Source organism: Streptomyces sp. NPDC005494, from assembly GCF_042872025.1.
Lineage (GTDB): Bacteria > Actinomycetota > Actinomycetes > Streptomycetales > Streptomycetaceae > Streptomyces.
In genome coordinates, this window is the sequence record NZ_JBIAJR010000002.1 from 510,603 (window position 1) to 625,945 (window position 115,343).

The window sequence follows — 115,343 nt, forward strand, 5'->3', positions numbered from 1 at the left end:
TTCCCGACCGAGAAGGTGTACGGGGCGACCGGCGAGCGGGTGCTCCGTCTGATCACGTGTGACGGAGCGTTCGACGCGGACGGCCACCCCGTGGACAACCTCATCGTCTACGCGAAGCTCCGCTGACCCCGGCCTGCTCCACACGGGTGACGGCGACCAGGGCCAGGTCGTCGGCGAGGACCCCGTCCGTGTGGAGGTGCGCCGCCCGGGCGAGCTTCTCCACCACGGCCGGGGGACCTAGACGCCACACCTGGCGCAGGTCGTCGTCGGGCGCGTAGAAGCGCCCCTCGGAGTTACGGGCCTCGAGAAGGCCGTCCGTGCACAGCAGGAGCAGATGCCCCGGACCGAAGGGACGGGACTCGTCCGCCCACGGACCGGTGTCGAACTCGCCGAGACCCAGGGGCAGCCCGGGATCCCCGGGCTCCCAGACCTGGAGAGAGCCCTCGTTCACCAGGAAGGCCGGGCAGTGGCCGCGGTTGATGAGGCGTACCTCCGCGCCGTCGGCCGGGATCTGGGCGATCGCCGCCGTGGTGAACCGCTCGCCCTCGACGGCGTCCTCACCGCTGACCTCGGCGATCTCCCGGGCATGACGGGCCACCACCGCGTCGAGATGGCGGGCCAGCTCCGGCAGTGTCGGGGTGTGGTGGGCGGCCTCGCGGAAACAGCCCACCAGAGCGGCGACACCAGGCAGGGAGTCCAGCCCCTTGCCACGGACGTCACCGATCAGCAGCCGCACCCCGAACGGGGTGTGCTCCGCCGCGTAGAGATCGCCACCGACGGAGGCCGCGTCCGAGGCGGCTTCGTACCGTACGGCGATCCAGGTGTCCCCCCACCACGCCCGCACGGGAGGGAGGACGGCGCGCTGGGCGCTCTCGGCCACCTGTTTGGCACCCTGCAGTCTGCGGCGCAGGATCAGCCGCAGACGGCACAGGGGCACGGACGCCCAGGCGAGGACCACCATGGCGGCGTAGTCGACCACCGCGTGTTCCGGGCCGGTCGACATGTGGCTCCAGAAGAGAAGGATCAGCCCGGCCAGGCTGTTGAGGACGGCCACGCCGACCACCGCCCGCTGTGAGTACACACACGAGGCGAGCATCGAGCTCAGGATCAGGAACACGTCCCCGCTGAACGGCCCCGGCGTGGGCAGATCGACGGCCAGCGCGAGCACCACCAGCACGAACGGCGCGATACGTGTCCACGCGGGGAGCAGGTCGCTCTCGTTCTGCGGCGCGTGCGTGGTCAGGCCGGTCGCCGTGCGATACGGGCTCACTGCATCGCCTTCCAGGGGTGCGTCAGGCAGGCCGCCGCCGGGGCAGGCTCTGCGTCCTCCCTCCCGACCTTGAAGCCGGCCGGCCCGTTCCGCACTCCGGAGCCCGGGCCGCACCGCGAGGCAGCAGGAAGCCCCGGGCACGCCGGGCGCGCGGCCCTCGGCGCCGGGTCACAGCCGGTCACAGTCGAAGCGCTTCGATTCGGCTGTCGCGCGCCTGACACGCACTGCCTCGCCCTCTGTGCCCGGTTGTGGTCCGTCGCGCAAGACTGTTGACAGCCCGATGCGCGGGTGCGATCTTCGAAGCGCTTCAATGAACTGGCCGTGGGGGCCGCGTACGCCTGAAGGCCCGTCCAGCGCGGAGGCCCGACAGCCCGCGCGACCTCGACCCACCTGAGGACGGACATGGCGTTCTTCGACAATCCCGTGATACCCGGATTCAGTCCGGATCCGAGCATCTGCCGCGTGGGCGACGACTACTACGTGGCGACGTCCAGCTTCGAGTACGTCCCCGGCGTACCGCTCTGGCACAGCCGGGACCTCGTGCACTGGCGGCTGATCGGGCACGCCCTGGACCGTCCCTCGCAGCTCGAACTGCCGGACACGGCCCCCGCCTCGTGCGGGGTGTACGCGCCCACCCTGCGGTTCCACGACGGGCGGTTCTGGATGATCACCACCGTGGTGGCCGGGGCGGGCAACGTGCTGGTGACCGCGAAGGACCCGGCCGGCCCCTGGTCGGAACCCGTGCCCGTCGCCATTCCGGGGATCGACCCCGACCTGGCCTGGGACGACGACGGCAACTGCTGGTGCGTCTACTCGAACGACGGCATCCGGGCGGTACGCCTGGAGCCGGACACGGGCGAGCTGTTGAGCGAACCCGTGGCGATGTGGTCGGGCAGCGGGCTCAAGTACCCCGAGGGCCCTCACCTCTACCGGATCGGTGACTGGTGGTACCTGCTGCTCTCGGAGGGCGGTACGGAGAGCGGCCACGCCATGTCGGTGGCCCGTGCCCGCACCCTGCCGGGCCCGTTCGAGCCGCACCCGGACAACCCCGTGCTGTCGCACCGCAGTACGCAGCACCCGGTGCAGAACACCGGACACGGCGATCTCGTGGAGGCCCAGGACGGCACGTGGTGGATGGTGCTGCTGGGCACGAGGCCCCGCGGTGACACCCCGGGCTTCCACGGCATGGGGCGCGAGACCTTCCTGGTGCCGGTCCGCTGGGAGGACGAGTGGCCGTTGCCCGGGCCGCTGGAACTCCGGGCGGAGGCCCCGGCGCTCCCTGCGCACCCCTGGCCCGATGAGCCGTACCGCGACGACTTCGACGCGCCCGCCCTGGCGCCCTGCTGGGTGTCGACGAGACGCCGTGAGCCGGGCGACGTACGTCTCGACGAACAGCCAGGACGGCTCGTGCTGCACGCCCGTGCGGACAGCCTGGACCAGCCGGGCGCCCTGTTCGTGGGCCGGCGCCAGCGCGACCCCGACTGCAGCGCGCGGACACGGGTCGAGGTGTCTGCGGGCGACCGGGGCGGGATCGCGGTACGTCTGGACGAGGGGCACCACTACCAGGTGGAGGCGGTCGACGGGGCGGTGCGCGCCGTGGCGAGGATCGGCCCGTTGCGTCAGACCCTGGCTGAACGGGCTCTGCCGACCGGACCGTTGACGCTGCGCATCGACATCACCACCACCGGCGTGCTGCCGCCCACCGTCACGAAGCGGCCGGAGGAGGCCGAGGCCGGGCTCCTCTCCGGGCTCCGCGTCGGCGGACCCGACACGCTCCGCCTCGGGTACGAGACCGAGGACGGCCACTTCGAGATCCTCGCGGAGCTCGACGGCCGTTACCTCACCACCGAGGTCGCCGGCGGCTTCACCGGACGGGTCATCGGGATGTACGCGACCCAGGGCGCCCCCGCCTTCGACTGGTTCGAGCTGCGGCCCGCCTGACGGCCTTCGCCGCGGCCCGGCCGCCCCATCGGCGTACCGGGTCGCGGCAGGACGCTCAACGGCGCCGCGCGGCTTCCAGCCACTCCAGGACCTCCGGGGTGACCGGGTCCGTGATGTCGGCGAACTCCTCGTGCTTCTTGAGGAACTTCGCCACGTAGGGGCAGACCGGCACGATCCGCTTCCCCGACGCCCGTACGTGGTCCAGCGCCTCGCGTACGAGCACGGACGCCAGGCCCTGGCCCGCGAAGGCGTCGTCGATCTCGGTGTGGAAGAAGACGCGCTGCTGGTCACGGTCCCGGTAGGCGGTGAGTCCGGCCGTCACCTCGCCGACGCGGATCTCGTAGCGGTGCCTCGCGTCCACGTTCTCGACGGTCGGGGTGGCGGCGGGCTGAGTCATCGGGTGCCTTTCGGGTGAGCCGGATTGCCACGCGGTGCGATGGTGGCGTTCGGGAGGGAAGGGGCGGGGATCCGTTCGCCGGGGTAGCCGTCGACATGGCCGAACCGCTCGGACGCGGCCTCCCAGTCCTGGCGCGCCCGGACGATGTCCTCGTGGCTGCGGCCCACGAAATTCCACCACATGACGATCTGTTCCTCGAACGGGGTACCGCCCACGAGCACGGCTCGGGCGGGGACGTCCGACTCGTTGGCCAGTGTCACCGTGGCGTTCCCCGGGGCGAGGTAGCCCAGTTCGGCGGGGCGCAGCAGGGTTCCGCTCATACGGACGTCGCCCTGGTCGACCAGGAGGCCGTGCTCGAAGGAGACGTCCGTGTCGAGCGTCGTGCTCGTGTGCGGCGCGAGCACGATCTCGGCTCCGAGCAGCGGGGTGAAGGAGGGGACGGGGGAGGTGTCGCCGGCCAGTGAACCCAGGAAGACCCTGATGACCGCGCCGTCCCGGTGGACGGGGCCGGGTACGTGGTGACGGAAGTCGCGTCCGGTGTTCCGGTGCTCCTCCGGGAGCGCCACCCACAGCTGCACGCCGTGCAGGACCGTGGTGCGGGGGGTGGAGACCTCCGTGTGGCTGATCCCGTGACCGCCGGTCATGAGGTTCAGCTCACCGGGGCGTACGAAGGCGTGACTGCCCAGGCTGTCGCGGTGCTCGATCTCCCCGCTGAACAGCCAGCTGACCGTCTGCAGTCCGGTGTGCGGATGGGGAGCCACGTCCATCCCGCCCGTCGTCGCCACGTCGTCGGGACCGTAGTGGTCGATGAAGCACCAGGCCCCGATGAACGTCCGCGCTCGCTGCGGCAGTGTGCGCCGCACCGTCATGGCTCTCGGGCCGCCCAGGGGCACCTCGCGCGCGGAAAGCACCTCGACACCGCTCATCGCGCGCACCCCGGCCCGCAAAGAGTGATTTCATGTTCAACAATCATGCTTGATGATAAGCCGTCCGCCGTCCAGGCGCACGGACCGGCTCGGGGCGGCACGCCCCGGTGAGGAGAGCTCAGGGTGAACGGTACGGACACGGTCGGCGTGGACAAGCGGGTCTACGTCGACAAGCAGAGCCCGAAGGCCTATCACGCGCTGGCGCAGACCGCCGAAGCCGCGCGCACGGTCGCCGCGGAGGCGGGCCTGGACCGCGCCCTGGTGGAACTCGTCAACCTCCGGGTGTCACAGATCAACGGCTGCGCGTACTGCCTGGACGTGCACACCAGGGCCGCGCTCCGCGAGGGTGAGACCACCCGGCGCCTCGGGGTCCTGGCAGCCTGGCGCGACACCGAGCTGTTCACGGCCCAGGAGCGCGCGGCCCTCGCCCTCGCGGAGGCGACGACGAGCCCCGCCGACGCCGCCCTGCAGGAGGACGCCTACGCGCTGGCGCGCCGGACCCTCTCCGACGAGGAGATCTCCGCCGTGATCTGGGTGGCCGTCACCATCAACGCCTTCAACCGCGTGTCGATCATGAGCAAGCACCCCGTGCGCGGCGGTGTGCCCCGGCAGTGACTCCGGGGGAGTCTTCGTACGCACCCTTCCCCGGCCGGTCCCGAACCACCATCCTGAAGCCGTGACCGAGGACGCGAGAACCGACGGCTTCCACTGGGAGATGTACACGAGTGGCCGCCCGGCGCACGGTGACCGGACCCTCGGCGTCGTCCTGACCCTGGCGCACGTCCTGGCTGTCGTCGGGGTCCTCGTGCCCGAGCCGGTGGCCGGACTGTTCCTCGGGGGCGTCTTCGCGCTCTTCTGGGGGAGCATTCTCATCCCCCCGTGGATACGCGACCGCCGGTCCGTCGTGGCCGCCGACATCAGGCCCGGCAGCCCCTCGCTGCTGGTGCTGCGCAGGCACTCCGGTGCGCAGGTCACCCTGCCCCTCGGCACGTTGACGGATCTGAGGCCCCTCACCGTCGGGTACCGGTCCGCCGACAGCAGCGGGCACGACATCCTGGAACTGGGTTTCGGCCGCAGGACCTACCGCACCCGGGCCGCGTTCAACCCGCCGGCCAACGACGTACGGCTGCTCAAGGACGCGCTCGCGGGCGTGTGTCCCCGGGCGCGCGTCCACCCCGAGCAGAACCGTACGACCTGGGTGTCGGACAGCGGCTGAGCCGACGGTGACCCGGCGGCTCCGTCCGCCTCCCGCTCCCTTCCTTCCGACCCCCTCCCGCCCTTTTCCATCCGCCGTACGGGTGAACTCCGCCCTCACCGTGCCGTGCGCCCGGCAGGGGTACTGCATCCGTGTCGCCCTCGCGTCTGGAATACCGGTGGGCGGTCACGGGGACCGCACCCGCCCGGAACGGGAGGACGTATGAGAACCGTGTCCGGTCCCACGGACCACGTGGTGGTGGTCGGAGCCGGTCTGTCCGGTCTCGCCGCCGCCCTCCACCTGCTCGGCGCGGGCCGCAGCGTGACCGTCGTCGAACGGGACCCCGGCCCCGGCGGCCGGGCGGGGCGGCTGGACATGGACGGCTACCGGGTGGACACAGGGCCCACCGTGCTGACCATGCCCCACCTGGCCGACGAGGCTTTCGCCGCGGTGGGGGACAGCCTCCACCGGCGGGTGGAGCTGGTACCGCTCCACCCCGCCTACCGGGCTCGCTTCGCGGACGGCAGCCACCTGGACGTCCACACCGAAGGCGAGGCGATGGAGGCCGAGGTCGGACGCTTCGCGGGAGCGGCGGAAGCCGACGGCTACCGCAGGCTGCGGGCCTGGCTGGAGCGGCTCTACCAGGCGCAGATGCGCCGTTTCATCGACACCAACTTCGACTCGCCCCTCCAGCTCCTGCACCCGGACCTGGCACGGCTGGCCGCCCTCGGCGGCTTCGGGCGGCTCGATCCGCAGATCGCCCGCTTCCTCTCGGATCCGCGGCTGCGCCGGGTCTTCTCCTTCCAGGCGCTGTACGCCGGAGTCACGCCCGCCCGCGCTCTGGCCGCCTACGCGGTCATCGCCTACATGGACACCGTGGCGGGCGTCTGGTTCCCCAAGGGCGGCATGCACGCCCTGCCCAGGGCGATGGCGGACGCGGCGGCCGGTGCGGGAGGCCGGTTCCGGTGGTCCGCCGAGGTGAGCGGTCTGGAGCGGTCCTCCGGACGGGTACGGGCCGTGAGGCTTGCCTCGGGCGAGCGGATCGCCTGCGACGCGGTCGTCCTGACCCCGGACCTGCCCGTCGTGCACCGGCTCCTGGGCCGGGCCCCGCGGCGCCCGGTACGTCTGCGGCACTCGCCGTCGGCCGTGATCCTGCACGCCGGCACGGACCGGACCTGGCCGGAACTGGCGCACCACACGATCTCCTTCGGCGGCGCCTGGGAGCGGACCTTCGACGAACTCACCCGCACCGGCCAGGTGATGAGCGACCCCTCGCTGCTCATCACCAGGCCCACGACTCACGACCCGTCGCTCGCGCCGGAGGGACGACACCTGCACTACGTCCTCGCCCCGTGCCCCAACACCACCACAGGACCGCCCGCGGCCACCTGGCGCGACCTCGGACCCCGCTACCGCGACAGCCTTCTCGCTGAGCTGGAGCGCAGAGGGCTGGACGGTTTCGCGGCGTCCGTCGACAGCGAACTACTGGTGACGCCCGTGGACTGGACGGCGCAGGGACACGCCGCCGGCACCCCCTTCTCCCTCTCGCACACCTTCGCCCAGACCGGGCCGTTCCGTCCGCGCAACCTCGTACGCGGCCTCGACAACGTCGTGCTCGCGGGGTGCGGGACGACCCCCGGGGTCGGGGTGCCGACCGTGCTCGTGAGCGGCAAGCTCGCCGCTGCCCGGATCACGGGCTCCCGGCGCGTCACCGGTGCGCCCCGCCGGCCTGTCATGGAAGGGCACGACCGATGAACCGCCGTGAACTCGACGCCGCCGGGATCACCGGCCCGGCCCTGCGCGATGCCTACGCCCGCTGCCGCGGCCTCAACGCCCGGCACGGCCGGACGTACTTCCTGGCGACCCGCCTCCTGCCACTGGAACGCCGCTGCGCCGTCCACGCGCTGTACGGATTCGCCCGGTGGGCCGACGACATCGTGGACGACCTGGACCGCCGGCAGCCACCCGCCGAGCGCGACCGTCTGCTGCGTCTGCTGGAGAGCGACCTCGTACACGGGCTGCGCACCGGAGGCGGCGACGAGCCCGTCGTCCGGGCCGTCGCGGACACCGCCGAGCGCTACGCCATCGACCACACGCTGTTCGCCGACTTCCTGGCGTCCATGCGCAGCGACCTGAGCGTCACCGACTATCCGACGTACAAGGATCTGCGTGCCTACATGCACGGTTCGGCCGCGGTGATCGGGCTCCAGATGCTGCCGGTGCTCGGGACGGTCGTGGACCGCGAGGAGGCCGCACCGCACGCGGCCGGACTCGGCGTCGCCTTCCAGCTGACCAACTTCCTGCGCGACGTGGGCGAGGACCTGGACCGGGGACGCGTCTACCTGCCTGCGGACCTCCTCGCGGCCCACGGGGTGGAGCGCCCCCTGCTGGAGTGGAGCCGCCGCAGCGGACGGCACGACCCGCGCATCCGCGCCGCCTTCGTCGAGGCCGAGGCGATGACCCGCGCCGTGTACCAGGAGGCCGAACCGGGAATCGCCATACTGGAACCGAGGGTGCGCCCCTGTATCCGCACGGCCTTCACGCTGTACCGAGGCATCCTCGACGCGATCGCCGACGACGGCTACGCCGTACTGCACCGCCGTGCCGTCGTGCCGCGCGGACGCCGTGCCGCCGCCGCCGCCGACGGGCTCGCCCGCGTCCTGGCCGCGCGGATGCGCCCACGGCCGGACCGGCCGTCGCCGCGCCCGGTCGCCGGAACGGAAGGTGCCCGCCGATGAAGGAACCGCGCCACAGGTGGACCCCACCGCTGAGGATGCGCCGCGCACCACGCTGGGAGCGGCAGGCGGCGACCTGGCGCGACGCCAAGCCTGCGCTGATCGCCGAAGCGCTGAAACGTGCCGGGGCACGGCCCTCGGGCAACTGGTACGTCGTCGGGGCCTCACGCGAGATCGGTGCCCGGGAGGACCGGCCCTGCGGACGCACGGTCGCAGGCGTGGAGATCGTCCTGTGGCGGGCCGAGGACGGCACGCTGCGCGCGGGCCCGGGGGAGTGCCCCCACCTCGGCGCCCCGCTGCGCGACAGCCGGGTGGTGTGCGGGACGCTGCTGTGCCACTGGCACGGACTGGCCCTGGAAGGCGGGCCGTTCGCCGGATGGGAGCCGTACCCGGTGCATGACGACGGGGTGCTGGTGTGGGTCCGGCTCGACGCGGTGGGGGGCGAGCCGCCGCTCGGCGACCCGGTCGTGCCCGGACGGCCGGCAGCGGGCCGCGCGGTCGACGCGGTGTACACGGCGGTGGGCCGGTGCGAACCGGAGGACGTGGTCGCCAACCGGCTGGACCCCTGGCACGGATCCTGGTTCCACCCCTACGCGTTCGTGGGCCTGAAGGTGGTCGGCAGTCCGGAGGACGGCGGTGAGGACGCGTTCGCCGTCGACGTCTCGTTCAAGGTCGCGGGCCGGCTGGTGGTGCCCGTACGGGCCGTGTTCACCGCGCCCGAGCCCCGTACGGTCGTCATGCACATCACGGACGGCGAGGGCGCCGGCTCGGTCGTGGAGACCCATGCCACGCCCCTCACCGCCCCGGGCGCCACGCGGCCCCGGACGGCTGTCGTGGAAGCGGTCGTCGCGGCCTCGGACCGGCGCGGCTTCATCCTGGCCCGAGCCGCCGCGCCGGTCCTGCGGCCCCTGATGCGCCGGACGGCGGGACGGCTCTGGCGCGACGACCTCGCGTACGCCGAACGCCGCTGGTCGCTCCGGAGCACAGGACGCTTTCCTGGGTGACGCTCAGCCGGGGCCTCAGTACAGCGCGGCCCGCGTCGCGAGGGCGCCCAGCAGCCGGGAGCGGCCGGAGCGGGGGACGGTCCAGAGCGCCTGCCCCCGGACACCCCAGCCGGCGAGCAGCTGGTTGGCGGCCAGGAAGCCCGAGGTCGCCGCGCGTTCCATCAGCGCGACGGGCAGGCCGGTGCGGACCATGTCGCCGGCGAGGGTGACGTGCGGGTGAGGCGTGCGCACGGCCGGACGGCGGCGGTAGCCGCCGACCGAGAAGACGGGACAGTCCGCACGCCACTCGTGGACGGCGTCCACGACCCGGGCGTCGGCGGTCTCCGGGTACACCTCGTGCAGCCGGTCGAGGATCCGCCGCTGCACCTCCTTGCGCTCGGCGCCCTCGTCGACGGCGTACGCGTGGAGCTCGACGACGCTTCCGCCTGTCCCCGCCGCCCATCGGGCCGCTTCTCCCTCCCAGCGGTCGAGCACGCTGACGTTGTCGAGACCGTCGTACCCGCTCGTGCCCAGGAACCCCGGGCGGTCGTCGCGCACCGGCCGGTCGAGCCACAGCCTGGAGACGAGGAACGGGGGAGCGGTGCGCAGAGCGGCGACATCCTCACGCCAGGCCGCGTCCCCCAACTGCTCGGAGGCGCCCACGACATGGCGCAGCCCCGGTGTGTCGAGCGCGAGGACCACGGCCTGGTGCCGGTCGGCCGCCCCCTCGCACTCCACGACCAGGTCCCCGTCCGCCAGCGTCCGGACACGGCGGACGTGTGTGCCGGTCCGCACCTCGGCGCCGTGCCCCCGCAGGTATCCCGCCAGCGGTTCCCAGAGCGCCTGGGGGAACGGCTCACGCGGCACGTCGAAGAGGAGGCCCTCCGACGACCCCAGGAAGTAGATGTGGAACATCACCATGAGTTCGGCGGCGGACAGTTCGCGCGGGTCGGCGAAGAAGCTCCGGGAGAACACCTCGAAGGCCAGATGGCGTGCGGCGTGCGGGAAGTTGATCCGGTGCAGGAAGTCCACCGCGCTGATGTCGTCGAACCGCTCGTACACCTCGGGCACGCGTACGTCCAGCAGCGGAAGGGCGGCCCGGGGCTCCATCGCGGCGAGGTCCCGCCACCCGAACGCAGGGCTCAGCGCGACGAATCCGAGGGCGCTCCACGGCGGGGTCCGGGGCATGTGCGCGAAACTGTCCGCCAGGCCGTCGCGGTGCCGCAACGGGTAGTCCGGCAGCGGGGTGAGCGAGCTGAGGCCGGGGTCCGTACGGCGCAACAGGCCCCGCAGGTTGTAGTACTGCCGGAAGAAGGCGTGGAAACCGCGGCTCATGGTCGCCTGCGATCCGTCGGCGAGACGGACCGGCCACCCGGCCAGGCGGCCACCGAGACTCTCCTCGCGTTCGTACAAGGTCACGCGTACGCCGCGCTCGGCGAGCGCGGTCGCCGCCGCGAGTCCCGCGATGCCCCCGCCGACGACCGCCGTGGACGGAACATCGCCGGTCAGGCGCGCCCGTCCCGGCGCCGGCAGCAATACCTGGGCCCGCCGGTCGCGTCCGTGACGGGCGGCGCCGGAGCGTGTGCGGGCGTTCACGGGGCCTCCGTCCGGGCGGCGAAGGTGTGGACGACACCGGTCTGCCAGCCGGCGACGGGCACGGTGCGCACGTACGGGAACCCGGCGCGGGAGATCCGCCGCGCGAACTCCGGAGCGGTGTCGAACGCCAGCACGCTGCGCCACAGGTGGAGGTACAGCGCACGGTCCCCCGTCAGTGTGCCCGCCGGGACGATGACGCCCCGGCACACGGAGTTCCACACCGCACGGTGTACCGCGGACCCACTGAGGCTGTACTCATGGGCCAGGAGCCGGCCCCCGGGCCGCAGCAGGGCGCGCACCGAGCCGAGCACCGCGTCCGGGTCGGTGACGTTGCGGAAGAGGTAGGCGGCGAAGACGGCGTCGTACGGTCCCTCGTCGGCCGCGGCGGAGAGTTCCTCCGCAGACCGGTGGAGGAAACGGAGGCCGGCCGGCCAGCGCTTGGCCCGGGCCCGTTCCAGCATTCCGGCGGAGGCGTCGACAGCCGTGATCCGGGCATCCGGAAAGGCCTGCGCCAGAGCCCGTGTCGACGCGCCCGTACCGCAGCCGAGGTCGAGCAGCCGCAGGCCGCGTCCGCCGCGCGGCAGCCGCAGACGCGACGCCGACCGGCGGAGGTCGGTGTGATAGCCGGGATTCATGGCGGTGAGCCGGTCGTAGGTGTGCGACGCGTGATCGAAGGCGTGGGCCAGGTCATGGTCCCGCAGCAGGGTCATGGAGGGCTCTCTCCGGATCGGCCGGCGGACCGGCGGGTGAGGAACGGCAGTTCGGCCGCGGTGCGGAGCATCGGTCCCACGGGCGTACGCAGCCCGATCCCGAACTCCTCCCACGGTGTGCTCCCGCCGTCGAGGAAGCGCAGCAGCCGCTCCATCGGGACGCGGCGGAACAGCTCGGTGAAGAAGCGCGGACCGTCGACGCGCCCGGTGTCCAGCGCCCGGAGCAGGACCGCGTCCATGGCGAGGGCCCGGCGGCCGTGCGGCGGCGGAACGGCGGGGCGGCCCCCGCGCACAGCGGCGGCGATGGCGCGGCTCTGGCGCTGCACGGCGGCGAAGGTGTAGCCGGTCGCCGGCCGGGTGGCGCCTCCGGCCGTGCCGATACGGAAGGTGGCGGGCCCGGTCCGGCGTGCGAAGCGGGCATCGGTCATCGGGATGACGCCCTGCTCGGCGGAGTCCACCGCCAGAGGGCCCAGCCGAAGCACCCGGGTGGTGTAGTGCCGCAGCGCCGCGTCGTAGGCCGCCGTCGTCAGCGGCCGCCGGGAGAACTCCGTGTACTCGACCAGCGCCCGGTCCGGCGCGAGCGGCAGGACGTATCCGAAAGCGAGGCCGTGGCGCGGCTGCGGGACCCGGAAGTCCATGAGGTCCGCCACGCCGGGATCGAAGCGGTGGGAGGCGGTGCGTACGAACCAGCCGCGGAAGTGCTGGAGCAGCAGGGTGCGGTGCGGCGGGGTGCCGTGCACGGGCCGGGAGTCGAAGACGTACCTGCCGCACAGGGTGAGCGGCCGGCCCTCGGCCGTCGTGCAGCGCACCTCGCCGCCGTACGGTGTGTCGCGCACCTCGTGGGCGGTGGCCCGCAGGACCCGGGCTCCGGGGAAGGCTGAAAGCCGGGAGTGGACCAGTTGTTCGAAGGGCTGGGACCGCACCATGCGGTAGCGCAGGGGCGCGGGCTCCGACTCGACGACGCTCCCGTCCGCCCCCCGCACCCGAAGCCGCCGCCAGGACGCCACGACGGCCTCCTCGAACTCACCGGGGCCCTCCTCCCAGTAACACCAGGTGCGCTCCGCGGGCCGCAGCGGGCCCTCGGGGGCCTCGACCAGCGTGACGCCGGTCGTCCCGGTCCTGGTCAGCCAGTGGGCCAGACAGAGGCCGGCCGCGCCGCCGCCCACCACGACCGCGTCGTCCACCGGCCGCCCCCGGTCGTACGTCCCCTCGGCGCCGCCGGTCACGTCCGGGCGGCTCCCGCCGCGCGGTCGGCCAGCACCTCGCGTGCGGCCCGGCTCCCCGAGGCCAGCGCGCCCTGCACGGAGCCGGTGGCCCGGTGGTCCCCGCAGACGTAGCGGCCCGGGGCCCCGGCACGCGTCGTACGGCTCAGCGGCCAGGGCGGGCGCATGGCGGGCAGGGCGCCCTCCACGGTGCGGGAGGCAACCGGCTCCCAGCCGCTCGTGTCGGTGTCGTACAGCTCCGCCAGCCGCGCGCGCACCGTCACCTCCCCGCCCGGAGGGCCGGCGCCCAGCACGGAGGTGGAGATCAAGGACGTGCCCGGCGGGGCGTATCCGGGCGCGACCTCGGTCAGTACACAGCTGTTGAGGACGGCGAGGCCGCCGTCGACGACCAGCGTCGGCTCGGTCAGGGGGGAGCGGTCCGAGGCGTGGTAATACGTCGTGACCGTGCGGCTGTCCGGTACCTGCAGACCGGGCAGCAGCCCCGCCGCCGTCACGGCGTCCGTGGCCACGACCACCGAGGCCGCCGACCGCTCCCGGCCGTCCGCCAGGAGCACCCCGGCGTCCGTGACCTCGGCCACGGGCGATTCGAGCCGCAGAACCCCGTCGGGCAGGCGCTCCGCGAGCTGGGCCGGCACGGTTCCGATGCCCCGGCCGGGCAGACACAACGTGCCGCGCGCCATGCTGCGCCAGACCAGGTGGAAGAAGCGCGCGGAGGTCTCCAGTCCCTCCTCCAGGAAGACACCGGACAGGAAGGGCCGCAGGATGTCCTCGATCGCCCGAGGCGAGAGCCCGGCGCGGACGAGCGCCTCCGACGTCGTGCGGTCGGGCATCCGGCCCAGACGCCTCGCGGGCAGCAGGACGTCCCGGGCGGTGAGCGCGGCGAGTGCGGCGAGGTCCCGGGCGGGGAGCACGCGTCCCGGCAGCAGCTGCGCCGCGTCCCGCGGACGCCGGGTCGGGTCGGTGAGGCGCACCCGCCCCGAGGTGGTCCGTGCGATGAGGCCGGGAGTGAACGGCCGCAGGCGCAGTGCGCGCAGGTCGAGGCGCCTCTTCACCTGTGGGTAGGAGGTGTTGAAGACCTGGAAGCCGCGGTCCAGCAGGAATCCGTCCCTGCGGTCCGTGCGCATGCGCCCGCCCACCCCGTCGGAGGCCTCCAGCAGTTCGACGCGCAGTCCCGCCGCACAGAGGTCGAGCGCGCAGGCCAGCCCGGCGAGGCCGGCGCCGACGACGACGGTGTCGGGCGGCGCTGGGTGCTGTCGGTTCGTCATCCGTTCCCCTCAGCTCCGTCCCGCCTGCGACGGCACGTCCGGCGGGTGGTCAAGCCGATCACGAACGGGACGGCGAAGCCAGCAGCCGCCACGGGCATCCCCTCAACGGGTGACCCGTCTGTACGAAGCCGGGCCGCTGTACGAAGCCGGGCCGTCGCCGGGCACGCCCTCCGCGCGCGGGGCCGGACGGCCCCGCGCGTCGCTCAGCGCACTGATGCTTCGCTCTCCACCGGCTACCGTCCGGCGTCGTGCGGATCGGTCTGTACCGCACCCGCGGCCCGTGAGCCCCGTGTCAGGTGGTGCAGCACGATGCTCAGGGCACGGCGAACGGCCTCGCGGGACTCCTCGGTCGGATCGACGCCCTCGAAACTGTGGTGGCCGTTCGGTACGTCGACCACCTCCAGGTTCGCTCCCGCACGGTCCGCCGCTTCCATGAACTCCTCCACGGTGGCCGTGATCGCCGCCGTCTCCAGTCCGGGCCGCACCAGCACGACGGGCAGCGAACCGGCGCGCGCGACCGCGTCCACCGGGCGGAAGCGGCTGTCCAACTGCCCCCAGTTCGGCAGCGGCGCCATGACGGGGTAGTTGGCCGCCAGGCACCGCAGCCAGGCCGGCGGAGCTCCCAGCCACGCGGCGCTGATCGGTCCGCTGCCCGAGAAGAACCACAGGGCGATCCGGTCCGCGTCCACCCGCGGATCCGCCCGCACCCGTTCCACCGCCGCGGCCACGTCGGCGGCGGCCCGCTCGTACTCGGACACGGCGTGCAGACGATGCTCGACGACCACGCCCACCACTCCCCGCCCCGCGACCGACCGCGCGTACCCCGTCAGGGCCGGCCAGTCGCGGGGGGCCGGGTGCGCCTGCGGGGGCACCGGACCGCCGTGGACGAACAGCACAGCCGGGAGGGGGCCCTGCGCGGTGGGCGGCACGTACAGATCGAAGTCGGCGTGCCGCTCCCGGTCGATCCCCGGCACGTCCAGCAGGAACGGCCGCAGATGGGCAGGCGGGCGGGCGTCGTCGGGAGCCGTCAGCCGGTGCCCCTCACCGGCCGCGGCGCTGAGCAGCACCTTGGTGAGGGCGGCTGGGGCGGACAGCATCGGCCAGTGTCCGGTGGGCAGTTCGAAGAAGGTGATCCCCGGGGCGGTCAGTGCCCGCATGGCGGGGGCACCGAAGTCCACCTGCGTCTGGACCATGCTGATGGTCGTTCCGCTGCCGGTGCACAGCACTCCGGTGACCGGCACCGACGCCACGGCGCCGGTCAGTCGCAGGGGCTGCACCAGCGTGCCCAGGGGGTGTGGAGCGGCGAGAGCGGTGAGCCGGTCCAGCGCCGCGTCCGGGACCCCGGCCGTGCTGCCCCACAGCTGCCATTCACCACGCGCGGGTGGCGGCAGATCCGTACCTGCGCCGTGCGCCCCGCTCCCTGCGCCGTCCGACCCGCTCCCTGCGCCGTCCGCCCCCGCCAGGCGCGCACGCAACCGGGGGTCGGGCAGAGCGGCCGAGGCGGGGACGCCGTCCTGCGGCATCGCCGAATCGAGGTAGACGATCCGGGCGACCTGCCCCGGCCGCCGGTCGGCCGCCCCCAGCACCGGATGGATGCCGTAGTCGTGGCCGACCAGCACGATCTCCCCGCCGCCAGGCCGCCCCACGGAGTCGATCACCGCGAGGACGTCCGCGATGTGCGTCTCCAGATCGACGACCGCGCCTGCGGCCGTGCGGGCTCCGCTGAGGCCCGAGAGCGCCACCGCGCGGGCATCGGCGCCCTCGGCGGTCAGCCTGGCGACGGCGTCGTCCCACACATGCGGGCCGGTGAACAGGCCGGACACCAGAATGAACACGGTCATGGTCTCTCCTCGACGAGCCGTCGTAAGAGGACCGGTCCCATCGCCGGCCCCTCTCGCGGGTACCGTAGGAACTCCCCCTGAGGGAGGTTCAAGTGTTCTCGTCGTACGACGGTCTGTGCGGCATCGGCGAGCTCGCCGAGCGTGCGGGAGTCAGCGTCAAGACGGTCCGCTTCTACTCGGACAGCGGGCTGCTGCCCGAGGCGTCCCGCACCGCCGGAGGACACCGCCGTTACGGCCCGGACTCCCTCGCGCGGCTCCGGCTGATCCGCTCCCTCCGTGCCATGGACCTGCCCGTCCCGTCGGTACGCCGCATCCTCGACGAGGAGGACACCGCCGGCCGGGCGGGCGGTGCCCTGGAGGACGCCGTCGCCGGGCAGTTGCGCACGCTCGGCACCCAGTTGAGGGCCCTGCGCTGGCGGGAGGCGGCCCTGCGCCTGGTGCAGGAGTGCGCACCGGACGAACGCGCGGACCGCCTGCGGCTGGTCGGTGCGGTGACGGCGCCGCCGAACACCGCTCCGATGGCCAGGTTCTGGCGCGCCTGGCTGCCGCCACGCATGCCCGCGCGGTCCGTCACCGCGTTCCTGGACGTCGCGGTTCCACAGCCACCGGAAGACCCGGGAACGGCTCAGGTGCTGGCCTTCGCCCGTCTGTACGCGTTCGTGGACCGTCCGTGCGGGGGGACCGAACCCACCCAGCCCCACGCGCACAGAGCGGCGGGAGCCCGGGACTCCGCTGTGCTCTACGCGGGCCTTGCCCAGGCGTACGCCCTGGCCGCCGAGCGGATGCGCGCGGGCAGCGAGCCGCACCAGGGGGAGGCCCTGGACGGATTCGTGGAGGCCTACGCGTCGGCCGGCGGCATCACGGACACCCCGAATTTCCGCCGGGAGCTCGCCCGCCGCCTCGCGGCGGACCCGCGCATCGACCGGTACTGGGAACTGACGGCCGAGCTGATCAGCCCTCCCGACGGGAGCCCGGAGCCCACGCCGGGATCCGCGCACGACTGGCTCCTGGACGCGCTGAACACCCAGCAGGGAATCGCGCTGCCCGCCCAGCGGCCGGGCCGGGCGAGGAGCTGAGTCCCGCCGACGGCCGGCCCGGCGAGCATCCGGCCCCGGGCGAACCGTGGTGACGGCACGGGGCCGCAGGGGTGACCGAAGGGGCCTCTGTGCGCGTCAGAGCCAGCGGCGGATGGGCAGAACTGCCGCCTCGCGCATGCGCTGTGCGGTGGAGCGGCGCTTCCACCGGCCGCGCTCGACACGTGTGCTCCGCTTCAGGTCCTCCTCGAAGTGACCGTCCAGCGTGGCGGTGAACTCCTTGGCCAGGACCGCGAGCATCACTTCCTCGTCGTGTTCGAGCGAGCGGCGGTTGAAATTGGTCGAGCCGATCAGCGAAGCCACACCGTCCACCGTCAGAGCCTTGGTGTGCAGCATGGTCGGCTGGTACTCGTAGATCTTCACTCCGCAGGCGAGGAGATCCTCGTAGTAGTTCTGCCCGGCCAGTCGGCAGACCCGCTTGTCCGTGTGCGGTCCGGGGAGCAGTATCTCCACGCTGACACCCCGACGAGCCGCGGCACACAGCAATTCGATGAAGTACACGTCGGGTGCGAAGTAGGCCGTGGTGAGCCGCAGCCGCTCCTCGGCGGACTCCAGCACCACACGCAGCAGCGTCTGCATGTCCTGCCAGCCGAAGCCCGCCGAGCCGCGGACCACCTGCACGACCGCGTCTCCGTGCGACGCGGCGTCGACGAACCTGTCCTGTTCGGTGAACAGCTCGTCGTGGCACTCGGCCCAGTTCTGCGCGAAAGCGGCGGCCAGGCCGTCCACCGCCGGGCCCTGTACGCGCACGTGGGTGTCGCGCCACTCGTTCTCGTCGCGGGCGTCGCCGCACCACTCCTCGGCTATCCCGACCCCGCCGGTGTAGGCCGTCTCCTCGTCGGTGATGAGGACCTTGCGGTGGCAGCGGTGGTTCTGCTTGAGCGGCGAGAGGTACAACGGCTTGCGGAACCAGGCCACCTCCACCCCGGACTCGTCCATCAGTGCCAGCTGGTCCTTCTCGATCAGCCGGCATCCGAAGCCGTCCAGCAGCAGCCGCACCCGCACACCGGCGCGGGCACGTTCCGACAGCGCCTCGGCGAACTGCTGGGCGATGTCACCGCGCCAGTACACGAACGTCATCATGTCGATGGTGTGTTCGGCGCTCCGGATGGAATCCAGCATCGCCGAGAAGATCTCGTCACCGTTGCGGAGCGGATCGAGCGTGTTGCCTTCGGTCGCGGCGATGCCGATCAGGCGCTCCAGCCGCCTTCGGAGCCGTTGCGCGCGGCGCGCGAATTCGGCGTCGTCGAGACTGGTGAGTGTGGATCTCGCATCCATGTCGCGGGACATCTTTCTTCGGTGGGTCAGGGGTACGGGCAGGCCGACCTTACTCTCGTACCCTCGAACGCCTGAGCCTATCGAGTGGTGTGCGACATACGATGAATCAGGCCATTACGGGGCATTTCGATCTCGCAAGCGGTGGTCGACGCGGCGGAACCCGCTCGACACGCCGGCCTCCGAGGCGAGATCCTCGGGCATGGAATTCCTCTGTTACCACCGCGACAGGCCCGGCTCCGCAGCGTTGCGCGCTGAACTGCTGGAAGAGCACTGGTCCTACATGGATCGATATGCGAAAGAGTTGATCGCCCGGGGCCCGACCATGGCCGACGACGGCGACACGCCCACCGGAAGTGTGCACATCGTCGACCTGCCGGACCTCGCGGCCGCTCGCGCGTTCGCATTCGACGAGCCGAACTACCAGGCCGGCGTCTACCGGGACGTGCTGCTGAGGCGATGGCGCAACACGCTGGGGCGCACCATGTGGGACTTTCCGGGCGGGCCGGACGACGGACGGCGCTACCTGGTGATCGGCCTGGGCGAAGGTGAGGCCGCCGACCTCGCCGTGCCGCCCTTCCAGGACGAGCTGATCGCCTACGGGCCGCTGCTGTCCGACGACGGCGCCACCTGGCTGGGCACGGCGGCGTTGGTCCGGGCGCCGGACCCGGACGCGGCGCGCGCCCTCCTGACTCCGGACCGGTATGCCGGTATCGAGGTGCACAACTGGCAGTTCGGGGGGCGCTCGTGACGACCGGGAGTCCGGAACCGTCGCACCGACCCTGGCGTCGTCCGTCCGCCGGACCGCTTCGGCCTGCCGCGGGGGCGCCGGGCCCCGCGTGACCGCGACGACGTCGACAAGCGGTGCGCCAGAAGGAGCTCGCTGTCTGCCCCAGAGGGCGGGCCCGGGCGCGGAAGAAATCCGTGGTGACGGCACGGGCCCCGCTCTACGATGGGCCGATGGCGTCGATCAAGCAGGTTCAGGTCACCTTCGACTGCGCGGATCCCGAGCGCGTCGCCCGCTTCTGGTGTGAGGTGCTGGGGTACGTCGTACCGCCGCCCCCGGAGGGCTTTGCTTCCTGGGCTGATTACGATCGCTCGTTGCCGCGGGATCGTCAGGGTGCGTCCTTCGCGTGCGTCGATCCCTCGGGGGCGGGGCCGCGGCTGTACTTCCAGCGAGTGCCCGAGGGCAAGGTCGTCAAGAACCGGGTGCATCTCGACGTGCGGGTCGGCACAGGGCTCGTCGGCGAGGAACGTCTGGCCGTGCTCGAGGCGGAATGCGCACGGCTCGTCGCACTCGGCGCAGTCCGCGAGCGGCTGCTGCTCGCGGACGAGGAGAACGAGTCCTGCATCGGGATGCAGGACGTCGAGGGCAACGAGTTCTGTCTCGACTGAGTGACCGCACGTACAACCCCGGCCCGTCGGCTCTCCTGTCCGGTGATCTGCTGATCCGTAGGCGCCCGAGCGCCCGGACCCCCCGGCCCGGACCGAGGCGGTCCGAAGGGCTTTCGCCCGGCGCGACCGCTCGCGAGCGGTCGCGCCGGGCCCGTTCGTTCCGCTGGTGCCGACCGCCCCCCTGCGCACACAAGTCGCAGTCTGAGCGCGGTAGTCGGCGGCATCGCCGAGCACCTGCGACATGCCATGGCGAACTCCTGAAATTGCCGCATGCGCGTCGACCCCGCCGTATTCTCCGGACAGCCGTACGCCTTGAGCTCCTGCACGCTCCCGTTGCGGCGTTGCTCGGAGATGTGGTCCACGGCCTCCCTCGGCGGGTTCGTGGTGTGTCCGGAAAGCGAAAGCGCGCCCTGCTCGGTTCCGAGACCCTCCAGCCCCGATTCCGACGGAAACACAACACCCCGTAGCCTTAAGTGCAATAGTCTATTCAGCCGAGTTGCATACGAAAGGCGACAACATGACGCTTCCCGAGAGCACTCCAGGCGGTGTGGAGGCCACAACCGCCCTGCTGCAGGCGGAACTTCCGCGACTGGAGGAACAACAGCAGGCGCTGGAGAAGGACCTCGCGTCGGTCACCGCACGTCTGAGCTCGGTCCGTTCCGCGCTGACCGCGCTGCAGGCCCTCTCCGCCGTGCCTCCGGTCCTGAACGGAGCCGCGCCGCGACCCGTGGGTGAGGTGGAGCCGCAGCAGGCGGTGCCCGCAACCGTCGCAGAAGCGACGGCCTCCGCGCCCGAGGAGTCGTCCGAGGCCAAGGACACTTCGGTGACGGCCGCGACGAAGGGCACTTCGGAAACGGCTGCGACGAAGGACTCTTCGGTGACGGCTGCGACGAAGGGCACGCAGGTTTCGGCCGCGACGAAGGAAGTGGCCGCAACCGGCCGCGGAGGTGCTCGCAAGAGCTCCGTCAAGCCCAGCGGCACGCCCGACACCTCACCGGCGGAGCAGGGGGAGCAGCCGGCGAAGAAGGCAACCGCCAAGCCCGCCAGGTCCGCCAAGTCCGGTCAGGCTGCCAAGTCCGCCAAGTCCGCCGAGTCCGTCAAGCCCGTGAAGGCAGCAACGGCCGCGAAGACCGCGAAGCCCGCCCGTGCGCCGAAGGCGTCGTCCGCGTCGGCGTCCGCTCCTGCGGTGCCGGAGGGCGGAAGCCTCACGGAGCAGGTCATGGAGATCGTGGCAGCCTCGGGCGGCAAGGCCCTGCGCGCCAGGGACGTCACGGAGGCGCTCGGCCGTGAGCTCACCGCGGGCAGCATCAACACCGTGCGCGGCACACTGGACAGGCTCGTCGCCACATCGCGCGCGCACCGTGCGGGCCGCGGTCTTTACCAGGCGCCCCGCAAGTAGCCGCCGACGTGTGACGCGCGGGCCGCGGCGATGCGCGGTTCGCGTCACACGCCGGTGTCCGGTGTTGTGCGCGCTCCAGGATGCGCCACATGTCCGGTGTCCAGCCCCGCCCCGAGCCCGCGTACGGTGCCGATCCCGCCGACGCGTTCGACGTGGTCGTACCCGACATGCCGGGGTTCGGGTACTCCGGCCGGGCCGCCCCTCGACTCCGTCGCCGGTCTGTGGGCCCAGCTCATGTCTGAGGAACACGCCTGGCTCCGGGGCGCGCAGGCCTGGGGTGCGACGGAGGAGGCGTACGCCGAGGTCCACACTACGAAGCCCTCACCCGGCGGGTCGACGTGCCCTCAGGTCGCTCCTCCCGGGCGGCATCGTCCGTCCGCCGCGGGCCTGACTGGAACGTTCGGCCGACACGGTGCGTGTGACCGAGCCCGCGCGCCGGGGGTCACTGCGCGGCCTTCGAGGAGCCGGAACTCCACGCGCCAAGGAACTGCGTGACTTCTTCCACCCCTGCCGCCCCGCGGCGAAGAAGTGAGAACGCCTCCTCGCGGTCGAACGGCGCTCGGGTCACCGGGAGACCTCCGCATGCCCCCGAACCTCCGTGCGGCTGTTCCGGTGCATTTCGGCTCCCGGAACGACGCCGGTGAACTGCCGGGAACCAGCGTGCCCTCCGAGCCGACTACTGGACCGGCTGACCACGGTCTGCCCGTCCCGTTTCCGCCCGTGAGGAGAGCAGTCATGTCCGTCGAGCCGGCCGTACGACCTTCGCCCGACGGGCAGGAGTCGCGGCAACCCTCGCCACCGGCTGCGCCAGGCCGGGCATGGCTCCGGCCGCTGGTGCTGCGGCTGCACTTCTATGCCGGGGTGCTCATCGCGCCGTTCATCCTGGTCGCCGCGGCGACGGGCCTCCTCTACGCTGGCTCGTACCAGGCCGAGAAATTCGTGTACGCGGACGAACTGCGGGTTCCCGTCGGGAAGAACGAGCTGCCGATCTCGCGTCAGGTGGCGGCTGCCCGGGAGGCACATCCGGAGGGGAGTATCAGCGCGGTGAGTCCGTCGCCGGAGGACGGAGCGACGACGCGCGTGCTGCTGTCCGGAGTTCCTGGGGTGAACCCGGACCACACCCTGGCCGTGTTCGTCGACCCGTACACGGCTGAGCTCACCGGAACCCTGGAGCAGTACGGCTCCAGCGGTGCCCTCCCTCTGCGCACCTGGATCGACGAGCTCCACCGCGATCTGCACCTGGGCCAGACCGGACGGCTGTACAGCGAACTCGCCGCGAGCTGGCTGTGGGTGATAGCAGGCGGTGGCCTCGTGCTCTGGTTCGGTCGACGCAGGGCCCGCAGGAAGCTGCGGGGCACGAAGGGCCGGCGGCGCACGCTCTCGTTGCACGGCACGGTGGGCGTATGGGCGGCGATCGGGCTCTTCTTCCTGTCGGCGACCGGTCTGACATGGTCGACGTACGCCGGGCAGAGCGTCTCGGACCTGCGCGAGGCCATCGGCCAGACGACTCCGGCGGTCGCGGCCGGTCTCGCGTCCGGGGATGAACACGCCGGCCACACGGAGGCGGGCGGAACGGGGGTGACGCCGGACGGCGGCGTGGGGCTCGACGCGGTGCTGGAGGCTGCCCGCGCCGAACGGCTGTCGAACCCGGTGGAGATCGTGCCCCCGGCGGATGCCTCGTCCGCGTACGTCGTACGGCAGATCCAGCGGAGCTGGCCCGAGAAGCAGGACGCCGTCGCCATCGATCCGTCCAGCGGTGAAGTCATCGACGTGGTGCGGTTCGCCGACTTCCCGCTGCTCGCCAAGCTGACCCGCTGGGGCATCGACGCCCACACCGGCGCGCTCTTCGGACTCGTCAACCAGATCGTGCTCGCCGCGCTCACCGCCGGCCTGATGCTGCTGATCGTGCTGGGCTACCGGATGTGGTGGCAGCGCGGGCGGGGCTCGGCTTTCGGCCGCCCGATGCCGCGCGGCACCTGGCAGAACGTCCCGCCCCACATCCTGGTTCCGTTGATCGCGGCGGTCGCGGCCCTGGGGTATTTCGTGCCGCTGCTCGGCATCCCGCTGGCCGCCTTCCTGGCCGTGGACATCGCACTCGGCGAGATCGCCTACCGGCGGGGGAGGCGTACGTACGCTTCCGCCGACTGACGGGGCACGTTCGGACCGTGCCGGGACCGCAGGCCGGCGCGGTCCGAACTCCCCAGCGTCCCGCTCCGTTTCGGGAGGCACTCCTGCGCCGCGAGGTCCGTGGGTGCGAGGATGGGGCCGCCATGGGACCAGGCCGGTGTTCACGAGCTGTACGGGCTGCGGTGTTCGCAGCCGTCTGTGTGCTGCTCGCGGCCACAGGCCATGTCCTCATGTCGGGAACAGCGGTAGCCGGATGGGCGATGTGCCTCGCACTCGCAGGCACGGCCGCGGCAGCGTGGGCCCTCGCGGGACGTGAGCGGGGCCTGTTCGCCGTCACGTCGGCGGCCGTCGTGGCGCAGACGGCACTCCACACCGTGTTCACCCTCGCCCCGTCTGCCGATCGGCCTTCGCCGCAGCCGGTCTCCTACGCCCGCCAGTGGGCCGAACGGCTGCTGTGCGGCGAGGGCTCATCCGTGCTCTCCGAGCGGGAGGCAACCGACGTCGTCACGAACGCCGGCCTGGGCGGGCTGATGCACCAGCCCCCTCCCGGCTTCGAGCCGAGCGGCCACGGCCTCCACGCCATGCACGGCATGACGGCCGACGCGGCCGGGGGAGCGGCACCGCCCGTACACGGCCTCCCCGAGTCCGTCCTGACCTCCTCGACGGGGATGCTCGTGGCGCACCTGCTGGCCGCAGTGTTGTGCGGCCTGTGGCTCGCGTACGGGGAGCGGGCCGTGTTTCGCGTGCTGCGATCCTTCGCGATGCGGCTCTGGACTCCGCTCCAACTCCTTCTCGCTCTGGCGGCGCCCCCGCAGCGACCTCGCCCGCGTGTCCGGCGTCCCCGCACGGTCCCGGCCCCTGCACGACTCCTGCTTGCGCACAGCATCACCTCACGCGGCCCACCCCCGGGGACGGCTGTCGCCTAGACAGCCTGGTTCCCCGAGGCGTGCGCGGAGGATCCGCGGCGCCCCGGGCTTCGGCGCTGCCGTCCGGCAGGCCGCTCCCGTCACCGGCCCCGCCACGCGCGCCGCCGGATCTCCTGTGCCGTAAGGACTTCGTTGCGATGCCCCATGCCCAGCACGCACTTGCCGACCATCCAGATGCCGACCGCTCACCCGCCGAACACCCGGCGGATACACGCCCCCATGCCCGGCACCCGTCGGCCCCTTGTTCACCGGCCCCGTGCCCACCGGACGGCGAATCGCTGAAGCCCACCTGGCACACGGAGGCCTCCGATGCGGTGGCGACCCGGCTCGCGTTGGCGGCACGGGACGGGGACCCCGCGAAAGCCGAACGTTTCGTGCGGGCGTTCCACCGTGACGTGAGGCGTTACGTCGCCCACCTCAGCGCCAATCCACAAGCGGCCGACGACCTCACCCAGGACGTGTTCCTCCGGGCGCTCACCAGCCTGCCCGCCTTCGAGGGCAGGTCCTCCGCCCGCACGTGGCTGCTCTCCATCGCGCGCCGCACCGTCGCGGACAGCCTCCGCCACGCCGCCGCCCGGCCCAGGCTCGCCGATCGCTCCGACTGGCAGAGCGCGGCCGAGCGGACCCAGCCGTACGACCTGCCGGGGTTCGACGAGGGAGTCGCCCTTGCCGAACTCCTGGCGGTGATCCCGGCCGAGCGACGTGAAGCCTTCGTGCTCACCCAGCTCCTCGGCCTGCCCTACGCCGATGCGGCCGAAGCGATAGGTTGCCCCGTCGGAACCGTGCGTTCACGGGTCGCGAGGGCGCGCACCTCGTTGACCTTGCTGCTGAGGAATGCCGAAGCCGGTCCTGCGGCCGTGGCCGTCGTCGCGGTGCGCGGTCCCGCTGACTGGAGGTGGCTGCGCGACAACCGGGCGATTGCCGGAGCGGCGCCGCCTCCTACCGGGTGAGACCGCCTCTCCGGCACGCGGGTACTGCAGGGCGGACGAGTCCCTCCGGCGGTCCCGCCGCCGACGGTGCGTCCGGGCGCAGTGGGATGGCGAACGTGGAGGCCGTCGCGGCTCAGAGCTCGACGGCCTCGGCGTTTCGCACCGTCGCGCCCATGTTGCGTTCCATCATGCGCAGGGCGGCCGTCGCCAGATCCTCGTGAATGTGCGCCACGGCGTCATCGGGAACGGTCACCCGGAGGTGCCGGATGTGGGCGTCGAGGGCGGAGTAGAGGACGCACTGCTCGGTGACCTGACCGCAGAGCACCACGCGTTCCACGTCCAGTTGTGAAAGGAGATAGGTGAGCGGTGTCTCGTAGAAGATCGAGTGCCTGGCCTTGATGACGAACAGTGAGTTCTCGTCGGGCAGCACCGGCTCGACCAGCTCGCGATGCGGACCCGACAACGTCGTCTCGATGATCTCACCGTGGTGGGACCGCCACTCCCCGAAATTGTCGTTCACGTAGATCACGGGGACGCCGCCCTCCCTCGCCCGTCGGATGAGCTCCACGACGTGGGGGAGAGCCGCACGCACGGAGGGGATGAGGTGCTCGGCGTCGGGATGGTCGTACGTGTTGAGCATGTCGATGACAATCAGTGCGGTTCGGCTCATATCCGCATGTTCTCACCGCGCCGGGCATGGCGTCGTGAAGTCACTGTCGCTCCTCGATCCGGGCGAAGCACCGACAGCCCGCGTAGGGGACCCGAGTGCTTCGCGAGCCGGACATCATCGGTCGCACCGGGCGCGTCACCGGTGGCGCGGTACGTGCCCGGTGGCACCGCACACCAGAGGCGGCGCGGTACGTCACCGTCGGCACCGTACGTCAGTGGCGGCACAGGCAGAACGGATGGCCCGCCGGGTCGGCGTACACCCGGAAGCCACGCTTCCCGCCCTCGTCCTCGAGGTCCAGTGGAGTGGCCCCGAGGGCCAGCACCTGTTCCTGGGCGCGGTCGATGTCCGGCACGTCGAAGTCCAGATGTGCCTGCTGGGAGTTCCTGTCGCCACGGGGCCACTCCGGCGGCCGGTGGTCCGTGGCCCGCTGGAAGGCGATGCGCACTCCGCCCGGTACGTGCAGGTCGTACCAGTCCTCGTTGTAGATCGTGACCTCGCCGCCCAGAACGGCCTGGTAGAACGCGGCGAGCGAGTGGGGGTCGGGGCAGTCGAGAGCGACGAGGGAGTAGGTGGCGATGGGCATGTCCGAACCTTTCGTCGGGTGCGGGGCGTTCCGTCCACGGCCGCGAGTCAGGGCGTCCGTCCTCACCGCGGACTCGGACGGTCCGGCCCGGAGGCGAGAACGTCACGCCCTCTGCCCGTCCTGGGTTGCCGAGCGTCGAGGGCGGGCTCCTCAGGGTGGTCTGCTCGCACACGACGCCTTCCCTGAGGCACCCCGCCCATGCACATCAGGGCAGCGGCGTGCCGCCGGTGGCGTTCATGATCTCGCCGGTGATGAAGGACGCGTTCGCCGAGGCGAGGAAGACGTAGGCGGGAGCCATCTCGGCCGGCTGCGCTGGGCGGCCCAGCGGGCTCTGCTTCCCGAACTCCGTGGTGTCGGGCATGGTCGCGGGGATGAGCGGGGTCCACACCGGCCCGGGAGCAACCGCGTTCACACGAATTCCGTCGGAGGCCAGCATCTGGGCGAGCCCCTGCGTGAAGGTGACGATGGCCCCCTTGGTCATGGCGTAGTCCAGGAGGTGCGGGCTGGGCTTGAACGCCTGGACGGACGTGGTGTTGATGATCGAGCCGCCGGCCGGGATGTGCGGAAGGGCTGCCTTGCACAGCCAGAACATCCCGTACAGGTTGGTGCGCACCACGCGGTCGAACTGCTCGGTGGAGATGGCGGAGATGCCGTCGGGCTGGGACATCTGGTAGGCGGCGTTGTTCACCAGCACATCGATCCGGCCGAACTCCGACACCGCCGTCCGGATCAGCTCACGGCACTGCTTCTCGTCCCGGATGTCGCAGGCCACCGGGACCGCCCTGCGACCGGCCTGTTCGACGAGACGGCAGGTCTCCTGCGCCTCACCCTTCTCGTCGGGCAGATACGTCAGCAGGACGTCCGCCCCTTCGCGGGCGAAGGCCAGTGCCACGGCCCGGCCGATGCCGGAGTCGCCGCCGGTGACGACCGCCTTGCGGTCGAGCAGAAGGTCATGGCCCTCGTAGGAGTCCTCGCCGTGGTCCGGGGGCGGATCCATGGGGCCCGTCCAGCCTGGGTGCTGTTGCTCCTGCTGGGGGAAATCGGGCTGCGGGTGGGCCTCGGTCGGATCCTGCGGCTGTCCGGTGTCAGGCATCGCTTTCTCCTTGTCTCGGTCGCGGGCCACGGCCGTGGGGGACATGTGCCGCCGCGTGCCCCGGAGGCGCTCGGTCAATCATCCTGGGCGGACGAACATCGAGCATGTCGAGCGGCGAGCCCCGTACCGCACGGCGAAGACTGTAAATTCGAACAATGAGTCTTGAGACTGGCGCCGTTCCGCATGCGGCGAAGGGGGGCGGCCGGCTTCTCGCGGTGAGTGATCTCCACGTCGGTATCGCCGACAACCGGCCGATCGCCGATCGGCTGCATCCGACTTCCGACGAGGACTGGCTCATCGTCGCGGGGGATGTGGCGGAAGAGGCCGGAGAGGTGGAAGCAACCCTGGAACTGCTGGCGGGGCGCTTCGCCAAGGTGGTGTGGACCCCCGGGAACCACGAACTGTGGACCGTGGACAGGGATCCGCTCCAACTACGGGGCCGGGCGCGGTACGAGCACCTCGTCGCGGTGTGCCGTGAGCTCGGCGTGACCACACCCGAGGACCCGTACCCGTTGTGGCCGGGGCCGGACGGTCCCGTGGCGGTGGCAGCGGTGTTCCTCCTGTACGACTACACCTTCAGGGCGCCGGGAACGGCCACCAAGGAAGAATCTCTGGCCAAGGCCCATGAAGCGGGCGTCGTCTGTACCGATGAGTATCTGCTGCACCCCGACCCCTATCCGACCCGGGACGACTGGTGCAGGGAGCGGGTGGCCCTCACCGAACAGCGGCTGGCCGCGCACGACCCCGACGTGCCCCTCGTGATCGCCGGCCACTGGCCCCTCCTGCGCGAACCCACCTCCGTCATGTGGTACCCGGAGTTCGCCCAGTGGTGCGGCACGGAGCTGACCGCCGACTGGCACACCCGGTTCAACGTCGCGACGGTCGTCTACGGCCATCTGCACATCCCCCGTACGACCTGGCACGACGGGGTGCGATTCGAAGAGGTCTCGATCGGCTACCCCAGGGAGTGGCGGAAGCGGGGGCACCCGCGCGGTCTGATGAGGCAGATCCTCCCGTACGACGGTGAGCAGACCTCGTCCGAGGGGAGTGAGCGCGCGTGATCGAGCGTCTTGTCCCCGAGCACGTCGCGAGCGCGGACACCTACGACGTGGACGCTCCGGCAGGCAGTCTCTACCCGGAGGAGGAACAACTGATCGCCACGAGCGTGGACCGCCGCAGACACGAGTTCGCGGCGGTGCGCGCCTGCGCGAGACGGGCCATGGCCACGCTCGGCCTGCCCCCGGCGCCTGTGCTGCGCGGCCTGCGCGGAATGCCGCTCTGGCCCGCAGGCACTGTCGGCAGCATGACGCACTGCGACGGATATCGTGCGGCGGTGCTGGCCAGGGACTCGGAGGTACGGGCCATCGGCATCGACGCCGAGCCGAACGCACCGCTGCCGCCCGATGTCTGGGAAGTCATATCCCTGCCGTCGGAACGGAAGCGCATACCCTCAGGCCCGGCGAACCCCGCGGTCCACTGGGGGCGGCTCCTGTTCAGTGCCAAGGAGAGCGTCTTCAAGACGTGGTATCCGCTCACCCGGACCGAACTCGACTTCTCCGAGGCAGACATCACCTTCCACGGACAACCGGACACCGCGACCGAAGGCACGTTCACAGCCGAACTGCTGCGCACGGCGCCAGGGATGCCGACGTCGTACACGGGCAAGTGGCTCGTCGACGGCGGCTTCGCGGTGACCGCCATCGTGCTGCCGACGGCTTCCGGGGTGTGACGCAGTCGCGGACGAGTGGTCACGGCCCGGCGGCCGCCGGACGGCAGGGGGACGCCAGGGGTGGTCGGCTGCCCGTGTGAAGCGCCAGGCGGTGTGCTGCCTGGGGTCTCGGTGATCCGTCCGGCGGTGGGTCTGTCGAAGAGGAACGACGCTCCCGCCTCGGGCGGCAAGAGATAGCGGCGTTACCCCTTTCGGGGGTAGCGACGCTAACGTCACGGTGTTAGCGTTGTTGTCGAAAGGGTTCGTGGAACCGGGGCAATCTCTCTGTCGCAGGAGCATCCTCATGACCGAGCAGCACACCACCACCGCCCGCAGGGTCGCCGTCGTCACCGGGGGATCGCGGGGGATCGGCCGTGAAAGCGTCGAACGGCTGGCGGCGGACGGGTTCGCGGTCGTCGTCAACTACGCGGGCAGCAAGGGTGAGGCCGACGCGGCGGTGGCGGCTGTCGTCTCCGCCGGAGGCGCCGCTTTGGCGCATCAGGCCGACGTAGCCGACGAAAGGGCGGTTGCCGCTCTTTTCGACGCGGCCGAGGAGGCTTTCGGGGGCGTCGATGTGGTCGTCCACGCCGCAGGCGTGATGGCGCTCGCCCCGCTGGTCGACCTGGATCTGGACGTCCTCGACCGCATGCACCGCACCAACATCCGCGGCACCTTCGTCGTCGGCCAGCAGGCGGCACGCCGCCTTCGTGGTGGGGGCGCGATCATCAACTTCTCCAGCTCCGTGCTGGCGTTGGCTCTGCCCGGCTACAGCGCCTACGCGGCGACCAAGGGGGCCGTGGAGGCGATGACCCTGATCCTGGCCCGTGAGCTGAGGGGGCGCGACATCACGGTCAACGCGGTGGCGCCCGGGCCGACCGCCACGGCGTTGTTCCTGGACGGCAAGGACGAGGAGACCGTTGCCGGAATGGCCGCGCAGCCTCCTCTCGAGCGGCTCGGAACCCCCCAGGACATAGCTGAGGTCGTTTCCTTTCTCGCGGGCCCGGCCCGCTGGGTCAACGGCCAGGTGCTGCGCGCCAACGGCGGCATCGCCTGACGGGGGTGCCGGGGCGCACCAGCTCGGTGGCCGGTGGGACGACTCGGCTGGAGGACCGCGGCTCGAAGGGTACGGCGATGCGGGACGCCGTCGTGGCCGCGGACCGGACGAGCGGTGCAGCAGCCCTCGCGCTGCTCCGTGCCGCCGCGATGTCGCTGCGACCAACCCCTCCGGCCGTCCGCTCGGTCCTGTACAGGGCTTGGTAGCGTCCCTCCGGTGAGTACACGAGCGCGCATTCTCGAAGTCGCGGCCCAGCTGGTCGCGGAGTCTCCCGACGGGGACATCTCCACGCGAGCTGTGTGTGAGGCGGCGCAGGTCGGGGCGCCTGCCCTGTATCGCCACTTCGGGGACAAGGCGGGGCTGCTGTCGGCGGTCGTCGACCAGGGCTTCGACGCCTACCTGGCGACCAAGCGCGAACGGAGCGACACCACGGATCCCGTCGAGGATCTACGCAACGGCTGGGACAGCCACGTCGAGTTCGCTCTCCGAAACCCGAACCTCTACCGGTTGATGAACTCCCCTGCGATGCGGACGCCGCCGGCTGCCGCGCTGGAAGCTCACCGCATACTGACCCGCGACCTGGAGAGGGCGGCCGCTCTGGGGAAGCTGCGCATCGCTCCTGAGCTCGCAGCCCAGATGATCATGTCGTCCACGACCGGCGTCGCCCTGATGCTGGTGTCCAGGCCTGCGACCTTCCCGGACGCCGGGGTTTCGGCGCGTGTGCGCGACGCTGTGCACGCAGCTGTCTTCACCCCGGACGCGCGGGAGGGCAAGCCGGTCGAGACCGACGTGCCCTCCACGGCCGCTCGCCTGAGTGCCTTGCTGCGCCGGTCTCAGGGGACCGGGCTCAGCACGGCCGAGTCGGCGCTCATGACGGAATGGCTGGACCGAGTGTCGAACACCGAGCGAGCCGCTGGCTGACGGGAGGGAGGCGGGGGAGGGGCGCCGAGGCCGGCTCCGGCTGAGCCGGGGCGGGGGATGGGCGCCGAGGTCGGCTCCGGCTGAGCCGCGCATCGCCGACGCGGTCCCCGCCCTCCCTCTCTCGTCGTGTTCCCCGTCTTCCTCAGGGTGCGGCGTAGGCGTGAGCGAGCTGTCGCCCTCCGCCCGGGGCCCGGTCGGCCAGGCGTCGGCCTGCTCCGGGCTCCCGGTCCCAAGGGCCTGTCAGTCCTGGACCCGCCCCTCTCGGGAAGCCGAGCCGGAACCGAATTCCCCGGCCATGGCGTCGGCCATCCGCAGGTGCGGGGCGGCTTCCGCGTGCCGGCCCTGGCGCTCCAGGGTGCGCCCGAGCATCAGTCGCGCGTAGTCCTCGACCGGGTTGCGCTCCAGGACCTCCCGCAGTTCGGCTTCGGCCTTGCCCAGTCGCGCCGAGTGGTAGTAGGCGCGGGCCAGCAGGAGGCGCGGCGCCACCTGCTCCGGGGCCTCCTGGACGAGCCCGCCGAGGATCCTGGCCGCAGTCAGGTACTCCTTGGCCTCGAAGAACAGCTGCGCCCGGTCCCACCGGTCGGCGGGCGTACCGAACTCGTAGTAGCTCTCGTCCACTTCTCCTCCTCCACCGGAATGCTTACGGACGCGTCAACACGGAGAGGTAGTTAAACATTCCACTAAATTTTCGGCGTGGGGGCCGATACACCACGACCGTCCAGGAATAGGTTGTGCGCCATGAGCAATCTCGATCGCCAGGCCACCCCCTCGGTCTGCGGAGGGCGGGGCTTCGTCGTCGCCGAACCGGTACGTGAACTCCTCACCCCGCGCCGTGTCCAGCTCGGCGAGTCCACCGAGGTGCGAAGGCTGCTGCCCAACCTGGGGCGCCGCATGGTCGGGGCCTGGGCATTCGTGGACCACTACGGTCCCGACGACATCGCGGACGAGCCGGGAATGCAGGTGCCGCCGCATCCTCACATGGGCCTGCAGACGGTCAGCTGGCTGCACGAGGGGGAGGTGCTGCACCGCGACAGCCTCGGCAGCCTCCAGACCGTAAGGCCACGCGAACTGGGCCTGATGACCTCCGGCCGGGCCATCAGTCACTCCGAGGAGAGTCCGAAGAGTCACGCCAGGTTTCTGCACGGCGCCCAGCTCTGGGTCGCCCTGCCCGACGCGCACCGGCACGTGGACCCGCACTTCGAGCACCACACCGCCCTGCCCACCGTCACGGCCCCAGGTCTCACCGCCACCGTGATCCTGGGTGAACTCGACGGCGCCACCTCGCCGGGCAGGGCCTACACCCCGCTCGTCGGAGCCGACCTGGCTCTGGCCGACGGCGCCGAAGCCGGACTGCCGCTGGACCCCGACTTCGAGTACGCCGTGCTGGCCATGTCGGGCGAGGCCGAGGTCGACGGCGTCCCGGTGCTGCCCGGGTCGATGCTCTACCTCGGCTGTGGCCGTACCGAACTGCCCCTGCGCGCAGCCTCCGACGCAGGGCTGATGCTGCTCGGCGGTGAGCCGTTCGCGGAGGAGATTGTCATGTGGTGGAACTTCGTGGGGCGTTCCCACGACGAAATCAGCAGGGCGCGCGAGGACTGGGTGAAGGGGGTGAGGTTTGGGGAGGTGCACGGGTATGCAGGAGCGCGGCTGTCCGCCCCGGAGCTACCACCGGGACCCCTGAAGCCGCGGGGTCGTACCCGCTGAACAGGGCTTTACGGGATCCAGGGGCCGGCGGAAGCGGGGGCGGAGGCCGCATCCGATGTCAGGTGAAGGTGTCGCCGTGCGTGTGCAGGTCCATCAGGGCCCAGCCCATGCTGACTCTACTGACGGGTGGTCAGCTGGCAGCCATTCGTCCAGCCGTGCTCCCGACCCCCCGCGCGCGCTCGTTCGCGTCGTCCAACGTGCGTCGAGGGGGCGGTTGCCCCCTCGCTCGTGAACAACCGCTGGGGGACCCGGGCGGTATGGCGGCCTCGGGAGCCCTACTGCTTGTGGCCGTTGCCGTGTCCGTTGGGATGCAGGACCACCTTGGTCCATCCCTCATCGCGGGCGTCGAAGTGTTCGTAGGCGGCGGGGGCTTCGTCCAGGCCCAGTTCATGGGAGACGATGAAGCTCGGCTTTGCCTTGTCGCCGGCGATCAGGTCGCGAAGCGCCCGGTTGTACCTCTTCACCGGTGCCTGTCCGGTTCCCATGTGCTGGCCCTTGAACCACATCATGCCGAAGTCGATCGGGACTTTGCCCTGCGCCTCCAGCTTGCCCTGGGCCTCGGCGCCGCCGGGGTCCTCGGGAAGGAACACGCCTACCACGCCCAGGTCGCCCGTGAACCTGACCGAGTCGATCAGGCCATTGAGCGTCAGGCTGGCGTCCTCTTGTCCCGAGGGGTCGTGTGCCTGGTAGCCGACGCACTCGCAGCCGTTGTCGGCGCCCAGGCCGAGAGTGGCCTCCTTGACGACTTCTGCCGGCTCCTGCTCGGCGGTGTTGATCGGGATGGCCCCGATCTCCTCGGCCTTACGCAGCCGGTCGGGCTGGTGGTCGGCCACCCAGACACGGCCGGCGCCCTTGAGGAGGGCGGAGTAGGCCGCCATCAGCCCGACGGGGCCGGCCCCGAACACGATCGTCTGGTCGCCGGGTTTGACGTGGGCCATCTCGGTCGCGTGGTAGCCGGTGGGGAAGATGTCGGCGAGCATCACATAGTCGGTCTGCCGCTCGGCGGCGTCCTCACCCAGGCGCAGCGCGTTGAAGTCGCCGTAGGGCACGCGCAGCAGTTCCGCCTGGCCGCCCTGGTAGGGGCCCATTTCGGCGAATCCGTAGGCGGCACCGGCGAGGGCCGGTTCCGGCTGCATGGTCAGGCAGTAGTTGGTCAGACCCCGCTCGCACTGCTTGCAGAAGCCGCAGGCGATGTTGAAGGGCAGGACCACGTACTCGCCGACCTGGACCTTGCTCACGGCCGAACCGACCTCGACGACCTGGCCCATGTTCTCGTGGCCCAGGGTACGGCCGGATTCGAACGAGGTGCGGCCTTCGTACATGTGCAGGTCCGAACCGCAGATGTTGGTGGCGGTGATCTTGACGATGATGTCGCAGGGGTGCTCGATCTTCGCGTCCGGCACGTCCTTCACCGTGACCGTACGCGGGCTCTCATATACCGCTGCTTTCATGATCGCTTCTTTCGGCGCCGCGGCATGACCGCAGCACGGCTGCGATGGAGGCGGAGTCCACACGCCCGACTCTCGTGCCCGGTACGACGGAGTCTTCGGCTTCGACACGCCTCTGCGGGCCGCCCACCCGGTACAGGTGAACGGTAGCGCCACGACCGGTCCGCCATAAGCGCCCCAGGCGCAGCGCAAAGTGCCCATACCCGTAGAAAGTCTCACTAAACGACGGTGTGCGGGCGGAGCGGCTGGGGGAATCCGCGGACCCGGAAACCACCTGGCGGCGGACACCGACCCAGGTCACCGGCTAGGCGGCGTGGTCGTCCTTCAGCATGCTGCGGCGTTCCTGCTCACGCTTGGAGTAGGCGGCTGCCCGGATCGCCTCGTCGCTCTCCAACCCTGAGCCCAGCGCACCGGCCACGGTGGCGACCGAAGCGACGAACCAGGACAGCGTCCAGTACTCCGTGGCATTGAGTGGGGTTCGTGTCAGGGAGGCGAACACGTGTCCGTTGAGGATGAACAGTGCCCATACCAAGTTGATGACCAGCAAACCGACGTAGCAGACGAGCACCCCGATACCCAAGGTCATGATCGTCGAGGCGTTGTACAGAGCCGCCCGCTTTCGCGCTTCCGGCGACTCTCCTGCCGTTCGGTGCCACAGGTTCGCGTCTACGATCAGCCAGCCGATCATGAGCGCGACGGACCCGATCATGGCGATCACGAGGCGCGGCGTGCTCAGGGCCGCGGCGAGGCTCCAAACGGTGGAGTTCACGGTGGCGATGGCTCCGGTGGCGAGTGCGGCGGCCAGTGCCTTCGACAGGCCCGGTACCAACCGCCACGGCCGGTTGGCGCGGACCATACCGAACAGTAGCCGCAGGTAACCGCGCGGTCCGCTGACGACGTACCGACGATCAGCGGTTTCCTCCTCACCGACCTGGCCCGGGTGAATGGAGGTGAGAGGGCTGGCAAAGGGCCCTTGCAGGGGCCTACTTCGCGGACGTCCCTCAGCCTCCTCGCCGCTCGTGGCTTGTGGATCCGCCAACAAACTGAGCACGGCCTCTTCCACGGCTCGCCGGGCCCTTCTCTGCAGCCGCAAGCCGCCCAATGAAGGGAGTGACAGCAGCGCTGACCCGTCTTCGTGACTCAGATTCACCGCGAGCTTGCGCCCGTGTGCATGAAGCGGAAGGTCGGTGAGGGCCACGACGACGTCCCAGCCCTCCGAACTTCTGCGGTCGGCGATCCGCCGCATCAAAGTGGCCAGGTCCTCGGTCTCCGCGGTGAAAGGCTCGCTGACCACCCGCACATCGAACCGTCGCCCCTGAGCCGCCTTCTCGGCCAGCCGATCAGGGAGGGTCCGGGCCACGCGGTGGGCGATCTCCGTCGGAGCGTCCGGATCCGCCAGGAGAGCCACGACCGTAACGCCCTGAGACGACACCCTCACGACTGGGCCCTTCCTGTCGGCCGCCCGGCGATGAGCCGGTGAGCCCAGGATGCCCCCGAGGCAACATCGGCGCCCCTTGACGGGCTGGCCCCACCGGCGCCGGCAGACAGGTACGGATTCCTCCTCGCAGCACGGAACCGGCATCCACGACCCAGTCGCGATCGGGCGTACCTGGTGGTGGTGTGTGGCGCGGGCCGGGAGACTGACCGACTCGGCCGAGGAAGTCCCCAGGCAGGCGGCGGCCTTCGCGAACCGGCCCACCGACCAGCGGATCATGCAACCTGGTGTCACTACGCGCAGTCGAAAGTCAGGCGATCAGGGTGAAGGTGTCCGCCATGCAGAGACGACCCTTCCCTGCATGGCTGGAATGCCGAAGGAATCGGTCTGCGCCTCCTGACGGGGCCGGCCTCGCAGCCGTGACAGCGGTGCACGTGTGGCCGGCCGGCGGCCGGAAGATTGCTGCCTCTCCAGGAGGGCGCGGCGCTCGCCGTCCTCGGAACGTCACCCACCCCGGTGCGCGGGTCCCGGGCCACCGCCTTCAGCCTCCACGGCCTCCCGCACCCGCTGCTCCTCGCGCACGGAGCCGACGTCGCGCTCCAGGGGGGTGCGGCTCACGGCTGTCGCAAGGTCCTCCAGGGCGCGCTTCTGCAGGTCCGCCTCGCGCCGTAGCGCTGGGCCCCGGGCACCGGCGCCCTCCCACGCCTGGAGAGCTTTCTCCACGCGTCCCCAGTCCGGATCCTTGTGCTCGCGCATGTCGGCCGCCGCCTGCGCAGTGTCCGTTTCCAGGGCTTCGGCGAGCCCTTCCGCCTCGCGGGCGAAAGGGTGGTCGTCCTGCGGGACGCGGTTCTCCATGAGCGTCGCCGCCCTGTCGAACCCTTCGAGTGCCTCCTGTGCCTCCTCCGCCTCACGCGAAGTCAGGCCCCTGGGGCGGACCGGTTCCTGCTTTGCCCGGTCGTATGCCTCCTGCCAGGCGGCACGCGCTCTTCTGCTCGCCAGTTGGGCACGGCGCATGTCGGCTCGGCGTTCCCTGGTCGGTTCGGCGTAGTTGCGGAGCACCGCAGCCGCGTAGCGGCCGTCGGCGGCAAGCCAGTCCGCAAGCCGTTCCGGCAGCCGGGGCGTCTCCCACGCAGGGAACACCGCGTAGGCCAGCATCGCCAGGGCTCCGCCCAGCAGGGTGAGTACCATCCGCTCCGGGACCGTCTGTTCCCATGCCTGGCCGCCCATGCCGAGCAGGAAGACGACGTACGCGGCAGTGAAGCACTGGGAGTAGGCGTAGCCGGTACGGATCAGGGTGTACGACAGGCCCGCCGAGACCACCGCCAGCGCACCGAACACATGTGCGTCCGGGCCCAGGGCCCGCACCACCCCGGTGGCGAGCACGACCCCCACCACAGTCCCGGCGAGACGGGCGACCGCGCGCGCGTACGTCCGGTGGAAGTCCGGACGCATCACCATCACCGAGGCGATGGGTGCCCAGTAGCCGTGCCCCAGGGGCAGCCGGGCGGCGATGAGATAGCCGAGGGTGGCTACCGCCGCCAGCCGAACGGCATGCCGGAAGACGGGCGAGTCGTGGCGGAGCTCACGACGGACCGCCCGCACCATGACCGGGAGCAGCCGGAACATGGTCGGCCGCACCAGGAACTGAACGCCCGCGGGGCCATGCTGCGTGGGCGTCCTTCTGCGCGCGTTGCCGCACTCAGCGATCTCCAGCACCTCACCGAGCAGTTCCGCGAGTCTCTCGGCGGCCTGCCGCGCGGATCCCTCGAGCACCTCGTGCTGCTCGTCTTCGCGCAGGAGGTCCACAGTCTCGGGCGGTACCTCGACGGGGGTGCCGCGGCGGATCGATCGGGCGGCCGCATCCAAAACGTCGGCCGCCGCGTCGAGCAGCTCCCGCGCGCGGTCCCGTCCAGGTCCCTCCGCCGGGGCGCCGACGTCCGGGTCGGCGAGCGCGGCGATGGCCGGCAGAATACGCTCGGCAAGTCCTCGCGGGCCGTGGAGGGCGGTGGGGCGAGTGCGAGCCTGTGATGGCGTGACGGCCGCCGCGTCCCGGGCTGTCATCAAGGGCTCGGGGTCGAAGCGGGCAGTCGGGTCGTGCCGGAGCTGGCGGGCGTAGTCCGCCACAGCGGCCAGAGCGTCGGCGAGCGCGTCACGATGCGCCCCCCATCGGCGGATCGGGAACAGCAAGATCAGCACGGCCTGCACCACTCCGCCGAGCGCGATGATCCCGGCGTGCTCCAGGGCGCGTCCGACGCTCGTGGGCAGGGTGATGGTCACCAGCATGCTGCCGACCGTCGTCGCTGCGACGATCCCAGCGGTCGATCCGACGGCCCAGGCCAGCCCCGCGACAAAGGTCCACAGGGCCAGCAGCGGAAGGAACGTCACGAGTCGCCCCGCCGCCAGGTAACCCACCAGGGTACTGAGCGCCAACCCCGCGCCGGCGCCGAGCGCGATCACCTTACGTGGGCGCCAGGTGCGCTGGAAGGTGGCCCCGCCTGCGGAGAAAGCGCCGAGGGCGGCGGATGCGGCGTACGCGGGGGAGCCGAGCCACAGCGCCGGACCGATGACGAGTGCCACACCGGCGGCCGTGCGCAGCGCGAGCAGGAACTCCAGCCGCGTCTCCTCGATTCTGAGCCCGGACCAAAGGACTTCCATGAAGGCCCGCGGCCACGTCACGGGCGTGAACCCAGCCGGAAGGTCATGCCGACTCGCGTCGGCCGGATCCTGGTTCGGCCGACGTGCGAGAGCGCTTCCCACACGGCCCGGGAACAGGGTGACGGCCGCAGGTGCTGGGACGGGACGCTGCTACTGCGGACACCTCTGGCCGAAGGTCCGGCTGACGCCGGCGAGCCGCCGTTCCGCCGCACAACCGATCTGCCCTCCTTGAGCCCGGTCACCAGACGCACCATCACGTTCGTCTCGCCACCGCCGCCTAGGAGACGGGCGGGACGAGCCGTACTCCATCGCCACCGGCTCCTGTGCATCTGCGTACATCTAGCCATCGTGCTCGTCCTGGAGCATGTGGCGACGTTCCTGTTCGCGCTTCGAGTAAGCCGCTGCTCGGATCGCCTCGTCGCTCTCCAGGCCTGATCCCAGCGCGCCGCCCACCGTGGCGGTCGAAGCCACGAACCACGACAGCGTCCAGTAGTCCGTTGCGTTCAACGGGTTTCGTGTCATGGAGGCGAACACTTGGTCGTTGAGGATGAACAGCCCCCACACAAAGTTGATGACCATCAGGCCCACGTAGCAGACGAGTACCCCGATACTCACGGTCACTACGGTCGAGGTGTTGTAGAGAGCCGTCCTCTGCCTCGCCTCCGGCGAGCCCTCCCCTGTCCGATGCCACAGGTTCGCGTCCACGATCAGCCAGCCGATCATGAGCCCGACAGACCCGACCGTGGCGACGACCAGGCGTGGCGTGCTCAGGGACGTAGCCAGGCTCCAGACGGTGGAGTCCAGAGTGGCGACGGCTCCGGTGGCGAGTGCGGCCGCCAGGCCTTTCGAAAGGCCCGGGACCAGCCGCCACGGCCGGTTGGCGCGGACCATACCGAAGAGAACCCGTAGATAGCCGCGCGGCCCGCTGATGGCGTACCGGAGATCAGGGCTCTCCTCCTCGCCGACCCGACGCGGGTGAACGGGTGTGGGACGACGGTCGACGGACTCCGGGAGCATCTGCCTTCGTGCGGGCCTCCCAGAGGCGGTGGGCTGCGGGCCCGACAAGTCGAGCACGGCTTCTTCCACAGCAAGGCGGGCCCTCGTCTGCAGCCGGAAGCCCCCCAACGAAGGCAGCGACAACAAGGCCAAGCCGTGTTCGTGGCTCATATGCGCGACGAGCCTGCGGCCGTGCGAGTGCAGCGGGAGGTCGGTGAGGGCGACGACGATGTCCCAATTCTCCGCACTGCCACGGTCCATGATCCGGCGCATCAAGGTAGGTGGGTCCTCCGTCCCTGAAGTGAAGGGCTCACTGATCACTTCGATGTCGAACCGTCGCCCTTGGCCAGACCTGTCGGCGAGCCGAGCGGGAAGGGTCCGGCTCATACGCTTCGCGATCTCGGTCGGTGCGTCCGGGTCCGCGAGGAGAGCCACGACCGTAACGCCCGGCGACGACGCTTGCATGACTGGATCCTTCTCGTTGTCCGTCCCCGCGACCGCAAGTGCCCACAGAATGCCCCCGGGGCGGCGTCGGCGCTGCGATGACACGCTGGCTCCCGCCGACCGGTGCATGCGGCGCGGCCAGATCTCCGCGTTCTCCCGGAACGGGGCCTGCTCCCGGTGACCGGTGCTCAGCCCGCTCGCGCCGTCGTCAGGAGTCCGCGAGCCGGGCCGCGAGATAGGGCGCGGTGGCGCTGCGGCGGGCCCTCGCTACCTTGGCCGGCGGGCCCGCCGCGACCACCCGCCCGCCCGCGTCGCCACCGCCCGGCCCGAGGTCGATGACCCAGTCGGCGGTGACGATCGTGTCCAGGTCATGCTCGACGAGGACGACCGTGTTGCCCGCGTCGACGAGCCGGTGCAGTTGTCGCAGCAGCAGCGCGATGTCCGAGGGGTCCAGCCCCGCCGTCGGCTCGTCGAGCAGGTAGAGCGCGTGGCCGCGGCGGGCTCGCTGCAGTTCGCTGGCCAGTTTGATGCGCTGCGCCTCACCACCGCTGAGCTCCGTCGCGGGCTGCCCCAGCCGCAGGTACCCCAGTCCCACCTCGCGCAACGTCTCCAGACTGCGGGAGGCGGCCGGCACGGCGGACAGGAACTGGGCAGCGGCGTCGACGGACAACGCCAGCACTTCCGCGATGTTCTTGCCACGGTAGGTGACTTCCAGCGTTTCGGCGTTGTACCGGGCGCCCTGGCAGGCCGGGCACGGCGCGTAGGTACCAGGCAGGAACAGCAGTTCCACCGCGACGAATCCCTCGCCCTGGCAGGTCTCGCACCGTCCTTCAGGCACGTTGAAGGAGAACCGCCCGGCCGAGTAGCCGCGCGCCCTGGCCTCGTCGCCACGCCGTCCGGCCGACGCCACGATGGCTGGGTGCGCCCGGAGCGGACCGGCGGAGAAGTCAGCGCCAGGCCACGGACCGGCCCGTCACCGGTCGAGGCCCCTCCGGGCCTGCGGTGCGGACCAGGTTGCCGGCGATTTCCCGATGCTCGTGCACGAGGCGGATCGCCATGGCACCTTCACCGGTGGCCGAGGCAACTCGTTTGACCGAGCCGCTCCTGACGTCGCCGGCTGCGAAGACCCCGGGAAGACTGGTCTCCAGCAGCAACGGACCACGGCCGAGAGAGTCCCACCGGGTCGCGTCGGCAGCAGCCTGGGCGTCAGCCCCCGTCAGGACGAAGCCCTTCTCGTCCAGGGCGAGCACGCCCCTCAGCCACTCCGTGCGCGGGCGAGCCCCGATGAAAACGAACAGCGCGGCGGCCCGCAGCGTGCGGCGCTCACCATGCGCGTTGTCCTCGACGCTGAGCGACTCCAGTTTTTCCTTCCCGGAGGCCCCCCGGACTTCGGTGTGGAGCAGCACCTCGATCTTGGGATGCCGTTCCACCTGGTCCACCAGGTAACGCGACATGTTCGCATTGAGGTCGCTGCCCCGGACGAGGAGGTGGACTCCGGACGCGTACTGGGCCAGGAACAGCGCCGCCTGTCCGGCGGAGTTGCCTCCGCCGACCACGGCGACGGGGTCCGCCTCGCAGAGACTGGCCTCGTGCACGGTCGCCGCGTAGTAGACGCTGACGCCCTCCAGACGGTCGATGCCGGGCACCTCGAGCCTGCGGTACCGGACACCTGAGGCGAGCACCACGGCGTCCGCCCGGACTTGGGACCCGTCGGTGAAGGTGACCACGTACTCGTCGTCCCGCGGGATGAGCCTGTCGACCTGGGCCGGCACCATGAGGCGGGCACCGAATTTGTGGGCCTGGAGCACCGCGCGTTCGATGAGCTCGCCTCCGGAGATGCCCGACGGGAAGCCGAGGTAGTTCTCGATGCGGGACGAGGTGGCTGCCTGGCCTCCGGTGGCCACGGAGTCGGCCGAGATCGTGGTGAGGCCGTCGGAGGCGCCGTACACGGCTGCGGCGAGTCCTGCGGGGCCTGCGCCGACCACCATCACGTCGCACTGGGCGGCCTTCGCCGTGGGGGCAGGCAGCCCGATGAGCCTGGCGAGTTCGGCATTGCTCGGGTTGCGCAGCACCCGCTCGCCCTTCCAGAGGACGACCGGAGTTTCCTCGGGGCGGATGGAGAACCGACGCAGCAGCGCCTCAGCCTCCTTGTCCCGCTCCAGATCCAGCCAGCGGTGGGGCAGCCGGTTGCGGGCAGCGAACTCACGCAGGCGCAGCGTGTCCCGCGAGTAGCACGATCCCAGGATGCGGAAGCCTGCGCCGATCCCTATGAGCAGATATCGCCGGCCCAGACAGGCGCGGAGGATCAGGTCGCCGAGTACGGGGTCGCGGCCGATCAAGGCGCGTTGGCGCTCCACCGGTACAGCCAGGATTTCACCTTCCTCACGCACGACGGCGGTCTCGAACGCCGCCTGCCCCTCCAGCATCCCCAGTTCACCCAGGAATCTGCCGGGTCCGTGTGCCGCCACGGTGCGCTCTTCCGGCCCGCCGTGGTCCTGAAGGATCTCGACGGTCCCGCTGAGGATCGCGAGGAACTCCCGGAACGGCTCGCCCTCCCGGTACAGCACCTCACCTTCCCTGGTCCTGCGGCGCTCGCCGTGCACGGTCAGGTCCTGAAGCTGTTCCGGCGTCAGGCGGGGGAACGCCCCGTACCGGTCCGGCGTCTCGCGGACCGGACCATTCTCGTGCTGGGCAGTACTCATCAGACCAGAGCCTCGTGAACGTAGCACCAGCGCCAGTCCTCGCCCGGTTGGAAGGACTGCACGATGGGGTGCTCGGCGCTGCCCGCGTGTCGTCGGGCGTGCTTGAGGGGTGAGGAATCGCAGCAGCCGACGTGCCCGCAGGTGAGGCAGAGGCGCAGGTGCACCCAAGGGGAATGCTCCTTGAGGCACTCCTCGCAGCCCTGCGGGGTACGCGGTGTGACTGGCCGCACCATTGCCAGGTGCGGATCCGGAATCGTGGCCATGACGTTCTCCTCTCATGGATGGTTGTCCGGCCGCCCACGATGGTCTCCGGTCCGGTTACAGAAATTCCGGACCGCGACGGCCGGCGCAGCAGCTACGGCAGGACGACGGCAAGCGAGTGGGGAAGGCCGGACTTGAGGTGATCCCATTCCCCTTCGCTGACGTAGCGCTTCAAGGACTCCAGCACGGTGCGCACGACCGTTTCGATGCCGCCGTCGACCGCGTAGGGAAAGTCGTCCCGCACTCGCTGGAAGAATTCCTCGCCACTGAGTTTCACCGGTGTCTCCGACGGCTTCCATCCGTCGTAGTAGACGCCGCGGATCAGAGTCGGAAGCTGCGCCCCCAGGTGCGCCGCCGCGTCCGCGGAGAGACGATCCCGTAGCCGGTGCAGGACGGCGCGCAGAGCGGCGTACGACTGCTTCCGGCGTTCCTTCGGCCAGCCGTTGGCTTCCTCGATGTCCCTCAGGAGCCGATTGGCCTTGTCCACCATCGTGTCGAAGGAGGAAAATACCGTTTCGCTCATTTCGGGGCTCCTTTCGTCACCGGAGGGCTGAGCGGTGACGGATCGTCATCCGATGGTTCCTTTGAGGCCCGCGCCGAGTCGGACGTGCGACTCGGTACCGTGCGGTCTCGGGGAGCCTCTGTGGTGGCCGGGCCATGGTGGCTCACCGCCCCGCAGTGGTCTGCCGGCCTTCCAGGGCTTGTTCGACCCACTGACGCAGGACGTGCGCCGGTGCCGCACCGGCCTGTCGTGCGACCGTCTCGCCCCGGTCCTGGACGAGCAGCGTGGGCACTGCTTGGACCTCGAAGCGCCGACTGACTCCTGGGTTCTTGTCGATGTCGACCTTGACGAGCTTGATCCGTCCGGCGAGGTCGCGGGCGACCTGCTCGAGGGCGGGACTGACCATGCGGCAGGGACCGCACCAGGTGGCCCAGAGGTCGACGACGACAGGTTGGACGGCGTTGTCGGCGACTTCGGTGAAATCGTCGTCACCCGCGTCGACGACCCAGGGCAGCGGCTGCTTGCAGTGGCCGCACCTGGGGCGTCCCTCGGCGGCGACAGGAATGCGGTTGTCGCGCCCGCAGTGTGGGCAGGTCACTGTCGTCGTGCGAGTGGTGTTCACGCTGCCCTCGCTTCCCGGGCCTCGTCCTGCTGGTCGTAGGTGACCACCAGCTCCCCGTGTTGGGCGTCGACACGGACCGTCGCGCCGTCCTGGACGTCACCGCGCAGAAGAGCACGACCGACCAGCGTCTCGACCTCGTGGGAGATGTACCGCCGCAGCGGCCGGGCCCCGTACACCGGGTCGTAGCCCTCGTGGGAGATCAGCTCTCTGGCCGCATCGGTGAGTTCGACGTCGATGCGGCGTTCCGCCAGCCGCTGCCGCAGTTCGTCGAACTGCAGCTCCACGATACGTTCGATCTGCCGCTCACCCAGCGGCTTGAACAGCACGATGTCATCGACGCGGTTGAGGAACTCCGGGCGGAAGTGCCCGCGCAGCTCGCCCATCACCAGGGCGCGGGCGTCAGGCTTGATCTCACCCTCGGCGGTGGCGCCGTCGAGGAGGTGCTCGGAGCCGATGTTGGACGTCATGATGATCACGGTGTTGCGGAAGTCGACGGTGCGGCCCTGTGCATCGGTGATGCGGCCGTCATCGAGGATCTGCAGCAGGGTGTTGAAGACGTCGCTGTGTGCCTTCTCGATCTCGTCGAACAGCACGACCGAGTACGGCTTGCGGCGTACGGCCTCGGTGAGTTGGCCGCCTTCCTCGTAGCCGACGTATCCGGGTGGTGCGCCCATGAGCCTGCTGACGGTGTGCCGCTCCTGGTACTCACTCATGTCGAGGCGGACCATGTTGTCCTCGGAGTCGAACAGTGCCCGGGCGAGAGTCTTGGTCAGCTCGGTCTTTCCGACGCCGGTGGGGCCGAGGAAGATGAAGGAACCGATGGGGCGGCGAGGGTCGCGGATGCCGGAGCGGGCGCGGATGATCGCGTCGGCGACGAGCTTGACGGCCTCGTCCTGGCCGACGACGCGCTCGCGAAGGATCTCGTCGAGGCGCAGCAGCTTGTCGCGTTCACCCTCCTGCAGGCGGGCGACCGGGATGCCGGTCCACGCGGCGACGATCTCTGCGATCTCCTCTTCGGTGACCACCTCGCGCAGCAAACGGTTCTGGCCCTGCCTGGTGGCCAGCCGCTCCTCCTCCGCTGCGAGCCGGCGCTCCAGGTCCTGGAGGCGGCCGTACCGGAGTTCGGCAGCCCGGTTGAGGTCGTAGGCGCGTTCGGCTTCCTCCGCCTCGTGGCGGACCTGTTCCAGTTCCTGGCGCAGTTCCTGCACCCGTCGGATCGCCTGTCGTTCGGCCTCCCACTGGGCGTGTTTGGCGTCGGCCTCACCGCGCAGGTCGGCCAGTTCCTTGCGCAGCTCCTCCAGGCGGGCTTGGCTCGCGGGGTCGGATTCCTTGGAGAGTGCGGCTTCCTCGATCTCCAGGCGGGTGACTCGGCGGGTGACCTCGTCGAGTTCGGCAGGCATGGAGTCGATCTCGGTACGCAGCCGGGCGCATGCCTCGTCGACGAGGTCGATGGCCTTGTCGGGCAGGAATCGATCAGTGATGTAACGGTGACTGAGGGTGGCGGCGGAGACCAGTGCGGTGTCTTGTATCTTGACGCCGTGGAACACCTCCAGGCGCTCGCGCAGGCCACGCAGGATGGAGATGGTGTCCTCGAGGCTGGGCTCGTCGACCAAAACCTGTTGGAACCTTCGTTCGAGCGCGGCGTCCTTCTCGATGTGCTTGCGGTACTCGTCGAGAGTGGTGGCGCCGATCATGTGCAGTTCACCGCGGGCAAGCATCGGCTTGAGCATGTTCCCCGCGTCCATGGCCCCTTCGGTGGCGCCCGCGCCGACAACGGTGTGCAACTCGTCGACGAAGAGCAAGATGCCGCCCTGTGCGGCCTTGACCTCGCTGAGCACGGCCTTGAGGCGTTCCTCGAACTCGCCTCGGTACTTGGCGCCGGCGACCAGGGAGCCCATGTCGAGGGAGAACACGACCTTGTCGCGGAGCCCTTCGGGGACGTCTCCGCGGACGATGCGCTGGGCGAGGCCCTCGATGATGGCGGTCTTGCCGACACCGGGGTCTCCGATGAGGACCGGGTTGTTCTTGGACTTCCGGCTCAGGATCTGGGTGACACGGCGGATCTCGGCGTCCCGGCCGATGACCGGGTCGAGCCTGCCCTCCTTGGCCTCGGCGACGAGATCGCGGCCGTACTTCTCCAGGGCCTCGTAGGCCACTTCGGGGTTGGCGGAGGTGACACGCTGATTGCCGCGGACCTGGGTGAGTGCGCCCAGGAACGAGTCCCTCGTGATCCCTGCCTGGTTGAGCAGACGTCCGGCGGCTGTTGATGACCCTTCCTCAGCCAGGGCGAGCAGGAGGTGCTCCACGGACACGTACTCGTCCTTGAGACGTTTGGCCTCCCGTTCAGCGGCGTCGAGCAGGCCGGCCAGGCGCTGAGTGACGAAGACCTGGCTAGGTGCCGCACCGGGGCCGGTGACCTTCGGGCGGCGGGAGAGTTCCTCGCGCACAGCCGCGCGCAGTTCCTTCGGCTCGGCTCCGGCCTGCTGCAGCAGCCGTGGGATCAGACCGTCCTCCTGATCGAGGAGTGCAAGCAGCAGGTGCTCTCCATCCACTTCGGTCTGCCCCATGCGGCCGGCCGCGGACTGGGCCTCCTGGAGGGCTTCCTGGGACTTCTGTGTGAGACGGTTCATGTCCATGGGGGTGTTTCACTCCTCGTGCCGCGGCCACGCAGGGCGGTTTCGAGCAGGCTGATGCGGTCGAGCAGGTCGAGCACCAGGCCGATGGATGCGTAATTGAGGCAGAGCCCGGATCGCAGCCGCTGGATGCGGGCGAGTACCGCTGGTGCGTCGCGGTCGAAGACCAGGCGGCCGACTGCATCGCGTTCGGCGTCGACCAGCCCGAGGGCGACGAACCTGCGGACCAGATCGGGATGGAGACCCGATCGACGGGCCACGGCCTCCAACGAAAGTCTTGGGGCGGGAACGAGCGCATAGCGGGCAGCCGTCGAAGCCGTGGCGGCATAGGTGACCGGCTGAACCGGGCGGTCGCCCGCACCGGACCGGCCGAGGCCCGCCGCTCCCGTGGGTCGGTCGTTCATCACGTCCTCCTGGGGTCGAACGAGGAGGTCGCGGCGAGCTCCTCGAACAGTTCACGCTCCCGGTCGCCGAGCGTGGGTGGCACCATGACGCGGAGTTCGGCATACAGGTCGCCGTTCGCACCGCGCGGGTTCGGCATGCCCTCGCCGCGCAGCCGCAGCCGACGCCCGCTGGACGAGCCGGCAGGCACCGTGACCTTGGCTGTGCCACCGCCCGGTGTGGGCACCGGCACGGTCGCACCCAGGGCCGCCTCCCACGGGGTGACCGGGACCTGCACGTGGACGTCGCGACCGTCCAGCCGGAACAGAGGATGGGACTGAATCCGCACCCGCAGGTGCAGGTCGCCCGCGGGTGCGGCACCACTGCCTCGCCCGCCCTCACCCGCCAGCCGGATGCGCTGCCCGTCGGTGACGCCCGGCGGGACGTCGACCTCGTAGCGCCGCGGCTGCCCGGTGGGCCCGGCCAGTGTGACGGTACGGCGGCCGCCCTTGTACGCCTCCTCGACGGTGAGCGGCAGTTCGGCCTCCTGATCGGCTCCCGGAACGCCTGCGGAGCCGGCACCCGCACCGAAGAGCGACCCGAGCAGGTCCTCGATGTCCACATTCTCGGATGAGAAGTCATCGCCGAAACCGGTGGTGTACCGGACGCGGGGGCCGCCGGCGCCTGCGGTCCGCCGGGTACGGAATCCGCCGGCCGCTCCGGCCGCGACCCGGTCGTCGAAGTCTTCGGGGATCTTGCGGAAGTCTTCGCCGAAGCGGTCGTAGCGTGCCCGGGTCTTCGGGTCGGACAGGACGCTGTATGCCTCGTTGAGGTCCTTGAAGCGTTCCTCCGCCGCCGGATCCTTGTTGACGTCGGGATGGTGCTTGCGGGCGAGCTTGCGATATGCCTGCTGGATCTCGTCCTGGCTCGCGGTCCGCGACACTCCCAGCACTTCGTAGAAGTCCCGTGCCATGACAGATCACTCCCGCTTCGCGACAGTCACGGTGGCGGGCCTCAGCTGCCGATCGCCGTCGCCGTAGCCTGGGCGCAGCACCTGCACGACGGTGCCCGGCTCGAAGTCGGGGTCATCGACGACGCTGACCACCTCGTGGCGTGCCGGGTCGAAGGCCACGCCGGTCTCCGCGTGCCGCGGGTAGCCGAGCAGTTCGAGGACGTTCACTGCCTGGTCGCGGACCGCCCGGATGCCCTCCACGATCGCACTCGAATCGGCGTCGGCGTGGGACAGGGCGAGTTCGAGGTTGTCCAGGACGGGCAGGAAGGCGGCGGCTGTACGCGAACGCTCCACCGTCCGCTCCCGCTCCAGTTCCCTCGCGTGACGCTTGCGCAGATTGTCGAGGTCGGCGAGCGCGCGCCGCCAGCGGTCCTCCAGTTCCTGAATCGCGGCTGTGTGCTCGTCCACCGCAGGCACAGGGCCGACGGCGTCGGGTCCCGGTTCGTCGTTCGTCGCTGGCGGCCGGACAGGCGCGCCGGGTTGACGCCATTCCTCGCCCGAAGGGCGTACGGCGTCCTCCGGAGCCGGTTCGGCCGACGTGGCCCGGTCGGGTTCTCGCGGGTGTCGGGGCATGGCGGCCTCAACCCTTGTCGAACTCGGCGTCGATGACATCGTCGCCACCGTTGCCGCCATTCGGGGGAGCGCCGGTGGCGGCGTCCTGACCCGGGCTTCCCGTGGCGGTAGCACCCTGCTGGGCAGCCAGTCCGGCGAGGACCTGCTGGAGTTCGGAGGCAAGTGGCCGCACACGCTCCACACCCGCCTCTTCCTTGACCGCCGCCCGGGCGTCGGAGACGAGCATCTCGGCGCGTGCCTTCTCGTGCGCGGGGGCTGCGTCGCCCAGTTCGGCGAGGCGCTTCTCGACCTGGTACGCGACGGCGTCGAGCTCGTTGCGGGCGTCGACGGCTTCGCGGAGCTCTCGGTCCTGGCCCTGGTTGCGCTCGGCCTCCTGCACCATGCGCTCGACCTCACCGCGGTCCAGGTTGGAGCTCTCGCTGATGGTGATGCCCTGTTCCTTTCCGGTGTCCCCGTCGCGCGCCTTGACATTGAGGATGCCGTTGGCGTCGATGTCGAAGGTGACCTCGATCTGCGGTTCGCCCCGCGGCGCCGGCCGGATGTCGGTCAGCTGGAACCGGCCGAGCACCCGGTTGTCGGCAGCACGCTCTCGCTCACCCTGGAGGACCACCACATCGACGGCCGGCTGGTTGTCCTCTGCGGTGGAGAACGTTTCGGTACGCCGCACCGGGATGGTGGTGTTCCGCTCGATGATCTTCGTCATGACTCCGCCGCGCGTCTCGACGCCCAGCGACAGGGGCGTGACATCCAGCAGCAGGACGTCCTTGACCTCACCCTTGAGCACCCCGGCCTGGATCGCGGCGCCCAGGGCCACGACCTCGTCGGGGTTGACGCTCATGTTGGGGTCCTTGCCGCCGGTCAGCCGGCGGACCAGGGCCTGGACCGCTGGTATGCGTGTGGAGCCGCCTACGAGGATGACCTCGTCGATGTCACTCTCGCCGACCTTGGCGTCGGCCATCGCCTGCTTGACCGGCTCCAGGCACCGTTCCACCAGGTCAGCGGTGATCTGCTCGAATGTGGACCGCATGACGGAATCGGTGAGGTGTTTGGGGCCCGAGGCGTCGGCGGTGATGAATGGCAGGCTGACCTGCGTCTGCGTCACAGAACTGAGCTCGGTCTTGGCCTTCTCGGCCGCCTCGAACAGTCGTTGCAGCGCCTGCGGGTCATTGCGCAGGTCGATGCCGTTCTCCTTCTGGAAGCCGTCTGCGAGATGGTCCACCAGGCGCCGGTCGAAGTCGTCTCCGCCCAGGTGGCTGTCCCCGGCGGTGGAGCGCACTTCCACCACCCCGTCACCGACATCGAGGATGCTCACGTCGAAGGTGCCGCCGCCCAGGTCGAAGACGAGGACGGTCTCGTGCTGCTTCTTGTCCATGCCGTACGCGAGGGCGGCCGCCGTCGGCTCGTTGATGATGCGCAGCACCTCCAGACCCGCGATCCGGCCGGCATCCTTGGTGGCAGTGCGCTGTGCATCGTTGAAGTAGGCGGGCACCGTGATGACAGCCTCCGTGACGCGCTCCCCCAACTGCTTTGAGGCGTCGTCGGCGAGTTTGCGCAGCACCTGTGCGCTGATCTCCTCAGGCGCGTACAGCTTGTCGCGCACCTTGAAGCGTGCCGCCCCGCCGTCCCCCTCGACGACGTCGTACGCCACCGCCTTCGCCTCGTCGGAGATCTCGTCGAAGTGCCGGCCTATGAATCGCTTGGCCGAGTAGATGGTGCCCTTGGGGTTGAGGATCGCCTGGCGCCGGGCCATCTGGCCCACCAGGCGCTCGCCGGTGTCGGTGAAAGCCACCACGGACGGTGTCGTCCGGTTGCCCTCGGTGTTGGGCACGACGGACGGCTCGCCGCCCTCCCACACGGCGATCACCGAGTTGGTGGTACCCAGGTCTATACCCACTGCCTTGGCCATGAGGAGCTCCTCCCGGTGCGGCGGCCCGCGCCGATTCCCGGTTCACTTTCGTCAGCTGTGGACGGGACCTCCGCGAACGGCCCGGGGCGCGCCAGATGCAGCGTCGCTGCAATGCGCACCGGTTCGGCTGCGTCGAGCGCCATGCCCAACCTTGGCAACCGCACCAGTACGGCCCGCAACGGCAGGAGCATGCCGAACAGCAGCTTCGTTACCAGCAGCCGCAGGATCAGCTTGCGAGCGCGAGGGACAAGACCGAAGGAACCGACCTGTAGTGCTGCTCAGTCGTAGCTCCCTTTCTCCTGCCGGTTCGCACGCGGAGGTTGTCGAACGCTCCCCACCATGTCGAGCCGAGTTGCTCTGCGCCTGCGCCTGGCCGGTCAGAAGTGCACGAGCTCGGTCGCCCTGCGAGCACTAGAGTGCATATAGGGATGTATGGGACGGAGTGGCTTGTGGGCAGTAGCCGTAACAGCGCTCGCCTCGCCCTCCGACAGCCTGGGAGTGGTGCCATGGGCAAGAGGCGACCGCACAAACGGAACCGCCGCTTCGACAGGGAGGGCGGCTTGCCGGGGGACAGCCTCCGGCAGCCCTCCGCAGCCGCACGCAGAGAACCCCACCCGCCTGCCCCCGAAGACCATGCCCTGCACGCAATGACGGTGCTGTCCCGCACGCTGTTCGACACCCGGGACGAAAGCGAGATCCTGCGCCTGGCCATGGACCACATCGCCGCCGGCGCCGGGCCGTACAGCGCCGAGGCCGGTTACCTTCTCGAAGCGGACGGTGACCTGGTCCCCAGCCCGGGGAACCGCCAGGACCACGCCTCGACCGTGGACCGGAGAGTGCGGGACCTGGCGGGGCAAGACGGCACTGTGGCCGTCCCCGGCAGGCATCGGGGCCAAGCCCTGGGGCTGCGCGGACTCGAGGGACTGCACGGTTACCTCGTGGTGACGTCCCGGTCCCCGCCCACCGAAGCCGAGCGGTCCCTGCTCGCCACACTCATCCGGCACACGGCTGCTGCGCTGTCGGTCGCCTTCGCGCACCGCCGCCGCCGCGAGGAGGCATGGGAGCTGCAAGGGCTCAGGGAGGAACGCGCAGCCCTCCAGCGGCAGCTCGCCGCCGTCGTGGCTGAGCTGGCGTACCGGCGTGCTGTACACGCACTCATGGCCGACGTCGCCGCCGCGGGCGGTGACGAGGAGGCCGTCACTCGCGCTCTGTACGGCCTGACCGGACTCCCAGCCCTGGTCGAGGACCGCTTCGGCCGGCTGAGGTCCTGGGCAGGCCCCGGCCGGCCTGACCCCTATCCGGAGCCGGACCCCGTGCGCCAGGACGCCCTGCTCCAGGCCGCAGCCCGGGAGGCCGGGCCCGCGCGGATCGCGGGCCGGCTGATCGCTCTGGTTCGCCCGCACGGCGAGGTCCTGGGGATGCTGGCTGTGGTCGATCCCCGGGGCGAGGCTGACGAGCACACCGTGCTCGCTCTGGAACAGGCCGCCACGTCGCTCGCCCCGGAGCTGGCGCACCTGCGCAACCTGGCCGAAGTGGAACTGAGGCTGCACCGCGAGCTGGCCGATGACCTACTGGCAGGAACGGACGAGACCAGCGCCTACGCCAGGGCCGAGGCCGTCGGACACGACCTGCACCGCAGCCACTACATCGTTGTGGTGCAGTGGTCGGACCGGGCTGCGGATGATTCCTTCGCGCAGACCGTGGGCCGGGCGGCCTCTGCCGTGGGCATGCGCTCACTGCTGACCCGACGTGCCGACCACGTGGTCCTGCTTGTCGATGACAGGCCGCACGCTCGAGCGCTGTACGAGGCGCTCACCCTGGAAACAGGGACGCCGTCCGGGAGCGTCGGCGTGAGCGCCCGGTGCGATGCCCCCGACGACATTCCCCAGCGTTATCAGGAGGCCCAGCGCGCCCTGGAAGTGCGCCGGCACTCCCGCAAGCGATACGGCATGACCTTCTTCGACCAACTCGGCCTCTATCGCATCCTGGGGCCTGGCAACGATATCCAGGAACTGGAGGCGTTCGTCCACGAGTGGCTCGGGCAACTCATCATTTACGACGCCCGGAACAACTCCGCCATGGCGGAGACCTTGGCCCGGTACTTCGACTGCGGCGGCAACTACGACGAGACGGCCGCATCCCTCGCCATCCACCGCAGCACGCTGCGCTACAGACTCCAGCGCATCCGCGAGATCAGCGGCAACGACCTCGCGAACGTCGAGGACCGGCTCAACCTCCAGGTGGCGACCCGAGTGTGGAAGATCGTGCTGGGCGGATCCGGCTGATGCCTCGTACAAGAGCCGGGCTCGTGACTGCGCAGCAGCATGTTCGCCCGCCGCCGACGACGCCTGCGCTCCCTGTTGGTTGCGCGAGCGGCGGCAGCGCACGGCCCCAGGCTGCGCAACGTGCATGGACTACGTCCAAGAGAGCCGCTTCATCGTGGCCGCCCTTCGACCGGCACTCTCGTCACGCGTGATCCCCAGGCTTCTTCGAAGCACCGGACATCTCCGCAAGCCTGTGAGTGAATCCGGGTGCCGGCGTGGCGGTGGCGTCGGCCAGATTCAGCGGTGTTCCAAGAGAGCCCGGGTCTCCACGTTGATCTGCTGAGCCTCTCCGGTGGGGACGACGACGACGGGAACTCGCGCGCCGGGCTCGCTGATGATCTCGGGACGTTCGGCGACCACTGGTCGCAGGCCTCCCACGAGGCCGAACACGGACAGCCCGGCGCACACCTCCTCACGCACCTCGGGCTGATCCTCGCCGATCTCGCCGGTGAAGACGAGAGCGTCCAGGCGGCTGAGGGATGCGGCCATGCCCGCGATGCCGCGACGGCACTGGTGGGTGAAGACGTCGAGGGCGAGTGCGGCGCGCGCGTCGCCTGCCGCCCGGCTGCGGACCAGGTCGCGCGTGTCGTCCGAAGTGCCGGAGAGGGCGAGCAGGCCGGACCTGTGGTGCAGAGTGTCCTCGATCTCGTTCGCAGACACATCCTTCCGGGCGATCAGCCAGGTCAGCGCGCCAGGGTCGACGCTGCCGCTGCGACGGCTCATCACCAGCCCCTCCAAGGGCGTAAAGCCCATCGTCGTGTCGACACTGCGCCCCTCGCGCACCGCGCAGGCGGAGCAGCCACCGCCAAGATGCGCCATCACCAGGTGAAGCTGCTCGGGACGGCGGTCGAGCAGTTCAGCGGTGCGGGCCAGCGCCCAGGCGTAGGACAAGCCGTGGAAGCCGTAGCGGCGCAGGCCGTATCCGTCGCGCCAGCTGGAAGGCACCGCGTACTCCCGTGCCGCAACGGGCAAGCCGGCGTGGAAGACGGTGTCGAAGCAGGCGACGTGCGGAACTTCCGGCAGCAGATCCCGAGCCGCGTCCAGAACCGTCAGTGCTTGGGGGACGTGCAGGGGCGCGAGTTCTGCCACCCGGCTCAAGCGGGCACGCACAGCGTCGTCCAGCACAGTGTGGCTGCGCAGCTCCGATCCGCCGTGGACGATGCGGTGACCCACGGCTGTAGGAGCCGGCCCTCCCTTCAGCAACTGCCGCAGCGATTCGGTCGCCCCCTCATCGGGCGGAGAGTCACTGTGATGTTCGTCGAGGACTTGACCACCGGCACCGAAGACCGTCAGACGCAAGCTCGATGACCCCGCGTCAGTCACCAGTACCGGGGTGGTTGGTGTGTGCACGCACCGATCCTCTCCCTCGTTCCGCAGATATGCCTGGAAACCGGTTGCGAGATCTTCGTAGCGGCCCCATGCACTATGCCGGGCGGTGACGCGGCACGACGGTCAGTGCCGGGAGCGATCGCTTGCCCGGTGTGACGCCGCTTCTCGCGCGTTCGCCCTCTGCCGGTCTCCCTCGCTCTTCATCCGCGTGTCACCCAGCGCGATGCCGTCACTCCGCCTCTTCAACCCTGCTAGCTGCCGGACCTTGGTGGTGATCAACTCTGCCATTCTGGTCATCGGTCCTCCGCTTCATGGACGGTGAGGCGCGGTGCACGGCCACTGCCAGCAGCCCTTGCACCGCAGGGCGTCATGAGACTGCCGGGCAGGGTGCCCTTCCATCACAAGCCTGACATATCCGGGCAGACATCAGCATCGTCGCCGCCGCCGGCGGACGAGGACCGCTGGGTGGCCCCCCGTCGGCGTACGAGCGCCGGGTGGGCAAGCTCCCGCATGCGTGAAGGTCGCACAGCCGTGATGCTGGCGGAGACCGGGCGCCGGCCGGAGGAGCCGTCCCCGCGCTCATGAGAGAAAGGACGATCCGATGGCCGGCAAGGGCAAGGGCAAGAACAAGAAGCTGTCCAGTGGCGACGACGTCACCTGGAAGAGCCACGGACAGGATGTCGAAGGCACCGTCACACGGAAGGTCGACAAGCGTACGGAGGCAGCCGGGCGGACCGTGGACGCCTCCAAGGAGGAGCCGCAGTACGAGGTGGAGAGCGACAAGACGGGCAGGACCGCGGTCCACAAGCCCGAGTCGCTCCGTAAGAAGGCCGGCGACTCGTGAGCGGCGGACGGGGCGAAGAGCGGCAGGAGACCCTCGACCGCTTCGGTGAGGCGGTCAACATGACGGCCGGCGAACTCGAGAAGTGGCTCGAAACGGACCAGGCGCAGGAGGTGGGGCAGAAGAACGGCAGCGGGGAATCGACCGGCCACGCATCCGGTCGCCGGATCGTGGAGCTCCTGCGCACCAAGAAGGCCGACCTGAGTGACGACGACCTCGCGCACATGCGCAAAGTGGTCGGCTACGTCCACCGGCACACCGAGCAACGCCCACAGGGGGACGTCACCGACACCCCCTGGCGCTACTCGCTGATGAACTGGGGACACGACCCCGAGAAGTAGGCTCCGAGCGCCCTTCCGCCTCGGTGCGTGACGGCCGTCGTGGACGCTCCCGCTACCGTCCCGGGCTGCCGCGAGCGCTCCCGCTGCGTCAAGGGCGACGGAGACCGAAGCTGGAAGAAGAAGGATTTCGAGGGCGCTCGGCCGGGAAGCCGGGATGTCCACCACACGATCCGATTCCTGCGTACGGAGCAAAGGAGCGGTCGCCATGTCGAACCCGCAGCAGCCGGAGCAGAGGCGCAGCGACAAAGGTGCTGCAACGCCTCAGGGCAGTGCCGAGCTGAAGGCTGAGGAACGGACGACACCCGGCGGCGCCGGCCGGGCGCACGGCACGGACAAGGACGGGGCGAAGGGCGGCGGCCGCGGCGGCGACACTCCGCCCGAGCAGCAGCCCGACCACCCGTGACCCCACCGCCGAATGCACGGGGGCGCTTCGGCCCCCCACGTCGCCGATTCGCGCTGCGCACGGAAGCGCCCCGTACGACCCCCTCGGGCCCCGGCGCGGCGGGGCCGGACCTGACCGCGCCGGTCGGATGCGCCTGCCGTCGACAGCGGGCGGGAGAAGGAGGACGGTATGCCTGCTGGATCCAGCGCCAAGCGGGAACGTCAGTACGAACACATCAAGGAGAGCCAGGAGAAGCGTGGCGCCTCCGAGGGGCGGGCCGAGGAGATCGCCGCCAGGACCGTGAACAAGGAGCGGGCCCGGTCGGGCGAGTCGAAGGAAGCCGGCAAGACGTCGACACAGGACAAGAAGTCCGCCTACAGCCGCGGGGGCGAACGCTCGCACAAGGGCGCTCAGGGGCCTACGAAAGACCAGCTCTACGAGGAGGCCAAGAAGAAGAACATCGACGGGCGCTCCTCCATGACCAAGGACGAACTGCGCAAGGCACTCGGCCGTTGAAGACGGTCCGGGCGTCACCGGAACAACCGGAACCCGGCGGCCGGGGCGGATGACCGGTCCCCGGTGAGGAGGGAAACGGATGAACACCGCAGGCGCGGCGATCTTCGACGTGGACGGCACGCTGACCGACACCAACCACCTTCATGTGGTGGCGTGGTGGGAGGCCTTCCGGCAAGCAGGGCACCTCGTGCCGATGCCGGACATCCACCGGGCGGTCGGGCTCAGCTCCGGAGACCTGATCGAGCGACTGCTCGGAGCCGACCGCGACAGTGAAGAAGACTCCGCCATCAGTGACGCACACAAGGTGCTCTACGGGACGTACTACGACCGGCTTCCCGCCTTCGAAGGCGCGAGCGCTCTGCTGCGTGCCCTGGCGGAGCGCGACTGGCGAGTCGTGCTCGCCACCTCGGCGAGCGGCCCGGAGCTGACGGCCCTGCGCCGAGCGGTGGACGCGGACGACGCCATCTGGGACACGGCGAGCTCGAGTGATGTCGCCGAGGGAAAACCCTCTCCTGAGCCGGTGCGGCTGGCCTGTGAACTGGCGGGCGTCCGCACCGACGAAGCCGTGTTCGTGGGCGACAGTGTGTGGGACATGGAGGCGGCCGGCCGGGCGGGGGTGCGCTCGGTGGCGGTGCTGTCCGGCGGCATCCCTCGCGCCGAGCTGGAGCGGGCGGGCGCGGGCTCGGTCTACCACGACGTCGCTGAGCTGCTGGTCCGCCTGGGCGACAGCCCGTTCGGGTCGGCGGTCTCCTGACGGAGCTCCGGCTCGCACCACCGGCTGGTCTTCGCGTGCCTGCCGATGTCCTCGGAGGATGGCAGGAAGCTACGGCCGGTGGTCGAGGAACCTGCCCAAGAACGAGCGGCGGAGAAGACCTCGCCGCCCAGGCTCGGCCGGGCAGAGTCCGTGGGCGGCCGTCACGCCAGGGGCGAAGGCGAAGGAACGGGTGGTGCCGGTCAGCACGAACAGCCGCTGAAGCTGTGCGGGCAGCGGCACGAGCACGATCAGCCGGCCGGTGCCGCTCCCGTCCAGAAGAGCGTGGACGAGAGAGCTGTCGGCGAAGCGGACACAGGTGAGGTCCAGGACCGGCCGCGATGCCTGTAAGGCCTGCAGTGCACGCGTGAGGGTATGAACGGTGTCGCAGTCGATCTCTCCGGCCACCCGGAGCAGGACGGTCGGCTGCGGCGCGTTCGCCGGAGTCAGGGAATGGGCCTCGACGGTCATCCGCCCCGGCACGGTAGGCCTCTTGTGCTTCCGGGCGCGCTTCGACGAGGTGGGATGCGAAGAGAAGCTCTGGATCACGACTGCCGCCCTGAGTGGTCGGGACCTCTCCTTCCGCGCACGGAAGGAGAGTGCGGCCGGCCCCTACGGCCACCGCACGGTTGAGGAGGTCCGTACCCGAGGCGCCCTCGGTGGTGGGGACGCGGCGGCGCGGGTATCGCCAACGGCTGTACTGAGCCTGCCCGGTTCCCGGGCGCGCAACCGAAGTGCGCCCGTATTCCCGTAGCTGTGAACTGTGCGAGCGTCAGTGCCAGGAGCCGCCGGGCGGCCGATCGGTACAGGAGGAGCGGCGCGACGGCGCGGCGCCGGCCGGGGGGGCCTACGCGCCGTCTGCCGGAGTGGCGGTGCGGCGGGTCGGCCCCCACGAGGGACCGGATGGCCCAGCTCATGTGTCGCTTCCGTCGGCGTGGGGTACCCCTGATCAGTCGCTGTCCGAATTTTCCCGGCGCTGATCGTTCCGCGCGTGGGACTGACCGATCGGAACGTCATTTCGGGTGACGGGAGTCGTCGCGTGCGGCGGGTGCGCGTGAGGCCCGGCCAGGGCAGGTTCCGCAGAGGCTCGTACCGTCCGTTCCAGCCTTCACCTCGCTCGTTTTCGCCCTCCTGTACCGGGAAGCCGCACATCATGGACCACTCGAAAGCTCCCGTCCTGGACGCTCTGCGGGCGTACCAGGCGCAAGAGCAGCTGCCGTTCACCCCACCCGGCCACAAGCAGGGCCGTGGGGCAGACCCGAGAGTGCGAGCTGTTCTCGGAGACGCTCTCTTCGGCGCGGACATGCTCGCCGTGTCCGGCCTGGACGACCGGACACAGTCGCAGAAGGTCCTGGAGCGCGCGGAAGGCCTGATGGCCGATGCCGTCGGCGCGGATCACACGTTCTTCTCCACCTGTGGCAGTTCACTTTCGGTGAAGGCCGCCATGCTGTCCGTTGCCGGGCCGCACGAGAAGCTGCTGGTAGGACGTGACGCGCACAAATCCGTGATCTCCGGCCTGATCCTCGCCGGTATTCGCCCGGTGTGGGTCGACCCCCAGTGGGACCCGGATCTGCACCTCGCGCACCCGCCCGCTCCCGAGGCCTTCCGGGCGGCATTCGAGCGGCATCCCGATGCGAGGGGTGCGCTGGTCACCAGCCCCACCCCGTACGGAACCTGCGCCGACATCGGAGCCATCGCGGCTCTGTGCCACGAGCGCGGCGTACCGCTGATCGTGGACGAGGCGTGGGGAGCGCACCTGCCCTTCCATCCGGAGCTCCCCGCCTGGGCCATGGACGCCGGCGCGGACGTCTGCGTGACGTCGGTCCACAAAATGGGGTCCGGGCTCGAACAGGGATCGGTTTTCCACCTGCAGGGCGAACTGGTCGCCGCCCAGACCCTCGCCTCCCGCGCCGACCTGCTGGACACCACCAGCCCTTCGGTCCTCATCTACGCGGCACTGGACGGCTGGCGTCGCCAGATGGTGGAGAACGGCCGTGAGCTCCTGGACGAGACCCTGGCGAGGGCCCGGCGCGTACGCGCCGCCATCGAGGAGATCGACGGCCTCCACGTCAACGACCGCGACGACTTCTGCGCGCCCGGTCGTGCCTTCGACATGGATCCCCTCCAGGTCTTCATCGATCTGAGCGGGGTGAAGTTCAGCGGTTACGACGCCGCCGACTGGATGCGCCGAAACCACCGCATCAACCTGCACACGTCCGACCACCGTCGGATCAACGCCCAGCTCACCTACGCCGACGACGACAGGACGACGGAGCGGCTGCTCGACGGTCTGCGTGACCTCGTGGCCCGTGCCGACGAGCTGCCACCGGCCCCGGACATCCGCATCCCGGACCCCGGCGATCTCCGTCTCCAGCAGGCGACGCTTCCGCGCGACGCCTTCTTCGGCGACGTCGAACAGGTCCCCGCGGACCAGGCGGTCGGCCGCGTCTGTGCCGAGATGCTCACCCCCTACCCGCCAGGGATCCCGGCAGCCCTTCCCGGCGAGTTGCTGGACCAGGCCGCAGTGGAATACCTGCGGACCGGTGTCAGCGGGGGGATGCTCGTTCCCGACGCCGCCGACAGCACGATGGGTACGATCCGTGTGTCCGTGCACGATGTGGGCGCCGACTGACCGGACGCCGTAGGACGGATCCGGCATCCAGCGCCCTCCCAGGCACGCAACGCCCATCCGCGCGGCGAGGCTTGCGACGGGCTGGGCGATGCCGGCGAAACCCACGGCGGCGAACACCGCTGACCTGCCGTCCCAGCCCCGGAGGCGCCGAGCCCCCGAAGGGCTGGCCCGGGGGGGGCCTCCCACCGCGTAGCTGACGCATTGTCGGGTTCAGGTGCCGTCGCCGCCCTTGCCCAGGGGATCCGCAAACCCCATGCCGGGTTCGAGGACGTCCCTCCGGCCTCCGTGCCTGGCCTTCTCGAGCTCGGTGACGGAGGGGTGGTGGAGGTCGAACGCGGGTGACTCGGAGCGGATCTTGGGCATGGTGGAGAAGTTGTGCCGCGGAGGCGGGCAGGACGTGGCCCATTCCAGGGAGCGGCCGTAGCCCCAGGGGTCGTCGACGTCGATGCGCTTGCCGGTTCTCGCCGTCTTCCAGACGTTGTAGAGGAAGGGAAGCGTGGAGGCACCCAGGAGGAAGGCTCCGACGGAGGAGACGGTGTTCAGCGCGGTGAAGCCGTCGGCGGCGAGGTAGTCGGCATAGCGGCGCGGCATGCCTTCGGCGCCGAGCCAGTGCATGACGAGGAAAGTGGTGTGGAAGCCGATGAACAGGGTCCAGAAATGGATCTTGCCGAGGCGTTCGTCGAGCATGGTGCCGGTCATCTTGGGCCACCAGAAGTGGAAGCCGGCGAACGTGGCGAAGACGACCGTGCCGAAGACGACGTAGTGGAAGTGGGCCACGACGAAGTAGCTGTCCGTGACATGGAAGTCCATCGGCGGCGAGGCCAGGATGATGCCGGTCAGTCCGCCGAAGAGGAAGGTCACGAGAAAGCCGATCGACCACAGCATGGGTGTCTCGAACGACAGCGACCCCTTCCACATGGTGCCGATCCAGTTGAAGAACTTCACCCCGGTCGGAACGGCGATGAGGAAGGTCATGAAGGAGAAGAAGGGCAGGAGAACCGCTCCGGTGGCGAACATGTGGTGTGCCCACACGGTCGCGGACAGGCCGGCGATCGCGATCGTGGCGCCGACCAGGCCCACATAACCGAAGACCGGCTTACGGGAGAAGACCGGGAGGATCTCCGTGATGATGCCGAAGAACGGCAGGGCGATGATGTAGACCTCGGGATGTCCGAAGAACCAGAACAGGTGCTGCCACAGGAGCGCGCCACCGTTCTCCGCGTTGAAGACCTGCGCGCCGAACTTCCGGTCGGCTTCCAGTACGAGCAGGGCCGCGGCCAGAACGGGGAAGGCGAGCAGGACCAGCACGGACGTCAGGAGAATGTTCCAGGTGAAGATCGGCATCCGGAACATGGTCATGCCCGGAGCGCGCATACAGATGATCGTGGCGATGAAGTTGACCGCGCCCAGAATGGTGCCGAACCCGGACAGCGCCAGGCCCATGATCCACATGTCGCCGCCGATGTACGGGGTGCGTTCACCCCCGCTGAGCGGTGTGTAGGCGGTCCAGCCGAAGTCGGCAGCGCCCTGCGAAGTCAGCAAGCTGCTGACGACGATGAGCCCGCCGAAGAGGAACAGCCAGAAGGACAGCATGTTCAGCCGGGGGAAAGCCACGTCGGGAGCGCCGATCTGCAACGGCATGACCGCGTTGGCGAACCCGGCGAACGTGGGAGTGGCGAAGAAGAGCAGCATGATCGTGCCGTGCAACGTGAATGTCTGGTTGTACTGCTCAGGAGACAGGACCTGCAGTCCGGGACGGGCCAACTCCGCGCGCAGCAGCAGCGCCATGACGCCGGCGATGACGAAGAAGAAGAACGAAGCCCCCAGATACAGGTGGCCGATCTTCTTGTGATCCGTCGTGGTCAGCCAGCTGACCACGACACCACCCCGACCTCGCTTCTCGACGGGCACCAAGGTAGGTGGTTCGGTGGTCGATACGCCCATGTCCTGGACTCCCCTGAGCGACGGCGAAGCAGTTCGAGCGCGCAGGCCGTGCCGCCGAACTGCCGAATTGGCAACCCCTTGTCTATCGGCACCCGTGTATCCGCAGAGACGTTGACCACCCGGGCAAACGGGTGACAGGACAGTCAGGTAGATGGGTCGAAGCGCGGTCACGAGCTCGTGTCGTCGCTGCGAGGTACGACGACAACTGCCCCCCTCGCCGGGCAGGCGAGGGGGGCAGCAGACGCATCGGCGCCTCAGCGCCGTGTGCGGACGAGCAGGTAGACGAAGTACGGAGCCCCGATCACCGCGGTCATCAGTCCGGCACCGAGCTGGGCCGGCGCGATCACCGTGCGCCCTGCCAGGTCCGCGAGGCAGACCAGCAGAGCTCCGAGCAGGACCGAGACCGGGACCACCCGCACGTGCCGGCGGCCGACCAGGGCGCGGGCCGCGTGCGGGGCGACCAGTCCGACGAAGCCGATCGTGCCCGCCGCCGCCACCGCGGTGGAGCTGAGCAGCACCGCCGCCACGAGGAAGCCGAGGCGTGCCCGGGGGAGTCCGAGACCGAGGAGTCGCGGGGTGTCCTCGTCGAGCGCGACGAGGTCCAGTTCCCTGCGGCGTACCACGGCCAGGACGATGCCCACGGCGAGCACGACCGCCACCGGCACCACGTCGGGCATGTTCCGTCCGTAGGTCGATCCGGAAAGCCAGGTGAGCGCCCTCGTCGTGTCGAACGGGTCGCTGAGCACGATCACCAGGCTGATCAGCGCCGCAGCGGCAGCTGACACCCCGACCCCGAGCAGGACGAGCTTGTTCTGCCCGAAACCGCTCCGCGCCGCCAGCCCGAAGACGACCGACGCGGTCACCGCCGCCCCGCCGAACGCCGCTCCCGCGACTGCCCACGAGCCGGGGGCCTCCACGGTGGTGACCAGCAGGACGGCGCCGAGACCGGCGCCGCCGGACACACCCAGAATGCCGGGTTCGGCGAGCGGGTTACGGGTCACCGCCTGCACCAGAGTGCCGGACAGGGCCAGCGCGGCACCCGCGAGGAGGGCGGCGGTCACCCGGGGCACCCGGGTGTCGAGCACGAACGTGACGACCCTGCCGGCCCTGCCCTGGGCCCAGTTCACGACATCGCCGAGCAGCAGCTTCGAGTCGCCGAGGAGCACTGCGGCCACCATCACGCCGACGAGGACGACGGCGAGGACGACCACGGTGACGAGGAACGCCGTCCGCCCGGGGATCCGCAGCCGGTCCGGAGCCTCCGCCGAGGCGGTGTCACGGGCGCGGAGTGCCATGACGACGAGGAACACCCCGCCCACCACGGTGGTGACGACACCGGTCGGCACCTCCACGGCGGTGTCGGCGGGTACGACCGCGCGCAGCAGGACATCGGACAGAAGGACGAGCGCGGCGCCCACGAGTCCCGCCACGGGCATGCTCAGGCGGGAACGGACCAGACCCCGGAACCGGCGGGCGAGCGGGCGGACCAGCGCGGGCGCGCAGAGACCGACGAAGCCGATCGGCCCGGCGAGCGTGACCGCCGCCGCCGAGAGGAGGGTGGCGAGCACGACCGTGGTCACCCGTGTTCCACGGACGGGCACGCCCAGTCCGCGCGCCGCGTCGTCGCCCAGGGCCAGGGCGTCGACACGCCGGGCGACCAGCAGGAGCCCGACGAAGCCGACGGCGATGACCGGAGCCATCTGCGCCACGCCGTCGAACCCGTTCTGGCCGACGCTGCCCTGGTTCCAGGCGTACAGACCCTCGGTCTGCTGGGGGAACAGGAGCAGCAGGGCCTCGGTCGCCGCGTTCAGGCCCAACGCGAGGGCGCTGCCCGCGAGCACCAGCCGCACGGTGCCCCTGCCCAGCCCGGACAGGCCGAGCACGATCGCCGCCGCGGCGAGTCCGCCGACGAACGCGGCGCCGGACGAGGCGAGGAGCGGCAGGGTGGTGCCGGTGGCGGCGAGCACCCCGAGCGCCAGGTAGGAGCCCGCGTTCACGGCGAGGGTGTCCGGCGAGGCGAGCACGTTGCGGCTGACCGCCTGCAACGCGGAGCCGGCCATGCCCAGCGCCAGGCCGACGAGGACGGCGGCGACCATCCTCGGCAGCCGGGAAGCCACGACGACGGAGGCGTCCCCCGCCTCGGCGTTCCCCGTCAGCGCGTCCCAGACCTGCGACGCGCCGACGTCGGCGGTGCCCTGGGTGATGTCGACGGCGGCGAGCACCGCGACGAGCAGCACGAGCGTGGCCGTCACGGCGACCGCGCCCGTCGTGGCCGCGGCGGTGCGGTCACGGCCGACCGCGGTCTTGTCGATGACGGCCACGGCCGGCTACTTCTTCGTCAGGGCGTCGACGAGGGAGTCGATGTACGCCTCCATCGAGCGGGGGCCACCGAACATCCAGACTCCGTCGGGCAGTCGGTGCACGTTGCCGGCCTTCACGAACGGCAGGGACTTCCACACGGCGTTCTTGGCGAGGGGGCCGGTGAAGGTGTCACCGTCGACGTCGTTGGCGACGTACGGGAAGTGGACGTCACCGAGGCCGGTGAGCCCTTCGACGTCGGTGGTGGCGAGGCCGTAGGCCTCGTCCCCTTCCACGGTCCAGGCGTTCTTCAGACCGAGCCGCTCGTTGACGGCGCCCAGGAGGGATCCGCTCGTGTAGGCGCGGATGGAGACCTGGTTCGATGCCTCGTAGCCGTCGGCGGTGGCGATCTCGGCGCCGTCCAGACCGGCGTCCGCGAGGGCCTTCTTGCCTTCGGTGACGCTAGCCTCGAAGTCCTCCTTCAGGGCGTCCGCCTCGTCCTCCTTGCCGGTGGCCTTGGCGATGAGGTCGAGACCGTTCGTCATTGTGCCGATCTGGTCGGAGGCGTCGGCGGCCTTCACCTCCAGGACGGGTGCGACCTTGCGGAGCTGCTTCACCACGGCCGGCGCGAGGTCGCTGGTGGCGACGACGAGGTCGGGGGCGAGGGCGGCGACGGTGTCGATGCTCGGCTCGCCACGGGTCCCGATGTCCTTGGGGCTACCGGTGAGCGGGGCCGAGGTGTTCCACGCGGTGTAGCCCTTCACGTCTGCGACACCGACGGGGGCGACGCCGAGAGCGACCAGGTCCTCGACCACGTTCCACTCGGTGGCGACGACCTTCGTGGCCGGGCCGTCGAGGGTCACCTTCGTGCCCTTGTCGTCGGTGAGGGTGATCTTTCCCGCGGGCTTGGCCGAAGCGGCGGCGTCGTCGGTCGAGGGCTCCGTGGTTCCGCAGGCGGCCAGGGAGAGGGCGGCGACGGCGACGGTGGCCGAGGCGAGGAGATGGCGTCTCATGGGGAGGTGCTGAGCCTTTCGGATCTGGAGTGGTGGCGGCCTATCGCGCGGGTGCGCAGTCTGCCGGTGGAGGGGTCGTGGTCGACGTCGATGCGGATGCCGTAGACGTCGGAGAGGAGGTCCGGTGTGAACACGTCCTCGGGGGCGCCGTCGGCGACGATGCGGCCCGCGTGCAGCAGGGCGACCCGGTCGGCGACGGCTGCGGCCTGGTCGAGGTCGTGCAGCACGACGCCCACGGCGATCCCGTGGTCGTCGGCGAGATCGCGCATCAGGTCGAGGAGTTCGACCTGGTAGCGGAGATCGAGGTAGGTGGTGGGCTCGTCGAGGAGCAGCACGCCGGTCTCCTGCGCGAGGCAGCTCGCGAGCCAGACGCGCTGGAGCTGACCGCCGGAGAGCTGTTCGACGCCCCGTCCGGCAAGGTCCTCGACCCCGGTGAGATGAAGTGCCCGGTCCACGGCGGCGGTCCCCCGGGGGTCGGGACGGCCCCAGCGGCCCCTGTAGGGGTAGCGGCCGAAGTCGACCACGTCCCTGACCGTGAGTCCGCCGGGCGTCGAGCGGGACTGGGTGAGGAGCGCGACGCGGCGTGCGAACTCGCGTGCGCCGAGGGCGAGGCCGTCGGTGGCCTCGTCCGTACCGGCGCCGACCGTCAGCGTGCCGATGCGCGCGCTCTGCAGCCGGGCGAGAGTGCGCAGCAGCGTCGACTTGCCGCTGCCGTTCGGGCCCACCAGGGCCGTCACCTCCGCGGGGCGCAGGGTGATGGACGCCTCGTGCACGACGTCGACCTGACCGTACGCCACGGTCACCCCGTCGGCGGACAGGCCGTGACCGCGCGAGGGCGGCACGGCGGCAGCCACAAGGGTGTCCACAGCCCTGGAAGTGATCTCACCAGCTCTCATGCCGATTAGGTTAGCCTGACCTTAGCTTATGGGTAAACGGCCCCCCTCCTTCAACGGGTCGGGAGCCGTCGCCGCCGGAGAGGGGTGTCCTCACGCCGACGGGTTCCGGCTGCCGGGGGAGGCTGCCGCGCCCGGGCGCTCTCCGCCGCACCCGTTCGCATGCGCGCGGGTAGGCCGTACCGCGCGAGGGTTGCGGCGCCGGTGATGTGGCAACTCGACTGTGAGGCGGGTGACTTGGTCGAGCCGTTCGGCGTCCGAGGGTGAGGGCCGGAGTGGGGCCGCCGTGCTGCTGTGGTGCGGCCCGGACCTGGGGTGGACAGTACTGCGCGGCGGCCCCCCGGGGGAGACCGCCGCGCGCGTGCTGACGGCGTCTGCCGCCGGGATGTCAGGGGCGGCTGGTCAGATAGCCGCCCATGGTGGCGAAGTACTCGGCGGCGGGCATCTCCCGGCCGTCCTCCGTGCGTACGCGAGTGATCGCCAGACCGTGGTTGCGGCCGGTGCGCGCGTCGGAACCGGCGACGATCACCACACCGTCGCCCTCCCGGTAGAAGATACGGCCGGGCGTTCCGCCGTAGCGGCCCTCGGAGACCACTGCGGCCAGGACCTCCAGGCGCCTGCCCTTGTGGAAGGTGAAGGCGCTGGGGTACGGCTCGGACTGGGCGCGCACCAGGCGTTCGAGGTCCTCCGCCGGCCAGCCCCAGTCGATGCGGATGTCCTCGGCGGACCGCTTGTGGAAGAAGCTCGCCCGGGAGCGGTCCTGGGGCGTGAACTCCGTGGTGCCGGAGGCGATGAGGTCGAGTGCCCCGATGGTGACCGGGCCGATCAGGTCGACGGTCTTGTGGAAGAGATCCGTGGTGGTGTCCTTCGGGCTCACCGGCACGGCCTCCTGCCGGACGATGTCCCCGGCGTCGAGCTCGTCGTTCATCATGTGCGCGGTGACGCCCACCTCGGACTCGCCGTTGATCAGCGCCCAGATCAGCGGGGAGAAGCCGGCGTACTTCGGCAGCAGCGAGTCGTGCACGTTCAGGGTGCCGTGGCGTGGGAGGCGGAAGATGCGCGGCGGGATCCATGTGCGCCAGTTGTTGGCCACGATGATGTCCGGGTCCGCCTCCTTCAGACGCTCGAACAGCTCCTCGTCGTCGGGCCGGTTGCGTATGAGCACGGGGACGCCGTGGTCCTCGGCCAGATCGGCGACGGAGTCGCTCCAGATCTTCTCGTACGCGTGCTCGCTCTTGGGGTGGGTCACGACCAGCACGACGTCGTGCTCGGAGTCCAGGAGGGCTTGCAGGGTTCGGTGCCCCCAGGTCTGGTAACCGAACATGACGACCCGCATGGGGTTCCTCCTCAGCGCAGGGATTGACCGACGTTCAGTAAAGCGAGGCTCACCTAACTTTGCAACGGGTGCCCTCCGGAGGGCAGTTGGTGACCGTGCTGTCGACCTGCTCGTCCGTTTTGCCCTATCGACAGCTCTGCGAGATGAGCTTAGGCTCACCTAAGTTTCAGCGGGCCAGTCCTCGGGCGTGCCCGCCGCTCAACCTTCCCCACGCCTGATAGGCGGCTTGCCCGCACGATGGGAGTGACATGTCTCAGGTTCTGCCTGGCGACGCACCACAGGTCCATGACCTCATTGGAATCGGCTTCGGCCCGTCCAACGTGGCCATGGCGATCGCGCTCAGCGAGCACAACGCAGGCGCCGGCACACGGGAGACGGTCAGCGCTCACTTCTTCGAGCAGCAGCCGCGCTTCGGCTGGCACCGTGGGATGCTGATCGACGACGCGACCATGCAGGTGTCCTTCCTCAAGGACCTGGTGACGCTCCGGAACCCGACCAGCGAATTCAGCTTCCTCTGCTATCTGAAGAGCAAGGGCAGGCTGGTCGACTTCATCAACCACAAGAACCTCTTCCCCCTGCGGGTCGAGTTCCACGACTACTTCGAGTGGGCCGCGGCCAAGGTCGACGACATGGTCTCGTACGGCCATGAGGTCGTCGGCGTGACACCCGTGCTCCGCGACGGCGTCGTGGAGCATGTGGATGTGACGGTCCGTTCGAACGACGGCCTCGTGGTCCACCGGGCCCGCAACGTCCTCATCGGGACAGGGCTGCGGCCGCTCGTCCCGGAGGGCGTGGAGCGCGGCGAGCGCGTCTGGCACAACTCCGAACTGCTCGCGAAGGTCCAGGAGCTGGACGACAGCGCCACGCCCACCCGGTTCGTGGTGGTCGGAGCGGGACAGAGCGCCGCCGAGAACGTCGCGTATCTGCACCGCCGCTTCCCCGAGGCCGAGGTCTGTGCCGTCTTCTCCCGCTACGGCTACAGCCCCGCCGACGACAGCAGCTTCGCCAACCGGATCTTCGACCCCGACGCCGTCGACGAGTACTTCGCTGCGCCCGAGGACGTCAAGCGACGGCTGATGGACTACCACGGCAACACCAACTACTCCGTGGTGGACATCGACCTGATCGACGACCTGTACCGCCAGATGTACCAGGAGAAGGTGCTGGGCACCGAGCGGCTGCGCTTCCTCAACGTGTCCCGGCTCGTCGGCGTCGAGGAAGCACCGGACAAGGCCCGTGCGACGGTGAAGTCCCTCGTCACCGGCGAGGAGACCGTCCTGGACGCCGATGTGGTGGTCTTCGCCACCGGCTACAGCCCTGTCGACCCCCTCGGTCTCCTCGGCGACGTCGCGGACCACTGCCTCCGCGACGAGGAGGGGCGCGTTCGTGTCGAGCGCGACTACCGCATCGCCACGGACCCCGAACTCCGCTGCGGCATCTACCTCCAGGGCGGCACCGAGCACACGCACGGCATCACGTCCGCCCTGCTGTCCAACACCGCCATCAGGGTCGGCGAGATACTCGACTCGTTGCTGGACCGGGGGGTCAAGGCAGCTTCCGACGAGGCCCGGCTGGTCGCGGACGGGTCCGGCTCGGCGGCGTAGGGGCTTCAGGTCCGCCCTCGTCTCCGGCTGCGCCCCGCCGGGGACGGGTACGGCTCCCGGCACGGAGCCAGGGCGGCATCTCAGGTGCGTGACCTGCCCAACTACCCATGCGTGCACGGTGGATCAAAGGGATATCGTACGTCGACATGAGCACGACTGCTGTGGAGCGTCCCGCGCCCAGGGGTGCGACGGAGGCCCGCCGACTGCGGGCCGGTGGCCTGGGTGCGCTCGTCGCGGTCCTGGTGGTCGCGGCGGCCGTGTCGCTGGCCGTCGGCCCGCGGGCGCTGAGCCCCGGCGAGGTGTGGCACGGGCTGTTCGCGTCCCCGGACGCCGACGGGGGCCTCACCGAGATCCGGCTCATCGTGCAGACGGTGCGGGTGCCCCGGACGGTGCTCGCGGTCGTCGCCGGCATCGCCCTCGGCATCGGCGGATCCCTGATCCAGGGGTACACGCGCAACCCGATCGCCGACACCGGCCTGCTGGGGGTCAACGCGGGTGCCTCGTTCGCGGTGGTGTCCGTGATCGCCGTGCTCGGCCTTTCCAACCCCTTCCACTACGTCTGGTTCGCGTTCATGGGCGCGGGGGCCGCCGGCGTGGTGGTGTTCGGGCTGTCGAGCATCGGCCGGGGCGCGGGCAACCCCCTGACCCTCGCGCTGGCCGGGCAAGGGGTGACCGTGTTCCTCGCGGCGATGACGACCGCCGTGGCGCTGTCCGACCAGAAGTCGCTGAACGCACTGCGCTTCTGGAACTCGGGCTCCATGGCCGGTGTGGGGTTCGACGTCATCTGGCCGGTCACCGCGTTCGTCGTGGCCGGACTCGTACTGGCCCTGTCCACGCTTCCCTCCCTCAATCTGCTCAACCTGGGCGACGACGTGGCACGCGGGCTCGGGGTGAACATCGCGGTGAGCCGGACCGTCGGCATCCTCGCGATCACCCTGCTGGCCGGCGCGGCGACGGCGGCCTGCGGTCCCATCGCGTTCCTCGGGCTCATGGTGGCCCACGTGGCCCGCTCCCTGACCGGTCCGGACTACCGCTGGCTGGTGCCGTACGCGGGCCTGCTGGGTGCTGTGCTCCTGCTGGTCTGCGACATCGTGGGGCGTGTGGTGGTGCGGCCGGGGGAGCTGGACGCGGGCGTCGTCGTCTCCCTCCTGGGCGCCCCGTTCTTCGCGGTTCTGGTGTGGCGAGGAAAGTTCAGGAGCGCATGAACGCGACAGATGTGAAACCGCGGACGATCCCCGGCGTAAGGGTCGGCCAGGTGTCCTTCGTGTGGCGCCCCTGGCTCGTCGGCGTCACGCTGCTGCTGGCCGGGGCGGCCTTCCTGGTGTTCTGCCTGTCCATCGCTGTGGGTGACTTCCCCATCGGCCTCTCCCGCGTCATGGCCACGATCGTGGGCCGGGGTGAGCAGGTGGACGAGTTCGTCGTCATGGATCTGCGGATGCCGCGTGCCCTGGCCGGGCTGGTCGTGGGGATCGCGCTGGGGGTCTCCGGCGCCATCACGCAGTCCGTCGCACGCAATCCGCTGGCGAGCCCCGACATCCTGGGGATCACCGGGGGAGCCGGCGCGGCGGCGGTCTGCCTGGTGACGGTGTCGGGCGGTACCGCCGCCGCCGTCCTCAGCACGGTGGGCCTGTCCGCCGCGGCACTCGTGGGCGGTCTGGGCACGGGACTGCTCGTGTACCTCCTGGCCTGGCGGCGCGGCATCGACGGCTTCCGGCTCATCCTCATCGGACTCGCGGTGAGCGCCGTCATGGAGGCGATCACGACCTGGCTCCTGGCCTCGGCCGACATCCGGGACGTCGCCCGGGCCCAGGCGTGGCTGGTCGGCTCGCTGGACAACCGGTCCTGGGACGAGGTCCGCCTTGCCCTGTGGTGCACGGTGCTGCTCATGGCGGTCGTGGCGTGCGTCGCCTTCCAGTTCAAGCCGATGCACCTGGGTGACGACATCGCCGCGGGGCTGGGTGTGCGCCATGCGAGGGTGCGAGCCGTCCTGCTGCTGTGCGCGGTGCTGCTGGCCGCGGCGGCGGTGAGTGCGGCGGGCCCCGTGCCGTTCGTCGCGCTGGTGGCTCCGCAGGTCGCGATGCGCCTGGCACGGTGCCCCACGCCGCCGATGGTGGCGTCCGGGCTCGTGGGCGCGGTGCTGCTGACCGGCGCGGACCTGATCGCGCGTGCGGCGCTGCCCGTCACTCTCCCGGTGGGCGTGGTCACCGCGGCGGTCGGCGGGCCTTTCCTGGTGTATCTGCTGGTGCGGGCGAACCTCAGGTAGTAGATGAAGCACTCGATGGACAACCCGGACGAGGGGGGCCCGTGGCGGCTCAGCACATGACCAGGACCGAATCCCCGGCCGACGACGCCCCACGGCTCGAGGCCAGGGGAGTGTCGGTCGGGTACGGCGGCCGGACCGTCATCGACGGTCTCGACGTCGCGATCCCGCCAGGCCTGATCACGACGATCATCGGGCCCAACGGCTGTGGGAAATCCACGTTGCTGCGCACCCTTACACGACTGCTCAAGCCGACCGTCGGTTCGGTCGTCCTGGACGGCGCGGACATCGGCACGCTCAGGACCAGGGAGGTGGCGAAGAAGCTCGGCCTGCTCCCGCAGGCCCCGGTCGCGCCCGAGGGACTGACGGTGGCCGACCTCGTCGCGCGGGGGCGCCATCCGCACCAGAGCTGGCTGCGGCAGTGGTCGTCCGACGACGCCTCCGTGGTGGAGCGCGCGCTCGCCATGACAGGGGTCTCGGAGCTGGCCGACCGTCCTGTCGACTCACTGTCCGGCGGCCAGCGCCAGCGCGTCTGGATATCGATGACGCTGGCTCAGGGCACCGACCTCCTGCTGCTGGACGAGCCGACCACCTATCTGGACCTGGCGCACGCGATCGACGTACTCGACCTGGTGGACGACCTGCACGAGTCGGGCCGCACCGTGGTCATGGTGCTCCACGACCTCAACCTGGCCACCCGGTACAGCGACAACCTCGTCGTGATGCGAGCGGGGGAGATCCTCGCTCAGGGGCACCCGCGCGACGTGATCACGGCGGAGTTGCTTCAGGAGGCATTCGGGCTGCGGGCCAAGGTGATCGACGACCCGGTGGGTGACCGCCCGCTGATCGTGCCGATAGGTCGTACGCACGTTCATCTCAACTGAGGTTTTCCGTACGGAATTTGAAAAAGTTAGGCTAGGCTAACCTCATCTCCCTTGGGTAAGGTTTGGCTGCCCTTGGACGGGGTGCAGCGAACGGCGCGAAAGCAGGGGATTGCGGATGCTTTTCCAGAGAACGACGTTTCTGAAGCCGTGGCGGCGGGTGGCCGCGACACTGTCGGCCGTGACCCTCGGCGTCGGCCTCCTCGCGGGATGCGGTTCCGATGCGGAGGACGGGGCGAGCGGCAAGGCCACCACCCCGGCCTCGGAAGCCGGTGCGTTCCCCGTCACCGTGGAGCACGCGTTCGGCTCGACCGAGATCACCAAGGCCCCCCAGCGGGTCGTGTCCGTCGGCTACACCGACGACCAGGCCATCCTCGCGCTCGGCATCAAGCCCGTCGGCATGGTGGACCAGTACCCCAACCCGGCGGGCAAGTCCCCCGACATCAACACCCAGTGGCCCTGGGTGAAGGACAAGTGGGGCGACACGCGCCCCGAGGTCGTCATGAGCAACGGCGACTCGGGCCCCAACTACGAGAAGATCGCATCGCTGCGCCCCGACCTCATCGTCGCGGTCTACTCCGAGATCGACCAGGCCGCCTACGACAAGCTGTCCAAGATCGCCCCGACCGTGGGCCGCACCAAGGCCGAGAAGGAACTCTTCAGCGCACCGTGGCAGGACAACGCGGTGCACATCGCGAAGGCGCTCGGCAAGGAGGACGAGGGCGCCGCGCTGGTGAAGGGCATCCAGGACAAGCTCGACGCGGCCGCCGAGGCCCACCCGGAGTTCGCCGGCCAGACCGCCGTCGCGCTGTCCTGGTACGAGGACTCGGTCGCACCGTTCACCACCACCGACGTACGCGGACGCCTGGTGACGGGCATCGGCTTCAAGGGCACGACCAAGATCGACGAGATCGCCGAAGGCAAGTTCTACACCCAGCTCTCCCCCGAGCGCATGGACCTGATCGACGTCGACCGCATCTTCGTCATCAACGACAAGGCGGACCAGGACGCGCTGAAGAAGTTCGAGCTCTTCGCCAACCTGACCGCGGCCAAGGAGGGGAAGGTCTCCTACCTGCTGGACAGCGAGGGCCCCGCGGTCGGCGCGGCCATGTCCCAGGGCACCCTGCTCTCCCTGCCGTACGCGATCGACGAGCTCGTCAAGTCGGTCGAGCAGTGACGCCGGTCCGCCCGTCCCGTCGCCGGCCGGGACCGGTCCCCAGGTGAGCGGCACCGACACGCGCGTCGCTCCGTCGGCCCTGCGCACGGCGGCCGGGGGCGAGGCCGGCAGATGGGTCGCCGCGCGCTGCCGTGAGGTGCCGTGGCTGACCGCGGCCACCGTGCTCAGCACGGTGGCCGGGGCCACCCTCCAGGTGCTCCCCGTGCTTCTGCTCGGCCAGGTGGTCGACGGCGTGGTCCAGGGCGAGGGACGCTCGGTCCTGGTCACGATCGGGATCCTGATGGGGGTCGCCGCGCTGTTCGGCGCGGCGGCCACCGCGGTGTCGACGTATCTCATCGGGCGGCTGGGCGCGGACCTGCTCGCGCGGCTCCGTGAAGGCGCCGTGCGGGCGGTGCTGGGGATGCCGAGCGCACGGATCGAGCAGGTCGGCCGGGGAGACGTGCTCTCCCGCGTCGGTGACGACGTCGCCGTGCTGTCCAGAGGCATCCGCACGGCCATCCCCACGGTCTTCTCGGCGGGCGTGCTCGTCGCCATCGCCACGATCGGCATGTTCGGACTGGACTGGCGGCTCGGCCTGGCGGGCGCCGGCGCGCTCCCCGCGTACGCGCTGGCCCTGCGCTGGTACCTGCCCCGGTCCGCCCCCCTCTACCGGAAGCAGCGGGCGGCCCAGGCCGACCGTGCGCAGGCGCTCATCAGCGGTCTGAACGGGATAGACACCGTCCGGGCCTACCGGCTCGAGGACGACTTCCGTGAGAAGGTCACCGACAGGTCGTGGCGCGTACGGGAACTCGGGATCGGCGTCTTCCGGATCTTCGGCCGGTTCGTCGGCAGGGAGAACCGCGCCGAGTTCATCGGGCTCGTCCTGATCCTCGTCGTCGGGTACGCCCTGCTGGAGGCCGACGCCGCGAGCCTCGGAGAGGTGTCGGCCGCCCCGCTCATGTTCCACCGGCTGTTCACCCCCCTGGGCGCCATCATGTTCACCTTCGACGAGGCCCAGAAGTCCGGCGCGAGCCTGACCAGGCTGGTCGGGGTCCTGGGCGAGGAGGCCGAGGACCGGCTGGTGGGCGACGATTCCGTGGCGAGGGCGGACGCCGTGCCGTACCCGGTCGTGGTCGAGGGGCTGACCTTCGGTTATCCCGGCTCCGACGTGCCGGTCCTGCGGGACGTCAGCCTGACGATCCCGGCCGGTGGCTCCCTCGCCCTGGTCGGGGCGACGGGCGCGGGCAAGTCCACCCTGGCCGCACTGATCGCGGGCATCGGTTCCCCGCAGGCCGGGACGGTGCGCATCGGCCCGAACGACCTCGCGGGACTGGACGAGGCCGGGGCTCGGGCGCTGGTGAGCATCCTGACCCAGGAGACCCATGTCTTCTCCGGTCCGCTCGCCGACGACCTGCGGCTCGCGGCGCCGGGGGCGACCGACGCGGAACTGGCCGAGGCCCTGCGCACCGTGGGCGCCGACGGCTGGGTCGAGGCGCTGCCCGACGGCCTGAACACCATGGTCGGCGAAGGCGGGGAACGGCTGGACGTCACGAAGGTGGCCCAGATCGCCCTCGCCCGGCTGGTGCTGACCCGGGCACCGGTCGTGGTGCTCGACGAGTCGACCGCGGAGGCGGGCAGCGAAGGCGCCGCCGAGCTGGAGAAGTCCGTCCTGGCCGCCTGCGCGGACAGGACCACCCTCTTCGTGGCCCACCGCCTGACCCAGGCGATGGCGGCCGACCGGATCGCGGTCCTGGACGCCGGACGAGTCGTGGAGCAGGGCACGCACGACGAGCTGGTCGCCCTCGGCGGCAGGTACGCACGTCTGTGGCGCGCCTGGCGCGAGGGCAGCTGATCAAGTCCGAGTCGGGTGCGAGCCCACTCCCATACGCTGGAAGGACGTTGAGTCTCCGATGGTGGATCCGAGCGCTCGCCTCGTGCTGCTTTCTCCCACGAGTCAGGCCGGCGTACGCAGGCGTACCGGCGCCTACTCAGACCGGACCATCGCCCAGGCGTGCGCCGTCGGGCTGGCCTACTGGGCGACGGGGCGCGGTCCCGAGGGCATGGAACTGACCCCGGGCACACTGTTCGCCGACGTACTCGGCTGGGTCGCGAACGGCGGCGGCGCTCCCGGTGACTGGCCCGTCGGAGCCGACGGGCGGAGCATCACCGTCCCCGAAGGCGTGGAACCGGCCGACGCGCAACTCGCGCTCGACGACCTGGCGGACTTCCCCGACCGCCCGGTCGGCACCATCGGGCCCTCCAGCCCCGAGGCGCGCATCGAGGCACTGACGCGGTGGAACGACACCGAGGCCGATCGCGCCCGCCCCACCATCATGGAGATGTTCCGCGAGCAGGCGCGCCTCAGACCGGACGCGGTCGCCGTCGTCGACGGCACGCGCTCACTGACGTACCGTCAAGCAACTGAAATGTCAGCACAGTTGGCTCATCACCTTGTTGCTCGCGGGCTCACCGCCGAAGAGGTCGTCGGCATCTCCCTGAGCCGCTCCGCGGACATGGTCATCGGCCTGCTCGGCGTGCTCCAGGCCGGGTGCGCCTTCGTTCCCCTCGACCCGCAGTGGCCGGCCGAGCGCCGAGCCGTCGTCATCCAGGACGCGCGGGTGGTGCTCCAGCTCAACGCGTCGGGCGAACACGAGCAGGGTGAACCCGAGGCGGTCCCCGTCGACCTCGGCGACTGGAGTTTCGGTTCCCAGCCCGTCGTGGCACCCGAGGTCACTGTGGACGGGAACGCCCTGGCCTATGTGATCTTCACGTCCGGCTCGACCGGACGGCCCAAGGGCGCGATGATCCGCCACGAGGCGATCAGCGAGCGCCTGCTCTGGCAGGTCGACGAGATCCTGGGCTTCGGCCACGACGACGCCTCGCTCTTCAAGGCCCCGCTGTCCTTCGACATCTCCATCAACGAGATCTTCCTGCCGCTGGTCTGCGGCGGCAGGCTCGTGGTCCTGCGGCCCGGCGGCGAACGCGATCCGCAGCACCTGCTGAGCGTGATCGCCGAGCAGCGCGTCACCTTCACGTACCTGGTGTCGTCCATGCTCGACGTACTGCTGGAGATGGCGGGCGACTCCGGCAGGCTGGACAGCCTGCGGCACGTGTGGTGCGGCGGCGAGGTGCTGACGCCCGAACTGTACGAGCGGTTCCGCACCCGGCTCGACATCCCCATGTACCACGGCTACGGTCCGGCCGAGACGACCATCGGCGTCTCGCACGTCATCTACCGGGGCGAGGCCGAGCGCCTGTCGACATCCATAGGCAAGGCCAACCCCAACACCCAGCTGTACGTGCTGGACGACGACTTGCGCCCGGTCCCGGTCGGTGTCGGGGGCGAGCTGTACGTGGGAGGGTTCCTCCTGGGACGCGGATACGTGAACGCACCCGGTCTCACGGCGTCCCGGTTCGTCGCGAACCCGTTCGCGGAGGACGGATCCAGGCTCTACCGCACGGGCGACCTCGCACGGTTCGCCCCGGACGGATCGCTGGACTTCCTCGGCCGCGCGGACAACCAGATCAAGATCCGCGGCATGCGGCTGGAGATCGAGGACGTCGAGGTGGGTCTCGCGGAGCACCCCTCCGTCCGGCACACCTGCGTCGTCGCGAAGAAGAACTCGGCGGGCGGCACCTACCTGGTGGGGTACGTGATTCCGGCCGCCGGCAGCGAGGACCTGACGGGGGACGAGGTCACGGAGTGGGCCGCCCGGCACATGGTGGAGTACATGGTGCCCGCCCATGTGGTCGTGCTCGACGCCTTCCCCCTGACCGCCAACGGCAAGCTCGACCGTGCCGCGCTGCCGGAACCCCGCACGGGAACGGGCACGATCGTCGCGCCCACCACGGAGAACGAGCGCCTGGTGTGCGCCGCGGTCGCGTCGGTACTGCGGCTGGAGGAGGTCGGCGTCGACCAGGACTTCTTCCGGCTCGGCGGAGACAGCATCCTGGCCATCTCGCTGCTCAGCGCGCTGCGCGAGGCGGGGCTCCACGTCACGGCACGGCAGATCTTCGCCAACAGCGTCGTCGGCGCGCTGGCAGCCGTCGCGAGCCGTGAGGACGTCTCCACCGGCGGGACCGGTGACACGCCGACCGGCCCCGTCGTGGGATCGCCCATCGTGCAGTGGCTCGGTGAGACGACGGACGCGATCGACGGCTTCGTGCAGTCGGTCGTGCTGAACACGCCCGCGGACCTCACCACGGACGCCCTCGACCGGATCCTCACCGCCGTCGTCGAGCGGCACCCCATGCTGCGTGCCAGGCTGGTGCGTGGCGACCGGTGGAGCTTCGACATCCCCGAGGCGGACCGGGCCGTCGCGCAGTGGCAGGAGAGCGAGCTGCCGCCCGACGCGTGCGCCGAACTCGCCACCGAGGGCCTGGACCCGGACGCCGGTGTGATGCTGCGCGCCGTCTGGCGCCGCCGGGCCCGTCAACTGGTGCTGGTGGCCCACCACGTGGTGATCGACGGCGTCTCCTGGCGCATCCTGACGGACGACCTGGCCACGGCGTGGCGGCAGTACTCCGCCGGAGCCCCGATCCAGCTTCCCCCTGTGGGGACGTCCTTCAGGCGCTGGACCCAGCTCCTGGAGAGCACCGAGTTCGCGGCGGACCGCGCCTTCTACCGGCGCCCCCTGCCGGGCCCGGACCTTCCGGTGGGCCGGCGCGCACCGTCCCCCGCCGACACCGTGGCACGGGAGCGGATCAGGACCGTGACGGTCGGCCACGAGGCCACGGCCGCGCTGCTGGGCGAGATACCGGCGAAGTTCCACGCCCGGGTGAACGACGTACTGCTCACCGGGCTGGCCGTCGCCCTCGCGCGGTGGCGCCGCGACCTCGGGCAGGACCAGACCTTCGCGCACATCGAACTGGAGGGGCACGGCCGCGAAGGGCGGTTCGTGGCGGAGGCCGCCGGGTTCGAGCCCGAACTGTCGCGGACGGTCGGCTGGTTCACCACCCTGTTCCCCGTCGTGGTGGACCCGGGCGCGGCGCCCGACCCCACCGCGCCGGCCTATCTTTCCGCGGCGCTGAAGGCGGTCAAGGACGACCTCGCGCGGGTCCCGGGCAACGGCCTGTCGTACGGCGTCCTGCGGCACCTGGCCGGTGCCGCCTTCGAGGCCCCGGCTCCGCAGGTGCTGTTCAACTACCTGGGACGCTTCGACTCGGGCACCGCGGGGGACTGGCAGTTCGCCGGCGCCACGGGCCAGCTCGGCGAACGGCGCGACGCGCGGATGCGTCTGCCACGCGCCCTGGAGTTCAACGCGATCGCCGAACCCGCGCCGAACGGCGAGTACGAGCTGCTCACCACCATCTCCTGGCCCGACGGCATGTTCACCGACGAGGACATCACCGCCATAGGCGCGTACCTCCAGGAGGCCCTGACCGGTCTGGCCGCGCTGGACGACGGCGGCCACTCTCCCGGCGACTTCGACCTGGTGCGGCTCACCCAGGCCGATGTCGACGCCCTGGACGGACCGGACCTGCGCGACATCCTGCCCCTGACCCCCCTGCAGGAGGGCCTGTACTTCCACTCCGTCTTCGACGACGACTCAGAGGGCAGCTACGTCGAACAGCAACTGCTGACGCTGGAGGGCGAGGTGGACGCCCACCGCCTCGCCGCGGCGGCGACCCGGCTCCTCACCCTCTGCCCCAACCTCGCGGCGAGGTTCGTCGCGCTCGCCGACGGCCGTGTGGTCTCCGTCCTGGAGAGCGGCACGACGGCTCCCTTCACCACCCTGGACCGCCCCGGGATCACCGAGGCGGAGATACGCGAACACGCCGAGCGGGACCGTCGCGCCGGATTCGACCTGGCCTCGGGGCCGTTGATGCGGTACACGCTCATCCGGGCGGGAGCGGGGCACAACGTCCTCGTCCAGACCGTCCACCACATCATCGCTGACGGCTGGTCCGTACCGCCGATGCTGCGCACGTTGCTCGCCGAGTACCACGCGCCGGGAAGCCTGTACCCGCTCGGCGGCTTCCCGGACTACGTGCGATGGCTCGCCGGCCTGGACGAGGACGAGAGCGACCGGGTGTGGCGCGAACAGCTCGACGGGCTGCCAGGCCCCTCGCTGGTCGCCGACGGACACACCCCCTCCGACCGGTTCGCGGACACCGCCGTGGTACCGGCCGACGACATCGACGCGGGCGCACGGTCCGCGGGTGTCCCCTTGAGCGTCGCCGTCCACAGCGCCTGGGCCGTGGCGCTCGGCAGCATCCTGCACTCCACCGACGTGGTGTTCGGCTCGACCGTCTCGGGGCGTGACGCGGAGGTGCCCGGCATCGGGGACATGGTGGGCCTGTTCATCAACACCATCCCCGTGCGCGCCCGTTGGGGAGCCGGCACCACGGCGCGTGAGCTGCTCGCCTCCGTGCGGGAGCACCAGAGCGCCGTGCTCCCGCACCAGCACGTCTCGCTGGCGAGGACCGGCCGTCGGGCCGACGGCGGATCCCTCTTCGACACCCTCGTGGTCTTCGACGTCGCGACCGACCTCGCGGAGCTGCGCGGACCGGACGACGAAGTGGTGATCACCGGCCTGGTGAACGAGGGCGCTCCCCACTACCCCCTCACCCTGGTGGTCGAGCGCGACCCCGAGGGCCGTCCGCGCTTCAACCTGATCTACGACGCCGCGTTGCTGCGCGAGGCGGGCGCCCGGGCGATCCTGGGTACGTTCACCTCGGCCCTCGACGCTCTGCTCACCCGGCCGGAAGCCCACGTCGACGAGCTGGCGCCCCGCCCCGCCAGGGAGCACGGGCGGGTCACACCGACGACGTTGGACCGGCTGTTCGACACCGTCGCGGAGCGAGACCCGGACTCCCTCGCCGTCACCCTGTGCGCCCTCGACGGCGGGACCAGCTCGCTGACGTACGCCGAGCTGGCGGACGCGAAGAACCACCTGGCCGAGACCCTGCGCGCCGCTGGAGCCGGACCGGGCCGGCGGGTCGCCGTCGCCGTGCCGCGCTCCCTCGACCAGGTCGTCGCCCTGATCGCCGTCGTCAGCGCGGGCGCCGCCTACGTACCGCTGGATCTGGCCTACCCGGACGAACGGCTCGAGTACATCCTCGCCGACTCCGCCCCACAGGTGGTCCTCGTCGCCCCGGGGGAGCGGGACCGGTTCACGGCACTGCTCGACCGGTGCGTGCCGGCGGCGCGCGTCCTCGTGGCCGGTGAGGAGCCCACCCGGCACGACGAACCGGCGCTGCCCGCCGCCGCGCCCGAGGCCGGATGGCACGACCCCGCCTACGTCATCTACACGTCCGGCTCGACCGGCAGGCCCAAGGGCGTCGTCGTCCCGCACTCCAGCGTCGTGACACTGCTCGCCGAAACACAGTCCCTCATGGACTTCGGACCGCACGACGTCTGGGTCCAGTTCCACTCCTACTCCTTCGACTTCGCCGTATGGGAGCTGTGGGGCGCGCTCACCAACGGCGCCGAGCTGCTCGTACCCGACTACGCCCTCACCCGCTCCCCGGTGGACTTCCACCGGCTGGTCCGCGAGCGCGGGGTGACCGTCCTCAACCAGACCCCCTCGGCCTTCCACCGGTTCATCGAGGCCGACCGGCACGCCGGTGAACCCCTCACCGCTCTGCGCCGCGTCATCTTCGGCGGCGAGGCGCTGGACCTCGCTCGGCTGCGCGGCTGGGTCGAGCGGCACGGCACCGGTTCCCCCGAACTGGTCAACATGTACGGCATCACCGAGACCACCGTCCACGTCACCCACCGGGTGCTCACCGACGAGGACTTCGACGGCGTCGTCAGCCCGATCGGCGGTCCGCTGCCCGGTCTGGTCACCTATCTGCTCGACGACCGGCTGCGCCCCGTACCGCCCGGCCGGGTCGGCGCCATCTACGTGGCGGGCGACCAGGTGTCGCTCGGCTACCTGGGCCGGCCGGGGCTCACCGCCGGCCGGTTCGTGGCGAACCCGTTCACCGGGGACGGCTCACGGATGTACCACACAGGCGACCTCGCCCGCCGCACGCTGGGCGGCGAGCTGGAGTTCACCGGACGCGCCGACGACCAGGTGCAGCTCAAGGGCTTCCGGATCGAACCGGGAGAGGTCGAGTCCGCGATCCGCGAGCTCGACGGTGTGGTCGACGTGGCCGTCACCGTGGCACCCGAGGCAGACCATCTCGTCGCCCACCTCGTGGGGCGCGTGCCCGGCGACCTCACGGCCGTCCTGTCCGCGAAGCTGCCCGCGCACATGGTGCCCGGCCGGGTGCTGACGGTGGACGCCCTGCCGCTGACCGTCAACGGCAAGCTGGACCGCAAGGCCCTGACCGAGCGTGCCGCACAGGACGTCACCCAGCCCGCCACCGCCGCCACCGCCGGCGACGCCGCGCTCGACGCGCTCGTAGGCATCTTCGCCGACGCCCTGCCGGGCTCCGGCACCGTGGACGCCGACACCGACTTCTTCATGGCGGGCGGCGACAGCATCGTCGCCATCACGGTGATCAACCGGGCCCGGGCCCTCGGACTGCGGATCGCGCCACGTGATGTGTTCCTCCTCAGGACACCGCGGGCGCTCGCCGGACATCAGGCGGCGCGCGCACCGCAGGACACGGCCCCCGAACCCGTCCGCGAGGACGGGCCGCTGACGCCCACACCGATCATCCTGCGTCAGCGGGAACTGGGCGGATCGCTCGCCCGGTTCGCCCAGGCGAGGACCCTGGTGGCGGCCGAGGACACGGGCTTCGCCGACGCCGAGCGCGCCGCGAACGCGGTCGTGGCGGCACACCCGGCGCTGCGGCTGCGGCTGCACATGACGCACGGGGTCTGGGCACTGCGCACCGAACCGGCCCGCCAGGTCACCGTGGTCCGGAGCGCGGGCACGGCCGACGCCGCCACCGCCGCCAACGAGGCCGCCGACCGACTCGACCCCGAATCCGGCGACGTCATCGCCTTCACCTGGCTCGAAGCGAGCCGGACCCTCGTGGTCACCGCACACCACCTGGCCGTCGACGCCGTCTCCTGGCTGATCCTGCTGGACGACCTCGCCGCCGCGATGCGCGGGGCGACGCCGCCGGCGCCGACCACGCCCTACGCCGCGTACGCCGAAGCCCTGAGCGCCGGGTCCGGGCACGTCACCGAGAGCCTCGGGCACTGGATCACCACCCTCCAGGCGCCCCCGCTGCTCCCCGCAACCGGGAACCTGCGCCAGACGACGGTCGTCCTCCCGCCCGAGGTGGGCGACCGTCTGACCCGCACCGTGCCCGCCGTCCTCGGCATCGGGCCGACCGAGCTCCTCTGCGGCGCGCTGCGCACCGCGCTCACCCGGATCCAGACCACCCCCACCGATCTCGCGATCGATCTGGAGAGGCACGGCAGGGTCCCGGTACGGGAGGGCCACGACTACACGCGTACGGTCGGCTGGTTCACCTCGATCGCCCCCGTGCGCCTCACCGCGCACACCGACCCCGTGGCGGCGGCACGCGAGCTCGTCGAGCGCCAGCCCGACGAGCTCGGGCACCTCGCCTACGGACAGCTGCGCCACCTCAACCCGCAGACCGCCCCGCTGCTGACCGCCCGCCCCCAGGTGCTGTTCAACTATCTGGGCCGGGGCGGCGAGACCCAGACCCCGCACATCACCGGCGGCGACCAGGGCAGCCCGTACGCCGTCGAGGTCAACGCCTGGACCGACGAGACGACCGGTGCCCTGCACGCGGCCTTCACGCTCGCCGACGGCATCCCGGACGAGGTGACCGAGCACTGGCGGAGCGCGCTGGAACGCCTCGCGGACGCCACCACGACCGCCGAGCGCACGGCACCGGTGACCCCGCTCCAGCGCGGCCTGTTCTTCCAGGCCCAGATGGCCGGCCCGGCGGGCCACTACGTCGCGCAGAGCTACTTCTCCTTCGACCGGCGCCTGGACGCCGACGCACTGGCCGGGGCGATGGCGTACGTGATCGCGCGGCACCCGGTCGTGGGTGCGGGCTTCACCACCGACGACCACGGAAATCCCGTCCAGGTGCTCAGGCCGGGCCGGCGTGTCGACGTCCGTACGGTCCGGCTGGCCACGGACAGGGAGGTCGACGCCCTGCGCTCCCGTGACCGCGACACGGGATTCGACCCGGGCGAACCGCCGCTGATCCGGCTGACGGTGGTACGGCTCCCCGGCGGACGCGACGGTCTGCTGCTGAGCTACCACCTGCTGCTGTGGGACGGCTGGTCCCGCGAGATCCTGCTGCGGGACCTCTTCGACGCGTACCGGGCCCTCCTCGCCGGCGAGGAACTGCACGCGGTCCCGGCGACGCCCGGCTTCGAGGACCACGCACGGACCCTGGCCGCCAAGGACGACGCCGTCTCGGAGCGCTTCTGGGCCGACCACCTGGCCGGCCTCGGCGGACCCACGCTGCTGGCCGGGGAGCGCCCGTCCTTCCCGGACGAGCTGCCGCGCGCACTCGTCCGCACGCTGTCCGCCGAACAGTCGGACCTGGTGCGGGAAGCCGCCAAGGCGCACGGCGTCACGCTGAACTCGGTGCTGACCGGAGCCCTCGGTCTCCTGCTGGGCGCGCACACGGGCCGCAGCGACGCGGTGTTCGGCGTGACGGTCTCCGGCAGGGAGGGAGAGGGACTCTCCGGCATCGTCGGCGTGCTCCTCAACACCGTGCCGATGTGGACGCGGGCGCGTCCGGACGACTCGGTCGGGGCCTACCTGTCGGCCGTGCAGACGGCCAGGGTCGACGCGATGGAACACGAGCACCTGGGACTGGGGGAGATCCAGCGGGCCGGCGGGCACGACGACCTCTTCGACAACCTCTTCGTGCTCCAGAACTTCCTGGACATGGACGCCTTCGCCGAGATGAACGCCAGGCACGGCATCACCTCGGTGAAGGCGGACGACTCGACGCACTACCCGTTCACCTGGGTGGTCACCCCCGGCGACCGCCTGACGGTCAAGCTGGAATACCGCGACGGCGACGCGGGGAAGGCCCGCAAGCTCGTCGACGACTACCTGCGCGTCCTGGACGACCTGGCCCGGACCACCGGGCCGGTCGGCGCCCTGCCCGGTCTCGCACCGGTCCCGGAACCCGGCGAACGCACCGGCATCGGCACGGACACGGTCGTCGACCGGTTCGACCTGGCGGCGGACCGCGACCCCGGGCGTGTGGCCCTCGTCGCCCACGGGTCGGTCATGACCTTCGCGCAGCTGCGGGACCGCAGCCGCGCCGTGGCGGGCGTACTCGCCGGACGCGGCATCGGCCCGGAGCGGACCGTGGGCCTCGCCGTGCCCCGCTCCCTCGACTCGATCGTGGCGCTCTTCGCCGTACTGCGCGTCGGGGCGGCGTACGTGCCGCTGGAACTGGACCACCCGGACGAGCGGATCGCCTCGATCGTCGACGGCGCGCGCCCGGACGTGATCCTCACCGTGAGCTCCGTGGCGCACCGGCTGACCGGCGACCTGATCGAACTCGACCGCCCTCTGCCGCGGGCCGAGCCGTTCGTGACGTTCGAGCCGGACTCTCCCGACCGGCTGCGGCACCCCGCGTACACGATCTACACCTCCGGATCGACCGGCAGACCCAAGGGGGTGGTGACCGAGTACGCCGGGCTCACCAACATGCTGATCAACCATCAGCGACGCATCTTCGAGCCGGTACTGGCGGACCACGGGCACCGCGTGTTCCGGATCGCGCACACGGTGTCCTTCGCGTTCGACATGTCGTGGGAGGAGCTCCTCTGGCTCGCCGACGGCCATGAGGTGCACATCTGCGACGAGGAACTGCGCCGCGACGCACCCCGGCTCGTCGAATACTGCGCCGAGCACAGGATCGACGTCATCAACGTGACCCCGACCTACGCGCAGCAGCTCGTCGCCGAAGGGCTGCTCGACGACCCCGGGCGGCGGCCCGCGCTGGTGCTGCTGGGCGGCGAGGCCGTCACCCCGGGGCTGTGGCAGCGGCTCGCCGAGACCGAGGGGACGGCCGGCTACAACCTGTACGGGCCCACCGAGTACACCATCAACACCCTGGGCGTCGGCACCTTCGAATGCCAGGACCCGGTGGTGGGGGTGGCCATCGACAACACCGACGTGTACGTGCTCGACCCATGGCTGAGGCCTCTGCCGGACGGGGTGCCGGGCGAGCTGTACGTCTCGGGCATCGGCATCGCGCGCGGCTATCTCGGGCAGCCCGCCCAGACCGCGCACCGCTTCGTCGCGTGCCCGTTCGGTGAGCCCGGCGAGCGTATGTACCGCACCGGGGACCTCGTCGTGCGACGGCCCGACGGGAACCTCATGTACCTCGGCCGCACAGACCAGCAGGTCAAGATCCGTGGCCACCGGGTCGAACCGGGCGAGGTGGAGGCCGTGTTCGCGGCCCATCCGGCGGTGCGGTTCGCCGCCGCGGTGGCCCAGCCCGACCCCCAGGTCGACGGGGCGTACAGGCTGGCCGCCTACCTCGTGCTGAGCGGCTCCGACCTGGCCACCGTCGCCGCCGAGGCGGGTGCCGGGTTGCCGGACTTCCTGCGTCCGACGCACTACGCCCAGGTCGACCGCATCCCGCTGACCGTGAACGGCAAGGCCGACACGAAGGCCCTCCCCGAGGCCAAGCCGCTGGGCGTGCTCACCACGGTGGGGGAGCGCGCCCCGGGGACCGGGACGGAGACGGCGGTCTGCGAGTTCTTCGCCGAGGCTCTCGACCTCGACGACGACGAGGTGAGCGCGGTCAGCGACTTCGTGTCCCTGGGAGGTCACTCCATGCTGGCGGTGCGCCTGATCGGGCTGCTCCGCCGGGAGTACGGTCCTGTGATCACCATCCGAGATCTGCTCACCCTTCGAACCCCGGAAGCGATTGCCCGCCATCTTGATGACAACGCCTGACACGAAGCGGCCCCGACCCGGGGCCGACATCCTCCGGACCGCCCTGCGCCGCAACGCCGGCGCGGTGGTCCGGGGCACCGTCCTCATGGGTCTCTACCAGGCGGGGGAGACCGCCTTCCCCATCGCGCTCGGCCTGATCGTCGAGAACACCATGCGCGAGCGCAGCCTCGGCTCGCTCGGCCTGTCGATCGCCGGACTGGCCGTGATCATCACGACCGTCTCGTTGTCGTGGCGGTTCGGGATGCGCGTCCTGCAGAAGGCGAACACGACCGAGGCGCACCGCTGGAGGGTGCGGGTCGCGGCCTGCGGTCTCCAGCCGGTGGCCAGGGACGTCGACCTGAAGTCCGGCGAGGTGCTGACCATCGCCACCGAGGACGCCGACCAGACCGCCGACATCGTCGAGGTGGTGCCCCTGCTGGTGAGTTCGCTGGTCGCGGTGGTGGTCGCGTCGGTCGCGCTGGGGCTGGCCGACGTCCGGCTCGGCCTGCTGGTCGTCGTGGGGACCGTCGCGATCCTCTCGGTCCTGAGCGTGATGTCCCGGCGGATCGGTTCGAGCACCCGCGAACAGCAGGCCAGGGTGGCGCGCGCGGGCGCCAAGGTCGCCGACCTGATCACCGGCCTGCGGCCGCTGCACGGCTTCGGCGGCAACCACGCGGCGTTCCGGTCCTACCGCAAGGTCAGCACGGAGGCGAAGCACCAGGCGGTCACCGTCGCCAGGGTGAACGGTGTGTACGCCGGAACCGCCCTGGCTCTCAACGCGGTTCTCGCCGCGGCCGTGACCCTGACGGCCGGGTGGCTGGCGTACGAAGGCCGGATCACCATCGGTGAGCTCGTCATGGCCGTGGGGCTGGCCCAGTTCGTCATGGAGCCGCTCAAGATGTTCTCGGAGATGCCGAAGTACATCATGATGGCGCGCGCCTCGGCGGACCGCATGGCACTGGTGCTGACGGCGCCGCCCCTCACGGAGCCGGGCCACCGGGAGCCGGGCGAGGGCGGGGACCTGGAGATCGACGGCGTACGGTACGGGTCACTGCGGGAGCTGAAGTTCCAGGTGGGGGCGGGCGAGTTCGTGGCGATCGCGGCCTACCAGCCGCGGGCGGCGGCGGACCTGGCGTCGATCCTGGGGATGAACATCCCGCCGCAGGCGTACGGAGGGACGGTGCGGGTCGGCGGCCGGGAGATCGCGGACCTGTCGGTCGAGGCGCTCCGCGCACACATGCTGGTGAACCCCTACGACGCGGAGATCTTCGCGGGCACGCTCCGCACCAACATCGATCCTTCGGGCACCAGCCGTCTCGTCCCGGAAGCCGTCGAGGCGTCCCTGCTGACCGATGTCGTCGCCCTGCACCGCGAAGGGCTCGACCACGCCGTCCGGGACCGCGGAGCGAACCTCTCCGGGGGCCAGCGGCAACGGCTCTCCCTGGCCCGGGCCCTCGCCGCCGACTCCGAGATCCTCGTCCTGCGCGACCCGACGACGGCTGTCGACGCGGTCACCGAACAGCTCATCGCACGCAACATCGCGAAGCTGCGGCGCGGCCGGACCACCGTCGTGATGACCAGTAGTCCGGCGCTCCTGGACGCCGCCGATCGGGTGCTCGTACTGGACGACGGCGTCGTCACCGCCGAGGACACCCATCGCAATCTCCTCGCCTCCGACGCGGACTACTGCCGGGCCGTGGCCAGATGACCTGGGCCCCCGTCCGGATCAGGCCGGGACACGCCGGCCCGGCATGATCCGGACGGGCGCTCTACCGCTCCAGCGCCCAGGCGACGTCCCTCAGCAGGGCGTGACGCCATCCGGCCCGGTCGTGGTCCGACGGCGACCGGGAGACCCGTACCGTCGCACCGGCCTGAGCGGCGAGCGCCTCGGCCGACTCGCAGTGCGGCAGCATGCGCGTCTCGTGTTCGCCGACGTCGAAGGCGACCCGCAGCCGGGACAGGTCGGGGCGCTGCCGCAGACGTGCGGCGAGGGCCCCGCCGACGGGACCGCCCAGCGGATCGGGCCGGTCCGGCGCGCCGGGCTCCCACCAGAACGACGGAGACTGCAGGGCGAGCCGGGACACCACGTCCGGGAACTCCAGGGCCGCGTACATGGCGCTGAGCCCGCCGAGGCTCTGCCCGGCGACCACCAGGTGGTCCCAGTCGGCGGGCACTCCCGCTTCCGCGACCAGGGCCGGCAGTTCGTCACGCACCGACTCCCAGAGGGCGGGCGCGCACGCGAACTCGGCCTCCCTGTCCTTGGCCGGGAGGAAGACGAGGGTCACCGCGGGCATGTCACCGCAGGCCACCGCCGAGTCGAACGCCGCCGTCGCCGGATGGAGATGGAGCCAGTCGTCGCCGTCGAGCAGCAGGACGACCGGTCCGCCGCCGCCCGCCGGGTGGACACGCACGGTACGCCGGCCGCCGAGCCGTTCGCTCGCCCACCGGACGCGGGTGCGCGGGACCGGGAGGACGTCGTCCGCGCCGACGGCGGGCCAGTGCGGCTGCGGCGGAAGTCCGGGCGTCGTGGCGATGGAGCGGTCACCGCCCGCACCGGCCGGGTTGAACGGATCCGCGTACGCCCCGTCGCCGGCGACGAACCGGTACGTCACCCGCAGCCGCGGGGGCATGCGCACCTCGGCGTACCAGCAGTCCGTGCCGGACCACCGGCGCAGGGGCACGGGTGGAGACCAGCTCTCGAAGTCGATGTACGCGGACGACCCGCGCCAGAGGAACAGGGTCAGCCAGCCGCCGTCCCCGGCGGGAACCGACGCGGGTGTTCCCGCCCCATCCCAGAACGCCTCAGTGCCCGGGGTGCCTCGGAGCCCGTACGCGGCGAAGCCGTTCTCCGCGCACGGCATCAGGCCGGGTGCGGGCCCGGTCACGGCCTGCCTGCCGGGCGGATGACGTGGCTGCGGCTCGGCGTGCCGACCGGTCCCTTCCTGCCGTCCGTGGTGCAGACCCGTTCCATCACGCGGCGCATGAACGTCTCCTTGTGAGCGGCAAGTTGAAAGGCTAAGCTCCCGTTCGATTAGGCGAGCCTAACCTAATCACCGTCTTCTCTTCCATCCCCGATCCGTCGTTCGGACGGGGCCGCCGCACCCTGGGCGTGCCGGTCCCGCACCGGTACCGGCCGGGCCCGCCCACGCACCGACGTACACCCTGACGAGGCCGTCCAGGCCCCGTCGGACCCGAGGAGGAACTGCCGGATGAGCACCAACCCGTTCGACGACCCCGAAGGCCGCTTCCTGGTCCTGGTGAACGACGAGGGCCAGCACTCGCTCTGGCCGTCCTTCGCCGACGTGCCCGGCGGTTGGACCACCGTCCTCGACGAGAACACGCGCGAGGCGTGCCTGGACTACATCGAGGCGCGGTGGACCGACCTGCGTCCCCGCTCGCTCGCCGGGTCGAGGGACGCCTGAGCCTGCGGCGAACGCCGGGCCGCGACGGCGCGGCCCGGTCCGCCGCTACGGTTTCGCGCCCGTGACAGCGCGGCCGGCGGCGCCGTGGAGAGGGCTTTCGGACCCGCTGTGCGGCACGCGTCCCCGCCCCGGCTCCGTGGAGCCCTCGCCGAGTACCACGGTGGTGCCGGGGCTGCTCCCGTCGAGGACACCGCGCAGGACCGCGTGCGGCACCCGGCCGTCGAGCACGTGGGCCTGACGTACTCCGCCCCGGACGGCACGCAGGCAGCCCTCCATCTTGGGCAGCATCCCGCTCGTCAGGCCGGGCAGCATCCTCTGGACGGCGTCCGACGTCAGGCGCTCGATCACTGCCGTGCTGCGCGGCCAGTCCGCGTACACCCCCTCCACGTCGGTGAGCATCACGAGCCGCTCGGCGTCGAGGGCCACGGCCAGGGCGGACGCGGCCAGATCGGCGTTGACGTTGTAGACCTGTCCGTCCTCGCCGCGGGCCACGGGGGAGACCACCGGGATGTGCCCCTGGTCCAGGAGCGTGCGAAGCATGCCCGGTTTCACCTCCACGACATCACCGACCAGTCCGATGTCCACGGGGCGGCCGTCCACCCGGGCCTGGCGCCGGACCGCCGTCATCGTGTGCGCGTCCTCGCCCGTCATCCCCACCGCGAAGGGGCCGTGACGGTTGATGTGGCCGACCAGCTCACGTTGGACCCTGCCCGTCAGCACCATGCGCACCACCTCCATGGTCTCCGGAGTGGTCACCCTCAAGCCCGCCTCGAAGCGGCTCTCCAGGCCGAGGCGGTCCAGCATGGAGTTGATCTGCGGGCCGCCCCCGTGCACGACGACGGGGCGCAGGCCGGCGTGCCACAACCGCACCACGTCGTGGGCGAAGGTCTGCTGCAGACTCGCGTCCACCATGGCGTTGCCGCCGAACTTCACCACGACCGTGCCGCTGCGCGTCCGTTCCGGCCGACGTGAAGCGGTGGCAGCGCGGTCCGGATGCGCTGCGGTGCGTTTCGTGACGAGCGGACCCATCTCTCTCCCCATCCGGTTCGCGGGTGCGTCGCGCCGCCCGAGTGCGCCTGGTGTCGCCGGTGTGCGGTCACGCCTATCACCTCGCGCCGGGTCCACCGGGTCCTGTGTCACGCAGACCCCAGCGGGACGCCGAGGCGAGCGTGCTCCCCGCAGATGATCAGCCGGTCACCGCCCCGCGAACACGGCAAGGTGCCGAGGTGACGGCGACGCGCCCGTGCGCGTCTCCAGCCCACCTCGGATCGAGTTAGCTGAGCCTAACCTAAATCAACACAAGGCGCTTCCCCGCAGGGGGAGTTGCCGACGACAGGGAGGGAGCGCGCGTGGCGGGCAGGGGGTTCCCGCCCGCCACGCGTGGTCACTGCGCGGTGATGCGCAGTACGCCGGTCACGGTGCCCTGCAGATAAGCGCCGTCCCGGGTGATCGTCCCCGCCATCTGGAGGGTGTCGTACAGCGATCCCACGCCGACCTTCCCGGAGTGGGTGACCTGTCCGTTCGCGGGGTCGATCTGCACGTAGCGGAACGGGTCGAGCAGACTCGTTCCCTTGGTGCCCGGGATCAACGGGTCGCGCACCACGGTGTGGAGGAGCCCATCGGCCGTGGACAGCTTCGGTACGGCGGCCGAGCGCAAGGCGTTGTCCCAGATCAGCGAGCAGCCCGCGCCGTCCGCCCGCACATCCACCCGTGACAGACCGCCGGCGAAGTCCGCGGAGGCGGGCACACTGCTCCCCGCGCCCTCGGGAACCGCGGGGTAGGGGTATCCGTAGGTGCCCGCCACAAAGACACTGCGCCCGACCCCCACGGGGGAGTTCTCGCTGCCGGGACCGTTGGCCGCCCGGAGCACCGGAACGGAGCAGACGTCCGATCCGTCGGCGGTGCGGTAGACCTTCAGGTTCGCCGTGGAGTCGGCGTTGTCGACGATGGCGACGTACTCCGTCCCCGTCCCCGGCCCGAAGAACGTCGGGGTCGATCCGCTGCCCCAGCTGAGTAGGCCGGGCTTACGGGCGGTGCCCCGGTCGTAGGCCTTGCGCCAGACGACCCTCGGGGTCCCGTCCTCGGTGTTCAGCAGGTAGGTGGCGTGGGTGGTCGTGACTGCCGTTCCCTCGGGAGCCGTGGAGATGCTGTTCGCGACACGCTCGCCCGCCGGCAGGGTCAGCGTCTTCACCGTCCCGGTGGAGTCGTCCGCGGTGCCCACCACACCACCGCCCGTGGCGAACCACACGCGCCCCTTCCAGTCCGGCGCCAGGCCGGTGACCGCGTCGTCCTCCGGTATGACGGAGGTGAGGGACAGGCTGCGGTCGACCGTCAGACTCCAGTCGCCCGCGCTGGTCCTGTGGTGCCCGACGCGGAGCAGGCTGCGGCTGCCGTCCGCCACGACCAGCCGGTCCTGGTGGTCGATGTACGCGTACACCCCGCCCAGCAGCGAGCCCTTGGTCAGCTTCAACGTGGTCAGGGAGGAGTTGTCCTGCGGATCGAGCAGATGCACCGTGGGCACCTGGCCGAAGATGGGCGTGCACAGCGCGACGGGGTAGCCGTCCGACCCGACCAGCACGGTGGGGCAGGCCGAGGCGAGCGCGGTGCGCGAGGACCCGAGCGTCCCCGCACCCGGACCGGCCAGCGGTGTGGTGTCGGAGGACCCCGTGTCCCCGTGCATGGTGGCGGTGCCGTCGGGGCCCGCGTAGGGGTTGTGCGGTGGCGTCGGGCCGTACGAGGCGGGCGATACGGCCGAGGCGGCGCCCGCGCAGCTCATCACGAGGGCGGCGAGCAGGGCGCCGACGGGCTTCCAGCGGGTGGTCCGGCGGCGGCCGGGAGAACGGGACACGGAGAGGGTCCTTTCGGCAGGCGGAAGGGCGAGAACGAGAACGAGATGGGCAGGGCAGTGCGCCGCGTGGCCGACTGCTGGGCTGTGCGGGCGGCATCGCCACGGCAGGGGGCGGTGCGGGCACGGAGCCGACGACGCGCGGGGGCAAGCCGGCTCAGGGGTGGCACACGGCTACGACGGCCCGGAGCGGATCGGACCCGGGGTGAGTACGCCCGGTGCGTCGTCATGGGGCGGGCACGTAGAGGCCCGCCCGCGTCGTCAGCCGGTGTGGAGACAGAGCGCGCCCGCGGTACGCACGAGATCGACGTGTCGTCGTCGCGTGAGATCCTGGCAGCGCTTCATGCGCAGGATCCAAGCAGTTGCGCTGACGGCCGGTCAAGAGCACGTATCAGCAGGTGGATTGCTGTCACCCCTGGTGTGGCTCCGCGACGGCTGTTCCGTAGCCCCGACCGCGGCCGCGACAGCCGAGGGTCCGATGGCTCGTGCCTCGGGACGGACCGGAAGCGGCTCCGCGGTGCCCGCCGGCCCGGGATCATGGGTGCCGGGCGCCGCACCGTGGACGCGCACCCCATGCCTGACCGAGAGGACCCGGATCCCGTGGCCGACGCCAAGAGTTACATCATCGAGTCGCTGGACACCGGGCTGCGTCTGATGCGCCTCTTCCTCACCCACGACACGCTGTCGGTCACCGCCGCGGCCAGGGAACTCGAGGTCGCCCGCTCCACGGCCCACCGTGTGCTCAGCACCCTGGAAGCACGTGGCTTCGCCACGCGCGACGCGTCGGGCCGGGGCTACTCCGCGGGACCCGAACTGGTCACGCTGGGCCGCCCGGCCGGGTACGGCCCCGAGATCAGGGACCGCGTCCAGGTGGTCCTGGACGCGGCGGCCACCGCGACAGGGGAGACCGTCAGCACCGCCGCCCTGATCGGCGATCAAGTGATCATCACGGACGGCCGGGAGTCGTCCCACCCGGTCCGTGCTGTCCTGGACACCGGCCGCACCCACCCCGCGCACGCCACGGCGGCGGGCAAGGTGCTTCTCGCTCAGCTCACCACCGAACAGGTCTGCGCCCTCTACCCTGAGGAACGGCTGCCCGGGGTCACCGGCCGGACCCTTGTCTCCCGGGCGGCCCTGCTCGCCGAGCTGGCGCGCATCCGGGCGCTGGGGCGCGCCGAAAGCGAGGGCGAATCGGTGGAGGGGATGAACGCGGTCGCCGTGCCGCTGGCGGGCAGAAGCTGGCGTGACAGGCTCGCCCTGATGGCATCCATGCCGGCGGACCGCGGTACCTCCTCCGCGCTGGCCCAGCATGCCGTCGAGTTGCGCAGGGCCGCCGGCCTCCTGCCGCGCCATTCCCCAGCGGGGGCGACCGAGATGTCCTCCGAGTTGCTGAAGCATGAGTCACTTGATCTCCGCTGACGTGGGAGTGTTCCCCGGGCTGCCCGTCGCCCCGTCGTGGAGGGGGCCGACGACCGGGACTGCCCGGCCGTCAGGCGTCGTCCGTTGTCGCGCCGCCCCGTCGCAGGGTGTCGTATCCGGTAAAGGTGAACATGCTCATGCCCGGAACGAGAGGCTGCGTCTCGCCCATGAACCGGTGCGTGCCGACGCCGAACCCCGCGGCCGGGTCCGACAGCCACTGCCGTGCGAACCCACGTGTCTCGAACCACTCACAGATCAGCGGCACGCGGTCGGGAGCGCCACGATGACGCGTCCAGACCACGGTGCCGCCGGTTCGGCAGAGTCCGGCGCACGAGTCGACGGTGCGCTCGATGTCCTCGTCGGAGACGTTGCCGAACACACCGCACACCAGCACGAGATCCGCGGGCACCATGCCGCGGTACACATCGGTGAGGGACGCGTCGCCTCTCACCACTTCCGCCTGGTCCAGGCCCGCAGACCGGGCCGTCTTCTCGGCGTACGCCGCGTCCGCGGGTCCAGTTCGACCAGGAGTGCCCGCACGTCATCGCGGCGAGGGTGGTCCGCCAGCACCGGGAGGAGGTCACGTCCCTGTCCGGCGCACAGGCTGACGACCCGCAACGGACCGGGCGGACTGCTGTCCAGGGAGGCACCGATCTGTGTCCGAACCGCCTCCAGTCGCTGAGCCATGTACGAGCCCGGGCGATCGTACTGTGCGTGCCACGTCTGCCAGTCCATGGCCGGCACCCTAGGACGGCGGTCCTCGACGGGCCAGAGGGCCCACATGCTCCGACTGCCGGACGACTGCCGTCAGTCGACGGAGCACCGACGGTCCGGCCATCCAGGCGCGTATGCCGGAGTGTCCGGGTCCGCAGGGCGGGCTGGTTTCTGCGTCCCCGCGGACGGCGCCGTGCGGCGGGTTCCTCCAGGAAACGCAGGGGGCGGTGTACTCCGACAGGGTGTCGGAGTACACCGCCCCGGAGGCGGACCGGTGACGGGCTGTCCGCCGGTCCCTGCCCGCTACTTCGGGTCCCGGACGAACAAGGACTTGGACCAGAGGTAGCCGAGCGCGGCCAGTGCCAGGCACCAGGCGACGGCGAGCCACCCGTTGTGGCCGATCTCGCTGCCCAGCAGCAGGCCTCGCAGCGTTTCGATGGCCGGGGTGAAGGGCTGGTACTCGGCGATCGGCCGGAACCAGCCCGGCATCGCGTCGACCGGCACGAAAGCGCTGGAGAGCAGCGGCAGGATCATCAACGGCAGCGCGCTGTTGCTGGCGGCCTCGGCGTTGGGGCTGGACAGGCCCATTCCCACGGCGATCCAGGTGAGGGCAAGGGATACGAGGGCCAGGAGACCGACGGCGAGGATCCACTCCAGGGCGGTGGCGTCCGTGGCCCGGAATCCGATGGCGACCGCGACGGCGCCGACGAGGAGCACGCTCATCACGCACTGGAGCACGCTGCCGAGGACGTGTCCGATGAGTACGGACCCGCGGTGGATCGCCATCGTACGGAAGCGGGCGATGATGCCCTCGGTCATGTCCGTGGCGACGGAGACCGCGCTGCCGATCGTGGTGCCGCCGATGGTCAGCAGCAGGATGCCGGGGACGATGTACGCGAGGTACTGGGACCTGTCCGCCCCTCCGTCACCGATGCCTGCGCTCATGGTGTCGCCGAAGATGTAGACGAAGAGCAGCAGGAGCATCACCGGGGCGAGCAGCAGGTTCAGGGTGAGGGAGGGGTAGCGCCGAGCGTGCAGGAGGTTGCGGCGCAGCATGGTGGTGGAGTCGCGGACGGCGAGGGTGAGGTTGCTCATCGGGCTGTCTCCTCGGGCTGGGCGGGGAGGGTGGCGGGGCCGGTGAGGGCGAAGAAGACGTCGTCGAGGTCGGGGGTGTGGACGGTGAGTTCGTCGGCCTCGATGGCGGCGGTGTCGAGGCGGTCGAGGATGGTGCGCAGGTCGCGCTGGCTTCCGTCGCTGAGGATCTGGAGCGAGAGGGCTTCGTCGTCCTGGGTGGCGTCGTGCAGGGCGTGTGCCGCGGTGCGGTAGGCGGTGGGGTCGGTGAAGCGCAGGCGTACGTGGCCGCCGGGGATGAGGCGCTTGAGTTCGTCGGCGGTGCCTTCGGCGGCGATCCTGCCGTCGTTGAGTACGGCGATGCGGTCGGCGAGTTCGTCGGCCTCTTCGAGGTACTGGGTGGTGAGGAAGACGGTGACGCCGCCGGCGACGAGTTCGCGGATGATCTTCCACATGGTGTGGCGCGAGCGGGGGTCGAGGCCGGTGGTCGGCTCGTCGAGGAAGATGATCCTCGGGTCGCCGACCAGGGTCATGGCGATGTCCAGGCGGCGCTTCATGCCGCCGGAGTAGGTGGAGGCGGGCTTCTTTGCGGCCTCGGTGAGGTCGAAACGCTCCAGCAGCTCCGCGGCGACCCGACGGCCCTCCGCCTTGGAGAGATGGTGCAGGTCGGCCATGAGGAGCATGTTCTCCTCACCGGTGATCAGCCCGTCCACGGCGGAGAACTGCCCGGTGACACCGATCGCGGCACGCACCGCCTGGGGTTCGGCGGCGAGGTCGTGGCCGGCGACCTGTGCCTGGCCGCCGTCGGCGCCGATGAGCGTGGACAGGATCTTCACAGCGGTGGTCTTGCCCGCACCGTTGGGACCGAGCAGCGCGAAGACGGAGCCGGCCGGGATGCGCAGATCGATGCCGTCGAGCACGGTCTTGTCGCCGTACGACTTGCGCAGACCGAGGGCGGAGATGGCGGCCGGTGAGTGCCGGTCGTCTCCCTGACTGGATGTGGGCATGACAGAGTAGGGCACGGTGTCCTCCTGTGCGAAGGCTGAAGTGGTCGGGAGAATCGAAGAGTTGAAGCGCGGCAGGTCAGGCCTTGGCGCGGCGGATGTCGATGTTGCCGTGCCGGGTGCGGGCGCGGATCCTGACGGTGTCCTCGGACTCCTCCGGGGTCCCCGACGCGGTGAGTGTGTTGCGCACCTGCCCGGCTGCGGAGTGCGCATCGAGCCAGGCGGCTGTGCCGTCACGGACGCCGACCTCGATGGAGCCGTACGAGGTCTCCAACTGGACCGTGCCGCAGACCACTTCGCCCACCCGCAGGGTGCCGTGGGCGGTGGCGGCGGTGACCGAGGCTTCCGCGCGCCGGATGTCGATGTCGCCGTTGGCTCCGTTCGCCCGCAGCTCGCCGGTCGCGGCGCCGACGGTGATGGAGCCGTGCGAGTTCTTCAGGACCGCCGGTCCGTCGAGCAGCCCGACGCGCATACTGCCGGAGCTGGTCGTGATCTCGGCCGTTCCCTCGACCCTGTCCACGGTGATCGAACCGTGGGACGCCTTCAGCCGCAGCGGACCCGTCGCGTCGAGGCGTACGTCGCCGGACGAGGTCTTCACGCGGGCCTCGCCGAGCCGGCCCTCGCCGAGCACCTGGACCCAGGCCCCGCTGACGTCGATGCCCGAACCCGCGGGCAGATCGACCGTGACGTCGACGGTCCCGGTGCGGCCGAACAGGTTGGGCTTGGGCGTCCTGATGGTCAGTACGCCGGCCGAGTACGTGGCCTCGGTCTGATCGGCCGCCCGTACGTCCTGGTCCCGCTTCGGGTCGCGGGGCCGCACCTCGACCACGGTGTCGACGCGGTCGCCCGCGGTGAACTGGATGGAACCGGCGTCCACGTGAGCCGTGGCCGAGATCGGCTCGGGAGTGTCGAAAGAAGGCATGGCTGTCCCGTCCTCTTGAGGCATCAGGGCGTCCCCGCTGGTGGGACGTGTATGGGTGGACGTGCTGGGGTCGGGCGCGGCTAGCGCACCCAGCCGGTGAAGCTCTGTCCGACGGTCTGGGACCGCTCCGTCGTGTGCGGCCGGCCGCCGCCGCTGTCGACCGCGGCCGACACGGCGCGGACCAGCCACGCGTTGACCGAGAGGCCCTCGCGGGTGGCGGCCTCCTCGGCGCGGGCCTTGAGATGGGCCGGGAGTCGCAGGTTGACGCGGGCGGTCGCACTCTCGTCGCTGTCGGCCGGAGCCGGGGCCCCGAGTGCTTCGACGGGCGCGGCCGGCTCCGCGGCGCCGCCGCTGTCGGCGGGCGGCAGGGTCACCACGAAGTCGGGATCGAGGCCCCGCAGTCGTACGTCGACCGAGCCCGGGGCGAGTTCACGGGTGATCTCGTCGGTCGCGGCGGAGAGCACGTTGAGCAGGGTCAGACGAGTCGCCGACTCCAGGGGAGCGGTGAGCCTCTCTGCCAGCTCGCGTGCTTCTTCGCCTCCGGCTTCGGCGGCCACCGCCAGTTCTCGGCGGAGTGTGTCGACGTACGGGGTGAGGTCCATGACGCCATCATGGCACCATAGTGGCACCACGCGCAACCCTCTCGAGGGTGTAGTCGGCCGTGAGGCTCGTCAGGCGGCTCTGACCTGCATGAATGCTGCAGTGGGGGACTGGGTGACGGTGGTGCCATGCGTGTCGTGGTGTCTGCCGTGCCGAAGAGTGGTGCCAGGTGGCGCCATGTGGTGCCACCTGGTGCCAAGGGTGGGTGCGGGGCGCAAGGGCCTGCCCTCACGCGGAGCGCGGGTGTCGGTCGGTGCGGCTCGCCACGGCTCTGTGGAGCGTGTGGGGTGGCTCCGGCCGGCAACTGCAGGAATTTGCGCAAGGCGTTGAAAGGTCTTGCAGAATTCCTTGACGGCGGTACGCGCAGCGGGGCAGGCTCCCAAACGTTCCCCCCACGGCAGCCTGGCGCGTGGCTGTCTTCGAGGGCACGCCTGTGCCCTGATGTCGAAGGAGCCGCACATGCAGCACCGTTTCCGCCTGCTCGGCGGAACGCTGTCCGGAGTCATGGCCGTCGTCGGCCTCACCACCCTCGCCCCCTGGCAGTCCCAGGCGACACCGCCGGGCGGGAAGACCGTCACCGTCACCATGTTCGAGCGGAAGTACGCCGACGTGGCCACCGCCTGCACCGACCGACTCGGACCGGCGGGATATGGCTACGTGCAGGTCTCGCCGGCCACCGAGCACATCCAGGGTGACCAGTGGTGGACTTCCTACCAGCCCGTCAGCTACCGGATAGCGAGCCGGCTCGGCGACCGCGACGCCTTCGCCGGCATGGTGGAGGCCTGTCATGCCGCAGGCGTCAAGGTCATCGCGGACGCCGTCGTCAACCACATGGCGGCGGGGTCCGGGACAGGCACCGGTGGCACGGCGTACACGAAGTACGGCTACCCGGGGTACTTCCAGGACGCCGACTTCCACACCTGCCGCACGGACATCAGCGACTACACGGACCGAGGGAACGTCCAGAACTGCGAACTGGTGGGACTCGCCGACCTCGACACCGGGAAGGAGGAGGTCCGCTCCACCATCGCGGCCTACCTCGACGATCTGCGGGGGATGGGCGTCGACGGCTTCCGCGTCGACGCGGCCAAACACATGGCGGCCGACGACGTCGCCGCCATCAAGGCGAAGATGGACGACCCGGGCTTCTGGGTCTCCGAGGTCATCCACGGCGGCGGCGAGGCGGTGCAGCCCGAGGAGTACGCCGGGATCGGCGACGTGGACGAGTTCCGCTACGGGAGCCACCTCAAGAGCGCCTTCCAGGGCGGAGATCTCGCCCAGCTGAAGTCCGTCGCCGAGGGCAAGCTGACCGGCGGCTCCGCCCGCACGTTCGTCGACAACTGGGACACCGAACGCAACGGCTCGACGCTGACGTACAAGGACGGCGCCGTGTACACGCTGGCCAATGTCTTCATGCTCGCCTCACCGTACGGATCACCCAACGTGTACTCGGGCTACGAGTGGTCCGACAAGGACGCCGGCCCGCCGAGCGATGCCGACGGCTGGACCGGCACGCACGCCCAGCAGGCGATCACCGGCCTGGTCGGATTCCGTAACGCGGTGGGCGCCGCGGAGCTGACCCACTGGTGGGACAACGGCGGTGGCGCCATCGCCTTCGGCCGCGGCGACAAGGGATTCGTCGCGCTCAACAACGGCGACGGGGCTCTGGAGCAGACCTTCACGACCTCCTTGCCGGGCGGCACCTACTGCAATGTCGCCGTGGCGCCGGCGGACAGCTGCGACGGTGCCACCGTCACGGTCGGCGAGGACGGCACGGTCAGCGCCGCGCTGCCGGCCCACACGGCGCTGGCACTCCACGTCGGAGCCGAGGCGGGCTGACCGCCGGACACCACACCACCGTCGCCGACGCGCAGGCCGGAGCACGTACCGGCCTGCGCGTCGTGATGTACCGGGCCGTCAGACCGCAGAACATGACCAGCAATCCGGACCGAGAGGCACGATCACCTTCATGCAGCAGAGCACCGATGTCCTCGTTCTGGGCGGCGCGGGTGTGGACACCATCGTCCACGTCCCCGAACTGCCCCTTCCCTACGCCGACAGCTACATGATCAGACCCGGCATCGAAACCCGTGCGGGCCAGAGCGGGGACTTCGTCGCCGTGGGGCTGCACGCCCTCGGCCTGCGCACCCACCACCTCGACATGATCGGGGACGACCACGAGGGTGACCTGGTCAGGGCCCTCCACCGCGACCGGGGTATTCCGCTCACGTCGGTGCCCGCGCCGGGCGGCACCAAGCGCGCGGTCAATCTCGTCGGCCCGGACGGGCGGCGCCTGTCCCTGTACGACGCCGACCGCGCGCGGGACTCGGACCGCTTCGACGAGGCGACGGTCCGCACCCTGGCCTCCGCCGCCCGCCACGCGCACGTGGTCATCACCCAGCCGTGCGGGGCGGCTCTGCCGGTACTCCGGGAGGCCGGCGTGAGCCTGTCCACCGACCTGCACGACTGGGACGGCGCCAACCCGTACCACGAGTCGTTCGCCCTTCAGGCCGACATCGTCTTCCTCTCCACCGCGGCCCTGGCCGATCCGGAGCGGACCATGCGCGACATCGCCGAGCGCGGCAGGGCGCGAATCGTCGTCGCCACCGCGGGAGCCGAGGGGGCGTACGTGCTGTACGGCGGCGAGCTGACGCACACTCCCGCCGTCACCCCGCACGCCCCCGTGGTGGATTCCAACGGCGCCGGGGACGCTTTCGCCTCCGGATTCCTCTTCGGCCGGCTGAGCGGTGAACACCCCCGGCGTGCCGCCCTGTACGGCGCGGTCGCAGGGGCCTACGCCTGCACCGTCCCGTCCACCCGCGCCGATGCCATCGGACGTGAAGCTCTGCTGGCCCAGGTCGCCTCGCTGGGGTCCGGGGTGGTCTGACGGCGGAACGGGGCCGGTGCAGCGATCGAAAGCAGTTCGAAACTTTCGGCACCAGGATCGCGGACTATGAGGAGGGAGGTCGAAGGATTCGGGGGTGCGAAATTGCTTACGGCCACCAGGAATGAGCTGTGAGCTGCGTGAACACCTCCTCGGGGGCCGGTCGGTGAGGCCCGGCAGTTTCGTCAGAGACGCAGAAACTGTTGACAGTTGACGGGGTCAGTTCAAAACTGTCGGCATCGCCAGGCCACAAGCGACGGCGACCCGGGTCGCCGTGGTGACCCGGAATCCGGGGGCCGGTCGCACGAGGACCGGCCGCGCCCCCGGTCGCGTTGCACGACGCCCGATACGCGCCCGCCACCGCTCCGGCCGGTGCGGGGCTGTCGTGCCCCCACATGTCACCCGGCTTCCCACGAGCCGACACAAGGAGGAAGCGTGACCATGGACAACACCCCCACCCGCCCGATGAGTCGCAGGGGATTCATCGGCCGGGCCGGCGCTCTGACGCTGGCCACGTCCGGGCTGATGCTGCCGAGTGCGGCACACGCCGACACCGTCATCACGACGAATCAGACGGGTACCGACAACGGGTACTACTACTCGTTCTGGACCGACGGCGGTGGCTCGGTCTCCATGAACCTGGCGTCCGGCGGACGTTACGGGACCTCGTGGACCAACTGCGGGAACTTCGTCGCGGGCAAGGGCTGGGCCAACGGCGCGCGCAGGACCGTGAACTACTCGGGCAGCTTCAACCCGTCCGGCAACGCGTATCTCACGCTCTACGGATGGACGGCGAACCCGCTCGTCGAGTACTACATCGTCGACAACTGGGGGACCTACCGCCCCACCGGGACGTACAAGGGCACGGTCACGAGCGACGGCGGCACGTACGACGTGTACCAGACCACCCGGGTCAACGCCCCCTCCGTCGAGGGGACGAAGACGTTCAACCAGTACTGGAGCGTTCGCCAGTCGAAGCGGACGGGCGGCAGCATCACCGCCGGCAACCACTTCGACGCGTGGGCCCGCTACGGGATGCCGCTGGGCAGCTTCAACTACTACATGATCATGGCGACCGAGGGCTATCGGAGCAGCGGCAGCTCCAGCATCACGGTGAGCTGACGCTCCACTCCAGGGGTGCCTGGGCAAGGTGCCCGAGCAGGTGCATCTGCGGCGCGACGGCCCTCCATGGTGCCGCGCCGCAGGTGGGCCTCTCCCCGGCCGACGGGCCGCGGCGTCTCACCCCCAGCCCGGGGCGTTCGGGCGTGCTGTCGCGGGGCAGCGAGGACGCACCGCCCCCCGGAGGGCCGCTCCCGGCGACGGTGACGGAGGATGGGCGCACCTCTTCCGGATCCGGTCCGTCGCCCGGGTCCCCGACCTCTGGAGACTTGTGTGGCCCGCCACGTCCTTTCCCCGCTCCTTCGCCTTGAACGCGCGGTGGCTGCGGGGCTCGTCTCCGTCCTCGGGGCGGGCATGCTGGCAGGATGCTCGGTCGTGGAGAAGACTCCCCGTGACGCGGGATCCGAGCGGCCGGCTGCGTCCGCCGGCGTGCTCCTGCCGACGGCCGGGATGCGGTTCGACTATCAGATCGGCGGGGGCTACACGCCACCGGACGGGGTGCGGGCGGTGTCCCGCGACCGCGAGGACGAACCGGCGCCCGGTCTCTACAACGTCTGCTACGTGAACGCCTTCCAGACGCAGCCCGGTGCGCTGGAGTGGTGGAAGAGCACCCATCCGGACCTGCTGCTGCGTGACGACGACGGTGAGCTGATCATCGACGAGGGCTGGGACGAGGTGCTCCTGGACACCTCGACGGCCGCCAGGCGTACGCAGCTCGCGGAGATCGTGGGGGAGTGGATCGACGGCTGTGCGGAGAGCGGCTTCCAGGCTGTGGAGCCGGACAACCTCGACTCCTTCGAGCGCTCAGGAGGAGGGCTGACACAGGCTCACAACGCGGCATTCGCCACCGAGTTGGCCGAGCGGGCGCACGACGAGGGCCTGGCGATCGGTCAGAAGAACACCACGGATCTGCTCGGACGGCACGACGCGATCGGTTTCGACTTCGCGGTGACGGAGGAGTGCGCCCAGTTCGACGAGTGCGACGCGTACGCCGACGCCTACGACGACCGGGTCTTCGCCATCGAGTACGAGGGCGAGGGGGACGTGGGCTTCGAGGAGAGCTGCGCCGGCTGGGGCGACCGGATCTCGCTCGTGCTGCGCGACCTCGACGTGCTCCCGGCGGGCGAGAAGGGCTACGTGTACCGCACCTGCTGAGCCCCGTGGGTATGTGCCGGCACGAGGCGGCGCCGCGCGGCAGAGCCCGCGGCCGGCCTGCCCGGCCGAGTACGTACGCCCCTGGTGAGCAGGCCGGGGGCCGGTGGCCCCCGGCAGCATCGCTATTCCGGCTGGCTGACGACGCCCTTGCAGCCACGGGTGTCGTCCAGGGTTCCCGGCAGGGCCGCTGCCTTGACCGTGTTGAAGTTGGCCACATAGGCGTCGTGGACCGAGGCGATGTCGATCTTGAGCAGCGCCTCGTCGTTCTCACGCAGCGCGGGCCCCGAGTAGTTGTGACTGCCGGTCCACATGACCCGCTTCACGGTGCCGTCGTACTTGCCGTCGATCAGGAGGTACTTCGAGTGGATGATCCGGTTGCTGGTGGACGCCTTGCCGTCGTGGTCGTCGTTGTAGCAGACCGGGGCGAATCCTGAGACCGAGTGCAGCGTCTCCCAGGTGCCGGGCGTGGCACCGTCGGCCGAACTGTCGGCGCTGTCCGTCTCGCTGTAGACGAGCTCCACCGAGCACCCGGCCTTCTTCATCGCCACGAGCTTGTCCGCGACACCCTGACGGGTGAACTTGAACATGCCGACACGGATCTTCGTGTGCTTCGCGGTCCCGTCCGAGGCCGTGTAGTTGCACGTGACGTTGTCGAGGGTGTTCCAGATCGTGTCCGTGCTGTTGCCGGTGCCCGGGTAGTAGGGGAAGAAGTAGACCTTGTACGGGGAAAAGCTGGCGCTGGTGTACTTCCAGGTGGACCAGTTCTTGCCGACGAGGGCGTCGAAGTACGTGCCGTAGGCGTTGTAGATGCCTGTGTTGTAGGTCAGCACGTACGCGTCGTTCCAGAACGCGCTGTACGCGGACGGCGACATGTTGGAGGAGGTCTGCACCACGACATCGGCCGCGCCGTCGACCTGGGAGAACAGCCAGAACTTGTTGTGGTTGATGGACTTGCCGAACTCCGGCCGTCCCAGACACGACTTCCCCGCCGGGCACAGGGTGACGAACGAGCCGAGCTGGGTGTCGTCACCGAGTGCCTGCTCGAGTACCCCGTAACTCGGGTCGTCCGGGCGCGAGCTGACGCTGCTCTCGTCCAGGACGATCTTCACGTCGACGCCGCGCAGGGTGTGGGCGTCGGCCAGCGCCTGCGCCAGCTCCTGATCCCAGAAATGGTAGAGCGCCACCTTGATGGAGGAGCCCGCCGGGCTGCTGCCTATGTACTGCAGGAGCTGCGTGCGGATGGCTTCCTGCTCGGTGGCCGTGCCGAGCGGGTTGTTGAAGATCGCCCGGGACCCCTCGGCGGACGCGCTGCCGGCTCCCTGGGGCGCCTGCGCGTGGACGGCAGGGGTGCCTGTGGTGAGCAGTGTGAGGGCCAGCGCGGCGACGGCGCTCCCTCCCTTGATCCACTGTGCGCGCGACACGGGTCCTCCATGGTGATGGGCGATGGTCCGCGCACACCGTCCATGACGTAGAGGTCGGCGCATACCGGCGCGGGTGACAGGATCCTGTCAGAGGAATCCCGGCTGGGGAAGTGATCTGATGATCCATCAGGTGCTATCCATCAGGTGCTGCCCCCGTCGCGGGAGTCCGGGTCCGGCGGGCTGAGTCCGCCGTCTCCGTGCTCGCCCAGCGGCCCTCCACCGTGGGGGAGGCGCGGGGCCCTGAGTACTCGTGAAGTGAAGGTTCTGGAACCCGATTGCGTGAGTTCCGTGCCTGATGTGCACATTTATTGATCTGGACATGATGGAAAGCCCTTCCCTAATGTCAACGGTCGCTGTGCCGAACACCTGGCGCAGTTCGTGCTGCGGCCCTTCTCTCTCGGCTCGGAGCGCGTGCGGAAGCAGCAGTTGGGGTGGGGATTCCGTGGGAGCAGTACGTTCTCGAAGTATGTCCGCGCTGGTGGTCAAGGGGCTGATCGCTGGACTGCTCTCGGTGGTGACCCTCGCCCCGACCGCGATGGCCGCGAACCTTCCGGACGGTGACAAGCCGAGCGTGCCCGCCCAGGCGCTGGACTCGCCGGTGCCGTCCGCCCAGGAGCCCTCGACGACAAGAGCTCCCGAGGTGACCTGGCCCGAGCGGGGCTCGGCCACGGTGGACCTGGCGGCCGGGGGTGGCCGAGCGACCTCCGTGGTCGCGGTCCGGGCGGTCGAGAGCGCGAAGACGAGCAGGGCGACGGCGGAAGCCCCGTCGAAGGTCGACGTGCAGGTCCTGGACCGCGAACAGGTCGAGCGGGTGGGGGGTCTCGGCCTGGGCGTCCGAGTGGTCCGCAAGGACGGCGGCACCACCGCCGGCCCGGTGGAACTGGCCATCGACTACTCGGGCTTCGCCAAGGCCTACGGCGGTGACTTCGCGGGCCGCGCCCGCCTGATCGGACTGCCCGCCTGCGCGGCGACCACGCCCGGACTGCGGCGCTGCCAGGACGTCACCTACGTCGACGCGAAGAACGACACCGCCGCGCAGACCCTGACCGCGACGGTCGAGGCCGCCCCGCAGACCGAGCGCATATCCGGCATGGCGGCGTTCGCCGAGCCCGCCGTGTACGCCCTCGCCTCCGGTTCCTCTTCCGACCAGGGCGACTACCGGGCCAGCACCCTGTCGCCCACCGGCAAGTGGGACGTCTCGCTCGGCTCGGGTGCCTTCACCTACTCGGTGCCGATCGAGGTGCCCGAGCCGCCCGTCGGCGAGGCACCCGAACTTTCGCTCGACTACAACAGCCAGGACATCGACGGACGGACATCGGCCTCCAACAACCAGGCGTCCTGGACCGGAATGGGCTGGGACCTGAACGTCGGCTACATCGAGCGGCGCTACAAGAACTGCACCCAGGACGGTCACCCGGGCTTCGGTGACCTGTGCTGGGACTCGCCGAACTCGGAGAAGGACCCGAACGGTTCGGTCTACGTCATCAACCTGAACGGCACCACGTCCGAGCTGATCCAGGACAACACGGGTACCGGGTCCTTCCACCTCCAGGGCGACCCGGGCTGGAAGGTGCAGAAGCTCAACGGCGGTTACGGAAGCGACAACACCGACGAGTTCTGGGTCGTCACCGAACAGGACGGCACCCGGCACTACTTCGGCTGGGGCCGCACCGAGCGGAAGAACAACGCGGGCGAGTACGAGAAGACCGACTCCGTCCTGACCGTGCCCGTCGTCGGCGACGACGCGGGTGAGCCCTGCAAGGCGTCCTTCCCCAGCCCGTGCAAGCAGGCCTGGCGCTGGAACCTGGACCGGGTGGTCACCCCGAACGAGGTGGAGAACGTCTACTTCTACAAGAAGGAGCAGAACTTCTACCGTTCGGTCGCCGCCGCCGACAAGGCCCGCTCCTACGACGCGGGTTCGTACCTGGAGCGCATCGACTACGGCTGGTCCTCCCAGATCCCGAACGCACAGCTCCCCGCTCAGGTCGACTTCCAGCACGTCAACCGCTGTGTGGAGCGCATGTCCGAGAAGGACCCGCTCGACAACGTGACACCGGACTGCCCGACGATCGACGCCAAGCCGGCCTCGTACCCGGACGTTCCGGTCGACCTGATCTGCGACGGCCCCGAGGACGGTGAGTCCTGCGCGGGCAAGACGTACTACCCCACGTTCTTCCTGCGCGGAATGCTGTGGGACATCAACGTCAAGGTGCGTGACAACAACGACGCCGCCTGGGACACGGTCCGGCAGTACCAGATGAAGTACGCCCTGATGGACCCCGCCGGCGCGGTGGGCGATCAGCTCTGGCTGGACTACATCCAGCGGCGCAGTTACTCCGGCGGGGACATCACCCAGCCCACGATCAACTTCAACGGCGAGTGGCAGGACAACAAGGTCGGCGCCGGCGAGCTCAGCTTCCGCCGTGTGAACAAGGTGTTCACCGACACCGGAGCCACGATTTCGGCCACCTACGGTCATGCCACCGACGACAGCGGCGCGATCGACAGGCAGTGCGACGAGAACAACCTGCCCAGCCAGTCGGACAACAAGTACGAGTGCTTCTGGCAGAAGTGGGTGCCCGAGGGCGCCGAGAGCGAACGCACCGGCTGGTTCAAGAAGTTCGTGGTGAAGAAGGTCGTCGTCGACCCGGGGGATCTCGCCGACGGTGATCCCGCGATGACCACCGAGTACGAGTACGACGGAGCGCCCGGTTGGCGGTTCAGCGCCGACCCGATCGCCAAGGACGAGGACGAGTCCTGGACCGAGTGGCGCGGCTACGGCAAGGTCCTCGTGACCACCGGCGCCGGGTCGAACAAGCATTCCACGTACCACTGGCTCTACCGGGGCCTGGACGGCGACCGGACCGAGAAGGCCGACCCGGCCAAGACCCGCGCGGTGAAGGTCACCGACTCCGAGGGCACCGAGTGGACGGACTCCGCCTGGCTCTCGGGGCAGACCCTGGAGACTTCCGAGCGCGACCACGAGGACAAGGCGCAGCGCCGGGAGTGGCACGAGTACTGGACGTACAACACCGCGCAGTACGTGGGGTTGCCCGACGCCCGCTTCGTACGCGAGAAGAAGACCCGCACCCTGGAGAAGGTGTCCACGTCCACGGACGACCTGGCCACCTGGCGAGAGCACATAGTCGAGAACGAGTACGAGAACGACCAGGCCGCGAGCACCACCTTCGGTCTGCCGATGCGCGTCGACGACTGGGGCCAGACCGGTGTCAGTGACAACCACTGCACCGAGTACGGCCGCGCCTACAACACCGGGGAACTCGACGGCACCCACACCAGGCGGTGGATGGTCTACCAGGACGAGGAGCGGCACTACACCGTCTCCTGCACCGCCCAGGCCGAGGACCAGGCCGCCGGCAACCCCGCGCTGCACCAGGACAAGAACATGGTGACCCTGTACGACGGGGCCCCCTCGCTCGCCGGGAACGACGCCGCGCTCACCGACGGCAACGCGACCGAGACCCGCACGTACACCGATGCCTCGGCCTTCCGCTCCGCCAGGAGCCAGTTCGACGACGCCGGCCGCGCCGTGAAGACCTGGGACGCCAAGAACAACCTGACCACCGCCTCCTTCAACCCCAGTACCTCCTGGCCCGTCAACGGCATCACCACGACGAGCCCGGACCCTGACGGCACCGGCAGCGGCACCCCGCTGACCACCACCGAGTACGTCTCGCGCTTCTTCGGCGAACCGTGGAAGGAGGTCGACGAGAACGGCGCCACCACCCATGTCGTGTACGACGCCGTCGGACGTCTTTCCAAGGTCTTCAAGCCCACCGAGGCCGGCAACTACCCCGACGGCAACCCGTCGATGAAGTTCGCCTACGAGATCCCGGTCGCAGCTTCGGAGACCGGCGTCCCCGACGTCGCCACGGGCGCCCCGCTCAAGGCGACCTCGCAGACGCTGCAGTCCGGCAGTACGTACACCACGTCCGTCACCTACGGGGACGGCATGGGGCGGATCAGGGAGCAGCAGGAGCCCGCACCGTCCGGCACCGGCCGGATCGTGACGGCGACGCGCTACGACTCCTCGGGCAACGTCGCCGGTACCTCGGCGGCCTTCTACAACGACAAGGCCGCCGGATCGGGCCTGGTCAACCCGGCGGTGGCGGACCTGCAGTCCTACACGGACCTGGAGGCCGACTGGGCCGGCCGGACCACGCTCTCCCAGATCCAGGTCAAGGGCGCCCCCCAGGCGGCCGCGAAATCGGTCACGCGTTACACCGGGGCCGACCTGACCACGACCTTCGACGCCGACAACGTGGCCACCTACACCTACACCGACGTCTACGGCCGGACGGACCGCATCGTCGAGCACATCGGCGCCGAGTCCAACACCACGAAGTACGAGCACACGCGCAGCGGTGGCCTGAAGTACATCCACGACTCCCGCGACAACACCAGTCACTACACCTACAACTGGGCAGGCGACCGGCTCACCGCCGACGAACCCGACTCAGGCCTCACCACCACCACCTACGACGGCAACGGCGCGGTGCTCACCACCACCGACGGCAACAACACCGTGCTCACCCACGAGTACGACAACCTCGGGCGCAAGACGAAGACCAGGCAGGGCACGTCTCTGCTGAGTGACATCAGCTACGACACAGCCACCGGCGGCAAGGGCAAGGCGGCGGTCTCCACCAGCTACGCGGGCGGCAAGGCGTACACGGTGAAGATCAACTCCTACGACGCGCGCGGCCGGACGACCTCGAAGACGATGACCGTGCCGGACGACGGGTCCGGGCTGAACGGCTCCTACACCTTCGGCTACGGCTACGACGCGGCGGACCACAGCACCGAGGTGAGGTACCCGGCGATCGGCGGCCTGCCCGCCGAGACCGTCACCACCGGCTACACCGCACAGGGCCGTGTGGACAAGCTCAGCAGCCCGCTCGGGACCTACCTCGCCGGCACCGGTTACGACGACTACGGCCGGCTCACCTCGCGGTCCCTGGGCAGTTCCGGTACCGGCTCGCAGGCCACCCGGACCTATGGCTACGACGACACCAACGGCACCGGCTGGCTCAGGAGCGTCGCGACGAACGTCGTCACCGGGTCCACCACGAAGAAGGCCCAGGAGGACATCTACAGCAGGGACCTGACGGGTCAGACGATCGCCGAACGGGCCACCGTCGACAACCAGCAGCAGTGCTACCGCTACGACGACCTGGACCGCCTCACCGACGCCTGGACCACGGCCTCCACGGCGTGCGAGTCCACCCCGAAGTCGGACTTCACGGGCCCCGACCCCTACCAGACCAAGTACAGCTACGACCGCATGGGCAACATCCAGTCGGTCACCGACACCACCGCGAGCGGTTCGGCGACCAAGGACTACACGTACCCGGGTTACAGCGCCGACGAGACGACGTACACCCCCGACCAGCCACGCCCGCACGCGGTGACCAGCGCCGGAGCCGACACCTTCGGCTACGACGACGCCGGCCACATGACCTCGCGCACGGTCGGCGGGATCAGCTCCACACTTCAGTGGAACGCGCTGAACAGGATCGGCAGCATCACGCAGAACAAGAGCACCGGTCCCGAGACGTCGTCATACGTCTACGACGTGGACGGGAACGTACTGCTGCGCACCTCGCCGCAGGAGAAGGTGCTCTACGTGGACGGGCACGAGATCCACAAGAAGGGCACCGCCGCCCCGCAGGCGACCCGTCTCTACTCGGCGGCGGACACCGAGGTCGCGACACGCACCGCGGACGGTTCCGCCAACGGCGTCCTGTCCTGGCTGCTCGGTGACAGCCAGGCGTCCGTCCAGCTCGTCATCACCATGGCCGGGGTGGTGACCCGCCGCCGCTACACACCGTTCGGCAAGCAGCGCGGGACGACCGCCGGGCTGCCCGACGGGCTCGACCGCGGCTTCGTGGGCAAGCCCGAGGACGACTCGACGGGGTTGTCACTGCTCGGGGCACGAATGTACGACGCCGACCTCGGCCGGTTCCTGTCGACCGACGCGCTGACCGACCCCATGGCACCGCAAGGGCTGAACTCGTACAGCTACTCGGGGAACAACCCCATCGGGTACACCGACCCGTCCGGTCTCACCCGCTGCGACGTCAACCCCTATGACCCGGTCTGCCACACGGCGGACAAGGAGCGGGACAAGGGCGGCAAGAAGAAGAAAAAGAAGAAATCCCACCGGGAGCCCTCGCCTTCGCCGCAGGCCGCGCCCTCCCCTCCTCCCTACTCCAACTCCGGCAGCGGCTGGAACGGGCTCGCCCCGTTGGGCAAAGTCATCGGCAAGGTTCTCCGCTGGGTGGACAAGAAGAGCGCCTTGTCCCGTCTGCTGCTCGAGGAGGGCCGCCTGGAGAACAATCTGAACGGCGCGAACGCGATGGCCATCACTGCCTACAGCGGGGGTACCTGCGAGGCAGGCAAGAGCCAGGTGATCTGCTACGGCGGTTCGCCGGCCGGCGACCAGCCCATCACGATCGGCGACGTGCTCTTCGTGCCGTACGGCAAGGGCGGGCTCAACCAGCGGCTCAACGACGAGAAGAGCATCCGCACCCGCATGGAGGCGGTCAAGGGCAAGAAGTACGCGGACAGCTACGGCCCCGATCTGCTCAGACACGAGGCGGTGCACTCGGAACAGTGGGCGTCCTACTCGAACGCGGCCGTGTACGCGGCCGACTACGGCCTCGAGTCGGCCAAGTCGCAGATGAAGACCGGAGACCCCGCCTTGGAGAACAACTTCGAGAAGGGCGCCAACCTGTACTGGGGCGGCTACAAGAGCAAGCCGGTACCGTAACCGGCGGATCGAAGCGGAAGTGAGGTGAGGGCCACCGTGACCAGCAGAGACAAGACGGCGCGCACACTGTCCCGCGCAGGCGTGGCGGTGGCCCTGGTGCTGCTCGCGGCCGGCTGCAGTCCGGCGGAGCGCCCGCTCGTGGCCATAGGCAGGGGCCCGGACGGAGACGTGCGGGCGCTGCTGCGGCCATGCTCGGACGATCCCGTCCGGGAGGTCCTGCTCCTCAGGAGCGACGAGAAGGGTGACGAGGCGGCCCCCGCGGCCCTGGACGACTGGTCGGCCCAGCTGCCCGGAACGGCCACCGGCGAGCAGGAGTTCAGCCTCTTCAGGCTCCCGGACGGCTGGCAGGGCAAGGCGGGGTCCGCCACGGAGCTGGCACCGGACCGGGACTACTCGGTGAGGTTCGTCGTCGGGCCGGACGACACCGTGCGCTACAAGGGCCTCACCAGGTTCACGCGCGCGGACGTCGAGGGCCTGTCGCCCGGGCAGTGGTGGGCAAACGGAAAGGTCGTGAGCCGCGCGGAGTTCCGGGCGCGGGCGGACGAGGCCTGCTGAGTCCGGGGGACGGTTGCGGGATGTCCTTCGGATCGCGCCCGAACGGCGCGATCCGAAGGACATCCCACTTCGTCGCGCTGCCGTGGCGGGCAGGCGGGGCGCTTCGGCCCGGCGGCGGACGGCCTAGAAGTCGACCGGCTCGCGGATGAGCGGACAGGTCATGCAGTGCCCGCCGCCCCGCCCACGGCCGAGCTCCCCGCCCACGATCGTGATGACCTCCACGCCGGCAGCCCGCAGCAGGTCGTTCGTCTGGGTGTTGCGGTCGTAGGTGAATACGACGCCCGGTTCGAGAGCGACGGCGTTGTTGCCGCTGTCCCACTGCTGACGCTCGGAGGCGTACACGTCGCCGCCCGTCTCGACGACCCGCAGGGCCGGCAGGCCCAGACTCCTGGCCACCACGTCCGTGAAGGGCGTCGAACCCTCGTCGACGACCTCCACCCCCGGCGCTCTGTCGCTCGGACGGAGGGAGAAGGTGTGGACCGCGTCCATGATCTTCGGATAGACGGTGACGAGGTCGCGGTCGGCGAACGTGAACACGGTGTCGAGGTGCATGGCGGACCTCAGCTTGGGCATGGCCGCCACCACGACGTGCTCGGCGGCCCCCTGCCGGAACAGCGATGCGGCGACCTGGGTGATGGCCTGCCGGGAGGTGCGTTCACTCATCCCCATGAGGACGACGCCGTTGCCGACGGGCATGATGTCGCCACCCTCGAAGGTGGCCTGGCCCCACTCCTGCTCGGGGTCGCCCCACCAGACGGTGCTGCCGGCGAAGTCCGGGTGGAATCGGTAGACCGCCTTCATCAGGAGCGTCTCGTCGTGGCGCGCGGGCCAGTACAGGGGGTTGAGGGTCACCCCTCCGTACAGCCAGCAGGTGGTGTCACGCGTGTAGAGCGTGTTGGGCAGCGGAGGCATCAGGTATTCGCGGACGCCCGTCGACTCGCGGGCGAGGGCGAGGTAGCCGGAGCGGTACTCCTCCGGCAGGTCGGCGGTGGCCAGACCGCCGATCAGATACTCGGCGAGCTCACGTGGTCGCAGTGACTCCAGATAGGCACGGGTCGCGTCGATGAGTCCGAGGCCGACCTCGTTGGCGGTGATCTTGCGGTCCAGCAGCCACGACCTGGCGGCAGGTTCGGTGATCGTCCGCGCCAGGACGTCGTGCAGCTCCATCACCTCGACGCCGCCCTGCTGGAGCTTGCCGACGAAGTCGGCGTGGTCGCGCTGCGCGTTGTCCACCCACATCACGTCGTCGAAGAGCAGATCGCCGGCGTTGCCCGGGGTGAGCCGCCGGTGGGCGAGCCCCGGCGCGCAGACGAGTACCTTGCGCAGTTTGCCGACCTCGGAGTGGACGCCGTGCCTGACAGGCGCGTCCGTGGCGGAGATGTTCGACATGTGGGCTGCCTTTCTTTCGGGGAGAGGCCGGACGGAACCGGACCGGTCAGAGACTGATCCATCCGGCGGCCAGGGCGATCACACCGAGCGCCGCTCCCGCGATGGAGATCGCGCAGATGACCAGCTCGACGGGGGAGAAGACACGCCGCCCCTGCTCCCTGCGGGCCATGGCGAAGAGGATGGTGGCGGGGGCGTAGACGATGAACGACACCAGGACGAACTTCAGCCCCGCCGCGAACAGCAGGAACGCGGTGTAGAGCGTCGCGACGACGCTCACGACGAGGTCCCGTCCGTGCCCCGTGCCCTTCGTCAGTTCGTCGGGGCGCACCATGATCTTGACGGCGAACGCCGCGGCGAGAAGGAACGGGATCAGGGACAGGGCGCTGGTGAGATCGAGGGCGAAGTTGAAGGCGTCGTCCGAGAACAGGGTGATGACGAGGACGACCTGGGACAGCAGGGTCGTCATCAGCAGTGCCGACACGGGCACGTCGGCGGAGGTGGAGCGGCGCAGGAAGCGCGGCATGTCGTCGTCCTTGGCGGCGACGAAGAGGACTTCCGCGGCCATCAGCGTCCATGCGAGATAGGCGCCGAGCACCGAAATGATCAGCCCCACGCTGACGAAGACCTGCCCCCACGTCCCGACGGCCGCCTCCAGCACCTCGGCCATGGAGGGCTGGCGGAGGTCCGCGATCACGCCCATCGGCAGGATGCCGTACGACACGATGGTGACCGACGCGAAGACGGCGAAGACGCTGAGGAAGCCGAGGACGGTGGCCCGCCCGATGTCCTCCCGTCGCTTCGCGTGGCGGGAGTAGACGCTGGCGCCCTCCACCCCGAGGAACACGAACACGGTGGCCAGCATGGTGCCGCGGACCTGGTTGAAGAGGGAGCCCGCGTAGTCCGCGCCGCCGAAGTTGTCGGCGAAGACCTTCGCGTCGAAGAAGAACAGGGCGAGGATGACGAAGACGATGATGGGGACCACCTTGGCCACGGTGACCACCCTGTTGATGGCCGCCGCCTCCTTCACGCCCCGGCGGATGAGCAGGTAGAAGGCCCACAGCCCCAGAGTGGACACGACGACGGCCGGCACGGTGTCACCGTCGCCGAGAGCAGGCCAGACGGCCCCCACGGTCGACGTGATCAGCACCCAGTACGTCACGTTGCCCACGCAGGCGCTCGCCCAGTAACCGAAGGCGGAGAAGAACCCGAGGTACTCACCGAAGCCGGCCTTGGCGTAGGCGTAGACACCGGCGTCGAGATCGGGCCTGCGTACGGCAAGTGTCTGGAAGACGAAGGCGAGCATCAGCATGCCCGTACCGGCGATCGCCCAGGCGATCAGGGCCCCGGCCACGCCCGTCTCCTGGGCGAAGCGGGACGGCAGGGAGAAGACTCCGGCGCCGACCATCGAGCCGACCACCATCGTGGTCAGCGTGAGCAGCGACATCTTGACCGCGGTGGTGGGTCCTTCAGGGACGTCGGACCCGGTGCGAGAGCTGGTCATCTGGTCCCCTCATGCGATGCAGATACGAGGGGACCTTAGCGGCATATCGGATATAGCGCCCGACAAGTGGTGGTGTGGGCGGCGGGTCGTGGGGCGCCGGCGCCGGGTTGAGCGGTGCCCCACGCGGGTGTCCCGCGGCCTCGCGGTGACGGGAGGTCAGCCGGCGGAGGCGGCGGACCGGGAGGGCGCAGGCTCGGGTGCTCCGCCCTGACGGGCGGCCCGCTGCCAGGCGGAATCGCGCAGCAGCCGCAGACCGTTGAGGCCGACGACGACGGTGGAGCCCTCGTGTCCCAGGACGCCGAGCGGGAGCGGCAGATGGCCGACGAGGTCCCAGACGACCAGGACGGAGATGAACACACCGGCGATGACCAGGTTCTGCACGACCAGGCGGCGGGCCGCCCGGGACAGGGCGACCACCGCGGGCACCGTGGCCAGCTCGTCGCGGATGACGACGGCGTCCGCGGTCTCCAGCGCCAGGTCGGAGCCCGCCTTCCCCATCGCGATCCCGATGTGCGCGGCGGCCAGTGCGGGCGCGTCGTTGACGCCGTCGCCCAGGACCAGCACCTTGTGTCCGGTCTGCTCCCCTTCCCTCACGGCGTCGGCCTTGTCCTGGGGGAGGAGCCCCGCGCGGACGTCGGTGATGCCCGCCTCGGCCGCCAGCCGGTCTGCGGCGCGCGGGTTGTCGCCGGTCAGCAGCATCG

At 70.5% G+C, this 115,343-nt stretch carries 89 protein-coding genes and 1 pseudogene (2 of these 90 cut by a window edge); 42 read left to right on the forward strand and 48 right to left on the reverse strand.

The features are described 5' to 3' along the window. Nucleotides 1-126: the final stretch of a class F sortase gene (locus tag ACFYQ6_RS08060; RefSeq protein ID WP_361572488.1), read on the forward strand. 474 nt of this gene lie to the left of the window's left edge; 126 of the gene's 600 nt are visible here — the last part of the coding sequence; the start codon falls outside the window, past its left edge; its stop codon occupies nt 124-126. Here ACFYQ6_RS08060 and ACFYQ6_RS08065 read toward each other — a convergent pair. Next, the gene (locus tag ACFYQ6_RS08065) at nt 101-1,270 is read right to left on the reverse strand and encodes a PP2C family protein-serine/threonine phosphatase (protein ID WP_388761553.1); all 1,170 of its coding nucleotides are present in this window, start codon (nt 1,268-1,270) and stop codon (nt 101-103) included. The two genes, ACFYQ6_RS08060 and ACFYQ6_RS08065, sit on opposite strands and share 26 nt — an antisense overlap. Nucleotides 1,271-1,672: 402 nt before the next feature. Here ACFYQ6_RS08065 and ACFYQ6_RS08070 point away from each other — a divergent pair, with 402 nt between their 5' ends. Next, nucleotides 1,673-3,211 (forward strand): glycoside hydrolase family 43 protein, encoded by a 1,539-nt coding sequence (locus ACFYQ6_RS08070; protein WP_388761555.1) that lies wholly within the window; start codon nt 1,673-1,675, stop codon nt 3,209-3,211. A gap of 55 nt (nt 3,212-3,266) precedes the next feature. Here the strand turns inward: ACFYQ6_RS08070 and ACFYQ6_RS08075 are convergent, their stop codons facing one another. Further along, nucleotides 3,267-3,608 (reverse strand): GNAT family N-acetyltransferase, encoded by a 342-nt coding sequence (locus ACFYQ6_RS08075; RefSeq protein WP_361572479.1) that lies wholly within the window; start codon nt 3,606-3,608, stop codon nt 3,267-3,269. Continuing rightward, nucleotides 3,605-4,534 (reverse strand): pirin family protein, encoded by a 930-nt coding sequence (locus ACFYQ6_RS08080; RefSeq protein WP_361572476.1) that lies wholly within the window; start codon nt 4,532-4,534, stop codon nt 3,605-3,607. The genes ACFYQ6_RS08075 and ACFYQ6_RS08080 overlap by 4 nt, the downstream gene beginning before the upstream one ends. Nucleotides 4,535-4,657: 123 nt before the next feature. On the opposite strand from ACFYQ6_RS08080, the gene ACFYQ6_RS08085 reads away from it, so the two are divergent. The 5 genes from ACFYQ6_RS08085 (at nt 4,658) to ACFYQ6_RS08105 (ending at nt 9,468) form a co-directional block, all read left to right on the forward strand. Then, complete coding sequence (locus tag ACFYQ6_RS08085; RefSeq protein WP_388761558.1) at nt 4,658-5,149, forward strand: carboxymuconolactone decarboxylase family protein; 492 nt, start codon at nt 4,658-4,660, stop codon at nt 5,147-5,149. 61 nt (nt 5,150-5,210) lie between these two features. Further along, the gene (locus ACFYQ6_RS08090; RefSeq protein WP_388761561.1) at nt 5,211-5,750 is read left to right on the forward strand and encodes a hypothetical protein; all 540 of its coding nucleotides are present in this window, start codon (nt 5,211-5,213) and stop codon (nt 5,748-5,750) included. A 201-nt stretch (nt 5,751-5,951) separates the two neighbouring features. Then, entirely contained in the window at nt 5,952-7,484 is a 1,533-nt protein-coding gene (crtI, locus tag ACFYQ6_RS08095; RefSeq protein WP_388761564.1) for a phytoene desaturase family protein, read from the forward strand. Next, nucleotides 7,481-8,467 (forward strand): phytoene/squalene synthase family protein, encoded by a 987-nt coding sequence (locus ACFYQ6_RS08100; RefSeq protein ID WP_361572467.1) that lies wholly within the window; start codon nt 7,481-7,483, stop codon nt 8,465-8,467. The genes crtI and ACFYQ6_RS08100 overlap by 4 nt, the downstream gene beginning before the upstream one ends. After that, nucleotides 8,464-9,468, forward strand: a complete 1,005-nt coding sequence (locus tag ACFYQ6_RS08105; RefSeq protein ID WP_388761567.1) for a DUF5914 domain-containing protein — start codon at nt 8,464-8,466, stop codon at nt 9,466-9,468. The genes ACFYQ6_RS08100 and ACFYQ6_RS08105 overlap by 4 nt, the downstream gene beginning before the upstream one ends. A gap of 15 nt (nt 9,469-9,483) precedes the next feature. Here the strand turns inward: ACFYQ6_RS08105 and ACFYQ6_RS08110 are convergent, their stop codons facing one another. The 5 genes from ACFYQ6_RS08110 to ACFYQ6_RS08130 all read right to left on the reverse strand — a co-directional run bounded on the left by ACFYQ6_RS08110 (nt 9,484) and on the right by ACFYQ6_RS08130 (nt 16,082). Beyond that, complete coding sequence (locus ACFYQ6_RS08110) at nt 9,484-11,043, reverse strand: FAD-dependent oxidoreductase (protein ID WP_361572462.1); 1,560 nt, start codon at nt 11,041-11,043, stop codon at nt 9,484-9,486. Further along, nucleotides 11,040-11,753, reverse strand: coding sequence for a class I SAM-dependent methyltransferase (locus tag ACFYQ6_RS08115; RefSeq protein WP_361572459.1), 714 nt, complete (start codon nt 11,751-11,753; stop codon nt 11,040-11,042). Before ACFYQ6_RS08115 ends, ACFYQ6_RS08110 begins: the two co-directional genes overlap by 4 nt. Then, nucleotides 11,750-12,979 carry a lycopene cyclase family protein gene (locus ACFYQ6_RS08120; RefSeq protein WP_361572456.1) on the reverse strand — a complete coding sequence of 410 codons (1,230 nt, stop codon included), beginning with the start codon at nt 12,977-12,979 and terminating at the stop codon, nt 11,750-11,752. The genes ACFYQ6_RS08115 and ACFYQ6_RS08120 overlap by 4 nt, the downstream gene beginning before the upstream one ends. Further along, nucleotides 12,976-14,241 carry an NAD(P)/FAD-dependent oxidoreductase gene (locus tag ACFYQ6_RS08125; protein ID WP_388761570.1) on the reverse strand — a complete coding sequence of 422 codons (1,266 nt, stop codon included), beginning with the start codon at nt 14,239-14,241 and terminating at the stop codon, nt 12,976-12,978. Before ACFYQ6_RS08125 ends, ACFYQ6_RS08120 begins: the two co-directional genes overlap by 4 nt. Before the next feature lie 233 nt (nt 14,242-14,474). Continuing rightward, nucleotides 14,475-16,082, reverse strand: a complete 1,608-nt coding sequence (locus ACFYQ6_RS08130) for an alpha/beta hydrolase (protein ID WP_388761572.1) — start codon at nt 16,080-16,082, stop codon at nt 14,475-14,477. Nucleotides 16,083-16,174: 92 nt separating this feature from the next. On the opposite strand from ACFYQ6_RS08130, the gene ACFYQ6_RS08135 reads away from it, so the two are divergent. Next, entirely contained in the window at nt 16,175-17,158 is a 984-nt protein-coding gene (locus ACFYQ6_RS08135; protein ID WP_388761575.1) for a MerR family transcriptional regulator, read from the forward strand. A gap of 96 nt (nt 17,159-17,254) precedes the next feature. Here ACFYQ6_RS08135 and ACFYQ6_RS08140 read toward each other — a convergent pair whose 3' ends face one another. Then, complete coding sequence (locus ACFYQ6_RS08140; RefSeq protein ID WP_361572445.1) at nt 17,255-18,454, reverse strand: phospholipase D-like domain-containing protein; 1,200 nt, start codon at nt 18,452-18,454, stop codon at nt 17,255-17,257. Nucleotides 18,455-18,653: 199 nt separating this feature from the next. Here ACFYQ6_RS08140 and ACFYQ6_RS08145 point away from each other — a divergent pair, with 199 nt between their 5' ends. The 6 genes from ACFYQ6_RS08145 (at nt 18,654) to ACFYQ6_RS08170 (ending at nt 25,248) form a co-directional block, all read left to right on the forward strand. Continuing rightward, nucleotides 18,654-19,202, forward strand: a complete 549-nt coding sequence (locus ACFYQ6_RS08145) for a YciI family protein (RefSeq protein WP_361572442.1) — start codon at nt 18,654-18,656, stop codon at nt 19,200-19,202. Between the two features lie 209 nt (nt 19,203-19,411). Next, nucleotides 19,412-19,846 (forward strand): VOC family protein, encoded by a 435-nt coding sequence (locus ACFYQ6_RS08150; protein WP_361572440.1) that lies wholly within the window; start codon nt 19,412-19,414, stop codon nt 19,844-19,846. Between the two features lie 517 nt (nt 19,847-20,363). After that, a complete protein-coding gene (locus ACFYQ6_RS08155; protein WP_388761579.1) occupies nt 20,364-21,245 on the forward strand; it encodes a hypothetical protein in 882 nt (293 codons plus the stop codon). Nucleotides 21,246-21,980: 735 nt separating this feature from the next. Next, nucleotides 21,981-23,393 carry a PepSY-associated TM helix domain-containing protein gene (locus ACFYQ6_RS08160; RefSeq protein ID WP_388761582.1) on the forward strand — a complete coding sequence of 471 codons (1,413 nt, stop codon included), beginning with the start codon at nt 21,981-21,983 and terminating at the stop codon, nt 23,391-23,393. Between the two features lie 209 nt (nt 23,394-23,602). Further along, entirely contained in the window at nt 23,603-24,298 is a 696-nt protein-coding gene (locus tag ACFYQ6_RS08165; RefSeq protein WP_388761585.1) for a hypothetical protein, read from the forward strand. A 278-nt stretch (nt 24,299-24,576) separates the two neighbouring features. Next, nucleotides 24,577-25,248: a sigma-70 family RNA polymerase sigma factor gene (locus ACFYQ6_RS08170; protein WP_388762226.1), complete on the forward strand. Its 672-nt coding sequence runs from the start codon at nt 24,577-24,579 to the stop codon at nt 25,246-25,248. 112 nt (nt 25,249-25,360) lie between these two features. Here the strand turns inward: ACFYQ6_RS08170 and ACFYQ6_RS08175 are convergent, their stop codons facing one another. The 3 genes from ACFYQ6_RS08175 to ACFYQ6_RS08185 form a co-directional block, all read right to left on the reverse strand. Next, a complete protein-coding gene (locus tag ACFYQ6_RS08175) occupies nt 25,361-25,897 on the reverse strand; it encodes a cysteine hydrolase family protein (protein WP_388761588.1) in 537 nt (178 codons plus the stop codon). A gap of 211 nt (nt 25,898-26,108) precedes the next feature. After that, a complete protein-coding gene (locus tag ACFYQ6_RS08180; RefSeq protein WP_388761591.1) occupies nt 26,109-26,480 on the reverse strand; it encodes a VOC family protein in 372 nt (123 codons plus the stop codon). Nucleotides 26,481-26,685: 205 nt separating this feature from the next. Further along, nucleotides 26,686-27,573: an SDR family oxidoreductase gene (locus ACFYQ6_RS08185; RefSeq protein WP_388761594.1), complete on the reverse strand. Its 888-nt coding sequence runs from the start codon at nt 27,571-27,573 to the stop codon at nt 26,686-26,688. A gap of 155 nt (nt 27,574-27,728) precedes the next feature. Between ACFYQ6_RS08185 and ACFYQ6_RS08190 the strand changes: the two genes are divergently transcribed. From ACFYQ6_RS08190 to ACFYQ6_RS08205, 4 genes are all read left to right on the forward strand, one after another. Continuing rightward, nucleotides 27,729-28,634 (forward strand): metallophosphoesterase family protein, encoded by a 906-nt coding sequence (locus ACFYQ6_RS08190; protein ID WP_388761597.1) that lies wholly within the window; start codon nt 27,729-27,731, stop codon nt 28,632-28,634. Further along, complete coding sequence (locus ACFYQ6_RS08195) at nt 28,631-29,302, forward strand: 4'-phosphopantetheinyl transferase (protein WP_388761600.1); 672 nt, start codon at nt 28,631-28,633, stop codon at nt 29,300-29,302. Before ACFYQ6_RS08190 ends, ACFYQ6_RS08195 begins: the two co-directional genes overlap by 4 nt. A gap of 283 nt (nt 29,303-29,585) precedes the next feature. Continuing rightward, nucleotides 29,586-30,335: an SDR family oxidoreductase gene (locus tag ACFYQ6_RS08200; RefSeq protein ID WP_388761603.1), complete on the forward strand. Its 750-nt coding sequence runs from the start codon at nt 29,586-29,588 to the stop codon at nt 30,333-30,335. 216 nt (nt 30,336-30,551) lie between these two features. Continuing rightward, nucleotides 30,552-31,256, forward strand: a complete 705-nt coding sequence (locus ACFYQ6_RS08205; protein WP_388761606.1) for a TetR/AcrR family transcriptional regulator — start codon at nt 30,552-30,554, stop codon at nt 31,254-31,256. Between the two features lie 240 nt (nt 31,257-31,496). Here ACFYQ6_RS08205 and ACFYQ6_RS08210 read toward each other — a convergent pair whose 3' ends face one another. Then, a complete protein-coding gene (locus ACFYQ6_RS08210; protein WP_361586909.1) occupies nt 31,497-31,874 on the reverse strand; it encodes a tetratricopeptide repeat protein in 378 nt (125 codons plus the stop codon). Between the two features lie 120 nt (nt 31,875-31,994). Between ACFYQ6_RS08210 and ACFYQ6_RS08215 the strand changes: the two genes are divergently transcribed. Then, nucleotides 31,995-32,960, forward strand: coding sequence for a pirin family protein (locus ACFYQ6_RS08215; protein WP_388761609.1), 966 nt, complete (start codon nt 31,995-31,997; stop codon nt 32,958-32,960). Nucleotides 32,961-33,235: 275 nt separating this feature from the next. On the opposite strand, the gene ACFYQ6_RS08220 is transcribed toward ACFYQ6_RS08215, so the two are convergent. The 14 genes and pseudogenes from ACFYQ6_RS08220 to dnaK form a co-directional block, all read right to left on the reverse strand. Continuing rightward, a complete protein-coding gene (locus ACFYQ6_RS08220) occupies nt 33,236-34,411 on the reverse strand; it encodes a glutathione-independent formaldehyde dehydrogenase (RefSeq protein WP_388761612.1) in 1,176 nt (391 codons plus the stop codon). A 301-nt stretch (nt 34,412-34,712) separates the two neighbouring features. Continuing rightward, a complete protein-coding gene (locus ACFYQ6_RS08225; protein WP_388761615.1) occupies nt 34,713-35,816 on the reverse strand; it encodes a hypothetical protein in 1,104 nt (367 codons plus the stop codon). Nucleotides 35,817-36,347: 531 nt separating this feature from the next. Beyond that, entirely contained in the window at nt 36,348-38,519 is a 2,172-nt protein-coding gene (locus ACFYQ6_RS08230) for an FUSC family protein (protein WP_388761618.1), read from the reverse strand. A gap of 318 nt (nt 38,520-38,837) precedes the next feature. Then, nucleotides 38,838-39,959: a hypothetical protein gene (locus ACFYQ6_RS08235; protein ID WP_388761620.1), complete on the reverse strand. Its 1,122-nt coding sequence runs from the start codon at nt 39,957-39,959 to the stop codon at nt 38,838-38,840. A 187-nt stretch (nt 39,960-40,146) separates the two neighbouring features. Further along, nucleotides 40,147-40,824 (reverse strand): annotated as a pseudogene (locus tag ACFYQ6_RS08240) (ABC transporter); the annotation flags it as partial. 61 nt (nt 40,825-40,885) lie between these two features. Beyond that, nucleotides 40,886-42,640: an FAD-dependent oxidoreductase gene (locus ACFYQ6_RS08245; RefSeq protein ID WP_388761623.1), complete on the reverse strand. Its 1,755-nt coding sequence runs from the start codon at nt 42,638-42,640 to the stop codon at nt 40,886-40,888. Continuing rightward, entirely contained in the window at nt 42,640-42,903 is a 264-nt protein-coding gene (locus ACFYQ6_RS08250; RefSeq protein WP_361585846.1) for a UBP-type zinc finger domain-containing protein, read from the reverse strand. The genes ACFYQ6_RS08245 and ACFYQ6_RS08250 overlap by 1 nt, the downstream gene beginning before the upstream one ends. A 92-nt stretch (nt 42,904-42,995) precedes the next feature. Further along, nucleotides 42,996-43,424, reverse strand: a complete 429-nt coding sequence (locus tag ACFYQ6_RS08255; protein ID WP_388761626.1) for a DUF2267 domain-containing protein — start codon at nt 43,422-43,424, stop codon at nt 42,996-42,998. 142 nt (nt 43,425-43,566) lie between these two features. After that, entirely contained in the window at nt 43,567-44,025 is a 459-nt protein-coding gene (gene trxA, locus ACFYQ6_RS08260; RefSeq protein ID WP_388761629.1) for a thioredoxin, read from the reverse strand. Further along, nucleotides 44,022-46,661, reverse strand: a complete 2,640-nt coding sequence (gene clpB, locus ACFYQ6_RS08265; protein ID WP_388761632.1) for an ATP-dependent chaperone ClpB — start codon at nt 46,659-46,661, stop codon at nt 44,022-44,024. The genes trxA and clpB overlap by 4 nt, the downstream gene beginning before the upstream one ends. Continuing rightward, the gene (locus tag ACFYQ6_RS08270; protein WP_361585858.1) at nt 46,652-47,062 is read right to left on the reverse strand and encodes a chaperone modulator CbpM; all 411 of its coding nucleotides are present in this window, start codon (nt 47,060-47,062) and stop codon (nt 46,652-46,654) included. Before ACFYQ6_RS08270 ends, clpB begins: the two co-directional genes overlap by 10 nt. Then, complete coding sequence (locus tag ACFYQ6_RS08275) at nt 47,062-48,012, reverse strand: J domain-containing protein (protein WP_361585860.1); 951 nt, start codon at nt 48,010-48,012, stop codon at nt 47,062-47,064. Before ACFYQ6_RS08275 ends, ACFYQ6_RS08270 begins: the two co-directional genes overlap by 1 nt. 6 nt (nt 48,013-48,018) lie before the next feature. Further along, the gene (locus tag ACFYQ6_RS08280) at nt 48,019-48,624 is read right to left on the reverse strand and encodes a nucleotide exchange factor GrpE (protein WP_361585863.1); all 606 of its coding nucleotides are present in this window, start codon (nt 48,622-48,624) and stop codon (nt 48,019-48,021) included. 7 nt (nt 48,625-48,631) lie between these two features. Further along, entirely contained in the window at nt 48,632-50,530 is a 1,899-nt protein-coding gene (gene dnaK, locus ACFYQ6_RS08285) for a molecular chaperone DnaK (protein WP_361585866.1), read from the reverse strand. Between the two features lie 647 nt (nt 50,531-51,177). On the opposite strand from dnaK, the gene ACFYQ6_RS08290 reads away from it, so the two are divergent. Beyond that, nucleotides 51,178-52,815, forward strand: a complete 1,638-nt coding sequence (locus ACFYQ6_RS08290; RefSeq protein ID WP_361585868.1) for a helix-turn-helix domain-containing protein — start codon at nt 51,178-51,180, stop codon at nt 52,813-52,815. A gap of 276 nt (nt 52,816-53,091) precedes the next feature. Here the strand turns inward: ACFYQ6_RS08290 and ACFYQ6_RS08295 are convergent, their stop codons facing one another. Next, nucleotides 53,092-54,027, reverse strand: a complete 936-nt coding sequence (locus ACFYQ6_RS08295; protein ID WP_361585871.1) for an acetate/propionate family kinase — start codon at nt 54,025-54,027, stop codon at nt 53,092-53,094. Between the two features lie 757 nt (nt 54,028-54,784). Between ACFYQ6_RS08295 and ACFYQ6_RS08300 the strand changes: the two genes are divergently transcribed. The 5 genes from ACFYQ6_RS08300 to ACFYQ6_RS08320 all read left to right on the forward strand — a co-directional run bounded on the left by ACFYQ6_RS08300 (nt 54,785) and on the right by ACFYQ6_RS08320 (nt 57,017). After that, the gene (locus tag ACFYQ6_RS08300; protein ID WP_388761639.1) at nt 54,785-55,027 is read left to right on the forward strand and encodes a DUF2945 domain-containing protein; all 243 of its coding nucleotides are present in this window, start codon (nt 54,785-54,787) and stop codon (nt 55,025-55,027) included. Then, complete coding sequence (locus tag ACFYQ6_RS08305) at nt 55,024-55,365, forward strand: DUF3140 domain-containing protein (protein WP_388761642.1); 342 nt, start codon at nt 55,024-55,026, stop codon at nt 55,363-55,365. The genes ACFYQ6_RS08300 and ACFYQ6_RS08305 overlap by 4 nt, the downstream gene beginning before the upstream one ends. 205 nt (nt 55,366-55,570) lie before the next feature. After that, nucleotides 55,571-55,768 (forward strand): hypothetical protein, encoded by a 198-nt coding sequence (locus tag ACFYQ6_RS08310; protein ID WP_361585879.1) that lies wholly within the window; start codon nt 55,571-55,573, stop codon nt 55,766-55,768. 168 nt (nt 55,769-55,936) lie between these two features. Further along, nucleotides 55,937-56,263 (forward strand): plasmid stabilization protein, encoded by a 327-nt coding sequence (locus tag ACFYQ6_RS08315; protein ID WP_388761645.1) that lies wholly within the window; start codon nt 55,937-55,939, stop codon nt 56,261-56,263. A 79-nt stretch (nt 56,264-56,342) separates the two neighbouring features. Further along, nucleotides 56,343-57,017, forward strand: coding sequence for an HAD family hydrolase (locus ACFYQ6_RS08320; protein ID WP_388761648.1), 675 nt, complete (start codon nt 56,343-56,345; stop codon nt 57,015-57,017). Nucleotides 57,018-57,086: 69 nt separating this feature from the next. On the opposite strand, the gene ACFYQ6_RS08325 is transcribed toward ACFYQ6_RS08320, so the two are convergent. Beyond that, nucleotides 57,087-57,485 carry an STAS domain-containing protein gene (locus ACFYQ6_RS08325; RefSeq protein WP_388761651.1) on the reverse strand — a complete coding sequence of 133 codons (399 nt, stop codon included), beginning with the start codon at nt 57,483-57,485 and terminating at the stop codon, nt 57,087-57,089. 682 nt (nt 57,486-58,167) lie between these two features. On the opposite strand from ACFYQ6_RS08325, the gene ACFYQ6_RS08330 reads away from it, so the two are divergent. Next, the gene (locus tag ACFYQ6_RS08330) at nt 58,168-59,646 is read left to right on the forward strand and encodes an aminotransferase class I/II-fold pyridoxal phosphate-dependent enzyme (RefSeq protein WP_388761654.1); all 1,479 of its coding nucleotides are present in this window, start codon (nt 58,168-58,170) and stop codon (nt 59,644-59,646) included. A 210-nt stretch (nt 59,647-59,856) separates the two neighbouring features. Here ACFYQ6_RS08330 and ctaD read toward each other — a convergent pair whose 3' ends face one another. The 5 genes from ctaD to ACFYQ6_RS08355 all read right to left on the reverse strand — a co-directional run bounded on the left by ctaD (nt 59,857) and on the right by ACFYQ6_RS08355 (nt 67,130). Then, nucleotides 59,857-61,590, reverse strand: coding sequence for a cytochrome c oxidase subunit I (gene ctaD / locus ACFYQ6_RS08335; RefSeq protein ID WP_361585890.1), 1,734 nt, complete (start codon nt 61,588-61,590; stop codon nt 59,857-59,859). Nucleotides 61,591-61,844: 254 nt separating this feature from the next. Then, nucleotides 61,845-63,911: an iron ABC transporter permease gene (locus ACFYQ6_RS08340; protein WP_361585893.1), complete on the reverse strand. Its 2,067-nt coding sequence runs from the start codon at nt 63,909-63,911 to the stop codon at nt 61,845-61,847. Nucleotides 63,912-63,917: 6 nt separating this feature from the next. Next, on the reverse strand, nt 63,918-64,901 hold the full coding sequence (locus ACFYQ6_RS08345; RefSeq protein ID WP_361585895.1) for an iron-siderophore ABC transporter substrate-binding protein: 984 nt from the start codon (nt 64,899-64,901) through the stop codon (nt 63,918-63,920). Further along, nucleotides 64,898-65,797 carry an ABC transporter ATP-binding protein gene (locus tag ACFYQ6_RS08350; protein ID WP_361585898.1) on the reverse strand — a complete coding sequence of 300 codons (900 nt, stop codon included), beginning with the start codon at nt 65,795-65,797 and terminating at the stop codon, nt 64,898-64,900. The genes ACFYQ6_RS08345 and ACFYQ6_RS08350 overlap by 4 nt, the downstream gene beginning before the upstream one ends. Before the next feature lie 385 nt (nt 65,798-66,182). Further along, nucleotides 66,183-67,130 (reverse strand): methionyl-tRNA formyltransferase, encoded by a 948-nt coding sequence (locus tag ACFYQ6_RS08355; protein ID WP_388761659.1) that lies wholly within the window; start codon nt 67,128-67,130, stop codon nt 66,183-66,185. Nucleotides 67,131-67,378: 248 nt separating this feature from the next. Between ACFYQ6_RS08355 and ACFYQ6_RS08360 the strand changes: the two genes are divergently transcribed. The 8 genes from ACFYQ6_RS08360 to ACFYQ6_RS08395 all read left to right on the forward strand — a co-directional run bounded on the left by ACFYQ6_RS08360 (nt 67,379) and on the right by ACFYQ6_RS08395 (nt 87,536). Next, nucleotides 67,379-68,734, forward strand: coding sequence for a lysine N(6)-hydroxylase/L-ornithine N(5)-oxygenase family protein (locus ACFYQ6_RS08360; RefSeq protein ID WP_361585904.1), 1,356 nt, complete (start codon nt 67,379-67,381; stop codon nt 68,732-68,734). A gap of 146 nt (nt 68,735-68,880) precedes the next feature. Beyond that, nucleotides 68,881-69,939 (forward strand): FecCD family ABC transporter permease, encoded by a 1,059-nt coding sequence (locus ACFYQ6_RS08365; protein ID WP_388761662.1) that lies wholly within the window; start codon nt 68,881-68,883, stop codon nt 69,937-69,939. Then, complete coding sequence (locus ACFYQ6_RS08370; protein ID WP_361585910.1) at nt 69,936-70,997, forward strand: iron chelate uptake ABC transporter family permease subunit; 1,062 nt, start codon at nt 69,936-69,938, stop codon at nt 70,995-70,997. The genes ACFYQ6_RS08365 and ACFYQ6_RS08370 overlap by 4 nt, the downstream gene beginning before the upstream one ends. Before the next feature lie 41 nt (nt 70,998-71,038). Then, nucleotides 71,039-71,878 (forward strand): ABC transporter ATP-binding protein, encoded by an 840-nt coding sequence (locus ACFYQ6_RS08375; RefSeq protein WP_361585913.1) that lies wholly within the window; start codon nt 71,039-71,041, stop codon nt 71,876-71,878. Between the two features lie 115 nt (nt 71,879-71,993). Then, nucleotides 71,994-73,052 (forward strand): iron-siderophore ABC transporter substrate-binding protein, encoded by a 1,059-nt coding sequence (locus ACFYQ6_RS08380; protein WP_361585916.1) that lies wholly within the window; start codon nt 71,994-71,996, stop codon nt 73,050-73,052. A 43-nt stretch (nt 73,053-73,095) separates the two neighbouring features. Then, entirely contained in the window at nt 73,096-74,883 is a 1,788-nt protein-coding gene (locus ACFYQ6_RS08385) for an ABC transporter ATP-binding protein (RefSeq protein ID WP_361585919.1), read from the forward strand. A 58-nt stretch (nt 74,884-74,941) separates the two neighbouring features. After that, entirely contained in the window at nt 74,942-85,849 is a 10,908-nt protein-coding gene (locus ACFYQ6_RS08390) for an amino acid adenylation domain-containing protein (RefSeq protein ID WP_388761671.1), read from the forward strand. Further along, complete coding sequence (locus ACFYQ6_RS08395) at nt 85,836-87,536, forward strand: ABC transporter ATP-binding protein (RefSeq protein ID WP_388761674.1); 1,701 nt, start codon at nt 85,836-85,838, stop codon at nt 87,534-87,536. Before ACFYQ6_RS08390 ends, ACFYQ6_RS08395 begins: the two co-directional genes overlap by 14 nt. Before the next feature lie 61 nt (nt 87,537-87,597). Here ACFYQ6_RS08395 and ACFYQ6_RS08400 read toward each other — a convergent pair whose 3' ends face one another. Further along, nucleotides 87,598-88,689 carry an alpha/beta hydrolase-fold protein gene (locus tag ACFYQ6_RS08400; RefSeq protein ID WP_388762229.1) on the reverse strand — a complete coding sequence of 364 codons (1,092 nt, stop codon included), beginning with the start codon at nt 88,687-88,689 and terminating at the stop codon, nt 87,598-87,600. Between the two features lie 348 nt (nt 88,690-89,037). On the opposite strand from ACFYQ6_RS08400, the gene ACFYQ6_RS08405 reads away from it, so the two are divergent. Beyond that, on the forward strand, nt 89,038-89,250 hold the full coding sequence (locus ACFYQ6_RS08405) for an MbtH family protein (protein ID WP_361585928.1): 213 nt from the start codon (nt 89,038-89,040) through the stop codon (nt 89,248-89,250). Between the two features lie 45 nt (nt 89,251-89,295). Here the strand turns inward: ACFYQ6_RS08405 and argB are convergent, their stop codons facing one another. The 3 genes from argB to ACFYQ6_RS08420 all read right to left on the reverse strand — a co-directional run bounded on the left by argB (nt 89,296) and on the right by ACFYQ6_RS08420 (nt 92,440). Then, the gene (argB, locus tag ACFYQ6_RS08410) at nt 89,296-90,279 is read right to left on the reverse strand and encodes an acetylglutamate kinase (RefSeq protein WP_388761677.1); all 984 of its coding nucleotides are present in this window, start codon (nt 90,277-90,279) and stop codon (nt 89,296-89,298) included. A gap of 355 nt (nt 90,280-90,634) precedes the next feature. After that, the gene (locus tag ACFYQ6_RS08415; protein ID WP_388761680.1) at nt 90,635-92,098 is read right to left on the reverse strand and encodes a hypothetical protein; all 1,464 of its coding nucleotides are present in this window, start codon (nt 92,096-92,098) and stop codon (nt 90,635-90,637) included. A gap of 258 nt (nt 92,099-92,356) precedes the next feature. Then, on the reverse strand, nt 92,357-92,440 hold the full coding sequence (locus ACFYQ6_RS08420) for a putative leader peptide (protein ID WP_361585947.1): 84 nt from the start codon (nt 92,438-92,440) through the stop codon (nt 92,357-92,359). Nucleotides 92,441-92,668: 228 nt separating this feature from the next. Between ACFYQ6_RS08420 and ACFYQ6_RS08425 the strand changes: the two genes are divergently transcribed. Further along, nucleotides 92,669-93,514: an IclR family transcriptional regulator gene (locus ACFYQ6_RS08425; RefSeq protein WP_388761683.1), complete on the forward strand. Its 846-nt coding sequence runs from the start codon at nt 92,669-92,671 to the stop codon at nt 93,512-93,514. Nucleotides 93,515-93,584: 70 nt separating this feature from the next. Here the strand turns inward: ACFYQ6_RS08425 and ACFYQ6_RS08430 are convergent, their stop codons facing one another. The 6 genes from ACFYQ6_RS08430 to ACFYQ6_RS08455 all read right to left on the reverse strand — a co-directional run bounded on the left by ACFYQ6_RS08430 (nt 93,585) and on the right by ACFYQ6_RS08455 (nt 97,827). Continuing rightward, on the reverse strand, nt 93,585-93,965 hold the full coding sequence (locus ACFYQ6_RS08430; protein WP_388761686.1) for a hypothetical protein: 381 nt from the start codon (nt 93,963-93,965) through the stop codon (nt 93,585-93,587). Further along, entirely contained in the window at nt 93,962-94,249 is a 288-nt protein-coding gene (locus ACFYQ6_RS08435; protein ID WP_388761689.1) for a hypothetical protein, read from the reverse strand. The genes ACFYQ6_RS08430 and ACFYQ6_RS08435 overlap by 4 nt, the downstream gene beginning before the upstream one ends. Nucleotides 94,250-94,531: 282 nt before the next feature. Beyond that, complete coding sequence (locus tag ACFYQ6_RS08440) at nt 94,532-95,323, reverse strand: ABC transporter permease (RefSeq protein WP_388761692.1); 792 nt, start codon at nt 95,321-95,323, stop codon at nt 94,532-94,534. Then, entirely contained in the window at nt 95,320-96,306 is a 987-nt protein-coding gene (locus ACFYQ6_RS08445; protein ID WP_388761695.1) for an ATP-binding cassette domain-containing protein, read from the reverse strand. The genes ACFYQ6_RS08440 and ACFYQ6_RS08445 overlap by 4 nt, the downstream gene beginning before the upstream one ends. A gap of 76 nt (nt 96,307-96,382) precedes the next feature. Continuing rightward, nucleotides 96,383-97,225, reverse strand: coding sequence for a DUF4097 domain-containing protein (locus tag ACFYQ6_RS08450; RefSeq protein WP_388761698.1), 843 nt, complete (start codon nt 97,223-97,225; stop codon nt 96,383-96,385). A gap of 80 nt (nt 97,226-97,305) precedes the next feature. Then, nucleotides 97,306-97,827, reverse strand: coding sequence for a toxin-antitoxin system HicB family antitoxin (locus tag ACFYQ6_RS08455; protein WP_388761701.1), 522 nt, complete (start codon nt 97,825-97,827; stop codon nt 97,306-97,308). A gap of 457 nt (nt 97,828-98,284) precedes the next feature. Here ACFYQ6_RS08455 and ACFYQ6_RS08460 point away from each other — a divergent pair, with 457 nt between their 5' ends. From ACFYQ6_RS08460 to ACFYQ6_RS08475, 4 genes are all read left to right on the forward strand, one after another. Then, nucleotides 98,285-99,664 (forward strand): alpha-amylase family protein, encoded by a 1,380-nt coding sequence (locus tag ACFYQ6_RS08460; RefSeq protein ID WP_388761704.1) that lies wholly within the window; start codon nt 98,285-98,287, stop codon nt 99,662-99,664. Between the two features lie 130 nt (nt 99,665-99,794). Further along, a complete protein-coding gene (locus ACFYQ6_RS08465; protein WP_388761707.1) occupies nt 99,795-100,712 on the forward strand; it encodes an adenosine kinase in 918 nt (305 codons plus the stop codon). 438 nt (nt 100,713-101,150) lie between these two features. Next, nucleotides 101,151-101,831, forward strand: coding sequence for a glycoside hydrolase family 11 protein (locus tag ACFYQ6_RS08470; RefSeq protein ID WP_388762232.1), 681 nt, complete (start codon nt 101,151-101,153; stop codon nt 101,829-101,831). A 270-nt stretch (nt 101,832-102,101) separates the two neighbouring features. After that, nucleotides 102,102-102,983, forward strand: a complete 882-nt coding sequence (locus ACFYQ6_RS08475; RefSeq protein ID WP_388761710.1) for an endo alpha-1,4 polygalactosaminidase — start codon at nt 102,102-102,104, stop codon at nt 102,981-102,983. Nucleotides 102,984-103,105: 122 nt separating this feature from the next. Here ACFYQ6_RS08475 and ACFYQ6_RS08480 read toward each other — a convergent pair whose 3' ends face one another. Beyond that, nucleotides 103,106-104,404, reverse strand: a complete 1,299-nt coding sequence (locus tag ACFYQ6_RS08480) for a phospholipase D-like domain-containing protein (RefSeq protein WP_388761713.1) — start codon at nt 104,402-104,404, stop codon at nt 103,106-103,108. A 466-nt stretch (nt 104,405-104,870) separates the two neighbouring features. On the opposite strand from ACFYQ6_RS08480, the gene ACFYQ6_RS08485 reads away from it, so the two are divergent. Then, nucleotides 104,871-111,197: an RHS repeat-associated core domain-containing protein gene (locus ACFYQ6_RS08485; RefSeq protein WP_388761716.1), complete on the forward strand. Its 6,327-nt coding sequence runs from the start codon at nt 104,871-104,873 to the stop codon at nt 111,195-111,197. Nucleotides 111,198-111,233: 36 nt separating this feature from the next. Further along, nucleotides 111,234-111,752, forward strand: coding sequence for a hypothetical protein (locus ACFYQ6_RS08490; RefSeq protein WP_388761719.1), 519 nt, complete (start codon nt 111,234-111,236; stop codon nt 111,750-111,752). A gap of 123 nt (nt 111,753-111,875) precedes the next feature. Here ACFYQ6_RS08490 and ACFYQ6_RS08495 read toward each other — a convergent pair whose 3' ends face one another. The 3 genes from ACFYQ6_RS08495 to ACFYQ6_RS08505 form a co-directional block, all read right to left on the reverse strand. Then, nucleotides 111,876-113,141, reverse strand: coding sequence for an arginine deiminase (locus tag ACFYQ6_RS08495; protein ID WP_388761722.1), 1,266 nt, complete (start codon nt 113,139-113,141; stop codon nt 111,876-111,878). Nucleotides 113,142-113,187: 46 nt separating this feature from the next. Continuing rightward, nucleotides 113,188-114,642: a basic amino acid/polyamine antiporter gene (locus ACFYQ6_RS08500; protein ID WP_388761725.1), complete on the reverse strand. Its 1,455-nt coding sequence runs from the start codon at nt 114,640-114,642 to the stop codon at nt 113,188-113,190. Nucleotides 114,643-114,798: 156 nt separating this feature from the next. Continuing rightward, on the reverse strand, nt 114,799-115,343 hold the 3' end of the coding sequence (locus tag ACFYQ6_RS08505; RefSeq protein ID WP_388761728.1) for a heavy metal translocating P-type ATPase. Its footprint extends 1,480 nt past the window's final position; only the last 545 of its 2,025 coding nucleotides appear in the window; the start codon falls outside the window, past its right edge; the stop codon is at nt 114,799-114,801.

What these genes read in the sequence shown, in the direction of transcription:
- ACFYQ6_RS08070 (WP_388761555.1), top strand. Translation starts at nt 1,673, where the DNA reads ATGGCGTTCTTCGACAATCCCGTGATACCCGGATTCAGTCCGGATCCG.
- ACFYQ6_RS08075 (WP_361572479.1), bottom strand. Translation starts at nt 3,608, where the DNA reads ATGACTCAGCCCGCCGCCACCCCGACCGTCGAGAACGTGGACGCGAGG.
- ACFYQ6_RS08080 (WP_361572476.1), bottom strand. Translation starts at nt 4,534, where the DNA reads ATGAGCGGTGTCGAGGTGCTTTCCGCGCGCGAGGTGCCCCTGGGCGGC.
- crtI (WP_388761564.1), top strand. Translation starts at nt 5,952, where the DNA reads ATGAGAACCGTGTCCGGTCCCACGGACCACGTGGTGGTGGTCGGAGCC.
- ACFYQ6_RS08100 (WP_361572467.1), top strand. Translation starts at nt 7,481, where the DNA reads ATGAACCGCCGTGAACTCGACGCCGCCGGGATCACCGGCCCGGCCCTG.
- ACFYQ6_RS08105 (WP_388761567.1), top strand. Translation starts at nt 8,464, where the DNA reads ATGAAGGAACCGCGCCACAGGTGGACCCCACCGCTGAGGATGCGCCGC.
- ACFYQ6_RS08115 (WP_361572459.1), bottom strand. Translation starts at nt 11,753, where the DNA reads ATGACCCTGCTGCGGGACCATGACCTGGCCCACGCCTTCGATCACGCG.
- ACFYQ6_RS08125 (WP_388761570.1), bottom strand. Translation starts at nt 14,241, where the DNA reads ATGACGAACCGACAGCACCCAGCGCCGCCCGACACCGTCGTCGTCGGC.
- ACFYQ6_RS08130 (WP_388761572.1), bottom strand. Translation starts at nt 16,082, where the DNA reads ATGACCGTGTTCATTCTGGTGTCCGGCCTGTTCACCGGCCCGCATGTG.
- ACFYQ6_RS08140 (WP_361572445.1), bottom strand. Translation starts at nt 18,454, where the DNA reads ATGGATGCGAGATCCACACTCACCAGTCTCGACGACGCCGAATTCGCG.
- ACFYQ6_RS08145 (WP_361572442.1), top strand. Translation starts at nt 18,654, where the DNA reads ATGGAATTCCTCTGTTACCACCGCGACAGGCCCGGCTCCGCAGCGTTG.
- ACFYQ6_RS08150 (WP_361572440.1), top strand. Translation starts at nt 19,412, where the DNA reads ATGGCGTCGATCAAGCAGGTTCAGGTCACCTTCGACTGCGCGGATCCC.
- ACFYQ6_RS08155 (WP_388761579.1), top strand. Translation starts at nt 20,364, where the DNA reads ATGACGCTTCCCGAGAGCACTCCAGGCGGTGTGGAGGCCACAACCGCC.
- ACFYQ6_RS08160 (WP_388761582.1), top strand. Translation starts at nt 21,981, where the DNA reads ATGTCCGTCGAGCCGGCCGTACGACCTTCGCCCGACGGGCAGGAGTCG.
- ACFYQ6_RS08165 (WP_388761585.1), top strand. Translation starts at nt 23,603, where the DNA reads ATGTCGGGAACAGCGGTAGCCGGATGGGCGATGTGCCTCGCACTCGCA.
- ACFYQ6_RS08175 (WP_388761588.1), bottom strand. Translation starts at nt 25,897, where the DNA reads ATGAGCCGAACCGCACTGATTGTCATCGACATGCTCAACACGTACGAC.
- ACFYQ6_RS08180 (WP_388761591.1), bottom strand. Translation starts at nt 26,480, where the DNA reads ATGCCCATCGCCACCTACTCCCTCGTCGCTCTCGACTGCCCCGACCCC.
- ACFYQ6_RS08185 (WP_388761594.1), bottom strand. Translation starts at nt 27,573, where the DNA reads ATGCCTGACACCGGACAGCCGCAGGATCCGACCGAGGCCCACCCGCAG.
- ACFYQ6_RS08190 (WP_388761597.1), top strand. Translation starts at nt 27,729, where the DNA reads ATGAGTCTTGAGACTGGCGCCGTTCCGCATGCGGCGAAGGGGGGCGGC.
- ACFYQ6_RS08200 (WP_388761603.1), top strand. Translation starts at nt 29,586, where the DNA reads ATGACCGAGCAGCACACCACCACCGCCCGCAGGGTCGCCGTCGTCACC.
- ACFYQ6_RS08215 (WP_388761609.1), top strand. Translation starts at nt 31,995, where the DNA reads ATGAGCAATCTCGATCGCCAGGCCACCCCCTCGGTCTGCGGAGGGCGG.
- ACFYQ6_RS08220 (WP_388761612.1), bottom strand. Translation starts at nt 34,411, where the DNA reads ATGAAAGCAGCGGTATATGAGAGCCCGCGTACGGTCACGGTGAAGGAC.
- ACFYQ6_RS08235 (WP_388761620.1), bottom strand. Translation starts at nt 39,959, where the DNA reads ATGCAAGCGTCGTCGCCGGGCGTTACGGTCGTGGCTCTCCTCGCGGAC.
- ACFYQ6_RS08245 (WP_388761623.1), bottom strand. Translation starts at nt 42,640, where the DNA reads ATGAGTACTGCCCAGCACGAGAATGGTCCGGTCCGCGAGACGCCGGAC.
- ACFYQ6_RS08250 (WP_361585846.1), bottom strand. Translation starts at nt 42,903, where the DNA reads ATGGCCACGATTCCGGATCCGCACCTGGCAATGGTGCGGCCAGTCACA.
- ACFYQ6_RS08255 (WP_388761626.1), bottom strand. Translation starts at nt 43,424, where the DNA reads ATGAGCGAAACGGTATTTTCCTCCTTCGACACGATGGTGGACAAGGCC.
- clpB (WP_388761632.1), bottom strand. Translation starts at nt 46,661, where the DNA reads ATGGACATGAACCGTCTCACACAGAAGTCCCAGGAAGCCCTCCAGGAG.
- ACFYQ6_RS08270 (WP_361585858.1), bottom strand. Translation starts at nt 47,062, where the DNA reads ATGAACGACCGACCCACGGGAGCGGCGGGCCTCGGCCGGTCCGGTGCG.
- ACFYQ6_RS08275 (WP_361585860.1), bottom strand. Translation starts at nt 48,012, where the DNA reads ATGGCACGGGACTTCTACGAAGTGCTGGGAGTGTCGCGGACCGCGAGC.
- ACFYQ6_RS08280 (WP_361585863.1), bottom strand. Translation starts at nt 48,624, where the DNA reads ATGCCCCGACACCCGCGAGAACCCGACCGGGCCACGTCGGCCGAACCG.
- dnaK (WP_361585866.1), bottom strand. Translation starts at nt 50,530, where the DNA reads ATGGCCAAGGCAGTGGGTATAGACCTGGGTACCACCAACTCGGTGATC.
- ACFYQ6_RS08290 (WP_361585868.1), top strand. Translation starts at nt 51,178, where the DNA reads ATGACGGTGCTGTCCCGCACGCTGTTCGACACCCGGGACGAAAGCGAG.
- ACFYQ6_RS08300 (WP_388761639.1), top strand. Translation starts at nt 54,785, where the DNA reads ATGGCCGGCAAGGGCAAGGGCAAGAACAAGAAGCTGTCCAGTGGCGAC.
- ACFYQ6_RS08310 (WP_361585879.1), top strand. Translation starts at nt 55,571, where the DNA reads ATGTCGAACCCGCAGCAGCCGGAGCAGAGGCGCAGCGACAAAGGTGCT.
- ACFYQ6_RS08315 (WP_388761645.1), top strand. Translation starts at nt 55,937, where the DNA reads ATGCCTGCTGGATCCAGCGCCAAGCGGGAACGTCAGTACGAACACATC.
- ACFYQ6_RS08320 (WP_388761648.1), top strand. Translation starts at nt 56,343, where the DNA reads ATGAACACCGCAGGCGCGGCGATCTTCGACGTGGACGGCACGCTGACC.
- ACFYQ6_RS08325 (WP_388761651.1), bottom strand. Translation starts at nt 57,485, where the DNA reads ATGACCGTCGAGGCCCATTCCCTGACTCCGGCGAACGCGCCGCAGCCG.
- ACFYQ6_RS08330 (WP_388761654.1), top strand. Translation starts at nt 58,168, where the DNA reads ATGGACCACTCGAAAGCTCCCGTCCTGGACGCTCTGCGGGCGTACCAG.
- ctaD (WP_361585890.1), bottom strand. Translation starts at nt 61,590, where the DNA reads ATGGGCGTATCGACCACCGAACCACCTACCTTGGTGCCCGTCGAGAAG.
- ACFYQ6_RS08345 (WP_361585895.1), bottom strand. Translation starts at nt 64,901, where the DNA reads ATGAGACGCCATCTCCTCGCCTCGGCCACCGTCGCCGTCGCCGCCCTC.
- ACFYQ6_RS08350 (WP_361585898.1), bottom strand. Translation starts at nt 65,797, where the DNA reads ATGAGAGCTGGTGAGATCACTTCCAGGGCTGTGGACACCCTTGTGGCT.
- ACFYQ6_RS08355 (WP_388761659.1), bottom strand. Translation starts at nt 67,130, where the DNA reads ATGCGGGTCGTCATGTTCGGTTACCAGACCTGGGGGCACCGAACCCTG.
- ACFYQ6_RS08360 (WP_361585904.1), top strand. Translation starts at nt 67,379, where the DNA reads ATGTCTCAGGTTCTGCCTGGCGACGCACCACAGGTCCATGACCTCATT.
- ACFYQ6_RS08365 (WP_388761662.1), top strand. Translation starts at nt 68,881, where the DNA reads ATGAGCACGACTGCTGTGGAGCGTCCCGCGCCCAGGGGTGCGACGGAG.
- ACFYQ6_RS08370 (WP_361585910.1), top strand. Translation starts at nt 69,936, where the DNA reads ATGAACGCGACAGATGTGAAACCGCGGACGATCCCCGGCGTAAGGGTC.
- ACFYQ6_RS08380 (WP_361585916.1), top strand. Translation starts at nt 71,994, where the DNA reads ATGCTTTTCCAGAGAACGACGTTTCTGAAGCCGTGGCGGCGGGTGGCC.
- ACFYQ6_RS08390 (WP_388761671.1), top strand. Translation starts at nt 74,942, where the DNA reads ATGGTGGATCCGAGCGCTCGCCTCGTGCTGCTTTCTCCCACGAGTCAG.
- ACFYQ6_RS08395 (WP_388761674.1), top strand. Translation starts at nt 85,836, where the DNA reads ATGACAACGCCTGACACGAAGCGGCCCCGACCCGGGGCCGACATCCTC.
- ACFYQ6_RS08400 (WP_388762229.1), bottom strand. Translation starts at nt 88,689, where the DNA reads ATGCCGTGCGCGGAGAACGGCTTCGCCGCGTACGGGCTCCGAGGCACC.
- ACFYQ6_RS08405 (WP_361585928.1), top strand. Translation starts at nt 89,038, where the DNA reads ATGAGCACCAACCCGTTCGACGACCCCGAAGGCCGCTTCCTGGTCCTG.
- argB (WP_388761677.1), bottom strand. Translation starts at nt 90,279, where the DNA reads ATGGGTCCGCTCGTCACGAAACGCACCGCAGCGCATCCGGACCGCGCT.
- ACFYQ6_RS08420 (WP_361585947.1), bottom strand. Translation starts at nt 92,440, where the DNA reads ATGAAGCGCTGCCAGGATCTCACGCGACGACGACACGTCGATCTCGTG.
- ACFYQ6_RS08425 (WP_388761683.1), top strand. Translation starts at nt 92,669, where the DNA reads ATGCCTGACCGAGAGGACCCGGATCCCGTGGCCGACGCCAAGAGTTAC.
- ACFYQ6_RS08435 (WP_388761689.1), bottom strand. Translation starts at nt 94,249, where the DNA reads ATGGACTGGCAGACGTGGCACGCACAGTACGATCGCCCGGGCTCGTAC.
- ACFYQ6_RS08440 (WP_388761692.1), bottom strand. Translation starts at nt 95,323, where the DNA reads ATGAGCAACCTCACCCTCGCCGTCCGCGACTCCACCACCATGCTGCGC.
- ACFYQ6_RS08445 (WP_388761695.1), bottom strand. Translation starts at nt 96,306, where the DNA reads ATGCCCACATCCAGTCAGGGAGACGACCGGCACTCACCGGCCGCCATC.
- ACFYQ6_RS08450 (WP_388761698.1), bottom strand. Translation starts at nt 97,225, where the DNA reads ATGCCTTCTTTCGACACTCCCGAGCCGATCTCGGCCACGGCTCACGTG.
- ACFYQ6_RS08455 (WP_388761701.1), bottom strand. Translation starts at nt 97,827, where the DNA reads ATGGACCTCACCCCGTACGTCGACACACTCCGCCGAGAACTGGCGGTG.
- ACFYQ6_RS08460 (WP_388761704.1), top strand. Translation starts at nt 98,285, where the DNA reads ATGCAGCACCGTTTCCGCCTGCTCGGCGGAACGCTGTCCGGAGTCATG.
- ACFYQ6_RS08465 (WP_388761707.1), top strand. Translation starts at nt 99,795, where the DNA reads ATGCAGCAGAGCACCGATGTCCTCGTTCTGGGCGGCGCGGGTGTGGAC.
- ACFYQ6_RS08470 (WP_388762232.1), top strand. Translation starts at nt 101,151, where the DNA reads ATGGACAACACCCCCACCCGCCCGATGAGTCGCAGGGGATTCATCGGC.
- ACFYQ6_RS08485 (WP_388761716.1), top strand. Translation starts at nt 104,871, where the DNA reads ATGTCCGCGCTGGTGGTCAAGGGGCTGATCGCTGGACTGCTCTCGGTG.
- ACFYQ6_RS08495 (WP_388761722.1), bottom strand. Translation starts at nt 113,141, where the DNA reads ATGTCGAACATCTCCGCCACGGACGCGCCTGTCAGGCACGGCGTCCAC.
- ACFYQ6_RS08500 (WP_388761725.1), bottom strand. Translation starts at nt 114,642, where the DNA reads ATGACCAGCTCTCGCACCGGGTCCGACGTCCCTGAAGGACCCACCACC.